The 114,672-nt window shown below is 63.1% G+C and carries 106 protein-coding genes, 2 tRNA genes and 1 pseudogene (2 of these 109 only partly in view); 65 read left to right on the top strand and 44 right to left on the bottom strand.

Annotated elements, in window-relative coordinates; all coding sequences use genetic code 11:
• Positions 1-244: the beginning of a translation elongation factor Ts gene (gene tsf / locus GSQ75_RS09345; protein ID WP_158754314.1), read on the bottom strand. Its footprint begins 635 nt before the window's first position; 244 of the gene's 879 nt are visible here — the first part of the coding sequence; its start codon is at positions 242-244; the stop codon falls past the left edge of the window.
• 61 nt (positions 245-305) lie between these two features.
• On the bottom strand, positions 306-1,181 hold the full coding sequence (gene rpsB, locus GSQ75_RS09340) for a 30S ribosomal protein S2 (RefSeq protein WP_158754312.1): 876 nt from the start codon (positions 1,179-1,181) through the stop codon (positions 306-308).
• 336 nt (positions 1,182-1,517) lie between these two features.
• Between rpsB and map the strand changes: the two genes are divergently transcribed.
• From map to GSQ75_RS09320, 4 genes are all read left to right on the top strand, one after another.
• Positions 1,518-2,282 carry a type I methionyl aminopeptidase gene (gene map / locus GSQ75_RS09335; RefSeq protein WP_158754311.1) on the top strand — a complete coding sequence of 255 codons (765 nt, stop codon included), beginning with the start codon at positions 1,518-1,520 and terminating at the stop codon, positions 2,280-2,282.
• A 30-nt stretch (positions 2,283-2,312) separates the two neighbouring features.
• Positions 2,313-2,594, top strand: coding sequence for a hypothetical protein (locus GSQ75_RS09330; protein WP_158754309.1), 282 nt, complete (start codon positions 2,313-2,315; stop codon positions 2,592-2,594).
• Between the two features lie 56 nt (positions 2,595-2,650).
• Positions 2,651-5,272 (top strand): [protein-PII] uridylyltransferase, encoded by a 2,622-nt coding sequence (gene glnD / locus GSQ75_RS09325; protein WP_158754307.1) that lies wholly within the window; start codon positions 2,651-2,653, stop codon positions 5,270-5,272.
• Between the two features lie 83 nt (positions 5,273-5,355).
• Positions 5,356-5,805: a CopD family protein gene (locus GSQ75_RS09320; RefSeq protein ID WP_158754305.1), complete on the top strand. Its 450-nt coding sequence runs from the start codon at positions 5,356-5,358 to the stop codon at positions 5,803-5,805.
• Between the two features lie 21 nt (positions 5,806-5,826).
• On the opposite strand, the gene GSQ75_RS09315 is transcribed toward GSQ75_RS09320, so the two are convergent.
• The gene (locus GSQ75_RS09315) at positions 5,827-6,837 is read right to left on the bottom strand and encodes an NAD-dependent epimerase (protein ID WP_158754303.1); all 1,011 of its coding nucleotides are present in this window, start codon (positions 6,835-6,837) and stop codon (positions 5,827-5,829) included.
• 253 nt (positions 6,838-7,090) lie between these two features.
• On the opposite strand from GSQ75_RS09315, the gene thrS reads away from it, so the two are divergent.
• The 10 genes from thrS to GSQ75_RS09265 all read left to right on the top strand — a co-directional run bounded on the left by thrS (position 7,091) and on the right by GSQ75_RS09265 (position 15,517).
• Positions 7,091-8,992, top strand: a complete 1,902-nt coding sequence (gene thrS, locus GSQ75_RS09310; RefSeq protein ID WP_158754301.1) for a threonine--tRNA ligase — start codon at positions 7,091-7,093, stop codon at positions 8,990-8,992.
• 29 nt (positions 8,993-9,021) lie between these two features.
• Positions 9,022-9,564, top strand: coding sequence for a translation initiation factor IF-3 (infC, locus tag GSQ75_RS09305; RefSeq protein ID WP_083743671.1), 543 nt, complete (start codon positions 9,022-9,024; stop codon positions 9,562-9,564).
• A 228-nt stretch (positions 9,565-9,792) separates the two neighbouring features.
• Complete coding sequence (gene rpmI / locus GSQ75_RS09300) at positions 9,793-9,990, top strand: 50S ribosomal protein L35 (protein ID WP_077445148.1); 198 nt, start codon at positions 9,793-9,795, stop codon at positions 9,988-9,990.
• 16 nt (positions 9,991-10,006) lie between these two features.
• On the top strand, positions 10,007-10,366 hold the full coding sequence (gene rplT / locus GSQ75_RS09295) for a 50S ribosomal protein L20 (protein WP_072757645.1): 360 nt from the start codon (positions 10,007-10,009) through the stop codon (positions 10,364-10,366).
• Positions 10,367-10,475: 109 nt separating this feature from the next.
• Positions 10,476-11,471, top strand: a complete 996-nt coding sequence (pheS, locus tag GSQ75_RS09290) for a phenylalanine--tRNA ligase subunit alpha (RefSeq protein WP_158754299.1) — start codon at positions 10,476-10,478, stop codon at positions 11,469-11,471.
• Positions 11,472-11,507: 36 nt separating this feature from the next.
• Entirely contained in the window at positions 11,508-13,886 is a 2,379-nt protein-coding gene (gene pheT / locus GSQ75_RS09285; RefSeq protein ID WP_158754297.1) for a phenylalanine--tRNA ligase subunit beta, read from the top strand.
• Position 13,887: 1 nt separating this feature from the next.
• A complete protein-coding gene (gene ihfA, locus GSQ75_RS09280; RefSeq protein ID WP_007512071.1) occupies positions 13,888-14,187 on the top strand; it encodes an integration host factor subunit alpha in 300 nt (99 codons plus the stop codon).
• Entirely contained in the window at positions 14,168-14,524 is a 357-nt protein-coding gene (locus GSQ75_RS09275) for a MerR family transcriptional regulator (RefSeq protein WP_007804493.1), read from the top strand. Before ihfA ends, GSQ75_RS09275 begins: the two co-directional genes overlap by 20 nt.
• A 70-nt stretch (positions 14,525-14,594) precedes the next feature.
• Positions 14,595-14,671, top strand: a tRNA-Pro gene (locus tag GSQ75_RS09270).
• 114 nt (positions 14,672-14,785) lie between these two features.
• Positions 14,786-15,517, top strand: a complete 732-nt coding sequence (locus tag GSQ75_RS09265) for a hypothetical protein (RefSeq protein WP_158754296.1) — start codon at positions 14,786-14,788, stop codon at positions 15,515-15,517.
• A 51-nt stretch (positions 15,518-15,568) separates the two neighbouring features.
• Here the strand turns inward: GSQ75_RS09265 and serA are convergent, their stop codons facing one another.
• Positions 15,569-16,801 (bottom strand): phosphoglycerate dehydrogenase, encoded by a 1,233-nt coding sequence (serA, locus tag GSQ75_RS09260; protein WP_158754294.1) that lies wholly within the window; start codon positions 16,799-16,801, stop codon positions 15,569-15,571.
• Between the two features lie 120 nt (positions 16,802-16,921).
• On the opposite strand from serA, the gene GSQ75_RS09255 reads away from it, so the two are divergent.
• Together GSQ75_RS09255 and pip are read left to right on the top strand one after the other, a co-directional pair.
• Positions 16,922-18,313, top strand: coding sequence for an FAD-binding oxidoreductase (locus tag GSQ75_RS09255; RefSeq protein WP_158754292.1), 1,392 nt, complete (start codon positions 16,922-16,924; stop codon positions 18,311-18,313).
• Positions 18,314-18,374: 61 nt separating this feature from the next.
• Complete coding sequence (gene pip, locus GSQ75_RS09250) at positions 18,375-19,331, top strand: prolyl aminopeptidase (RefSeq protein ID WP_158754290.1); 957 nt, start codon at positions 18,375-18,377, stop codon at positions 19,329-19,331.
• A gap of 37 nt (positions 19,332-19,368) precedes the next feature.
• Here the strand turns inward: pip and upp are convergent, their stop codons facing one another.
• The 3 genes from upp to GSQ75_RS09235 form a co-directional block, all read right to left on the bottom strand.
• On the bottom strand, positions 19,369-20,013 hold the full coding sequence (upp, locus tag GSQ75_RS09245; protein WP_158754288.1) for a uracil phosphoribosyltransferase: 645 nt from the start codon (positions 20,011-20,013) through the stop codon (positions 19,369-19,371).
• 113 nt (positions 20,014-20,126) lie between these two features.
• Positions 20,127-20,522 carry a PsiF family protein gene (locus tag GSQ75_RS09240; protein WP_158754286.1) on the bottom strand — a complete coding sequence of 132 codons (396 nt, stop codon included), beginning with the start codon at positions 20,520-20,522 and terminating at the stop codon, positions 20,127-20,129.
• 166 nt (positions 20,523-20,688) lie between these two features.
• Positions 20,689-22,185, bottom strand: coding sequence for an aminotransferase class III-fold pyridoxal phosphate-dependent enzyme (locus tag GSQ75_RS09235; protein ID WP_158754285.1), 1,497 nt, complete (start codon positions 22,183-22,185; stop codon positions 20,689-20,691).
• Between the two features lie 290 nt (positions 22,186-22,475).
• On the opposite strand from GSQ75_RS09235, the gene GSQ75_RS09230 reads away from it, so the two are divergent.
• The 9 genes from GSQ75_RS09230 to secF all read left to right on the top strand — a co-directional run bounded on the left by GSQ75_RS09230 (position 22,476) and on the right by secF (position 31,914).
• A complete protein-coding gene (locus GSQ75_RS09230; protein WP_158754284.1) occupies positions 22,476-23,405 on the top strand; it encodes an ABC transporter ATP-binding protein in 930 nt (309 codons plus the stop codon).
• 13 nt (positions 23,406-23,418) lie between these two features.
• On the top strand, positions 23,419-24,198 hold the full coding sequence (locus tag GSQ75_RS09225; RefSeq protein ID WP_254058517.1) for an ABC transporter permease: 780 nt from the start codon (positions 23,419-23,421) through the stop codon (positions 24,196-24,198).
• 44 nt (positions 24,199-24,242) lie between these two features.
• Positions 24,243-25,469: a sensor histidine kinase gene (locus GSQ75_RS09220; RefSeq protein ID WP_158754282.1), complete on the top strand. Its 1,227-nt coding sequence runs from the start codon at positions 24,243-24,245 to the stop codon at positions 25,467-25,469.
• 76 nt (positions 25,470-25,545) lie between these two features.
• Positions 25,546-26,148, top strand: coding sequence for a response regulator transcription factor (locus GSQ75_RS09215; RefSeq protein ID WP_158754280.1), 603 nt, complete (start codon positions 25,546-25,548; stop codon positions 26,146-26,148).
• Between the two features lie 65 nt (positions 26,149-26,213).
• Positions 26,214-27,245, top strand: a complete 1,032-nt coding sequence (gene queA, locus GSQ75_RS09210) for a tRNA preQ1(34) S-adenosylmethionine ribosyltransferase-isomerase QueA (protein WP_158754278.1) — start codon at positions 26,214-26,216, stop codon at positions 27,243-27,245.
• Positions 27,246-27,271: 26 nt separating this feature from the next.
• Entirely contained in the window at positions 27,272-28,411 is a 1,140-nt protein-coding gene (gene tgt / locus GSQ75_RS09205; protein ID WP_158754276.1) for a tRNA guanosine(34) transglycosylase Tgt, read from the top strand.
• 215 nt (positions 28,412-28,626) lie between these two features.
• On the top strand, positions 28,627-28,956 hold the full coding sequence (yajC, locus tag GSQ75_RS09200) for a preprotein translocase subunit YajC (protein ID WP_158754274.1): 330 nt from the start codon (positions 28,627-28,629) through the stop codon (positions 28,954-28,956).
• A 102-nt stretch (positions 28,957-29,058) separates the two neighbouring features.
• Positions 29,059-30,942 (top strand): protein translocase subunit SecD, encoded by a 1,884-nt coding sequence (secD, locus tag GSQ75_RS09195; protein ID WP_158754272.1) that lies wholly within the window; start codon positions 29,059-29,061, stop codon positions 30,940-30,942.
• Between the two features lie 9 nt (positions 30,943-30,951).
• The gene (gene secF, locus GSQ75_RS09190; RefSeq protein ID WP_158754270.1) at positions 30,952-31,914 is read left to right on the top strand and encodes a protein translocase subunit SecF; all 963 of its coding nucleotides are present in this window, start codon (positions 30,952-30,954) and stop codon (positions 31,912-31,914) included.
• A 71-nt stretch (positions 31,915-31,985) separates the two neighbouring features.
• Here the strand turns inward: secF and murU are convergent, their stop codons facing one another.
• The 4 genes from murU to GSQ75_RS09170 form a co-directional block, all read right to left on the bottom strand.
• On the bottom strand, positions 31,986-32,690 hold the full coding sequence (gene murU / locus GSQ75_RS09185; protein WP_158754269.1) for an N-acetylmuramate alpha-1-phosphate uridylyltransferase MurU: 705 nt from the start codon (positions 32,688-32,690) through the stop codon (positions 31,986-31,988).
• Positions 32,687-33,727, bottom strand: a complete 1,041-nt coding sequence (locus GSQ75_RS09180; protein ID WP_158754267.1) for a phosphotransferase — start codon at positions 33,725-33,727, stop codon at positions 32,687-32,689. Before GSQ75_RS09180 ends, murU begins: the two co-directional genes overlap by 4 nt.
• Before the next feature lie 93 nt (positions 33,728-33,820).
• Positions 33,821-35,146: an ammonium transporter gene (locus GSQ75_RS09175; protein WP_158754265.1), complete on the bottom strand. Its 1,326-nt coding sequence runs from the start codon at positions 35,144-35,146 to the stop codon at positions 33,821-33,823.
• Positions 35,136-35,474, bottom strand: a complete 339-nt coding sequence (locus GSQ75_RS09170; RefSeq protein ID WP_158754263.1) for a P-II family nitrogen regulator — start codon at positions 35,472-35,474, stop codon at positions 35,136-35,138. The genes GSQ75_RS09175 and GSQ75_RS09170 overlap by 11 nt, the downstream gene beginning before the upstream one ends.
• Before the next feature lie 244 nt (positions 35,475-35,718).
• On the opposite strand from GSQ75_RS09170, the gene GSQ75_RS09165 reads away from it, so the two are divergent.
• The 6 genes from GSQ75_RS09165 (at position 35,719) to GSQ75_RS09140 (ending at position 41,677) form a co-directional block, all read left to right on the top strand.
• Positions 35,719-36,189, top strand: a complete 471-nt coding sequence (locus tag GSQ75_RS09165; protein ID WP_158754254.1) for an SUF system Fe-S cluster assembly regulator — start codon at positions 35,719-35,721, stop codon at positions 36,187-36,189.
• Positions 36,190-36,197: 8 nt separating this feature from the next.
• Positions 36,198-37,664 (top strand): Fe-S cluster assembly protein SufB, encoded by a 1,467-nt coding sequence (gene sufB / locus GSQ75_RS09160; RefSeq protein ID WP_174236708.1) that lies wholly within the window; start codon positions 36,198-36,200, stop codon positions 37,662-37,664.
• Positions 37,664-38,293, top strand: a complete 630-nt coding sequence (locus tag GSQ75_RS09155) for a carboxypeptidase-like regulatory domain-containing protein (protein ID WP_158754250.1) — start codon at positions 37,664-37,666, stop codon at positions 38,291-38,293. The genes sufB and GSQ75_RS09155 overlap by 1 nt, the downstream gene beginning before the upstream one ends.
• Positions 38,294-38,295: 2 nt before the next feature.
• Entirely contained in the window at positions 38,296-39,048 is a 753-nt protein-coding gene (gene sufC / locus GSQ75_RS09150) for a Fe-S cluster assembly ATPase SufC (RefSeq protein WP_158754248.1), read from the top strand.
• On the top strand, positions 39,045-40,349 hold the full coding sequence (gene sufD / locus GSQ75_RS09145; RefSeq protein WP_158754246.1) for a Fe-S cluster assembly protein SufD: 1,305 nt from the start codon (positions 39,045-39,047) through the stop codon (positions 40,347-40,349). Before sufC ends, sufD begins: the two co-directional genes overlap by 4 nt.
• 80 nt (positions 40,350-40,429) lie before the next feature.
• Complete coding sequence (locus tag GSQ75_RS09140) at positions 40,430-41,677, top strand: cysteine desulfurase (protein ID WP_158754545.1); 1,248 nt, start codon at positions 40,430-40,432, stop codon at positions 41,675-41,677.
• Positions 41,678-41,714: 37 nt separating this feature from the next.
• On the opposite strand, the gene GSQ75_RS09135 is transcribed toward GSQ75_RS09140, so the two are convergent.
• From GSQ75_RS09135 to GSQ75_RS09105, 7 genes are all read right to left on the bottom strand, one after another.
• Positions 41,715-42,443, bottom strand: coding sequence for a UDP-2,3-diacylglucosamine diphosphatase (locus GSQ75_RS09135; protein WP_158754244.1), 729 nt, complete (start codon positions 42,441-42,443; stop codon positions 41,715-41,717).
• Between the two features lie 8 nt (positions 42,444-42,451).
• Positions 42,452-43,120, bottom strand: a complete 669-nt coding sequence (locus GSQ75_RS09130) for a peptidylprolyl isomerase (RefSeq protein ID WP_158754242.1) — start codon at positions 43,118-43,120, stop codon at positions 42,452-42,454.
• 75 nt (positions 43,121-43,195) lie between these two features.
• Positions 43,196-44,713, bottom strand: coding sequence for a Ppx/GppA phosphatase family protein (locus GSQ75_RS09125; protein ID WP_158754240.1), 1,518 nt, complete (start codon positions 44,711-44,713; stop codon positions 43,196-43,198).
• A 67-nt stretch (positions 44,714-44,780) separates the two neighbouring features.
• Entirely contained in the window at positions 44,781-46,874 is a 2,094-nt protein-coding gene (ppk1, locus tag GSQ75_RS09120) for a polyphosphate kinase 1 (RefSeq protein ID WP_158754239.1), read from the bottom strand.
• Between the two features lie 45 nt (positions 46,875-46,919).
• Positions 46,920-48,014, bottom strand: coding sequence for a phosphate regulon sensor histidine kinase PhoR (gene phoR / locus GSQ75_RS09115; protein WP_254058522.1), 1,095 nt, complete (start codon positions 48,012-48,014; stop codon positions 46,920-46,922).
• Positions 48,015-48,270: 256 nt separating this feature from the next.
• Positions 48,271-48,960, bottom strand: coding sequence for a phosphate regulon transcriptional regulator PhoB (phoB, locus tag GSQ75_RS09110; protein ID WP_158754237.1), 690 nt, complete (start codon positions 48,958-48,960; stop codon positions 48,271-48,273).
• A gap of 82 nt (positions 48,961-49,042) precedes the next feature.
• Positions 49,043-50,749 (bottom strand): M48 family metalloprotease, encoded by a 1,707-nt coding sequence (locus GSQ75_RS09105; protein ID WP_158754236.1) that lies wholly within the window; start codon positions 50,747-50,749, stop codon positions 49,043-49,045.
• Positions 50,750-50,886: 137 nt separating this feature from the next.
• On the opposite strand from GSQ75_RS09105, the gene grxC reads away from it, so the two are divergent.
• The 3 genes from grxC to GSQ75_RS09090 all read left to right on the top strand — a co-directional run bounded on the left by grxC (position 50,887) and on the right by GSQ75_RS09090 (position 52,768).
• Positions 50,887-51,150 (top strand): glutaredoxin 3, encoded by a 264-nt coding sequence (gene grxC / locus GSQ75_RS09100; RefSeq protein WP_158754235.1) that lies wholly within the window; start codon positions 50,887-50,889, stop codon positions 51,148-51,150.
• Complete coding sequence (locus GSQ75_RS09095; protein WP_158754234.1) at positions 51,147-51,527, top strand: carboxymuconolactone decarboxylase family protein; 381 nt, start codon at positions 51,147-51,149, stop codon at positions 51,525-51,527. Before grxC ends, GSQ75_RS09095 begins: the two co-directional genes overlap by 4 nt.
• Before the next feature lie 227 nt (positions 51,528-51,754).
• On the top strand, positions 51,755-52,768 hold the full coding sequence (locus tag GSQ75_RS09090) for an isocitrate dehydrogenase (RefSeq protein WP_158754233.1): 1,014 nt from the start codon (positions 51,755-51,757) through the stop codon (positions 52,766-52,768).
• An 81-nt stretch (positions 52,769-52,849) separates the two neighbouring features.
• On the opposite strand, the gene GSQ75_RS09085 is transcribed toward GSQ75_RS09090, so the two are convergent.
• From GSQ75_RS09085 to GSQ75_RS09065, 5 genes are all read right to left on the bottom strand, one after another.
• Entirely contained in the window at positions 52,850-53,806 is a 957-nt protein-coding gene (locus tag GSQ75_RS09085; RefSeq protein WP_158754232.1) for an aspartyl/asparaginyl beta-hydroxylase domain-containing protein, read from the bottom strand.
• A 95-nt stretch (positions 53,807-53,901) separates the two neighbouring features.
• Positions 53,902-54,687, bottom strand: coding sequence for a bifunctional hydroxymethylpyrimidine kinase/phosphomethylpyrimidine kinase (gene thiD, locus GSQ75_RS09080; protein ID WP_158754231.1), 786 nt, complete (start codon positions 54,685-54,687; stop codon positions 53,902-53,904).
• A 10-nt stretch (positions 54,688-54,697) separates the two neighbouring features.
• Positions 54,698-56,080, bottom strand: a complete 1,383-nt coding sequence (locus tag GSQ75_RS09075; protein WP_158754230.1) for a PhoH family protein — start codon at positions 56,078-56,080, stop codon at positions 54,698-54,700.
• Positions 56,081-56,210: 130 nt separating this feature from the next.
• Positions 56,211-56,672, bottom strand: a complete 462-nt coding sequence (locus GSQ75_RS09070; RefSeq protein WP_158754229.1) for a peroxiredoxin — start codon at positions 56,670-56,672, stop codon at positions 56,211-56,213.
• A 222-nt stretch (positions 56,673-56,894) separates the two neighbouring features.
• Positions 56,895-57,470, bottom strand: coding sequence for a glycine cleavage system protein R (locus tag GSQ75_RS09065; protein ID WP_254058516.1), 576 nt, complete (start codon positions 57,468-57,470; stop codon positions 56,895-56,897).
• 124 nt (positions 57,471-57,594) lie between these two features.
• On the opposite strand from GSQ75_RS09065, the gene dapA reads away from it, so the two are divergent.
• Both dapA and GSQ75_RS09055 read left to right on the top strand, forming a co-directional pair.
• Positions 57,595-58,491 carry a 4-hydroxy-tetrahydrodipicolinate synthase gene (gene dapA / locus GSQ75_RS09060; RefSeq protein WP_158754228.1) on the top strand — a complete coding sequence of 299 codons (897 nt, stop codon included), beginning with the start codon at positions 57,595-57,597 and terminating at the stop codon, positions 58,489-58,491.
• 34 nt (positions 58,492-58,525) lie between these two features.
• The gene (locus tag GSQ75_RS09055) at positions 58,526-59,119 is read left to right on the top strand and encodes a hypothetical protein (protein ID WP_158754227.1); all 594 of its coding nucleotides are present in this window, start codon (positions 58,526-58,528) and stop codon (positions 59,117-59,119) included.
• Between the two features lie 66 nt (positions 59,120-59,185).
• Here the strand turns inward: GSQ75_RS09055 and fdxA are convergent, their stop codons facing one another.
• Positions 59,186-59,509 carry a ferredoxin FdxA gene (fdxA, locus tag GSQ75_RS09050; protein ID WP_077442435.1) on the bottom strand — a complete coding sequence of 108 codons (324 nt, stop codon included), beginning with the start codon at positions 59,507-59,509 and terminating at the stop codon, positions 59,186-59,188.
• Between the two features lie 132 nt (positions 59,510-59,641).
• Positions 59,642-59,717: transfer RNA gene (locus GSQ75_RS09045), tRNA-Glu, on the bottom strand.
• Between the two features lie 151 nt (positions 59,718-59,868).
• Between GSQ75_RS09045 and pcnB the strand changes: the two genes are divergently transcribed.
• From pcnB to panD, 5 genes are all read left to right on the top strand, one after another.
• A complete protein-coding gene (pcnB, locus tag GSQ75_RS09040; RefSeq protein ID WP_158754226.1) occupies positions 59,869-61,227 on the top strand; it encodes a polynucleotide adenylyltransferase PcnB in 1,359 nt (452 codons plus the stop codon).
• Complete coding sequence (gene folK / locus GSQ75_RS09035; protein WP_158754225.1) at positions 61,224-61,703, top strand: 2-amino-4-hydroxy-6-hydroxymethyldihydropteridine diphosphokinase; 480 nt, start codon at positions 61,224-61,226, stop codon at positions 61,701-61,703. The genes pcnB and folK overlap by 4 nt, the downstream gene beginning before the upstream one ends.
• Positions 61,704-61,757: 54 nt before the next feature.
• A complete protein-coding gene (gene panB, locus GSQ75_RS09030) occupies positions 61,758-62,588 on the top strand; it encodes a 3-methyl-2-oxobutanoate hydroxymethyltransferase (protein WP_158754224.1) in 831 nt (276 codons plus the stop codon).
• Between the two features lie 18 nt (positions 62,589-62,606).
• A complete protein-coding gene (gene panC, locus GSQ75_RS09025; RefSeq protein WP_158754223.1) occupies positions 62,607-63,452 on the top strand; it encodes a pantoate--beta-alanine ligase in 846 nt (281 codons plus the stop codon).
• Positions 63,453-63,552: 100 nt separating this feature from the next.
• Entirely contained in the window at positions 63,553-63,939 is a 387-nt protein-coding gene (gene panD / locus GSQ75_RS09020; RefSeq protein WP_158754222.1) for an aspartate 1-decarboxylase, read from the top strand.
• 49 nt (positions 63,940-63,988) lie between these two features.
• Here the strand turns inward: panD and queG are convergent, their stop codons facing one another.
• Positions 63,989-65,086: a tRNA epoxyqueuosine(34) reductase QueG gene (gene queG / locus GSQ75_RS09015; RefSeq protein WP_254058515.1), complete on the bottom strand. Its 1,098-nt coding sequence runs from the start codon at positions 65,084-65,086 to the stop codon at positions 63,989-63,991.
• 15 nt (positions 65,087-65,101) lie between these two features.
• On the opposite strand from queG, the gene GSQ75_RS09010 reads away from it, so the two are divergent.
• The 5 genes from GSQ75_RS09010 (at position 65,102) to GSQ75_RS08990 (ending at position 71,695) form a co-directional block, all read left to right on the top strand.
• Positions 65,102-66,601 carry an NAD(P)H-hydrate dehydratase gene (locus GSQ75_RS09010; protein ID WP_158754221.1) on the top strand — a complete coding sequence of 500 codons (1,500 nt, stop codon included), beginning with the start codon at positions 65,102-65,104 and terminating at the stop codon, positions 66,599-66,601.
• Complete coding sequence (gene tsaE / locus GSQ75_RS09005; RefSeq protein WP_254058514.1) at positions 66,594-67,067, top strand: tRNA (adenosine(37)-N6)-threonylcarbamoyltransferase complex ATPase subunit type 1 TsaE; 474 nt, start codon at positions 66,594-66,596, stop codon at positions 67,065-67,067. The genes GSQ75_RS09010 and tsaE overlap by 8 nt, the downstream gene beginning before the upstream one ends.
• Positions 67,068-67,262: 195 nt before the next feature.
• Complete coding sequence (locus GSQ75_RS09000; RefSeq protein WP_158754219.1) at positions 67,263-68,834, top strand: N-acetylmuramoyl-L-alanine amidase; 1,572 nt, start codon at positions 67,263-67,265, stop codon at positions 68,832-68,834.
• Between the two features lie 59 nt (positions 68,835-68,893).
• Positions 68,894-70,708 (top strand): DNA mismatch repair endonuclease MutL, encoded by a 1,815-nt coding sequence (gene mutL, locus GSQ75_RS08995; protein ID WP_158754218.1) that lies wholly within the window; start codon positions 68,894-68,896, stop codon positions 70,706-70,708.
• A gap of 69 nt (positions 70,709-70,777) precedes the next feature.
• On the top strand, positions 70,778-71,695 hold the full coding sequence (locus GSQ75_RS08990) for a DUF1684 domain-containing protein (RefSeq protein ID WP_158754217.1): 918 nt from the start codon (positions 70,778-70,780) through the stop codon (positions 71,693-71,695).
• Positions 71,696-71,748: 53 nt separating this feature from the next.
• Here the strand turns inward: GSQ75_RS08990 and GSQ75_RS08985 are convergent, their stop codons facing one another.
• Positions 71,749-72,531 carry an enoyl-CoA hydratase-related protein gene (locus GSQ75_RS08985; protein WP_158754216.1) on the bottom strand — a complete coding sequence of 261 codons (783 nt, stop codon included), beginning with the start codon at positions 72,529-72,531 and terminating at the stop codon, positions 71,749-71,751.
• A 167-nt stretch (positions 72,532-72,698) separates the two neighbouring features.
• Between GSQ75_RS08985 and GSQ75_RS08980 the strand changes: the two genes are divergently transcribed.
• The 3 genes and pseudogenes from GSQ75_RS08980 (at position 72,699) to GSQ75_RS08965 (ending at position 75,090) form a co-directional block, all read left to right on the top strand.
• Entirely contained in the window at positions 72,699-73,409 is a 711-nt protein-coding gene (locus tag GSQ75_RS08980; protein ID WP_174236706.1) for an FKBP-type peptidyl-prolyl cis-trans isomerase, read from the top strand.
• A gap of 42 nt (positions 73,410-73,451) precedes the next feature.
• A pseudogene (locus GSQ75_RS08970) lies at positions 73,452-74,236 on the top strand (DUF1289 domain-containing protein).
• Entirely contained in the window at positions 74,233-75,090 is an 858-nt protein-coding gene (locus tag GSQ75_RS08965; RefSeq protein ID WP_158754212.1) for a sulfurtransferase, read from the top strand. Before GSQ75_RS08970 ends, GSQ75_RS08965 begins: the two are co-directional and overlap by 4 nt.
• A 58-nt stretch (positions 75,091-75,148) precedes the next feature.
• Here the strand turns inward: GSQ75_RS08965 and GSQ75_RS08960 are convergent, their stop codons facing one another.
• From GSQ75_RS08960 to uvrA, 4 genes are all read right to left on the bottom strand, one after another.
• Positions 75,149-75,904: an enoyl-CoA hydratase/isomerase family protein gene (locus tag GSQ75_RS08960; RefSeq protein WP_158754211.1), complete on the bottom strand. Its 756-nt coding sequence runs from the start codon at positions 75,902-75,904 to the stop codon at positions 75,149-75,151.
• A gap of 21 nt (positions 75,905-75,925) precedes the next feature.
• Positions 75,926-77,401: a DUF4139 domain-containing protein gene (locus GSQ75_RS08955; protein ID WP_158754210.1), complete on the bottom strand. Its 1,476-nt coding sequence runs from the start codon at positions 77,399-77,401 to the stop codon at positions 75,926-75,928.
• Positions 77,402-77,507: 106 nt separating this feature from the next.
• Entirely contained in the window at positions 77,508-78,005 is a 498-nt protein-coding gene (locus GSQ75_RS08950) for a thioesterase family protein (protein WP_158754209.1), read from the bottom strand.
• Positions 78,002-80,947, bottom strand: coding sequence for an excinuclease ABC subunit UvrA (uvrA, locus tag GSQ75_RS08945; RefSeq protein ID WP_158754208.1), 2,946 nt, complete (start codon positions 80,945-80,947; stop codon positions 78,002-78,004). The genes GSQ75_RS08950 and uvrA overlap by 4 nt, the downstream gene beginning before the upstream one ends.
• Before the next feature lie 170 nt (positions 80,948-81,117).
• Between uvrA and GSQ75_RS08940 the strand changes: the two genes are divergently transcribed.
• The 4 genes from GSQ75_RS08940 to cgtA all read left to right on the top strand — a co-directional run bounded on the left by GSQ75_RS08940 (position 81,118) and on the right by cgtA (position 83,584).
• Positions 81,118-81,630, top strand: coding sequence for a DUF2059 domain-containing protein (locus GSQ75_RS08940; RefSeq protein WP_158754207.1), 513 nt, complete (start codon positions 81,118-81,120; stop codon positions 81,628-81,630).
• Positions 81,631-81,802: 172 nt separating this feature from the next.
• Positions 81,803-82,117, top strand: coding sequence for a 50S ribosomal protein L21 (gene rplU, locus GSQ75_RS08935; RefSeq protein WP_158754206.1), 315 nt, complete (start codon positions 81,803-81,805; stop codon positions 82,115-82,117).
• Positions 82,118-82,136: 19 nt separating this feature from the next.
• Positions 82,137-82,394: a 50S ribosomal protein L27 gene (gene rpmA, locus GSQ75_RS08930; protein ID WP_077516482.1), complete on the top strand. Its 258-nt coding sequence runs from the start codon at positions 82,137-82,139 to the stop codon at positions 82,392-82,394.
• Positions 82,395-82,504: 110 nt separating this feature from the next.
• Positions 82,505-83,584, top strand: coding sequence for an Obg family GTPase CgtA (gene cgtA / locus GSQ75_RS08925; protein ID WP_158754205.1), 1,080 nt, complete (start codon positions 82,505-82,507; stop codon positions 83,582-83,584).
• A gap of 52 nt (positions 83,585-83,636) precedes the next feature.
• Here cgtA and GSQ75_RS08920 read toward each other — a convergent pair whose 3' ends face one another.
• The 5 genes from GSQ75_RS08920 to GSQ75_RS08900 all read right to left on the bottom strand — a co-directional run bounded on the left by GSQ75_RS08920 (position 83,637) and on the right by GSQ75_RS08900 (position 90,388).
• Positions 83,637-85,145: a J domain-containing protein gene (locus tag GSQ75_RS08920; protein ID WP_158754204.1), complete on the bottom strand. Its 1,509-nt coding sequence runs from the start codon at positions 85,143-85,145 to the stop codon at positions 83,637-83,639.
• The gene (locus GSQ75_RS08915; RefSeq protein WP_158754203.1) at positions 85,142-86,833 is read right to left on the bottom strand and encodes a molecular chaperone HscC; all 1,692 of its coding nucleotides are present in this window, start codon (positions 86,831-86,833) and stop codon (positions 85,142-85,144) included. The genes GSQ75_RS08920 and GSQ75_RS08915 overlap by 4 nt, the downstream gene beginning before the upstream one ends.
• Before the next feature lie 37 nt (positions 86,834-86,870).
• A complete protein-coding gene (locus tag GSQ75_RS08910) occupies positions 86,871-88,478 on the bottom strand; it encodes a carboxyl transferase domain-containing protein (protein WP_158754202.1) in 1,608 nt (535 codons plus the stop codon).
• A gap of 179 nt (positions 88,479-88,657) precedes the next feature.
• Complete coding sequence (locus GSQ75_RS08905) at positions 88,658-89,044, bottom strand: hypothetical protein (RefSeq protein WP_158754201.1); 387 nt, start codon at positions 89,042-89,044, stop codon at positions 88,658-88,660.
• A gap of 159 nt (positions 89,045-89,203) precedes the next feature.
• Positions 89,204-90,388: an acetyl-CoA C-acyltransferase gene (locus tag GSQ75_RS08900; RefSeq protein WP_158754200.1), complete on the bottom strand. Its 1,185-nt coding sequence runs from the start codon at positions 90,386-90,388 to the stop codon at positions 89,204-89,206.
• 172 nt (positions 90,389-90,560) lie between these two features.
• Here GSQ75_RS08900 and GSQ75_RS08895 point away from each other — a divergent pair, with 172 nt between their 5' ends.
• A complete protein-coding gene (locus tag GSQ75_RS08895) occupies positions 90,561-90,929 on the top strand; it encodes a hypothetical protein (protein ID WP_254058513.1) in 369 nt (122 codons plus the stop codon).
• Between the two features lie 127 nt (positions 90,930-91,056).
• On the opposite strand, the gene agaR is transcribed toward GSQ75_RS08895, so the two are convergent.
• The 3 genes from agaR to GSQ75_RS08880 are packed head-to-tail and all read right to left on the bottom strand — an operon-like array spanning position 91,057 to position 94,030.
• Positions 91,057-91,854 carry a transcriptional repressor AgaR gene (gene agaR / locus GSQ75_RS08890; protein WP_158754199.1) on the bottom strand — a complete coding sequence of 266 codons (798 nt, stop codon included), beginning with the start codon at positions 91,852-91,854 and terminating at the stop codon, positions 91,057-91,059.
• The gene (locus GSQ75_RS08885; protein WP_158754198.1) at positions 91,814-93,091 is read right to left on the bottom strand and encodes an amidohydrolase family protein; all 1,278 of its coding nucleotides are present in this window, start codon (positions 93,089-93,091) and stop codon (positions 91,814-91,816) included. The genes agaR and GSQ75_RS08885 overlap by 41 nt, the downstream gene beginning before the upstream one ends.
• A 21-nt stretch (positions 93,092-93,112) precedes the next feature.
• A complete protein-coding gene (locus GSQ75_RS08880) occupies positions 93,113-94,030 on the bottom strand; it encodes a fructose-bisphosphate aldolase (protein ID WP_158754197.1) in 918 nt (305 codons plus the stop codon).
• A 105-nt stretch (positions 94,031-94,135) separates the two neighbouring features.
• Between GSQ75_RS08880 and GSQ75_RS08875 the strand changes: the two genes are divergently transcribed.
• The 8 genes from GSQ75_RS08875 (at position 94,136) to GSQ75_RS08840 (ending at position 105,993) form a co-directional block, all read left to right on the top strand.
• Positions 94,136-95,287, top strand: coding sequence for a tagatose-6-phosphate ketose isomerase (locus GSQ75_RS08875; protein ID WP_158754196.1), 1,152 nt, complete (start codon positions 94,136-94,138; stop codon positions 95,285-95,287).
• Positions 95,284-96,207: a carbohydrate kinase family protein gene (locus tag GSQ75_RS08870; protein WP_158754195.1), complete on the top strand. Its 924-nt coding sequence runs from the start codon at positions 95,284-95,286 to the stop codon at positions 96,205-96,207. The genes GSQ75_RS08875 and GSQ75_RS08870 overlap by 4 nt, the downstream gene beginning before the upstream one ends.
• Positions 96,204-97,133, top strand: a complete 930-nt coding sequence (locus tag GSQ75_RS08865) for a 1-phosphofructokinase family hexose kinase (protein WP_158754194.1) — start codon at positions 96,204-96,206, stop codon at positions 97,131-97,133. The genes GSQ75_RS08870 and GSQ75_RS08865 overlap by 4 nt, the downstream gene beginning before the upstream one ends.
• Positions 97,134-97,320: 187 nt before the next feature.
• Entirely contained in the window at positions 97,321-100,482 is a 3,162-nt protein-coding gene (locus tag GSQ75_RS08860) for a TonB-dependent receptor (protein WP_158754193.1), read from the top strand.
• 125 nt (positions 100,483-100,607) lie between these two features.
• Complete coding sequence (locus GSQ75_RS08855) at positions 100,608-102,695, top strand: enterotoxin (protein WP_158754192.1); 2,088 nt, start codon at positions 100,608-100,610, stop codon at positions 102,693-102,695.
• Between the two features lie 49 nt (positions 102,696-102,744).
• Positions 102,745-102,945, top strand: a complete 201-nt coding sequence (locus GSQ75_RS08850; protein WP_158754191.1) for a hypothetical protein — start codon at positions 102,745-102,747, stop codon at positions 102,943-102,945.
• A gap of 49 nt (positions 102,946-102,994) precedes the next feature.
• Complete coding sequence (locus GSQ75_RS08845; protein WP_158754190.1) at positions 102,995-104,047, top strand: FN3 domain-containing metallophosphoesterase family protein; 1,053 nt, start codon at positions 102,995-102,997, stop codon at positions 104,045-104,047.
• Between the two features lie 74 nt (positions 104,048-104,121).
• A complete protein-coding gene (locus GSQ75_RS08840; RefSeq protein WP_158754189.1) occupies positions 104,122-105,993 on the top strand; it encodes a beta-galactosidase in 1,872 nt (623 codons plus the stop codon).
• Positions 105,994-105,998: 5 nt separating this feature from the next.
• On the opposite strand, the gene GSQ75_RS08835 is transcribed toward GSQ75_RS08840, so the two are convergent.
• From GSQ75_RS08835 to GSQ75_RS08815, 5 genes are all read right to left on the bottom strand, one after another.
• A complete protein-coding gene (locus GSQ75_RS08835; protein ID WP_158754188.1) occupies positions 105,999-107,156 on the bottom strand; it encodes an isovaleryl-CoA dehydrogenase in 1,158 nt (385 codons plus the stop codon).
• 128 nt (positions 107,157-107,284) lie between these two features.
• On the bottom strand, positions 107,285-108,388 hold the full coding sequence (locus GSQ75_RS08830; RefSeq protein ID WP_158754187.1) for a Glu/Leu/Phe/Val dehydrogenase dimerization domain-containing protein: 1,104 nt from the start codon (positions 108,386-108,388) through the stop codon (positions 107,285-107,287).
• 251 nt (positions 108,389-108,639) lie between these two features.
• Positions 108,640-109,053 carry a YXWGXW repeat-containing protein gene (locus tag GSQ75_RS08825; RefSeq protein WP_158754186.1) on the bottom strand — a complete coding sequence of 138 codons (414 nt, stop codon included), beginning with the start codon at positions 109,051-109,053 and terminating at the stop codon, positions 108,640-108,642.
• A 76-nt stretch (positions 109,054-109,129) separates the two neighbouring features.
• Positions 109,130-109,489, bottom strand: coding sequence for a YXWGXW repeat-containing protein (locus tag GSQ75_RS08820; RefSeq protein WP_158754185.1), 360 nt, complete (start codon positions 109,487-109,489; stop codon positions 109,130-109,132).
• 103 nt (positions 109,490-109,592) lie between these two features.
• Positions 109,593-109,922, bottom strand: a complete 330-nt coding sequence (locus tag GSQ75_RS08815) for a YXWGXW repeat-containing protein (protein WP_158754184.1) — start codon at positions 109,920-109,922, stop codon at positions 109,593-109,595.
• 166 nt (positions 109,923-110,088) lie between these two features.
• Between GSQ75_RS08815 and GSQ75_RS08810 the strand changes: the two genes are divergently transcribed.
• The 3 genes from GSQ75_RS08810 to GSQ75_RS08800 form a co-directional block, all read left to right on the top strand.
• On the top strand, positions 110,089-110,691 hold the full coding sequence (locus GSQ75_RS08810; RefSeq protein ID WP_158754183.1) for a TetR/AcrR family transcriptional regulator: 603 nt from the start codon (positions 110,089-110,091) through the stop codon (positions 110,689-110,691).
• An 11-nt stretch (positions 110,692-110,702) separates the two neighbouring features.
• Entirely contained in the window at positions 110,703-111,635 is a 933-nt protein-coding gene (locus GSQ75_RS08805) for an alpha/beta hydrolase (protein WP_158754182.1), read from the top strand.
• Between the two features lie 198 nt (positions 111,636-111,833).
• Positions 111,834-114,672: the 5' portion of a methylmalonyl-CoA mutase family protein gene (locus GSQ75_RS08800; protein ID WP_158754181.1), read on the top strand. It continues 833 nt past the right edge of the window; only the first 2,839 of its 3,672 coding nucleotides appear in the window; its start codon is at positions 111,834-111,836; its stop codon lies beyond the right edge, outside the window.

Genomic DNA, 114,672 nt, shown 5'->3' with positions numbered 1-114,672 from the left:
AGTCGGTCTCGCAGTTGATCTCGACCAGCACGGCCTTGCCTGGTGCCTGGGCGGCCACGATGCGGCCTTCGGCGGCGATGCGGCTGGCCTTCTTGTCAGCCTTGGCCAGGCCGGACTTGCGCAGCCATTCCATCGCGATTTCGATGTCGCCGTTGTTCTCGACCAGCGCCTTCTTGCATTCCATCATGCCGGCGCCGGACCGCTCACGCAGATCCTTGACCAGTTGGGCGGAAATATTGCTCATCGGTATTCCTCTAAGGCTTTGGGTGCGCCGCAGCGATCAACACTGCGGCGCAGGTAACGATTTACTTGGCAGGCGCGCCGTCGTTGCGCGGACCACGACCGCCATCACGGCCACCGTCGCGGCGTGGGGCGCCGGCGCCCTTCTTCGGGGCGGCGTCGCGGCGCGGAGCCGGTTTGCGATCGATCTTGGCGACCGGGTTGCCTTCCTCGTCGAGTTCGACGAAGTCGTTCGCGTCGCCCTGGGCGGCAGCCGGCGCGGCAGCCTTGCCTTCGAGGATCGAGTCGGCGGCGGCGCGGGCATACAGCTGGATCGCGCGGATCGCGTCGTCATTGCCCGGGATGGCGTAGTCGACCAGTTCCGGGTTGTAGTTGGTGTCGACCACGGCGATCACCGGGATGCCGAGCTTCTTGGCTTCCTGAACGGCGATGTCTTCGTGGCCGATGTCGATCACGAACAGCGCGTCGGGCAGACGGTTCATGTCCTTGATGCCGCCCAGCGAAGCCTGCAGCTTGTCGCGCTCGCGGCGACGGGCCAGCACTTCGTGCTTGACCAGCTTCTCGAAGCTGCCATCGGTCTCGGCCGCTTCCAGTTCCTTCAGGCGCGACACGGACTGCTTGACGGTGCGGAAGTTGGTCAGCATGCCGCCGAGCCAGCGCGAGGTGACGAACGGCATGCCGGCGCGTGCAGCCTCTTCAGCCAACGGCTCACGGGCGGAGCGCTTGGTGCCGACGAACAGCACGGTGCCGCGCTTCTGCGCCAGCGCCGACAGGAAATGCATCGCGTCGGTGAACAGCGGCAGGGTCTTTTCGAGGTTGATGATGTGGATCTTGCCGCGCGCGCCGAAGATGTACGGAGCCATCTTGGGGTTCCAGTAACGGGTCTGGTGACCGAAATGGACGCCGGCTTCGAGCATTTGACGCATGGTGACTTGTGCCATGGGTGTAACTCCTTGCATGGGCCTTTGAAAGGCCTGGGGGTTGGGACCTCCACGCATCCCCGGCTTCGACCGCGACTTGCCCGCTGCAGTGTCGACTGCAAATGGTGGGCAGGCCGCAGCACCCCGAAGGCGGTGCCGATACGTGTGTGGCGTTGGTTGGGTGTTGTACCGCGGGGCGGTTACAATCCCGGTTCGCTTTGCGCTGAAACGATCGTCCAAACGGCCGTGTCAGGTCAGCAAAACTCCGAAATTATAGCCGGTACGCCGGCGAGGCAGCAAGTTGCTGGCGGATTCGATGTTGAACTGCTGCACTGGCGCCGCCATTTAGGCGAAATCATGGCCATTACCCTCAAAACCCCCGAAGACCTCGAAGGCATGCGTGTTGCCGGCAAGCTGGCGGCCGAAGTGCTGGCGATGCTGAAGGAACACGTGAAGCCCGGTGTCACCACCGAGGAGCTGGACCGGCTCGCCTACGAGCACATCGTCAACGTGCAGAAGGCAATTCCGGCCAATGTCGGCTACCACGGTTTTCCGAAGACCCTGTGCACCTCGGTCAACCATGTGATCTGCCATGGCATCCCGAACGAGGGCAAGGTGCTCAAGGACGGCGACATCGTCAATCTCGACGTCACCGTGATCAAGGACGGTTGGCACGGCGACACCAGCCGCATGTACATCGCCGGCACGCCGTCGGTGCTGGCCAAGCGGCTGGTCGACACTGCGTACGAAGCGATGATGCGCGGTATCCAGACGGTGCGCCCGGGCGCCACGCTGGGCGACGTCGGTCATGCGATCCAGCAGCATGCCGAGGCAGCCGGTTTTTCGGTGGTGCGCGAATACTGTGGCCACGGTATCGGCAAGGTCTACCACGACGAGCCGCAGGTGTTGCATTACGGCAAGCCTGGTACCGGCGTGGAGCTGAAGAAGGGCATGACCTTCACCATCGAGCCGATGATCAACGCCGGCAAGCCACAGACCAAGCAGTTGCCCGACGGCTGGACCGTGGTGACCAAGGATCATTCACTGTCGGCGCAGTGGGAACACACCATTGCGGTGACCGACGACGGTTTCGAGATACTCACGGCGTGGCCGGATGCCTGATCGGCTGGTTTGGAAGGAAGCGGGAAACCCATGAATTACCTTTTTCTCGCTTCCTTGCTGGTGATATTTCTCGCCATCCTGTGGCTTCCGGCATGCTCAGTGGCGATCTGGCTGAAAGGCCTGCGCGTTCCAAAGCCGTTTTCCGGATTGCGGGTTATCTGGCCGGCGCAATTGGTTATTGCTGTTGGCTTGATATTTCTTTGTGATTTCATGGGACTGCACAATCCTGCCGGTTACTCTCTCGCCATTGCGGTAGGGACAAGTATCGTTGGAGCTTGCGCCTTGTGGCGGTGGCAGCGTCCTGCCCTTTGAGCTGATGCGATTCATCTGCGCTGGAATTCGTGATCATAGAAACCCCTCGCTCCAGCATGTCTCCGCTGCCGCGCCTGCCGGTGGCGGTGCCACGCTCGGGTGTGTCCGCGGAGGCGCGTCGTGCGCTGAGGCAATTGCTGGGCGACGTCGACCGGGCGCTGGCTACGGCATTCAGGGACGGCGCTGACGCCAGTGCGCTCGCACGGCGGCGCGGCGAGTCGGTCGAGCGGGTGGTGGCGCACGTGTGGATGGCCTGTCTCGGCGAGGTCAGCGAGGCGGCGCTCTTCGCAGTCGGTGGTTTCGGTCGCGGCCTGCTGTTTCCGTATTCGGATGTGGACCTGCTGGCGCTGGTGGAAACGCCCGAGCCGGCGCGACTGCGCGCACTGGAGCAGTTCTTTGCCACGCTGTGGGATGTCGGCCTGAAGGTCGGTCACGCGGTGCGCAATCCCGGCCAATGTCGTGCGCTGGCGGCGCAGGATGCCAGCGTCTTCACCAGTTTGCTGGATGCACGGCGGCTGGCGGGTGATCCGGCACTGGATGCCCGGCTGCATGCCATCGTCGATGATCCGGCGCTATGGCCGTCGCGCGAGTATCTGGCCGCGCGGCTGGCTGAGCGCGATGCGCGGCACGCCCGTTACGACGACACTGCTTACAACCTTGAGCCGAACCTCAAGGACGGGCCGGGTGGCCTGCGTACGCTTGATTCGTTGCGCTGGATGGCCCGGCGGCTGGCACACGTGGACGACTTGCACGGCATGGTGACGGAGGGGTTGCTCGATCCCGCCGAACAGGCCGCGTTGGAACAATCCGAAGCCACGCTGCGCCGTTATCGCTACGCACTGCATCTGGAGGCTGGCCGTCCCGAGGAGCGGCTGCTGTTCGACTATCAGCGCGCGCTGGCCACGCGGCTGGGGTTCGAGGACGAGCACGAGAAAAATCTCGGCGTCGAGCAGTTCATGCAGGGTTATTACCGTGCCGCCAGCCAGGTCGAGCGGCTTGGGGTGCAGGTGGCCGAACGTTTCGAGGAAATGCTCGAGCCACCGGGCTCGGCTGAGCCGGTCGGCAGCGACTTCGTGCGCTATGGCAAGCGGTTGGCGGCGCGGGCTCCGCAATTGTTCATGCAACGCCCCGCTGCACTGGTGGAGATCTTCATCGCGCGGCTTGATCAGCCGGGTGTGGTCGGCTTCAGTGCCGACACCATGCGCCGCATTCACCAGGCGACCGCCGTGCATGGTGATGCGCTGGCGGATGATCGCGACGTGCTGGCGGCCTTCCTGCAATTGTTACGGCGCGGGGCGCCAGCGGTGGAAGCCTTGTGGCGGATGAACCGGCACGGCTTGTTGGCTGCGATTCTGCCGGCCTTCGGCAAGGTATTCGGCCGCATGCAGTACGACCTGTTCCATGTTTACACGGTCGACGAACATACCTTGCGCGTGCTGCGCAACCTGGCGCGGTTTGCCGACCCGGTGGCGCAGCGCGAGTTTCCGCTGGGTTGCGAAATCTGGTCTGGACTGCCCACGCCGGAGGTGCTGCTGCTGGCCGCGCTGTTCCACGACATCGCCAAGGGCCGCGGTGGTGATCACTCGGTGCTGGGCGAGGAGGAGGCGCGCAGCTTCTGCACCCGGCTGGGCCTGCCGCCCGGCGATGTCGAGCGGGTCGCGTGGCTGGTGCGCTGGCATCTGCTTATGAGTACCACCGCGCAACGTCAGGACATCACCGACCCGGACGTGGTGCACCGGTTTGCCGAACAGGTCGGCAGTCGCGAGCGGCTGGGCCAGCTGTACCTGCTGACAATTGCCGACATCATCGGCACCAGTCCGCGACTGTGGAATGGCTGGAAGGACCGCCTGCTGTCGGATCTATGCATCGCCACCCGCTATGCCTTGCGCAGTGACGTGGAGCTGCCGCGGGACATCGGTGTGCGCGTGCACGAATGTTCCGAATATGCGCTCGCGTTATTGATGAACGAGGGGTATGCCGAGGCCGATGTCGTGCGGGTCTGGGTGGACTTCCCGCAACTCAGCTTCCTGCGTCACCGGCCCGAACAGATTGCCTGGCAGACCGCCGCGATTCTGCGCGCGCAAGGTTCGGTGCCCCTGGTTGCCGTGCATCCGTTGTCGGTGCGCGGCAGCACCGAGCTGTTTGTCTATACCCCCGATCGCGACGGCCTGTTCGCCACCGTCACTGCCGTGCTGGATCGCCTGCGCTTCTCGGTGATGGAATCGCGCATCCTAAGCTCGCCGACCGGCATGGCACTGGATACGTTCCTGCTGCTGGATGCGGACAGCCAGCAGCCGGTCAGTGTCGCCCGCGCGGAAGAACTGCAGCAGCGGTTGCAACGTGCATTGACGCAATCCAGTGGCGTGCAGCCGAGCAAGCGCGGCATGTCGCGTCATCAGAAACATTTCCAGATGACCCCCCAGATCAGTTTCCACGCGGCAGGCGACCGCACGCAGCTGGCCTTGATCGGCGCCGATCGTCCCGGCCTGCTGGCCGCCGTGGCGCAGGTCATGTTGCATACCGAAGTGCGCGTGCATGACGCGCGCATCGCGACATTCGGCGAGCGCGTAGAGGATTTCTTCCAACTGACAGATCGCCACAATGCGCCGCTCGACACTGCGCAACAGGAGCGCTTGCTGCACGCGCTGCTGGAGCGGATCGGTGTGACCAGGGACTGAGTGCCGCAGGGCCGACGTGAGCCGGCAGCCCCGCGCTATCATCGCGATCGCTGCGCATTGCAGCGTTTGCTGGTGATCCCGTCGTGGCCTATCTGCTGATCAAGTCGTTGCACCTGCTGTTCGCCATCGCATGGATGGCCACGGTGTTCTATCTGCCGCGGATCCTGGTGAATCTGGCCGAATCGGCCAGTGAGCCGGCGGTGCAGGCGCGGTTGCAGCTGATGGGACGGCGCCTGTACAAGTTCGGCCATGGCATGTTCGGTATCGCGTTCCTGTTCGGGCTGACCTTGTGGCAGGGCTGGCGAGTGTTTCCGCAGGCGTTGCCGAATGTCACCGCCTCGATGCACTGGATCGATGCAAAGCTGACCCTGGTGGTCTTGCTGCTGGCGTATTTCATGTGGGTCGGGCGCATGCTCAAGCGCAGCGAGAAGGGCAGTGCGCTACCCTCGTCACGTGCCTTGCGCTGGTTCAACGAGTTGCCGGTACTGGTGCTGTTCGGCGTGATCTACTTGGTGATCGCCAAGCCGTTCTGAAGACGCGCCCCAGCGGCGTCATCAATCCGTGGCGTGGTACTCGCGATACCACGCCACGAACTTTTCAACGCCTTGCTCGATGCTGGTGTTCGGCGCATAGCCGACATCCCGGCGCAGCGCGGAGACATCGGCCCAGGTGTCGGGTACGTCACCTGGTTGCATCGGCAGCAAGCGCTTTTCAACAGTGCGGCCGAGGTGCTGTTCCAGCAGCTCGATGAAGCGCAGCAACTGCACCGGTTGGTCGTTACCGATGTTATAGACGCGATACGGGGCGTTCGAGGTGCCGGGGTTCGGCAGCTCGGCGTTGTAGTTCTGGTCCGGTTCGGCAGGATGATCGAGCGCGCGGATCACGCCTTCGACGATATCGTCGATATAGGTGAAGTCGCGGCTGTGGTTGCCGTGGTTGAACACGTCGATCGGCTCGCCGCGGCTGATCCGGTCAGCGAACAGGATCGGCGACATGTCCGGTCGCCCCCAAGGCCCGTACACGGTGAAGAAGCGCAGGCCCGTAGTGGGCAGGCCGTACAGATGGCTGTAGGTATGCGCCATCAGCTCGTTTGCCTTCTTGCTGGCGGCGTACAGACTGAGCGGATGATCGACCGCATCCTCCACCGTGAACGGCAGCTTGCGGTTGGCGCCGTAGACCGAGCTGGACGAGGCATAGACCAGATGCTCGACGGCGCCGTGCCGGCAGGCTTCGAGCATGTTGATGAAGCCGACCAGATTGCTCTGCACATAGGCGCGCGGATTCTGCAACGAATAGCGTACGCCGGCCTGCGCAGCGAGATTCACCACTCGCTGCGGCTTGAAGGTGGTGAACGCGTGATCCACTGCTGCAGCGTCAGCCAGATCGGCGCGTTGATGGGTATAGTTCGGGTGAACAGCGAAGCGCACCAGCCGCGCTTCCTTCAGCGCCGGATCGTAGTAGTTGTTGTGGTTGTCGAAGCCGTAAACCACATCGCCGCGTGCCAGCAGGCGCTGCGCCAGGGCCGCGCCGATAAAGCCGGCGGTGCCGGTAACCAGAATGCGCATGGACGATCCTCAGGATGACCAGTTCATTCTATCGCTGAAGGTCCACCCGCATGGCCGGATTGGCGAGGATTGACACGCAATTTGAGCTAAACTAGCGTCTCAGCATTATCCACAAGACCAAGGTGGCCCGCGCTTCGCCGGCCGAGTGTGCGACATGGCAACTACAAGCTGCTCCCGCTGATACCCGCGACGCCTTGTGCTTTTATTTGAAGAAGGGCGGATGCCCTTTTTTGCTTTTCAGAGAATGGTTCCCATGATTGAGATCACGCTACCCGACGGCAGCAAACGGCCGTTCGATCATCCCGTTACCGTGCAGGACGTGGCCGCCTCGATTGGCGCCGGTCTGGCCAAGGCAACACTGGCCGGCAAGGTCGACGGTCAGTTGGTGGATGCCAGCTTCCCGATCGAGCACGACGCCAGCCTGCAGATCGTCACCGACAAGAGCCCCGAGGCGCTGGAAATCCTGCGTCACTCCACCGCGCATCTGATGGGGCAGGCCGTGCAGCGCCTGTACCCTGGTGCGCAGGTCACGATTGGCCCGGTGATCGACAACGGCTTCTTCTACGACTTCGCCTACGAGCGCCCGTTCACGCCCGACGATCTGCCGAAGATCGAGGCGGAGATGGAAAAGATCGTCGCCGAACAGCTGCCGGTGACGCGCAGTGTGAAGTCACGCGACGAGGCGGTGGCTTTCTTCCGCGGTCTGGGCGAGAACTACAAGGCCGAGATCATCGAGTCGATTCCGTCCGACGAGCCGTTGTCGCTGTATTCGCAGGGCGAGTTCACCGATCTGTGCCGCGGTCCGCACGTGCCGAACACCGGCAAGCTGCGCGCGTTCAAGCTGATGAAGGTGGCGGGCGCGTACTGGCGCGGCGATTCCAACAACGCAATGCTGGCCCGCATCTACGGTACGGCGTGGTTGAACGACAAGGACTTGAAGGCTTACCTGCTCCAGCTGGAAGAAGCCGAGAAGCGTGACCATCGCAAGATCGGCAAGCAGCTCGACCTGTTCCACCAGCAGGAAGAAAGCCCGGGCATGGTGTTCTGGCACCCGAACGGTTGGGCGATCTGGCAGGCCGTGGAACAGTACATGCGCGGCGTATACAAGCGCAGCGGCTACCAGGAAGTGCGCTGCCCGATGGTGCTGGACGTGTCGCTGTGGAAGAAGTCCGGGCACTGGGACAACTACGCCGAGAACATGTTCTTCACCGAGTCGGAGAAGCACACCTACGCGTTGAAGCCGATGAACTGTCCCGGCCATGTGCAGGTGTTCAATACCGGCCTGCACAGCTACCGTGAGCTGCCGATCCGCTACGGTGAATTCGGTGGCTGCCACCGCAACGAGCCATCCGGCGCACTGCACGGCATCATGCGTGTGCGCGCATTCACCCAGGACGATGGCCACATCTTCTGCACGCCCGAGCAGGTCGAAGCGGAAGTCACCGCGTTCCATCTGCAGGCAATGAAGGTGTATGCCGACTTCGGCTTCACCGACCTGGCGATCAAGCTCGCGTTGCGGCCGGAGAAGCGCATCGGTTCCGACGAATTCTGGGATCGCACCGAGGAGATGCTGCGTCGTGCGCTGCGCGCGGCCGGCGTCGAATGGGAAGAGCTGCCGGGTGAGGGCGCATTCTATGCGCCCAAGATCGAGTACCACCTCAAGGACTCGATTGGCCGCGCCTGGCAGGTCGGCACCATGCAGGTCGATTTCATGATGCCTGAGCGCCTGGGCGCCGAATATGTGGATGAACACTCGCAGAAACGGCATCCGGTGATGCTGCATCGGGCCATCGTGGGCTCGATGGAGCGTTTCATCGGTATCCTGATCGAGCACCATGCCGGCCTGCTGCCGCCCTGGCTGGCTCCGATACAGGCGGTGGTGCTCAATATCACCGATGCACAGGGCGATTACGTCAGCCAAGTGACGCAAACCCTTGTCGACAAAGGTTTCCGGGTACAATCGGATTTGCGCAACGAGAAAGTCGGCTATAAAATCCGCGAGCATACGATGCAAAAAGTGCCTTATCTCCTCGTGGTCGGTGACCGCGAGAAAGAGACGGGTGCGGTTTCCGTGCGTACCCGCTCGGGCGAGGATCTGGGCAGCATGCCGCTGGCCGATTTCGTTGAGCGACTGGTGACCGAAACCCGGCGCTGAGCGCCGATCGGTCAGTTTCATTACTTCTTCTGGAGGATCGTGGTATCGCTACCACCGACAACAAGGGCAACCGTCGTAACCTGGAAATCCGCGTTCCGCGGGTTCGTGTGATTGGTGCCGAGGCAGAGCAGCTCGGTATCCTGACCCGTGACGAGGCACTCGCGCTGGCGCAGGAAGCCGGCATGGATCTGGTCGAGATCCAGCCGAACGGCGACCCGCCGGTCTGCCGCATCATGGATTACGGCAAGTTCAAGTTCGAAGCCCAGAAGAAGGCGCAGGCCGCCAAGAAGAAGCAGAAGCAGGTCGAGATCAAGGAAGTGAAGTTTCGTCCGGTCACGGACGTGGGCGACTACCAGATCAAGCTGCGCAACATGCTTCGCTTCCTCGAGGAAGGCGACAAGGTCAAGGTCACCATCCGCTTCCGCGGCCGCGAGATGTCGCACCAGGACCTGGGCCAGAACCTGGCCAAGAAGATCCAGGAAGACGTCGGCGAGAACGGCCAGATCGAGTCGTTCCCGCGGCTCGAAGGGCGCCAGATGGTCATGATGATCGGCCCCAAGAAGAAGCAGTAAGACAAACGGCGACCCATGGGTCGCCGTTTTCATGCCGATGCCGCACCGCTGGCATCCGGCAGACTTAATCCGTATAATCGCCGGTTCGACCCGCAGGAAGGGTCGTGAACCGATCGCGGCAGGACGGAAAGAGTGGTCCAGACTCAATCGAGGATGGGATCACCGCCAGATCAGTCAGAAACCGGGGCCGCCCTGTTACAGGACGCACCCCATACAAGGAGCATTCCCATGCCCAAGATTAAGACCAACCGGGCGGCGGCGAAGCGTTTTCGCAAGACCGCGTCGGGCAAAATCAAGTGCGGCCACGCCTTCAAGTCACACATCCTGACCAAGAAGTCGACCAAGCGTAAGCGCGGTCTGCGTGCACCGAATCATCTGAAGGCGTGCGACACCAAGGGTGTAGCGCGCATGTTGCCGTACTTGTAAGACGAGGAGATAAACCATGGCTCGTGTAAAGCGTGGCGTTACCGCCCGTCGTCGTCACAAGAAAGTTATCGGTCGTGCCAAGGGCTATTACAACGCCCGTCGCAAGGTCTTCCGCGTTGCCAACCAGGCCGTCATCAAGGCTGGTCAGTACGCCTACATCGGCCGCAAGCAGCGCAAGCGTCAGTTCCGCGCCCTGTGGATCGTCCGTATCAATGCTGCTGCGCGCATGTTCGGTCTGTCCTACAGCCGCCTGATCAATGGCCTGAGCAAGGCCGGGATCACGGTCGACCGCAAGGTGCTGGCTGATATCGCCGTGCACGACATCAAGGCGTTTGAAGTGATCGCCGAGAAAGCAAAGGCCAGTCTGGCCGCTTGATCGTCGGACGCTTCTGCGTCAGCACGATATGATGTAAAGCAAGCGGGGAGGAGGCCATGGTCTCCTCCCCGTTTTCGTTTCTGTGGATCCTCAAGCCGGAATCGCATCGATGGATGATCTGGACAGCCGCGCCGCGCAGGCGCTGGCCGAAATCGACAAGGTCGACACGCTGGAGGCACTCGACGCGCTGCGCGTCGGCCTGCTGGGCAAGAGCGGCATTGTCACCGCCGCTTTGAAGGCGCTCGGTGCGCTGGCGCCGGATGAGCGCAAGGCGCGTGGTGCCGAGGTGAACCGGGTCAAGGATCGCCTCGCCGACGCCCTGGCGGTGCGCAAGCGGGTGCTGGAGCAGGCCGAGCTGGATCGCCGGCTGGCTTCCGAGAAGCTCGACATCAGCCTGCCAGGACGCGATGGCGAACGCGGCGGCATCCATCCGATCACACGTGCGCTGGAGCGTATCTCCGCGATCTTCGCGCGGCTCGGGTACCAGCGTGCCGACGGTCCGGAGATCGAGGACGACTGGCACAACTTCGAGGCATTGAACTTCCCGCCGCATCATCCGGCGCGTGCGATGCATGACACGTTCTACTTTGGCGATGGGCGCCTGTTGCGCACACACACCTCGCCAGTGCAGATCCGTGCGATGAAAGGCCGCCAGCCGCCGATCCGCATCATCGCGCCGGGCAAGGTCTACCGCAGCGATTCGGACCAGACCCATTCGCCGATGTTCCATCAGATCGAAGGCCTGCTGGTCGACGAGACCTCCAGCTTTGCCGACCTGAAGGGTACCTTGGCCGAATTCATCCGCGCGTTCTTCGAGCGCGATTTCGAGATGCGTTTCCGGCCCAGCTATTTCCCCTTTACCGAGCCCTCGGCTGAGGTGGATATCCGCTGGGATGCGGAAGAGGGCTCGACGCGCTGGCTGGAAGTGCTGGGCTGCGGCATGGTGCATCCGAACGTATTGGCGAACTGCGGCATCGATCCGGAGCGTTATACCGGTTTTGCCTTTGGCCTCGGCGTGGAGCGCTTCGCGATGCTGCGTTACGGCGTGTCCGATCTGCGCGCGTTCTTCGAGAACGACCTGCGCTTCCTCAAGCAGTTCGCCTGATTCCTCGTATATAGATCGCCGTTAGGAAACGACACGATGAAATTCTCCGAGAACTGGCTGCGCGAGCTGGTCGAGATCAAGGCCGACCGCGCCGCACTGGCTCACGCATTGACCATGGCCGGGCTGGAAGTGGAAGAACTGACCGTGCTGGGCGAAGGCCTGGCTGGTGTGGTGGTGGCCGAGATCGTCGCCACCGAAAAGCATCCCGAAGCCGATCGTCTGCAGGTGTGCAAGGTGAACGCGGGGCAGGGCGAGCTGCTGCAGATCGTCTGTGGCGCGCCGAATGCGCGCGTCGGCATCAAGGTGCCGCTGGCCATGGTGGGCGCCAGCCTGCCGGATGGCATGTCGATCAAGGCCGCCAAGCTGCGTGGCGTGGAGTCGTTCGGCATGCTCTGTTCGGCCAAGGAGCTGGGCATCGATGCCGATGCATCCGGCCTGCTTGAGTTGCCGCTGGATGCGCCGGTGGGCCAATCGTTGGCCGATTATCTGGGCCTTCCCGATGCCAGCATCGAGCTGAAGCTCACGCCGAACCGTCCCGATTGCCTGGGTCTGGTCGGTCTCGCGCATGATGTCGCGGCGCTGTTCGGCAGTGCGGTGAAAGTACCGGCACAGGTCGCAGCAGCCGTAACCAGCGATGCACGCCGCGGCATCCGACTCGAAGCCGGCAAGGACGCGCCTCGTTATCTGGGCCGCATCGTCGAAGGCATCGATCCATCCGCGCACTCCCCGCGGTGGCTGGCCGAGCGCTTGCGCCGCGCGGGTCTGCGCCCGATCAGCGCCGTGGTCGACATCACCAACTACGTGATGCTGGAACTTGGCCAGCCACTGCACGCGTTCGACAACGACGCGCTGCAGGGCGACATCGTCGTGCGCCATGCGATTGCTGGCGAGACCTTGAAGCTGCTGGACGGCAGCGAGGCGAAACTCGATCCGGGTTTCGTACTGATTGCCGACGAACACAAGGCGCTGGCGGTGGCGGGCGTGATGGGCGGTTTTGATTCGCGTGTCACGGACGCCACGCACAACATTTTCCTGGAGTCGGCACATTTCGCGCCGGCCGCGATCATGGGCCGCGCGCGCAAGCTCGGCATGCACACCGATGCCTCGCACCGCTTCGAGCGCGGCGTCGATCCTGAGTTGCCACGCCGCGCGCTGGAGCGAGCCACCGAGCTATTGCTGGCGATTGCCGGCGGCAAGGCCGGCCCGGTGCTGGTTGCGGAGAATCTTGCCGACCTGCCGAAGCCAGCTGCGGTGACGTTGCGTCGCGCACGTCTGAAACGTGTGTTGGGTGTAACGGTGGATGACGCCGAAGTAGCGCGCATCTTCACTGCACTGGGCATGCAGGTGACGCCGACAACCGACGGCTGGCAGATCACCGCACCAAGCAGCCGCTTCGATATCGAGCGCGAAGAGGACCTGATCGAGGAAGTCGCGCGCATCTTCGGTTACGACAATATCCCCACGGATACGCCAACCGGTGCGCTCACCCTGGCGATCGAGCCTGAGGCCCGCATCGGCGAGCTGGCGCTGCGCGAGCAACTGGCCGCACGTGGTTACTACGAAGCGGTGAACCTGTCATTCGTCGCCGCAGATTTGTTGGCGCGCTGGGGCTTCACCGAGCGACTGGTGCCGCTGGCCAATCCGCTGTCAGCCGATCTGGCCGTGATGAGGCCGTCGTTGCTGCCTGGCCTGATCGAGGCGCTGCGACACAATCGGGCACGCCAGCAGGAGCGCGTCCGGCTGTTTGAAGTGGCGCGGGTATTCGAGCAAGGCAATCCTCCCGTGGAGACCCCAAGCGTGGCGATGGTCGCCTGCGGTAGCGCGCGTGCTGAACAATGGGGCGAAGTGTCCCGTCCGCTGGATTTCCATGACCTCAAGGGCGATCTGGATGCCCTGATCGCCTGGGGTGGCGAGCCGCAGCGCTGGTCGGTGCACGCCGATGGCCTGCCGGGCTGGCTGCATCCAGGCCGCGGCGCGCGGGTTGCGCGCGACGGCGAAACCGTCGGTTACCTCGGCGCACTGCACCCGCAGCTGGCCAAGGCGCTGGATCTGGGCGCTGATGTGCACGTGCTGGAGCTGGCGCTGGAGCCGCTGCTGGCGCGTCGCCTGCCGAAGGCACAGCCGGTTCCGCGATTTCCTGCGGTACGCCGGGACATTGCGATGGATCTGCCGGAAGAGATCAGCTGGTCACAGATTGAGCAAACTGTCCGCGGCAGTCTGGGCGAACGGCTCAAAGAACTCTGCCTGTTCGACCGTTACAGTGGCAAAGGGGTCGAATCGGGCCGAAAAAGTCTCGCTATGGGCTTGATTTTACAGGACGCTTCACGCACCCTTACTGACGACGACGCGGACCGTTGCGTACGAGAAGCGATAGCTGCGTTGGAGCAATCATGCAAGGCAAAGCTGCGAGGATGAGATGGCGCTGACCAAGGCGGAAATGGCCGAGCGGCTTTTCCTCGACGTGGGCCTCAACAAGCGTGAAGCGAAGGAATTCGTGGACGCCTATTTCGAGGTGGTCCGGGGAGCGCTGGAAAACGGTGAGCAGGTGAAGTTGTCCGGTTTCGGAAATTTCGACCTGCGGCTGAAGAACCAGCGACCAGGGCGTAACCCGAAAACCGGCGAGGAGATTCCAATCTCGGCACGCCGTGTGGTGACGTTCCGACCAGGACAAAAACTCAAGGTGAGAGTCGAGGGCTATGCTGGACCAAGGGAATAACACCGAACTGCCCGCCATTCCGGCCAAGCGCTATTTCACCATTGGTGAAGTGGGCGAGCTTTGCGGTGTGAAGCCTCACGTGTTGCGTTACTGGGAGCAGGAGTTTCCTGCGCTCAATCCGGTCAAGCGCCGCGGCAACCGCCGTTATTACCAGCGCCATGACGTGCTGATGATCCGGCAGATCCGTTCGCTGCTGTACGACGAGGGCTTCACCATCACCGGTGCCCGCGCACGGCTCGAGGGGCCGCAGGCACGGATGGAAGCAAGCATGTCGCACCAGATCGTCCGTCAGGTACGGATGGAACTGGAAGAAGTACTGACGCTGCTGCGTCGCTGAGCGCACTTATCCTTTGGTGGCTTCCGGCATGGCCCGGTGAGCTGCTAAACTAAGCAACTTGCCGAACAGTCGGGGCGTAGCGCAGCCTGGTAGCGCATCTGCCTGGGGGGCAGAGGGTCGTCGGTTCAAATCCGGCCGCCCCGACCAATTCGCAAGGATCACGTGACGGCGCCCAGGGCGCCGTTGTCGTTTATGCGCACGCGACGCGGCGGCCGATGGCACGCTAGGCTGTATCCGGATTCCCCGACCCGGAGGTTGCGTATGCCGTCCAACTGCTGTCACCCGAATGCACCCCACATAAAGCTGAAGGCGCCGGACTGGTATGTGTCGGCGTTGATGCTGGATCGTGCGCTGGACGCGATCCTGCGCCGCGTCAAGAACCTCGATCGCGATCACGACATCCCCTACCTCGCCGGCTACAGCAAGGATGGCAAGACCATCTACATCGATCGTCATCTTCCGGAAAGCTTCATCTTTCGTGGCCGCACCATCGGTGTGGACCGGTTCCTGATCCTGCACGAAGAGGTGGAGAAAACGCTGATCGATCAGTTGGGCCTGCACTACCTGCATGCCCATCAGATTGCCACCCGCGCGGAAGAGGCGGCGGTCAATGCCGAGCGCATCACCTGGGCGGCCTACGACCGTTTCATGCAGAAGTACGTGAAGTCGATCGGTGACGAGCGCCTGACCAAGGTGCCGGCAGACCTGGACCTGAAGCCGTATCGCGATTATCACGACTATGACCTGATGCAGCGGATGTTGCAGCACATCGATCGCCAGCCGGGCATCGGCGTGAAGTTGCGGGCCGAACTGAAGGCTTATGCCGATGCATTCCACGAAGAGCATCGGATTGAAAAGCGTCATCTGGCCGGCGGCACCACCGCTTCGCGCAAGGGCAACGGTGCAGCCAAACCGGCTGCGGCGAAGAGAGAGCCTGCGAAAAAGACCGCAGCGACTAGCGGCAAACCCCGGCGATCGTCAACGCCAGCGTGATTGACTGTGCGCTGCCGATATCGGCAGCGCACAGGCTTCACAGCGTGTGCCTCAGTAAAGCACGCGGGTGCGCAAGGTGCCTGGAATCGCCGCCAGCTTTTCCTTCAGTGTCGTGGCTTGCGTCACGTCGGCGGTGACGTCGATCACCACGTAACCCACCTCGGCATCGGTCTGCAGGAACTGCGCATCGATGTTGATGTTGCCCGCGGAAAACAGTTCGTTGATGCGCGACAGCATGCCCGGCACATTTCGATGGATATGCAGCAGGCGGCGACTGTGCGGGTGTTCGGGCAAGGTGACTTCGGGGAAGTTCACCGCCGACAGGGTCGAGCCGTTGTCGCTGTAACGGATCAGCTTGCTGGCGACCTCGATGCCGATGTTGTCCTGCGCCTCCAGCGTGCTGCCGCCAATGTGCGGGGTGAGGATAACGTTGTCCATGCCGATCAGCGGTGAGACGAAGGCGTCGTCGTTGCCCTTCGGTTCGAGCGGAAAGACATCCACCGCGGCACCGGCCAGATGGCCGTCGCGCAGTGCCGCCGCCAGCGCATCGATATCCACCACGCTGCCGCGCGAGGCATTGATCAGCATCGCGCCGGCGCGCATCTTCGCCAGTTGTTCGCGCCTGATCATCAGCTGCGTGGCGGGAGTTTCCGGCACATGCAGGGTGACCACGTCGGCGCGTTCCAGCAACTCGTCCAGACTCGAAACCGCACGCGCATTGCCCAGTGAAAGCTTGGTTTCGATGTCGTGGAAGATCACCCGCATGCCGAGGCTCTCGGCCAGCACGCCGACCTGGGTGCCGATGTGGCCGTAACCGACGATGCCGAGCACCTTGTCGCGCGTCTCGAAGCTGCCGGCGGCGGATTTCGTCCAGCCACCGCGATGGCACAGCGCGTTCTTCTGCGGGATGCCGCGCAACAGCATGATCGCCTCGGCGATCACCAGCTCGGCCACGCTGCGCGTGTTGGAGTAGGGCGCATTGAACACCGGCACGCCGAGCTTTCGCGCAGCGGTCAGATCCACCTGGTTGGTACCGATGCAGAAGCAGCCCACCGCAATCAAGCGTTTGGCCTGCGCCAAGACGTCTTCACTGAGTTGCGTGCGCGAGCGGATACCGACGATATGGGCATCGGCGATGCGCTGCTTGAGCTCGGCCTCGGGCAGCGATTTCGCATGCAGCTCGACCTGACTGTAGCCGGCGCGATGAAAGCTCTCGACCGCACTGGCGCTGACACCCTCCAGTAGCAACACCTTGATGTCTTGACGGGGGTAGGAAGTCTGCATGGAGCGGCCTGGGCAGGAAGGAGCTCGTACTATGCCAGAGCCGGAGGCAAATTGCGGCGCTGCAGCACTGGACGGGACGCGATACGGCTGGCAGGCTGCGTGGATATCCTGGAGTCCAGCATGTCCGACGCGCGCCTTGCCGAATTGACCCGATGCCTGCCCGGTCTGCGGTTGCTTACCGAGCCAGGCGATCTGGAGCATTACGGCCGCGACTGGACCCGGCGCTGGACACCATCACCGCTGGCGATCGCGTTGCCGGCCAGCATCGAGGAAGTGCAGGCGATCGTGCGCTGGGCCAACCTGCAGCACGTGGCGATCGTGCCCTCGGGCGGCCGTACCGGTTTGTCTGGCGGGGCAGTCGCCGCGAACGGTGAGTTGGTGCTGAGTCTGGAACGGATGAATCGCGTGCTGGATTTCGACGCGGTGGATCGAACGCTCACGGTGCAGCCAGGAATCATCCTGCAGGCGGTACATGATGCTGCCCGCAGTCACGGCCTGATCTACCCGGTCGATTTTGCCGCCCGTGGCTCATGTTCGATCGGCGGCAACATCGCCACCAATGCCGGCGGCATCCGGGTGATCCGCTACGGCAACACACGCGAATGGATCGCCGGGGTGAAGGTGATCACCGGCAACGGTGAATTGCTTGAGCTCAATCGCGGCCTGACCAAGAACTCCAGCGGCTACGATTTCCGTCAGCTGATGATCGGCTCGGAGGGCACGCTGGGCATCGTGGTGGAAGCGACGCTGAGACTCACCGATCCGCCGCCGACCTCGCAGGTGATGTTGCTGGCGTTGCCGGACATGGATGCCTTGATGCAGGTGTTTGCGCTGTTCCGTGCACGACTGACGCTGCAGGCATTCGAGTTCTTTACCGATCGCGCGCTTGAGCACGTGCTGGCGCACGGCGCGCAACGCGCCATCGAAGGTGACTATCCGTATTACGTAGTGACCGAGTTCGATGCCACCGACGAACGGGCGCAGGATGCCGCGCTGGCGGCGTTCGAGCATGCACTGGAGCAGGGCTGGGTCAGCGATGGCGTGATCGCACAAAGCGACGCGCAGGCGGCCGCCTTGTGGCGCTTGCGCGAAGGCATTACCGAAAGCCTGGCCTCGCGCCGACCATACAAGAACGACGTGTCGGTGCGGATCAGCGCCGTGCCGGCTTTCCTGCAAGAGATGCAGGCGCTGCTGGCGCGTGAGTACCCGCAGATCGAGGTGGTCTGGTTCGGCCATATCGGCGACGGCAACCTGCATATCAATGTGTTGCGCCCGGACGATCTGGCCGAGGAGGCGTTCATCGCCCAGTGCGAACATGTCACCAAGCTGCTGGCAGCGACCTTGCAGCGGCACGGCGGCAGCATCTCGGCCGAACACGGCATTGGCCTGGTCAAGCGGGCCTATCTGGAAAGTACCCGCAGTGCGGCAGAAATCGCACTGATGCGGGGCGTACGCAAGGTGTTTGATCCGAACGGCGTCCTCAATCCCGGCAAGCTGTTTGCGGACGGCTGAGGGCCTCCAAACGAGGCCCATGCTAGTCTAGGCGGCTTGTCCGCACGTTTGAGGAGCCGTCATGTCGCCGCCGATTCGTTCGCTGTATCCCGAGATCGAGCCTTTCGACAGGGGCTTGCTCAAGGTGTCCGCGCTGCACACGCTGTACTACGAGCAGAGCGGCAATCCGAACGGCAAGCCGGTGGTATTCCTGCACGGTGGCCCGGGTGGCGGCACCAGTCCGAAGTGCCGGCGCTTCTTCGATCCGGCGATCTATCGCATCGTGCTGTTCGATCAGCGAGGCTGCGGCAAGTCCACCCCGCATGCGGAACTGACCGACAACACCACCTGGGACCTGGTCGCCGATATCGAGCGCCTGCGCGGGCATCTGTCGATCGATCGCTGGCAGGTGTTCGGCGGCTCCTGGGGCTCCACGCTGGCACTGGCGTATGCGCAGACGCATCCGGACAAGGTGACCGAGCTGGTGCTGCGCGGTATCTTCATGCTGCGCCGCTGGGAGCTGGAATGGTTCTACCAGAAGGGTTGCGACGCGCTGTATCCGGACGCATGGGAAACCTATCTCAACGCGATTCCGGAAGCCGAACGCGGCGACCTGATGAGCGCCTACCACCGTCGCCTGACCAGCACTGATCCGAAAACACGCACGGATGCCGCGCGTGCCTGGTCGGTATGGGAGGGGGCCACCAGCTTCCTGTGGCAGGATTCATCGCATATCGAATCCAGCGCCGAGGACGAGTTCGCGCTGGCGTTCGCGCGCATCGAATGCCATTACTTCGTCAACGGCGGCTTCTTCGAGCATGACGACCAGCTGCTGCGCAACGTGGACCGGATCCGCAAGATCCCGACCGTGATCGTGCAGGGCCGCTACGACGTGGTTTGCCCGCTGCGCAGTGCGTGGGATCTGCATCGTGCATGGCCGAAAGCGGACTTGCACATCGTGCAGGACGCTGGGCACTCGGCATTCGAGCCGGGAATCACGCGTGAGCTGCTTGAAGCGACCGATCGCTTCGGTCGCTGATATTTTGCGCCGACGGTTGTAGGAACAGGTTCTCGCTTTAGTCGATTGGCGGCAGTTGCTTGGTGCCGAAAATCTTGTCGCCGGCATCGCCGAGCCCGGGCAGGATGTAACCGTTTTCGTTGAGGCGCTCGTCGATCGAGGCGGTGTAGATCTCGATGTCTGGATGTGCCGCCTCGATGCGCTTGAGGCCTTCCGGCGCGGCGACCAGGAATAGCCCCTTGATGCGTTTGCAGCCGGCGGCCTTCAACATGTCGACGGCAGCGATCAAGGTGCCGGCGGTCGCCAGCATCGGGTCGACGATCAACGCGATGCGTTCGTCCATGCGGCCGCTGAGCTTTTCGTAATAGGCGACGGGTTGCAGGGTGTGCTCATCGCGCTGCACGCCGACCACGCTGACCTTGGCCGAGGGGATCATGTCCAGCACGCCAGGCAGCATGCCTAAGCCGGCGCGCAGGATCGGCACGATGGTGATCTTCTTGCCCTTGATCCGGTGCACCTGCAACGGGCCGGCCCACCCGTCGATCTGCTCCGCGACGGTTTCCAGATCCTTGGTGGCTTCATAGGTGAGCAGTGCGGCGACCTCGGAGGCCAGCTCGCGGAATTCCTTGGTGCTGATGCCGGCGCGGCGCATCAGGCCGAGCTTGTGCTGGATCAGCGGATGGCGGACTTCGTTGATCTTCATGGTCGACTGTCTTCAAGGGCAGCGCATGGCAACGCGACAGTCATGGAGCTTAGCGAAGTGGTCCTGCACACGCACGCATGAGCATGTCTGCGTGTGCAGTGACCGATCCGATATTACGGGGTGGCTGGGGCCGCTGTGCCGCCACCCTTCAGACAGTTGCTCATGAATGCCTTGTGGGCCGCACCGGTAGGTGCCTTGACCTTGGCGTCGGCATTGCAGCTCTTCATTTTTTCCTGCTGGGTTTGCTTGGCGGACGGTGCGGCGGCTGGCGCAGCCGCTGGCATTGCGGCGGCGGTGCTATTGCCTTTCAGGCAGGAACTCATGAATGTCTTGCGGTCAGCCCCTGTCTTGCCGGTGGCCTGCTTGTTGCAATCGCCCATGCGCTGCTGCTGCGGTGTGAGTGTCTTCGCAGCAGGGGCTGCCATGCTGGCGGCTTGCGGTGCTGCGAAGGCTGCGCCGGCAAAGGCAAAGGCGGCGCTGATGGCAAGCAGACGTAGTGACATCGACATCGTTGAGTCCTCCCTAGGTGACCGGCAGCTGCCGGCCAGCCCAGTCTATGCCGACTGGCGATCGCCGTGGAAGGTAATCGGATACTCAGTGCAAGTCGTATTCATCTACGGCCATGCAGTGTGATTGCATGGTCGTAGATGTAGGGCCGGCCGGAAACGTGTGCGATCAGGCCGCCTCGGCCTTGGCCTTGCGAGGGCCTTCCAGCAGCGCCTTGCGCACATGTGCCACGACCAGGTCGATTTCGGCGCTGGTGACGTTGAAGTGCGGAGTGAAGCGCAGCGAGTTGACGCCGCCGTGGATCACGCCAACGCCGTGCTCGCGCATGTACTCCTCGGTCGAGCCGGCGCCGTAGCACTTGTACTCCGGTGCCAGCTCGCAGGAGAACAGCAGGCCGGTGCCCTGCACCTTGGTGATCAGGCCACCGAGTTCGTTCTTCAGAGCGTTGAGCTTGTCGACGAATTCCTTGCCACGCTCGCGGATGTTGGCACGCACGTCGTCGGTCAACTCACCCAGCGTGGCCAGGGCCACGTCCAGCGCGCGCGGGTTTGCCGTCATGGTGTTGCCGTAGATGCCCTTGCGGTACAAGCCGGCGGTGCGCGCGGTGACCGCCAGTACCGACAGCGGGTACTGGCCAGCGTTGAGTGCCTTGGAGAAGGTTTCCATGTCCGGCGCTGGCAGCTTCTCGAAGCCCGGGTAGTCGGTGATCGACAGCACGCCATGTGCACGCAGGCCAGCCTGGATCGAATCGATCAGCAGCAAGGTGCCGTGGGCCTCGGTCAAGGCGCGAGCCGCCTTGTAGAACTCCGGTGTCACCGCACGCCCCGGATCGCCTTCGCCCATCACCGGTTCCAGGAACATCGCCTCGATGAACCAGCCGTGCTTGTCGGCGTCGGCGAATGCCGCTTCCAGCTGCGCGATGTCATACGGCGCAACAGTGATCACGCTGTCTTCGTGGCGGTAGCTGGCGAGGTGCTGCTGGTAGGTCTTGCGGCTGGAATCGGAATACAGCGCCGGCTTGTCGGTGCGGCCGTGGAACGCACCCTTCACTGCCAGGCGCTTGATCGTGCGGCCGGCGTAGCGAGCGCCGGTATCGGTCATCAGCTTGGCATTGACGTCGGCAATCCGGCAGGCCAGCGAGACCGACTCGGAGCCGGAGTTCAGGCACAGATAATTCGTATACGGACTGCCACCGCGGGTGCGGCCCAGCTCCTTGTTGAGTGCGGCGGTGAAGCGCAACTGCGACACGCTGGGCGCCATCACGTTGGCCATGACCTGCGGACGGCTCAGCGCTTCGAGGATCGCCGGGTCGTTGTGGCCGAAGCCGAGCATGCCGTAGCCGCCGTTGTCGTGCACCACGGCACCCTTCAGGGTGACGATCCACGGACCGCGCGCCGCCGCCGCGAGATACGGGTTGATCGCATCGTCCGGGTAGAAGTTGACGAAGCCAGCCTGGACCTGCGCCAGCTGCTCGGTTTCATCGAGCTTGAGGAAGTCGGCCAGATCGGCGCGCAATTCCTGATGACGCGCCACGGCTTCGGCAATCACCTGGACCAGCATGGGGTCGTTCGCGGCCATGCGCTCGATGCTGGCGTCGTCCAGACCGATGGTCCGCGGCTTGCCACCGAATTCGCGCAGTTCGCGCAGCTGGTTGATCACACCCATGTTGAATCCTCCGTAGCTCCGCCGGCCGGCATGCAGTGCCGGGCTGGTGGACATTAGTGAATGCGTGGCGGGAGACGCGGGCGACGCGCTTCCTCAATGTTTTCAGATGCTTTGCGCCGCCATTTCAGGGCATGCAGGGCGACCTTATCCCTCACAGGATACCTTGCGGCGCCAGCCGCCGTAACCCCGTGCCAGGCCGAGGGTGACGGCTGTCACCCCCGATGACTGACGCCGGCGACTGCCTGCCGTGGCTGGTCCCGCGCACGATAGGTGGCACTGGAGGAGTTCCCATGACACATGCCCATGATCCGATTGCCCGCCTCGACGGTGCTGTCAAACGCTATGGCCCGCTCACAGCGCTGGATGGCGCCGACCTGCGCCTGCAGCGCGGCGAACTGCTGGCGTTGCTCGGCCCCAACGGTGCCGGCAAGACCACCGCGATCGGCCTGTTGCTCGGGCTGATCCGTGCCGATGCCGGCACGGTCGAGCTGTTCGGGCAGGATCCGCAGCAGATCGAGGCACGCCGGCGGATCGGCGTGATGCTGCAGAACGCCGAATTGCCGGCGACGCTGCGGGTGGGCGAACTGTTGCGATTGACGGCCAGCTATTACCCGGCACCGCGCAGCCTGGCGGATACCGCCGAACTGGCTGGCATCGGTGATCTGCTCAAGCGCCCCTACGCGAAACTCTCCGGTGGCCAGCAGCGGCGCGTGCAATTCGCGCTGGCGCTGTGCGGCCGCCCCGAGTTGCTGTTCCTGGACGAGCCCACCGTGGGCATGGATATCGAGGCGCGGCAGAAGCTATGGGTGGCGATCCGCCAACTACTCGGCGAGGGCTGCGCAGTGCTGTTGACCACGCATTATCTGGAAGAGGCTGAAGCACTGGCGGATCGCGTCTGCGTGATGGCGCATGGCCGCATGATCCACGAAGGCACGGTTGACGAGCTGCGTGCACGGGTGGCGATGAAGCGCATCCGCTGCCTGAGTATTTTGCCGGCCGACACCGTGCGTGGCTGGCCTGAGGTCAGTGAGGTGCGCCGGGATGGCGAGCGCCTGCATATCGGTACTGCCGAGGCCGAGGTCGTGGTTCGTCGATTGCTCGACACCGATCGCCATCTGCGCGAACTGGAAGTACACCGCGCCGGTCTGGCCGAGGCATTTACCGAGCTTACCCGCGATGCCGACGAGGCATCGGACACCAATCAGCGCGAGGCCGCCTGAGATGGAAACCATCATGTCTGTCACCGAACTGGCAACGACCAGCATCATGCCGCGCAGCCGCATCATCGGCGCCTATCTGGAAGAGGCGCGCAGCGAATGCCTGCGCTACATGCGTGCACCCGGCTTCATGTTGCCGATCATGCTGTTTCCCGCGATGTTCTATCTGTTGTTCGGCGTGCTGATGGCAAAGTCGAATGGCGTCGATGCAGCACGCTACCTGCTGGCCAGCTACGGCGTGTTTGGCGTGATGAGTCCGGGCCTGTTCGGCTTCGGCGTGTCGTTGGCACTGGAGCGTGACGGTGGCCTGCTGACTTTCAAACGCGCACTGCCAATGCCGCCGGGCGCCTACCTGCTGGGCAAGATGCTGATGGCGATGGCTGCCGCTACCGTGGTTATCCTGTTGCTGCTGGTCATGGCATTGCTGCTGGGGCATGTGACGCTGAGCCTGACCCAAGCCGGCGCGTTGTTGCTTACTGGCATGCTTGGCGTGCTGCCGTTCTGCGCGCTGGGCATGTTTGTCGGCACTCTGATCAAGGGCCAGGGTGCACCTGGCATGTTGCAGCTGATCTACCTGCCGATGTCATTCATGTCTGGGCTGTGGTTCCCGCTGCCGATGCTGCCGAAATTCCTGCAGCAGATCGCACCGGTATGGCCGAGCTATCACCTCGACCAGCTGGCGTTGGCTGCGGTGGGCATGCGACAGGGGACCTTGCTGCCGCATGTGCTGACACTGTTCGGATTCACTGTGGTGTTCCTGCTGCTCGCTGCGCGGCGCCTGCGCCGGTATGGTTGAAGTAGCATGCTGTCCTAGCCGATTTCCCAGCGAAAAACCACGCCATGATCCCTGACTTCATTGCACGATGGTTCACGCCAGCGCCCGATTCGGGTGTGGCCGACGACATCCGGCACGGCAAGTCGCCGTGGGCCGACAGCGTGCATCTCCTGTGGTTGATGTGGATCTTCATCACGCCGCTGTTCGATCACGGGGTCGCCGGCTACACGCGAAGCTGGCTTCTTTTCACATTGCTGTCTCTGCCGGTATTTCTATTGCTGTTCGCCAGGATGCAGCTGGCGCCGCGGCGGTTGGCGCACTTCTATCCGCTGGCCATGGTCGTCTTGAGCATGGGGCTGTTGCGCTGGTATCCGAGCGGCATGAGCTATTTCATCTATGCCTGTGTGTTGTCGCGCTTCTGCACCATGAGTTTCCGCTTGTACGTGGGCCAACTGCTGCTGCTGAATGCCGTATTCGTTGCACTGGCCTGGTGGATCGGCTATCCGAACTCATTGCTGGTGATCATCCCCGGCACAGTGCTCGTCATCAGCGCCATCACGGCAGTCGAGCACATGAGCAAGGAGAAGGACGCCGCCCTGCGCCTGTCACATGACGAAGTGCGCCGGCTTGCTGCCACCGCCGAGCGCGAGCGGATCGGCCGCGACCTGCATGACTTGCTTGGCCATACGCTGTCGCTGATCACACTGAAGCTCGAACTCTCGCGCAAGCTGTTCGACCGCGATACCGAAGCGGCCAAGCGTGAGGTGGAGGAAGCAGAGAAGGTGGCGCGGCATGCACTGGCGGAAGTGCGCAGCGCGGTGACCGGCATCCGAGCCACCGACCTCGCTGCCGAACTGGCGTCGGCGCGACTGCTGCTGGAGTCCTCGCGGGTGCATCTCGACTACGGTCATCCACCCGTCGACCTGCCGGTCGATGTCGAGCGTGGCCTCTCGTTGATACTGCGCGAGGCAGTCACCAATATTGCGCGCCATGCCGATGCCAGTTCCGCCAAGATCGAAATGGTTCGCGAGCGCAACAGCGTATGCATGCAGATCAGTGATAACGGTCGCGGTGGCATTGACCAGGATGGCAATGGTTTGTGCGGCATGCGGGAACGCGTGCGTGCGTTGGGTGGCAGCTTGACGATCGAGTCGTCGCGTGATCAGGGTACACGTCTGCGTGTCGTAGTCCCGGTGCCGATTCTGCGTCTGGTTGAAAGGTCCCGGTCAGCGGCGGATATGCCACTGACCGATCCGCTGACGAGCGCGGTTCCCGGTCAGCCCGTCGCGTGAGTCAATTCCTGTTTCCCATGCTCCTTCAGGTTATGACATTCTCGGCAGCCCTCAGTCGGCATAAGGAAAATATTGCATGATCCGTGTCCTGCTGGCTGAGGATCAGGCGATGGTGCGCGGTGCACTTTCGGCACTGCTCAATCTTGAATCCGATATTGAAGTGCTCGGTTCAGCTGCTGATGGTGAGGCCGCCTGGCGCGAACTGCAGCGGCTGAAACCCGACGTGCTGATCACCGACATCGAGATGCCTGGCTTGACCGGGCTGGAGCTGGCGCAGCGCATCCAGCGTCAAGAACTGCCGATGAAGGTCGTCATCGTCACCACGTTTGCGCGCCCCGGTTTCCTGCGTCGCGCACTGGATGCCGGCGTGTCCGGTTATTTGCTGAAGGATGCGCCTGCGGAGAATCTTGCCGAGGCATTGCGCACCGTGCATCGCGGCGGCCGCGCGATCGATCCACAGCTGGCGCTCGAAGCCTGGTCGGAGGCCGATCCGCTGAACGATCGCGAGCGGCAAGTGCTGCGGCTGGCCGGCGAAGGCCAGTCTGCCGGCGATATCGCGACGCAGCTGAGCTTGTCGCACGGTACCGTACGCAATTACCTGTCCGAGGCGATCGGCAAGCTCGGTGTCGCCAATCGCATCGAGGCCTATCGGCTGGCACGACAGAAAGGCTGGCTGTAGGTTGTCGTACAAGGGCTGGCGTAGTGCGGGATAATGTCCCGTTTTCGCCTGTTGGCCAGCATCCCTTGAAGAAGTCCGATTTCGATTTTGAACTGCCGCCCGAGCTGATCGCACAGGCGCCGCTGCCCGAGCGTTCGGCCAGCCGGATGTTGCTGCTCGATGTGGCGGCACAACTGCGGCAGGACCATATGTTCCGCGAGCTGCCGGACTTCCTGCGGCCGGGCGATTTGCTGGTGTTCAACGATACCCGCGTACTGCCGGCGCGCCTGTACGGACGCAAGATCAGTGGCGGCGCAGTGGAAATCCTGATCGAGCGGGTCACTGGCGCGCACGAGGCGACCGTGCAGCTTGGCGTCAGCAAGAAGCCGAAGGAAGGTGGCCGGATCGAGCTGGCCGACGGCAGCCATGCCGTGGTGCTGGGGCGCGATGAAGGCTTTTTCCGGCTGCATTTCGAGGCGTCGGAGCCGCTGGAAAAGCTGTTGCTCAAGCTCGGTGAGATGCCGCTGCCGCCGTATATCGAGCGGCATGCCGATGCCAGCGACCTGGAGCGCTACCAGACCGTGTTCGCGCGTGAGCCCGGCGCAGTGGCCGCACCTACGGCCGGCTTGCACTTCGATGAGGCGATGCTGGCGACGCTGCGCGAACGCGGCGTCGAGTTCGGTTACATCACGCTGCATGTGGGTGCCGGTACATTCCAGCCGGTGCGTGCGGATGATCTGAGGGATCACCACATGCATCGCGAATGGCTCAATGTCGGTGCCCACCTGATCGGGCAGATCCGCCGCACGCGCGCCAATGGCGGTAGGGTCATCGCGGTGGGCACCACGGTGGTGCGCGCGCTGGAAAGTGCGAGCAAGAATGGCGAGCTGCACCCGTTTGCCGGCGAGACGCAGATATTCATCTTCCCGGGTTACCACTTCAGCAGCATCGATGGCCTGCTGACCAACTTCCATCTGCCGCAATCGTCCCTGCTGATGCTGGTGTCGGCACTGGCCGGGCGCGAATTCATGCTGGATGCCTATCGCCATGCGGTCGAGCAGCGTTACCGCTTCTTTTCATACGGCGATTCGATGCTGATCCTGCCGCAGGGCGGCTGAGCGGCAGCAGCGGTTAAACTGGGCGGATGACTGCCATGAATTTCGATCTCTTCGCCACCGACGGCGCTGCCCGCCGCGGTCGCCTGACCTTTGCCCGCGGCACGGTGGAAACGCCGGCGTTCATGCCGGTGGGTACCTATGGCTCAGTCAAGGCGATGACGCCGCGCGACGTCACCGAGATCGGTGCCGAGATCATCCTCGGCAACACGTTCCACCTGTTTCTGCGGCCCGGGCTGGAGATCGTCGAGAAGTTCGGCGGTCTGCACAAGTTCATCGGCTGGAACAAGCCGATCCTTACCGATTCCGGTGGTTTCCAGGTGTTCTCGCTGGCGCACAAGCGCAAGATAACCGAGGAGGGTGTGACGTTCGCCTCGCCGGTCGACGGCTCGAAGGTGTTCCTGTCGCCGGAAGTGTCGATGCAGATCCAGAAGACACTGGATTCGGACATCGCGATGATCTTCGACGAGTGCACGCCATACCCGGCCATCGAGAAGGTGGCCAGCGACTCGATGGAGCTTTCACTACGTTGGGCCGAGCGCTCGCGACGGGCGTTCGATGATCTGCAACGTGTCGATTCAAGGCCGCCGAATGCGCTGTTCGGCATCGTGCAGGGCAGCGTGTACGAGAACCTGCGCCAGCGCTCCGCGGCAGGGCTGGTGAACATCGGTTTCGACGGCTATGCGGTCGGCGGCTTGGCGGTCGGCGAGCCGGAGGCCGAGCGCAACCACGCGCTGGATTTCACCGTGCCGCTGCTGCCGGTCGACAAACCGCGCTACCTGATGGGCGTGGGGCGGCCGGAGGATATCGTCGAAGCGGTGCGCCGCGGCATCGACATGTTCGACTGCGTGATGCCGACCCGCAACGCGCGCAACGGCTTCCTGTTCACTGCCGAGGGCACGTTGCGCATCCGCAATGCGAAGTTCGCTACCGATACGCGGGTGATCGAAGAGGGCTGTGACTGCTACGCCTGCAGCAACGGTTTCAGCCGCGCCTACCTGCGCCATCTTGATCGCTGCAACGAAATCCTCGGCAGCCAGCTCGCGACCATCCACAACCTGCGCTATTACCAGCGCCTGATGGCGGGTCTGCGGGAGGCGATCGTCGAGCACACGCTGGACGCCTTCGTTGCCGGGTTCTACGCGCAACGGCAAGGTGACGGGGCCTAAGCCGCCGCAGGGCGACTGAGACTCCCTATGGCGGCTGTACCTGTCTCGTGGCCGGGCTTGCAACGGGCGACGGTCGCCCTCAATAGGGATCGGGGCGTGATCCGAGGCGTCATGCGGTGCCGTGCATGGCGTGAGGGCGCATGGCATAATCGACGATCTTTTATCGGGCGTTCAGCTAAAATCGTTGGCTGCGCCATAACTTGCGAGACAAACCGATGAGTTTTCCGATCTCCCCCGTGATCGCCCAGGCTGCGGCTGCGCCTGCCGGTGGCGGCTTGCAAATGATCATCATGATGGTGGTGCTGTTCGGCCTGATGTATTTCATGATGATCCGCCCGCAGATGAAACGGCAGAAAGAGCATCGTGCACTGATCGCCGCCCTGGCCAAGGGTGACGAGGTGGTCACCAATGGTGGCATTGCCGGGCGCGTGGAGGAGGTGGGCGAGACGTTCATCACGGTCGAGATCGCCGCCAACGTGAAGGTCAAGGTGCAGAAGGGCTCGGTTTCTCAGGTGTTGCCCAAGGGCTCGCTGAAGTCCGTTTGATCGATGGGCTCGAGGCACCGCGTGGCGGTCGCCTCTCTCGCGATTATTCCTCGATTGTTGTTACCGCCGCGGCTGTTGCCGCGGCCTTGATGGATTCAGGGCATGAGTGATTTTCCCCGCTGGAAGTACGCGCTGGTCGCGCTGGTGATGCTGTTCGGCATCATTTACGCATTGCCGAATGCATTTATCCCGTTGCCGGCGGTACAGGTCACCGCCAACCGCGACGCTGCGCCGATCGATCAGTCCACACAGCAGAAAGTGGCGGCTGCACTTACCGCACAGCACATTGCTGCTGGTGAAGTGAAAGTACAGGGCGATCATCTGCTGGCGACCTTCACCAACTCCGATGTGCAGAAGAGCGGCGCTGATGCGATCAAGGCAGCGCTGGGCGACGGCTACACTGTCGCGTTCAAGCTGCAGTCCACCGTCCCGGGATGGCTGAGCGCGATCGGCGCTCGCTCGATGCCGCTGGGCCTCGATCTGCAGGGCGGCGTGCATTTCCTGATGCAGGTTGATGAGAACGACGTCATCGACAAACAGGAAAACAGCTACGCGGACGATATCCGCGGCCTGCTGCGCGACAAGAACATCCGTTACGAATCGGTTGCGCGCAACCCCGTGCGCGGCCAGGGCATTGCGGTGATCCTGCGCTCGGCCGACGATCGCGCCAAGGCATCGGACGACATTGCCAACGAATACACCGACCTTCTCGTGGCGGATGGCCCAAGCACCGGTGACCGCTTCGTGCTCAACGCTACGGTCAAGCCGGAGAAGCTGCGCGAGCTGTCGCTCAACACGATCAAGCAGAATCTGGCCACATTACGCAACCGCATCAATGCGCTGGGTGTCTCCGAGCCGCTGATCCAGCAGCAAGGTGACAGCCGCATCGTAGTCGAGCTGGCTGGTGTGCAGGATCCGGCCGAGGCGAAAAAGTTGATCGGTGCCACCGCGACCTTGCAGTATCGCGCGGGTATCGGTTATGCCGGCGATCAGGCCGCACAGGATGCTGCCCGTACCGGCAGCATTCCGCCAGATGCGAATCTCTACTACATGCGTGGCAGTCATCTGCCGGTGCTGGTAAGCAAGCAGATCATCGTGACTGGTAATGAGCTGGTGGATGCGGTTTCGGGTACCGATACGCAGAGTGGCACGCCGATGGTCAGCGTGACCCTCAATGCCACCGGTGCGAAGAAGATGGGCGACTTCACCAATGCCAACATCCAGAAGCCGATGGCGGTGGTGTACGTGGAGCGCGTGACTGAAACCAAGATGGTCGACGGCAAGGAGGTGCGTACGCCGAAGATCACCGAGTCAGTGATCAACGACGCCACCATCCAGAGCGCTTTCAGCCGGCAGTTCCAGACTACGGGTCTGGGCAGCCAGAAAGAGGCCTCCGATCTGGCGCTGCTGCTCAAGGGTGGTGCGCTGGCTGCGCCAGTCGACATCGTCGAGGAGCGCGTGATCGGTGCCAGCCTTGGTCAGGACAATATCGATCAGGGTTTCAAGGCGGTCTTGCTCGGCCTGGCGCTGGTTCTGCTGGCGGCGGCGATCTACTACAAGCTGTTCGGCCTAGTGGCCGATATCGCTCTGTTCTTCAACCTGGTGATCCTGGTGGCAGTCATGTCACTGATCGGGGTCACCCTTACCATGCCGGGTGTCGCCGGTATCGTGCTGACGCTGGGCATGGCGATCGATGCGAACGTGCTGATCTGCGAACGCGTGCGTGAGGAATTGCGCAACGGCTCGACACCGCATGCCGCGATCCGCGCCGGTTATGAGAAGGCGTGGTCGACCATTCTTGACGCCAACGTCACCCACCTGATCGCTGCGCTGGCGCTGACCACGATGGGTACCGGTGCGATCAAGGGCTTCGGCGTGACGTTGATGATCGGCATCCTGACCTCACTGTTCACCTCGGTGACGCTGACTCACGCGTTCACCGCGCTGATCCACGGCCACCGCAAGCTCAAGACGCTGTCGGTCTAAGGAACCACCATGGAAATTTTCAATCACGACAGCAATATCCCGTTCCTGGGCATGCGCAAGTACAGCATTGCCATCGCGCTTGCGCTGATGATTGCCTCGATCGCGCTGATCGCGACCAAGGGTCTCAATTACGGCCTGGACTTCACCGGCGGCGTCTCGATGGTGGTCGACTACGATCAATCAGTCCAGATTGCCGACGTGCGCGATGCACTGGCCAAGGGTGGTCTCGATCATGCCGTGGTGCAGACTCTCGGCGGCACCCGTGAAGTGTCGATCCGCATGCAGCCGAAGGACGACCCGGGCGCGGTGCAGACCGACGGCAAGGTCAATCTAGATCGCATTGCCGCCGACGTCACCCGGATGCTGCAGGCTTCACGCCCGGATGCGAAGCTGAAGAGCCGTGATTACGTGGGTTCGGAAGTGGGTGCGGAACTGCGCAGTGATGGCACCGTAGCTGCGGTGTTCGTGATCCTCGGCATCATGGCTTATCTGTGGATCCGCTTCGAACGCCGCTTCGCGATCGCCGCCGTAGCGACCGAGATCCACGACGTGCTGGTGACGCTGGGTATCCTGGCGCTGGTGCAGCGCGAGTTCGACATGACCGTGCTGGCCTCCGTGCTGGCGGTGATCGGCTACTCGATCAACGACAAGGTGGTGGTGTTCGACCGTATCCGCGAGCTGTTCCGTCTGGCGCGCAAGGCGGAGCCGGAAGAGATCCTCAACCGCTCGATCAACAACACCTTGTCGCGAACCATCATCACCTCGCTGTTCACGGCGATCACCATGGGAGCGCTGTATTTCTTCGGTGGCCCGGCGGTGCACGGGTTCGCCGTGACGATGTTGATCGGCATTCTGGTTGGTACGCTGTCCTCGATCTTCGTGGCCAGTCCGATCCTGCTGTGGCTGGGTGTGTCGAAGAAGGACCTGATGCCGGTGACCAAGGAGAATCCGGAGCTGGCGCGTCGTCCGTAAACGCACTGGTTTTGCTGGAACAGGAACGGCCCGGTTTGCACCGGGCCGTTTTTTATGGTGATTCGTCCGAGTTATTTGCGCAGTGCGGTTTCAAGTTGAGCGAGGCGCTCGGGCGTGCCTACATCGGTCCATGCGCCGTGGTAGTGGTTACCGCTGATTGCGCTGCCAGCCATCGCCGCCCGTAGCAGCGGAACGAGCCTGAAGCGTGGCGGTTTTGCCTCCGCACCGGCCGCAGTGCCGATTACGTCGCGCCAGTTCCTTAGCAGTTCGTGGCGATACACGCCGATGCCGCTGAAAGTCAGTCGTGTGTCGCCTTCGTCGTGCACGATGCCCTGCGCATCCAGTGCGAAATCACCGTGCGGATGCTGTACTGGATTGTCGACCAGCAGCAGGTGCGCAAGGCCGGTGGGTTCGCTGGGCAACGCTGCGAAATCAGCATCGCACCAGATATCGCCGTTGACTGCGATGAACGGTTCACTCCCAAGCAGCGGCAGCGCGTTCAACATGCCGCCGCCGGTCTCCAGCGGCGTCGTTCCTTCGTAGGCATAACGGATGCGCAGGCCCCAGCGTGAGCCGTCTCCCAGCGTGTCGGGAAACTGCTCGGCCAGGTGCGAGGTGTTGATCACCACGTAGTGCACGCCAGCCGTAGCCAGCTTTTCCAGGTGCCATACGATCAGCGGTTTGCCACCAACCTTCAGCAACGGCTTGGGCGTGTAATCGGTCAATGGACGCATGCGTTCGCCGAGACCGGCGGCAAAGATCAGCGCGTGCTTCATGCCGCCACCACCCGGGTCAAGTCGTGGCCCTGTGTTTGCCGTTCGAGCAGCGCGGCGAAGTCAGCCAGTTCGGGATAGCTGCGTGCCACCGAGATCACGTAGTGGTAGACGCGCGGCACGTCGGCGAGATAACCGGGTTTGCCGTCGCGGTACCACAGCCGATAGAACTGCCCCAGTACGCGGATGTGGCGATGCAGGCCGGTCAGATCGAACCAGCGCAGGAAATGTTCGCGGTCGATTTCACCGCCGATCAGGCCAGCACCGTGCAGTCGTTGCCGGTAGGACTCCACCCAGCCTTCGACGCGCTCGCGGGGCCATGCGATGTAGGCGTCGCGCAGCAGTGAGGCCAGGTCGTAGGTGACCGGACCGGCCAGGGCACCCTGAAAATCAATAATCCCTGGACTCAAGAGTCCAGGGGCGGTGATACCCGAGTTGTTGTTGACGATCAGTAGATTCCGGCTATGAAAGTCGCGGTGCACGAAGCAGCGTGGCTGCTCCAGCGCATTGCGAGTGATCACGGCGAAGGCGGCCTCCAGTACATCCCACTCGCCGCAGTCTGGGGTGTGGGCCAAGTGCCGGCCGAGAAACCATTCCGGCATGACTTCCAGCCCGCTCGTCAGCACGGCATGGTCGAACGGTGGCAGCCCGCTGTAATCCATCCGGGTCTGCATGCGCAGCAACGCATCCATCGCGTCGCCGTAGAGCGCATCCGCGGTGTCTTCGTTCAATGCCGGCAGGTACAACTGCGTACCCAGGTCTTCGATCAACAGGAAACCTTGCTCCAGGTCGTGTGCATACACGGCCGGCACGTGCAGGCCGACTGCGGCCAGCTGCGCGCCAATCGCCAGCCACGGCCGCGGATCTTCCTGTGCCGGCGGCGAGTCCATCACGACCCAGCTGCGCCCTTGGTGCTGCGTGCGCCAGTAACTGCGAAAGCTGGCATCCGCCGAGGCAGATGCCAGCGTCAACGCGGGGTCGCCGAGGATGCTGCGGGCCCAGGCGAGGCGGGCGACGGCGCGGTCTTGAATGCTGTCCATGAAGTCGATCGCTGACGAAACACGAACAGCTTATCAGGCTGCCACAGACACCTCGCCTCTGGCCACGCCGCTCAAGACAACTGGCCACGCCGTTCAAGACAAGTTGTATGCCCGCTCCTCGTGTTCGGCGAGATCCAGTCCGATCTGTTCCTGCTCGGCATCCACGCGCAAGCCCATGACGCGATCGAGCAGCTTCAGGATCGCCAGACTCAGCACGGCGCTCCACGCGATGGTGAAGCCCACGCCCTTGGCCTGGATCCACAGCTGGCCAAACAGCGAGGTCACCGTGCCGAAACCGCCCAGCTTCGGCGACGCCAGCGGGCCGGTAAGCAAGGCGCCGATGATGCCGGCAATCGCGTGCACGCCGAAGACGTCCAGCGAATCGTCGTAACCGAACCGCTGTTTCAGCTTCGTGGCGCTGAAGAAGCACACCACGCCGGCGATCAGGCCGAGCACCAGTGCACCGCCCGGGCCGGCCGTGCCCGCGGCCGGTGTCACGGCCACCAGTCCGGCTACCGCGCCCGAGGCGATGCCGAGCACGCTGGCGCGCTTGTGGGCGATCCATTCGACCGCGACCCAGCCGATCGCGGCGGCGGCAGTGGCGATCTGGGTCACCAGCATTGCCATGCCCGCGCTGCCGTTGGCGGCCACGGCCGAGCCGGCGTTGAAACCGAACCAGCCCAGCCACAGCAGGCTGGCGCCGATCACGGTGTAACCGAGGTTATGCGGCGGCATCGGCGTATGCGGATAGCCTCGGCGCTTGCCGATCACCAGGCAGGCGACCAGGCCGGCGATGCCGGCATTGATATGCACCACCGTGCCACCGGCGAAATCGATCACGCCCAAATCGCCGAGCAGCGAGCCTGGACCGCTCCACACCATGTGCGCCATTGGCAGGTAGACGAAGGTCAGCCACAACCCGCTGAACCACAGCATCGCGCTGAACTTCATGCGTTCGGCAAACGCGCCGATGATCAGCACCGGAGTGATGATCGCGAAGGTCAGCTGGAACATCACGAACACGCTTTCCGGCACCGTCTGGTACTGCGAGGCCGGCGTCAGCCCGGCCAGCAGGACGCGATCCAATCCGCCAATGATCGAGTGCAGGTTCACGATGCCGGCATGCATGCCCTCCGTGCTGAAAGCCAGCGAATAGCCGTAGAGCATCCACAGCACGGTCACCAGCGCGGTGATCGCGAAGCACTGCATCATCACCGACAGCAGGTTCTTGGCGCGCACCATGCCGCCGTAGAACAGCGCCGCGCCGGGGAGAGTCATCATCAGCACCAGCATGCTGGCGACGATCATCCAGGCGGTGTCGCCGCTATTCAGTGCTGGAGTGGGGGCGGCTTGCGCCAACGCGGAGAACGGCGCCGCAAGGCCGCAGCAGAGGACGAGCATCGTTCGCTTAGAGCGCATCGGCGTCGAGCTCCTGGGTGCGAATGCGGATGGCCTGTTCGAGCTCACCGACGAAGATCTTGCCGTCGCCGATCTTGCCGGTGCGCGCCGCCGTGCTGATCGCCTCGATCGCATGCTCGAGGCGATCGTCGGCGACCGCCACCTCGATCTTCAGCTTGGGCAGGAAATCGACGACGTATTCGGCGCCACGGTACAACTCGGTATGTCCGTGCTGGCGACCGAAGCCTTTCACTTCAGTTACGGTCATGCCCTGCACGCCGGCCTCGCTGAGCGCCTCGCGCACATCGTCCAGCGTGAATGGCTTGATGATGGCCGTGATCCACTTCATGTCGTGCTCCGCGCGCGATGATCCTTATTGCGGTGCAGCACGATGCGTGCCATCGCTCGAGTGCAACGGATCTCACGTTCTTCGACGGTTTGTGCTCTGTGGACAGACGGATTTGCACAAAAATCGGGAAAGTGGTGTCTTTATTTGCTCGATTAAGGTGCGTTCCGCTTTCGCCATTGACCCAGCGATGTCGAATCAGTACCATTTTAGTCCCGATTCAGTGACCTCAGGCCAGAGCGCACCCATGCTCCGTGTCAGCCGCCTTACCGATTACGCCACCGTGGTGATGACTTGCATCGCCGCGCACCCGGCTGACGTACTCAGCACGGTGCAGATCGCCGATGAGACGCGGCTGGAGTTGCCGACCGTCAGCAAGCTGCTGAAGGCGCTCGGCCATGCTGCGCTGGTCGAGTCGTTCCGTGGTGTGAATGGCGGTTACCGGCTGGCCCGGCCGGCTGCAGAAATCTCGCTGGCGGAAATCGTCGAGGCCCTGGAAGGGCCGATCGGCATGACCGAATGCAGTGTGGCCGAGGGTCAGTGCGATCGCGAATCGCAATGTGGTGTGCGCGGCAGCTGGCAACAGATCAACAGCGTGCTCGATCACACCCTGCGTGCCGTGAGTCTGGCCGACATGCTGAAGCCGCCCCCGGCCCGGCCGGCACCAACCAAGCACATCGCGGCGACGGTGAAAACCGACGGGGCCACCATCGAATGAATGACACCATGACCAGTGAAAGCAGCACCGCCACCACGCTTCGCGACAATGCCGAAGTGGCCGCGGCGCTCGGTCGCGGGTACTCGGCCGGCTTCGTCACGGAAATAGAGATGACCGGCTTGCCGCCGGGACTGAGCGAAGACACCATCCGTCAGCTGTCCGCGATCAAGCAGGAGCCGGAGTGGATGACCGAGTGGCGGCTCAGCGCCTATCGCCACTGGCTGACCATGCCGAAGCCGGACTGGGCCAAGCTGAAGATCGACCCGATCGACTATCAGGCGATCAGCTATTACGCGGCACCGAAGGCTGGCCTGAAGTCGCTGGACGAAGTCGATCCGGCGTTGCTGGCGACCTACGAGAAGCTGGGCGTGCCGCTGCACGAACGCGCCCGGTTGGCTGGCGTGGCGGTCGATGCGGTATTCGATTCGGTCTCGGTCGGCACCACGTTCCGCAAGGAACTGGCCGCCGCCGGCGTGCTGTTCTGCTCGATGAGCGAGGCGATCCGCGAATACCCCGAGTTGGTGCAGAAATACCTCGGCAGCGTGGTGCCGACCGGCGACAACTTCTTCGCCGCGCTGAATTCCGCAGTGTTCTCCGACGGCAGCTTCGTATTCATCCCGAAGGGCGTACGCTGCCCGATGGAACTGTCCACCTACTTCCGCATCAATGCGCAGAACACCGGGCAGTTCGAGCGCACCCTGATCGTGGCCGAGGAAGGCAGCCACGTTTCCTATCTGGAAGGCTGCACGGCACCGAAGCGAGACGAGAACCAGCTGCATGCCGCGGTGGTCGAACTGGTCGCGCTGGAAAAAGCGCAGATCAAGTACTCTACCGTGCAGAACTGGTATCCAGGCGACGAAAACGGCGTGGGCGGCATCTACAACTTCGTCACCAAGCGCGGCGACTGTCGCGGCGATGACTCGAAGATCAGCTGGACCCAGGTCGAAACCGGCTCGGCGATCACCTGGAAATATCCCAGCGTGATACTGCGCGGCGATCGTTCGGTCGGCGAGTTCTATTCGGTGGCATTGACCCATCATTACCAACAGGCCGACACCGGCACCAAGATGATCCATCTCGGCAAGTACACCAAGTCGAAGATCGTCGCCAAGGGCATCAGTGCCGGACGCAGCTCCAACAGTTACCGCGGCCTGGTCAAGATGGAGAAGGGCGCCGAAGGCGCGCGCAACTACACCCAGTGCGATTCCCTGCTGATCGGCAAGAAATGTGGTGCGCATACCTTCCCGTACATGGAAGTGAAGAACCCGAGCGCGATCGTCGAGCATGAAGCGACCACCTCGAAGATCTCCGACGATCAGATGTTCTACTGCCGCTCGCGTGGCATCAGCGAGGAAGACGCCGTCTCGTTGATCGTCGACGGCTTCTGCAAGCAGGTGTTCCGCGAACTGCCGATGGAGTTCGCGGTGGAGGCAAAGAAGCTGCTGGAAGTATCGCTGGAAGGGGCGGTGGGTTGATGAATGTCCACGGCAAGCGCGGCCGGCGCGCCGTGGCCGCGCGGCAGGCACCTTCTGGCCTGGACGCTGTCATGAGCCTGTCGATGGTCAACTCCTCCATGTCTCGGGAAAATCCAAGGAAACACAGCATGAAATTGTTTTCCAGCGTACTGCTGATCGCTTCGATAGCAGTACTTTCGGGCTGCATCCCCATTCCGATGAAGCATCACAATCTCACCGCTCCGCTGATCAGCGGTACCGTGACCCGCGCGGGTGTTCCCGTGTCCGGTACCCACGTGCAACTGGTCGATCAGTTCGATGACACCGGTGCCCCCGCGCCCGGCGCGCTCAAGGACGAGGCGGTCACGGATCAGCAGGGGCATTTCACCGTGGGGCCGCTTTCCCGCGTGACGAAGAAGAGAGTGGATCTGCACACCGTGCCGTGGGGCTTGCGCCTGTCCTCCGACGACAAAACCTGGCAGCCCGGGTGGCTTGTGGACCCGACTGTGTACGGCGAGGTGCCGAAAGCACCGATTTCGGCCTTGTGCGACTTCTCGGTGGACAGCAAATCCAGCGCGATCGATGGTGACCTCGCGGTCGCGGGCAATGGCCGGTGCATCCTGCAATTGGTCGAAAAAACGAAGAAATGAGCATGCTGAAGATCGAAAATCTGCACGCCCGTGTCGAGGGCAAGGAAATCCTCAAGGGGCTCAGCCTCACCGTGAATGCGGGCGAGGTGCACGCCATCATGGGACCGAACGGTGCCGGCAAGTCGACGCTGGGCAACGTGTTGTCCGGCCGCGATGGCTATGAGGTGACCGCTGGCAGCGTGATTTACAACGGCATCGACTTGCTGGCACTGGAGCCGGAAGCGCGAGCCGCCGCCGGCGTGTTCCTGGCGTTCCAGTACCCGGTCGAGATTCCCGGCGTCAACAACACCTACTTCCTGCGCGCAGCCTTCAATGCGCAGCGCAAGGCGCGTGGTGAAAAGGAATTCGATTCCATGCAGTTCCTCAAGCTGGTGCGCGAGAAGCTGAAGGTGATGCAGATTTCCGACGAGCTGCTGCATCGCGCAGTCAACGAAGGCTTCTCCGGCGGTGAAAAGAAGCGCAACGAGATCTTCCAGATGGCGGTATTGGAACCGCAGCTGGCGATCCTCGATGAGACCGATTCAGGCCTCGACATCGACGCGTTGAAACAGGTCGCGCAGGGCGTCAACACGCTGCGTTCGCCCGATCGCGCGTTCCTGATGATCACCCATTACCAGCGCCTGCTCGATTACGTGGTGCCGGATTTCGTGCATGTGCTGGCCGACGGCCGCATCGTCGAAAGCGGCGACAAGTCGCTGGCGCTGAAGCTGGAAGAGCATGGTTATGCTGGCATCGGCGAGGGAGCCGCGGCATGAGCCAGCTGGCTCCCTTGCCGTTGGTTGCGTCCCTGCTCAATGCACCGCTGCCAGACAGCGGGATCACCTGGCTGGATGCGGCGCGACGTGAAAACCGTGAGGCTTTTGCTGCTGGCGGCTTGCCCGATACGCGGGTCGAGGCGTGGAAATACACCGCGTTGCGCGCGCTGGCTCAACGCAGCTTTGCCAGTGGCGATGCCAATGCACAAACGCGTGCGGTGGACCCATCGATCCTGGCGTTGCCCGGTGTCGATGGGCCGCGACTGGTGTTCGTCAACGGCGTATTTCGTGCCGACTTGTCGGCGCTCGACAGCGTGCCTGCCGGACTCACCCTGCAGCCGTTGTCGCAGGCACTGCAAGGCGATCCAGAGCCGCTGCGTTTCGCCTTGTCACGACATTACCGCGAGACAGGTGATGCGTTTGCGCGGATCAATGCCGCCAGTGCGGATGATGGTGTGGTGCTGCGCGTAGACGCCAACGTGAAAGTCGTCACACCGGTGCAGCTGCTCTTTGTGGGCGCTGCTGCCGAAGTTGATCTGGCCTGGCATGCACGCAACGTGATCGAGTTGGGTGAAGGCGCCGAGCTGACCCTGGTCGAGCAACACGTGGGCAGTGGCGAGCAGGTGCATCTGGCCACCTTGGTCAGCGACATCGAACTGCGCGAAGGCGCTCGTTTGCATCACATCGTGCTGCAGAATGCCGCCATCGGCGCCAACCTGATTCGCCGCAGCGGCCTGCGGCTGCATGCGCGGGCGCAGGCGACGCTGCATGTACTGGAACTGGGTGGTGCCTTGGTGCGCCACGATCTACAAGCCGAACTGATCGGCGATGGTGCGCAGCTGGATACTCGCGGCGTGTTCATGCCGCACGGTCGCCAGCATATCGACACGCAACTGGCGATCCGCCATCAGGCGTTGAACACCACATCCTCATCGAACTGGCGCGGTGTGGCCAATGACCGTGCGCGTGGCGTGTTCCGCGGCGCCATCGTGGTGGCGCCCGGCGCCGACGGCAGCGACGCCAGCCTCAGCAACAAGAACCTGTTGCTGTCGCCCAGTGCCGAGATCGACACCAAGCCGGAGCTGGAAATTCATGCTGACGAGGTGAAGGCCGCGCATGGCGCCACCGTCGGTCAGCTCGACGAGCGCTCGCTGTTCTACCTGCGCTCGCGTGGTATTCCCCAGGCCGAAGCACGTGCATTGCTGACCGCCGCGTTCTGTCGCGCGGTACTGGATGATCTGCCGAACGAGGCGCTGCGTGAACATCTGTCGGCCATGCTGGTCGCGCAATTGCCTGGCTGATCTTTCCCCCTCCCATGCAACCGGACCGAGTCCCTTTCGGGACAAGCTTAGGAAGGGAACCAGATACGGAATCGTCGATGATGATCGAATCACAATCCATCCCCACCACTGTCTTCGATGTCCAGCGCATTCGCGAAGATTTTCCGCTGCTGTCGCGTACCGTGCACGGCAAGCCATTGGTGTATTTCGACAATGCCAACACCAGCCAGAAGCCGGCGTCGGTGATCGAAGCGGTAAACACGCACTACCGCGAGCACAACGCGAATGTGGCGCGTGCGGTCCACCAGCTCGGTGAGGAGGCCACCGCCGCCTACGAAGGCGCGCGCGACAAGCTGGCGCGCTTCATCAACGCACCGTCGCGCAACGAACTGATCCTTACTTCCGGCACCACCCAGTCGATCAACCTGGTTGCGTACAGCTACGCGCTGCCGCGGCTGCAGCCTGGCGACGCGATCCTAACCACGGTGATGGAGCACCACGCGAACATCGTGCCCTGGCAGCTCGTTGCCGCGCGTAGCGGCGCCACAGTCAAGGCGGCGCCGATCAACGAGCGCGGTGAGCTGATCGTCGAGAAATACATCGAGATGCTGACGCCGGAAGTGAAGCTGGCTTGCGTCACCCATGTCTCCAACGTGCTTGGCACGGTCAATCCGGTGCGTGAGATCGCGCGCGAATGCAAAAAGCGCGACATCGCGCTGCTGGTCGACGGCTCCCAGGCGGTACCGCATCGGCCGGTCGATGTGCAGGCGCTGGGTTGCGATTTCTACGCGCTCACTGGTCACAAGATGCTGGCGCCCACCGGTACCGGTGCCTTGTGGGCCAGGCGCGAACACCTCGAGGCGATGCCGCCGTTCTTCGGTGGCGGCGAGATGATCCGTGAAGTGCGTTTCAGCGGTACCACGTTCGCCGCGCCACCACACAAGTTCGAGGCGGGTACGCCGAACATCGCAGGCTTCGTGGGATTGAGCGCGGCGATCGATTACTACCAGTCGGTGGGTTTCGATGCGATCCATGCGTGGGAGCAGCAGCTGCTCAGTTATGCCACCGAACGCTTGCGCGAGATTTCTGGTTTGCGCCTCTTCGGTGAGGCGAAGGAAAAGGAGCCGGTGATCTCGTTCCTGCTCGATGATGCCCAGGCCACCGACATGGCGACCCTGCTCGACCTGCAGGGTGTCGCCGTGCGCTCCGGTCACCACTGCGCACACCCGCTGATGCAGTTCTACGGCGTGCCGGCCACGCTGCGTGCCTCGTTGGCGTTCTACAACACGCGTGAGGAGATCGACGCATTCATCGTCGCCCTGCTCAAGGTGCGCAAGCTGTTGATGTGAAGTTGGCGCCTGCTACCGGTCTGGCGGCGTACTTTCTTCAGGCGATTGCGAGTCCGCGCAGATCCAGATCGTCTGGCGTCACCCGCAAGACCGAGCCGTGCTCGTACCAGTCGCCAAGCACGATGCGCTCGGCGGCCGTGCCATCGAGTTCGAATGCATGCACTGCTGGTCGATGCGTGTGCCCGTGGACCAGTCGCGTCACTCCTGCTTTGCGCATGGAGTCGGCTACGGCCACGGCATTCACATCCATGATGCTTTCCATCGCACTGCCAGTATGTTTGCGGCTGTCCGCGCGTGCCTGGGCGGCGATGGCGCGGCGCGCTTCCAGCGGCATCGACAGGATATGCGCCTGCCACTGCGGCGTGCGCACCTGCTGGCGCACGGCTTGGTAGGCGATGTCGTCGGTACACAGCACGTCGCCGTGCATCAACAGGGTGGGACGGCCCTGGATCTCGTGCACGGTGCCGTCGTCGAGCAGGGTCATGCCGGCACGCTGGGCGAACGCCTCGCCAAGCAGGAAGTCGCGGTTGCCAACCATGAAGTACACCGGCACGCCGGCATCGCTTACGGCACGGATGGCATGCGCGATGCGCTGCGGCAGTTCGGCGTCATCGTCGTCGCCGATCCAGGCTTCGACCAGGTCACCGAGGATGTACAGCGCGTCGGCGTGGCGAACCTCATCGCTCGCCAGATAGTTTTCGAACAGCGTAGTGATCTGCGGCCGGGCAGCGTCAAGGTGCAGGTCGGAGATGAACAGCGTTGCCATGGTGATGATCAACCCTTGTTGGCGGGTTTCCGACTGGGCTTGGCCGCCGGCTTGGTGGTGGCCGCCGGTGCGGGAGTTCCTTCACCGACGACATATGCGCTTTCGATCAGCACCAGCGGATTCGGCACGTCACTCGCAAACGGGCCAAGCGCATGGGTGGGCAGCACGGCGATCTTGTCGACCACGTCCATGCCCTTGGTCACCTTGCCAAACACGGCATAGCCCCAGGTCAGGCCGCTCTGGTTGCCGACGAAGTCCAGCCGGCGGTTGTCGACCAAGTTGAAGAAGAACTGCGAGGTACCGGAGCTCGGATCGGCGCCGCGTGCAACCGCCACCGTGCCGCGGAGGTTCGACAAGCCGTTGTCGGCTTCGTTGGCGATGGCCGGGCGCGTGCGCTTGGGCTGCAGGTCGCGTGTATACAGGCCGCCCTGCAGCAAGTAACCGGGGATGGCCCGATTCATCAAGGTGCCGTTGTAAAAGCCATCGCGCACGTATTGCAGGAAATTGGCCACGCTCTTCGGCGCCTTGTCCGGATACAGCTCCAGCGTGATGTCACCCTGCGAGGTATGCAGCAGCACCTGCGGCGATACCGATGTGACTGCTGCCGGCTTGGCAGTTTGTGCCGCCAGGGTCAGCGGCAGGATCAGGAGCAGGGAAGCGAGCAGGGATTTGATCATGGGCATCAGCAGTCTGGGCGTCCGCACATGATACGCGGCTGTGGCATGGCGTGGCTCAGACGCACGAAGCCTCGATCAGCTGGCAGATAGCTCCAGTCGCAGTCCCAGTTCCGCCATTGGCGCCTGCTCCTGCTGCAGGTCAGCTTCGCTGAGCGGATGCTGTTCGAGCCAGGCGATCGGCAGGCTTAGCCGCAGGGACTTGCTGTTGGCGGCAAGCCGCATCGGCGGCAGCGACTCGGCCCGGCGGGCGCGACGGAATAGCACTGCCACGCGCAGCAGCGCGGTGGTGTAGCGCGCCAGCTGGCGATAGCGCTGCGGTAGGGCCATGATCACTGCCCGATCCGGCTTGCGCCGATGCATCTCGACCACGGCCGCCAGCAGTTGCTGCTCCTGCCGCGAGAAGCCGGCCAGATCGGCGTGGCGCAGGATGTAGGCGCCGTGGTGGTGGTGCTGGCTGTGTGCGATGGCCAGGCCGATTTCATGCACCCGTGACGCCCACGAAAGCCACTCGCGCGCATCCGCGTCGAGCTTCCATGAGCGGGCAATCTGGTCGAAAAACATCAGCGCGGTCGACTCGACCCGGCGTGCCTGCGCGCGATCCACCCCGTAGCGGGTGGCCAACGCATCGATGCTGGCGGTGCGCGGATCGCTGCCGCCGGCGCGGCCGAGCAGGTCCCACAACAGCCCTTCGCGCATCGAGCTTTCGCATACGCGCATCCGCTCGATACCGAGCGCAGCGAAGGCGGCTTCGAAGATCACCACGCCACCGGCGATCACCTGCGCGCGCTCCTCAGCCAGGCCCGGCAGCTTAAGCGTATCGGTCTGGCCGTGTTCGATCAGCACGTCGCGCAGCGAGGCGAGTGATGCCGGAGTGATACCGTCGTCGGAAAATTTCATCGCCTGCACCACCGAGCCGATTGACTTGGCGGTGCCTGACGAACCGTAGGCATCCTGCCAGCCCGATTCGCGGTAGTCCTCGGCAAACTGCTGCAGCAGCACGCCGATCTCGCTGCGCGCACGCTGCCAGCGCTTGCGGTTGAGCTTGCCGCCGGGGAAGAAGCGCATGGTTGAGGCGATGCAGCCGGCCTGCACGCTCTCGGTGTGCAGCGGTGCCAGTCCACGGCCGATGATGAATTCGGTACTGCCGCCGCCAACGTCGATCACCAGTCGGGGTTCGCGCGAGGCGGCCAGGTCATGTGCCGCGCCGAGAAAGATCAGGCGACCTTCCTCGCGGCCGGAAACGACTTCGATCGGATGGCCGAGCGCGGTCTCGGCGGCGGTCAGGAATGCTTGCGGCGAGGCCAGCCGGCGCACCGTGTTGGTGGCCACTGCACGGACCCGGATCGATGGCAGGCCGGCAATGCGCTGGCCGAAGCGTGCCAGGCAATTCAGTGCGCGGGCGCGCCGCTCGGCATCCAGCGTGCCGTCGGCGCGCAGGCCAGCGGCCATCCGCACGGTATCGCGCAGGCGGTCGATCACCCGCGGTTCGCCGTGTTCCATGCGTGCTACCACCATGTGGTAGCTGTTCGAGCCCATGTCCACGGCGGCGATCAGTTCACCATCGCGAATCGGTGTGTGTTCGGCTGGACTCACGCCAAGACTCCCGCGACGACGAAGCGTGGATTCTCGCATGGACGCTTGGGACGGATACGAAAGCAGTTCATGGGCAGAATCGCTCGAGCAGGCTCAGCTGTGCGCTATAGGGCGGGTTTTCGCCGGGCTCGGCGCGTACATAGCGACCGTCGCTACCGAGCAGCCATGCCTGGGTATTGTCGGCCAGCCCGTTGGCGAGAGTCTCCTCGAACACGCGCGCGGCCAGCTCGGGATCGAGAATCGGGAAGGCCACCTCGATCCGCCGCATCAGGTTGCGCTCCATCCAGTCCGCGCTGGCGCAATAGATTTCTGCCTCGCCGTTGTTGGCGAACCAGTACACCCGGCTGTGCTCGAGGAAACGCCCGACGATCGAGCGCACGCGAATGCGTTCGGAAATGCCGGGCAGGCCGGGCCGCAGGGTGCAGGCGCCGCGCACGATCAGGTCGATCTCCACACCTGCCTGCGAAGCACGGTAAAGCGCCTCGATCACATGTGCCTCGTTCAGTGCATTGAGCTTGGCGACGATGCGTGCCGGGCGTCCAGCCTGTGCATGCACGGTTTCGCGCTCAATCTTCGCCATCACGCTGGTGTACAGCGTGAACGGTGAGTGCAACAGGCGCTTCAGTTCGATCATCGGTCCCAGCCCCGAGAGCTGCTGGAACACCTTGTGCAGATCCTCGCCAATCTCGGCATTCGCGGTCATCAGGCCAATGTCAGTATAGGTGCGGCTGTTGATCTGGTGGTAATTGCCGGTGGACAGGTGCACGTAACGACGGAGCACGCCGTCCTCACGCCGCACGATCAGCAGCATCTTGGCGTGGGTCTTGAAGCCGACTACGCCGTACACCACCTGTACGCCGGCTTCCTGCAGCCGGGTCGCCAGGCGGATGTTGGCTTCTTCATCGAAACGCGCGCGTAGCTCGATCACCACGGTAATGTCCTTGCCGTTCCTCGCGGCCTCCACCAGCAGGTCGACCAGTGGCGTGTCTTCGCCTGCGCGATAAAGCGTCTGCTTGATCGCCAGTACCTGCGGATCGGCGGTGGCCTGGCGCAACAGGTCGATCACCGCGGCAAAGCTCTGATATGGATGATGCAGCAGCACGTCGCGCTGGCTGATCAGATCGAACTTGTTCTTCGCGTTTTCGAGCACGGCCGGCAGCTGCGGATTGAAACGCGGGAACTTCAGTTCCGGCCGATCCAGCCAGTCGTAGAGCAGGCCGACACGGATGATGTTGACCGGACCGTCGCAGCGGTAGACGTCGGACTCCTCGAGCTGGAAGTTCTGGATCAGCATCGCGGTGATCGCCTTCGGGCAATCGTTGGCGATCTCCAGTCGCACCGGACGCGCATAGCCGCGACCGATCAGCTCTTCGCTGAGTGCGAGGGCGAGGTTCTGTACCTCGGCTTCTTCGACGATCAACTCGCTGTTGCGAGTGACCCGGAACTGGTACGAGCCAACCACCTTGAAACCGGGAAACATCAGATCGACGAAGGCCTGCAGCAGCTCGGCGAGGAACACGAAATGCTCGCCTGGACCACTGACCTCGGCGGGTACGCGGATGATCCGTGGCAGCGAGCGTGGAGCGCGTACCAGTGCCATGTGGCCTTCGTGGCCGAATGCGTCGCGGCCTTTCAGTACCACGGCGATGTTCAGCGTCTTGTTGAGGATGCGCGGGAATGGATGTGCCGGATCCAGCCCTAGCGGCGACAGCACCGGCAGCACCTCATGCTCGAAATAACCCTGCAGCCAGCGCCGCTGGCGCGCACTCCAGTGCTTGCGGGTGAGGATGTGGATCTGCGCGGCATCCATCTGCGGCCGGAGCTGCTCCTGCCACGTTGCGTATTGCTCAGTGACCAGATCCAGCACGCGAGTGCGGATGCGCGCCAGCAGCTCGCTGGAGGAAAGGCCGTCCGGCCCTGGCGCGGCTGAGCCGAAGGTGTGGTGGTGCTTGAGCATCGCCACTCGCACCTCGAAGAATTCGTCGAGGTTGTTCGCCACGATGCTCAGGTAGCGCACCCGCTCCAGCAGCGGCACCTTGGGATCGCGAGCCAGCGCCAGTACGCGGAAATTGAATTCGAGCGCAGCCAGTTCGCGGCTGAAATATAGGCCGGGGGCGCTCAAGTCGGGTTCGCTGGATGGGGCAGGGGATGGATGAGGCATGCTTCATTCTGGCCCATGGCGCAGGCCAAGGAAACGCTACGATATTCAGCCTTCGTCGCGGCCACCGGGTACCAGCACGCGCGCATGTCCGAAATGGCAGGCGAAGGTCGAGCCTGCGCCAGGCGTACTCTCGACCCGCAGCTGCGCCTGGTGCAGGTTCAGCACATGCTTGACGATGGACAGGCCCAGCCCGGTGCCGCCGCTGTCGCGCGAGCGGCTGGAGGAGACCCGGTAGAAGCGCTCGGTGAGCCTAGCCAGATGCGAAGCCGGAATGCCGAAGCCGGTGTCGCTGACCGAGTACACCGCACCGTCAGGCGTGCGCTGCCAGCGGATCACGATGCTGCCGCCGGTCGGCGTGTAGCGCACCGCGTTGCTGACCAGATTCGACAATGCACTGTGCAGATCTTTCGGTGAACCGAGCAGATCCGCCTCGGCAGTGGATTCGAGCGTGATCTGATGACGGCCCTGGCTGAGCGCTTCGGCTTCCTTGCGCACGGTGGCAAGCAAGGGCGCCATCGGCACTCGTTCATCGACGATCTGGTGCTGCGTTTCCAGCCGCGACAGGGCCAGCAGGTCTTCGACGATCTGTCCCATCCGTTTTGACTGCGCGCGCATCTCGCCGAGCACCGGGGCCAGCTCGGGAACGTCTTCCGGGTCGATCAGTTCGAGGTAGCCGTGGATGACCGTCAGCGGCGTGCGCAGCTCATGCGAGACATTGGCGACGAAATCACGCCGCACTTGTTCGAGCCGGTTCAGATGGCTGATGTCGCGTGCCAGCAGCAATTGCTGGCGGCGTCCAAACGGGAGCATGCTGACGTTGATCTGGCTGTCTGGATGGCCTGGTGCGGCCACATCGTTGAGCGGCTCCGCGGTCCCATCGCGCAACCAGTCGGACAGGTCCGATGTCGCCAGCCGCTGCTGCAGCAGCACGCCACGATCCTTTGGCCGGCGCAGCCCGAGCAGATCTTCGGCGGCGTGATTGAACCAGCGGACATGCTGTTCCTGGTCGAGCAGCACGACCGCATCCGGCAACTGGCTGGCGGCGTTGCGCAAATCGCGCAGACTGGAGGCAATACGGCGGGAACGCGTCATGAAACGGTCATGCTGGAGAGGGCTGGCTGAAGCCGGTACCGCCATCATGGGCTGCGTTTGATGACGGATTCGGGTCAGTAGCAAGACGACTTCCACCACAGCGACCAGGGCGACTCCGCTGGCGAGGTGTCCATGCACAAGCCAGCCCAGCAGGCCGCCGGCAAGCAGGGCGGCCGCGCAGGCGGCAGGTAATTTCCATGGGAATGTTGCAGATTGGGCCATGCGGGCGAAGTGCCGGTGGGCTCAAGGTGGCGGGAAGCCAGCATCGACAAAAGTCGAACGCACTGCAAGCCCGTTGCGTGAATCAGGCACTCAGCGAAAAACGATAACCGGTACCGCGCACGGTCTGCACCATGTCGTCGAGCTTCCACGGTTCCAGCGTCTTGCGCAGGCGGCGGATATGCACGTCGACCGTGCGCTCTTCCACGTAGACGCTGCCACCCCACACATGATCCAGCAGTTGTGTGCGCGAATAGACCCGTTCGGGGTGGGTCATGAAGAAGTACAGCAGCCGATATTCGGTCGGGCCGATCGGCACCGCGTCGTCACCGGCAAATACCCGGTGCGCCGGGCCGTCGATGCGCAGGTTGCCCAGCTCGACCATGCCGGAACCGTCGTCGCCCTGACTGCGCCGCAGCACGGCCTTGATCCGCGCGATCAGTTCGCGGGTGGAAAAGGGTTTCACCACGTAATCGTCGACGCCGGCTTCCAGGCCGTTGACGCGATCCATCTCCTCACCGCGCGCGGTGAGCATGATGATCGGGATCTCGCGGCTCAGCTCCTCCTTGCGCAGGCGCCGGGCCAACTCCAGTCCACTGGTGCCTGGCAGCATCCAGTCGAGCAGGATCAGGTCGGGGACCTGCTCGGCGATCGCCAGCTGGGCGGCACGGGCGTCGGCAGCCTGCATCGCGTCCATACCGGCCTTGCGCAGGGCAAACGCGATCATTTCGCGTATCGATACTTCGTCTTCTACGATCAGGATGCGTTTGTGCACGCCGTGGTCTGCCGGTGGCTTATGACGGAGATATTGCAGCTGATCAATGTTACGTGTCGATGACATCCATGCTGGCAGGATGTCACGGAAACGATGGTTTGGCACCAGCCGGATCAGCGCCGAGGCCGAAACAGAGCCGTCCAGTGCACGAGTCCTGCTGCTGCCACTGTTGCTGCTGGCCGTTCGGGTTGTCGTCGGTCCTGATCCTGCGCTTGTTCAGCTCCAGCACCAGTGGAGTCAGTTCGGCGATGCGCGCCTGGATGCGCACCCGCGCGTAGTAATCCAGATCGTCACGCTTGAGCAGCCGCTTGAGTTGCTCCATCGCATCGAACGGCCGGCCGGAGTAGTAGCTGGCGTCAGCAAACGCCTCGCCGGCGCGGATCTTGTCGCCCGCCTTGTCGCTGGCGCGGGCATAGGCGCTGTAGATTTCCGGTTCGCTGGCGTTGTCCAGCAAGGGGCGCAGCAGCTCTGCTGCCTGCCTGGCATGGGCCGCATCACCGCCATCGGTGAGTGCCTTGGCATAGGCCAGTGCCACCGCACGATTGCGTGGTGACTGCGCATTGAGATTGCTGTAGATGTCCAGAGCGGCGGCGCGTTGGCCCGCCTGCAGGCGGGCATCGGCGAGCGCCAGTCGCAGGATCAGGTTGTCCGGGTATGTCTTCAGCAGCGGTTCCAGCTGGTCGATCGCCTGTGCGCCGAGGCCGCTGCGGGTGAGCGCCAGTGCGTAGCCGTAATGATTCGGCGCGGTGTCGAAGCCATGCAGCTTTTGCAGGCTGGACGCGTAATAAATCACCTGTTTCGGGGCGTCGTCGGACAACACGCGGACTCGCTCACGCATCAGCGCCCAGGTATCCAGGCGGTCGCCGCTTGGCGCAGGGCGCATCAATGCCGTGGGGTCCTTCACGAACGCAATCGGGGCAGTGCTTTTTTCCCACGCCTGCTTGTCCACGATGCTGCCGGACGGGCGCAGTTTCTGTGCCGCGATCAAGGCTCCGGCGCGTGCCTTGGCATCGCTGATGCGTTCGGTCGTGACCGGATGATCCTGCAGGAATGCCGGCACGTTCAGGCCGCCGGCATCGGCGCTCATGACATCCTGCATATGATCGAAAAAGCCTGCCATCGCGTTCGGGTCGAAACCGGCATTGGCCAGCGTCTGGATGCCGACACGATCGGCTTCGATCTCGTCATGGCGGGTGAAGTTGATCGACTTCTGCGCAAGCAGGCCCTGGCCGCCAGCAAGCACCGCCATCGGCGCGTCACCGCCGCGGCTGCTGGACCCGGCGACAATCGCGCCGAGCAGCACCAACGCCATCAATGGCGTGTCTTTCTTGGAATCCTCGAACGCGCGCTGCAGGTGGTTCTGCGTGATGTGGCCAATTTCGTGGGCGATCACGCTGGCCAGCTCGCTTTCATTGCGGGTGATCGCGATCAGTCCCGAATTCACCGCAATGTAGCCGCCAGGCGCGGCGAACGCATTGATCTCCGGGTCTTTCACGATGAAGAATGCGAAGTGGTCCTTCGGCTTGTCGCAGCTGGCGACCAGCCGGTAACCGAGGTTGTTGATGTAGTCGTCCAGCAGCGGGTCATCCACCACCATGTCCAACGCGCGCATCTGGCGCAGCATGGCATCGCCGTAATCCTGCGCTTCCTGTGGTGAGACCAGCGCGTTCGCGGAACTGCCCAGGTCAGGTAGGCGCACGTCCTGCTGCGCACCGGCAGCACAGGCCAGCCCGGCGGTTATCAAGGCCGTCAGCAGGCGTGGCGCGGGTCGTCGTGGTGTCATGGTCATGGGTAGGCGACAATAGCACTGTGACCGCTGCAGGCGGTGCGGGTTCAGTCCCTGAACGGACCATTGTCGCGGCTTGAGTTGCCGGCCGCTGCCCCCCATTTTGAAGTCGTTCTTTTCTGTTGTCCCGGAGTGTTGCGATGTCGAAGATCGAGGTCTATTCCACTGCGGTATGCCCGTACTGCGTGGCCGCCAAGAACCTGCTCAAGTCCAAGGGGCTGGAATGGAGCGAAGTGCGCATCGATACCGATCCGGCCCAGCGCGATGCCATGCTGGCGCGCAGCGGCGGCCACCGCACGGTGCCGCAGATCTTCGTCAACGACCAGTTCGTGGGTGGCTATGACGACCTGGTGGCAGCTGATCGCAGCGGCAAGTTGGCGCAACTGCTGGAGCAGACCGCATGAGCGACAAGCTTGCCGAATTCACCGCGTTCCGCCAGCGCATGAACGAGCGCATCCTGGCTGAGGACAACCAGGTCGTGCGGCGCTTCTTCGCGCTGGACACGCAGACCTACAAGGCCGGTGCGCTGGATGTGAAGACCAAGGAGATGTTGGGCCTGGTCGCCTCGCTGGTACTTCGCTGCGATGACTGCATCAGCTATCACGTGGCGCAATGCAAGGAAGCCGGCGTCGAGCGCGATGCGTTCTTCGAGGTATTCAGTGTGGGCCTGGTGGTGGGCGGCTCGATCGTGATCCCGCATCTGCGCCGCGCGGTGGATCTGCTCGACCAGCTCGAGTCCGGCAGTGACAGCGATGCGGCCGCTTGCGCCGATCACGCCTGAGCCGACATCCCGGCGGATAACCTTATGATTGCGCCCGCGCATGATCCTCTGCGGGTTTTCGCAATGCTGCATGCGAGTATTTGCAACGCCTTGCGCGGCGGTTGCCCTGTTCGCGCAGCGCGGTATCGGGGATAATTGACCGGTTTCAGCACGTGCCTGCTTTTCCATTCGGCATTCCCCCTCCGCGCGTGCTGCTCGTCAGTTTCCGTTATCTGGAGTTTCCCCCCATGAGCAAGACAATTGCCGTGATCCCCGGCGATGGCATTGGCCCCGAGATCATGACTGCCACGCTGCGCGTGCTCGACGCGCTGGATTGCGGCCTCGGCTATGAGTTTGTCGACGCCGGCATGGTTGCGCTGGACAAGCATGGCGATTTGCTGCCGCAGGCCACGCTGGACAAGATTGCCGAACGCAAGGTGGCGCTGAAAGGTCCGCTGACCACGCCGATCGGCGGTGGTTTCACCTCGATCAACGTGACTCTGCGCCGGCACTTCGACCTGTACGCGAACGTGCGCCCCGCGGTCAGCTTTCCGGGTACGAAGTCGCGCTACGAAAACATCGACATCATCACCGTGCGCGAGAACACCGAGGGCGCCTACCTGTCTGAAGGACAGACGCTGTCCGAGGATGGCGAGACCGCTATCTCGATGATCCGCAACACCCGCAAGGGCAGCGCGCGCATCGTGCGTTACGCGTTCGAGCTGGCGATAAAGAAGGGCCGCAGGAAGATCACCGCTGTGCACAAGGCGAACATCCTGAAGACCAGCTCGGGCCTGTTCCTCAACGTGGCCCGCGAGATCGCCAAGGAATACCCTCAGATCGAGTTCAACGAGATGATCGTGGACAACACCTGCATGCAGCTGGTGATGAAGCCCGAGCAGTTCGACGTGATCGTCACCACCAACCTGTTCGGCGACATCCTGTCCGACTTGTGCGCAGGTCTCGTCGGTGGCCTCGGTCTGGCGCCGGGCGACAACATCGGCACCAACGCGGCGATCTTCGAGGCGGTGCATGGCTCGGCGCCGGATATTGCCGGTAAGGGCATTGCCAATCCGTGTGCGCTGCTGCTGGCTGCGGCCGACATGCTCGACTATCTGGACATGGTGGCCAAGGGCGACCAGCTGCGCCAGGCGATCCGCGCCACCGTGGAACTGGATCACGCGCAGGTCACGCCGGACCTCGGCGGCAAGGGCAGCACTGACAGCTTCGCCGACGCCATCGTCAAGCGCATCAAGGGCTGAGTTCCGGTTTTGATGACAAAAAAATCGCGGCCATGAGCCGCGATCTTTTTGCTGCCTGAGTCTTGCATGACGTCGCTGGACTCAGCGGAAGAACGGCCAGGGTGCCAGGAAGATCAGCCACATCAGCAGCAGGATACCGAGGTACTTGCAGGCCTTGTACAGCTTCCTGTAGCGACTCCGGAACGCTGCCTTGAACTTGTGGCCAGCACCCGGCTTGCGCTGGCTGAGCGCAAACAGGCGATTCACGAAACCGGTTTTCTCTTCCTCGCCTTCGGTGTTCGGTGAAGCCGTGATCTTGCCCATGAACGCACTGACGCGATGATTGATCGCGCTCATCCAGCGTGTACGTAGCGGTCGTTCGATGTCGGCAAACAAGATCACCCGGGTCTGTTCACTGGTGTTTTCGGCCCAGTGCACATAGGTTTCATCAAACACCACGTCCTTGCCGTCACCCCAGGCATGCTCCTCGCCATCGACGAAGATGCGGCAGTTCCGCGAGTTCGGTGTGATCAGGCCAAGGTGGTAGCGCAGCGAGCCGGCAAACGGGTCGCGGTGCGGATTGAGCTTGCTGCCCGGCGGCAGCAGCGCGAACATCGCAGCCTTCACGCTGGGGATCGACTTCAGCAGGGCCACCGTCTGCGGACACAGCGCTTCGGCCGAGGCCAGCGGCTCGCCATACCATTTCAGATAGAAACGCTTCCAGCCCTGCTTGAAGAAACTGTTGAAGCTGGCATCGTTGCTCTTCGCGGCAGCGCGGATATAACCCTCGTCGAACAGATGCGTTGCCTCGTCGCGGATGGCCCGCCAGTTCGCCTGCAGCAGATCCAGTTCAGGGAAGCCGCGACGGTCCAGGATTGGCCGCGCTGGTACCGCCGAGAACGCATACATCAACAGGTTGTACGGCGCGAAGATCGCCGAGTGATCGACCAGCTGGCGATCGAAACGCAGCCGCACGCGTCCGCGCAGGTGCACCAGCAGCACGCACAGCGCGAAGAAGGCGAAGACGGCCAGCAGGACTAGACGTGGGGCAAGGATCATGTCGACAGGTACAACCGTGGCAGAGCAGTCAGAACGTCATTCTACTCGTTTGCCAGCGCCATCACTCCCGGGAAGAGTCGCGTTGATGGTGGCGTTCAGTGTCGCAGCACGTGCGCGGCCCCGCCGCCAGGTCGGTAGCCGCGTTGCAGCGCGCGATGCACATAGGCGACCGCGCGGCGCACGGCTGAACGCGGCGAGCGCCCGCAGGCGAGTTCGGCGGCAATCGCGGACGCCAGCGTGCAGCCGGTGCCATGGCCTTCCAGCGGCAGCCGCGGATGACGCAGTTCCAGCACACCGCGTGCGTCGTAGTAGCGATCGACCACTTCATTGCCTTTGGCGTGGCCACCCTTGAGCAGAACGGCACCGGCACCAAGCATCAGGAGAGCCTCGCCCGCCGCGTCGAACTGCGTGGCGGTTTTGATCGGATGACCAAGCAGAGCCTCGGCTTCGGGCAGGTTCGGAGTGAGCAGGTCGGCCAGCGGGATCAGTTCTTCGGTCAGCGCTTCGAGCGCATCCTCATCCAGCAGGCGTGCGCCACTGGTGGCGATCATCACCGGATCGACCACCAGCCATGTCGGTTTGCGTGCAGCCATCTCATGCGCCACCAACCGGGTGATCGCCGCGCTGCCGAGCATGCCGATCTTCACCGCGGCGATCGGAAAGTCATCGAACAACACCGCGAGCTGACTGCGGATATGCGTGAGCGGCACCGCGTACACCGCGCTGACGCCATGCGTGTTTTGCGAGGTGATGGCCGTGATCACGGAAAGCCCATGCACGCCCCTTGTTTGGAAGGTTTTCAGGTCGGCCTGGATGCCCGCACCACCGCCGGAATCGGAGCCGGCGATGGTAAGGGCGATCGGTGGGTGCATGCGTTGCATCGGAGTGAACCTAGAGCGCCTCCGCCGCGAAATCAGCCAGTCGCGAGCGTTCGCCACGACGCAGCGTGATATGTGCCGAATGCTCCCACTGCTTGAAACGGTCAACCGCGTAGGTGAGGCCGGAGGTGGTTTCGGTGAGGTAGGGCGTGTCGATCTGCTCGACGTTGCCCAGGCAGACGATCTTGGTGCCGGGGCCGGCGCGAGTGATCAGGGTCTTCATCTGCTTCGGGGTGAGGTTCTGCGCTTCGTCGATGATCAGGTAGCGGCTGAGGAAAGTGCGCCCGCGCATGAAATTGAGCGAACGGATCTTGATGCGCGAGGCGAGCAGGTCGTTGGTGGCCTGGCGGCCCCAGCTGCCACCGTCCTCGGGATTGGCGAGCACCTCGAGGTTGTCGGTCAATGCACCCATCCACGGCGTCATCTTCTCTTCCTCGGTGCCGGGCAGGAAGCCGATGTCCTCGCCCACCGAAACGGTGGCGCGGGTCATGATGATCTCGCGGTAACGCTGCTGGTCCATCACCTGCGCCAGGCCGGCCGCCAGTGCCAGCAAGGTCTTGCCGGTGCCGGCGTTGCCGAGCAGGGTGACGAAATCGACGTCCGGATCCATCAGTGCGTTGAGCGCGAAGTTCTGCTCGCGGTTGCGCGCGCCAATGCCCCAGACGTGATGGTTGGCATGCGAATGGTCGTCCAGCAGCACCAGCGTGGCGCTGACATCGTCGATGCGCAGCACGCGCAGTTCCAGGTTGTTCTCGCCGGGGAGGAACAGGCATTCGTTGGGATGCCAGTTTTCTTCCTCATGGCGATCCACCTTGTAGAAGGTGCGCCCGCGTTCGGTCCATGACTGCACTTCCGGATGCTTGTCCCAGAAGTCCTCACTCAACTCGGCGGAACCGGTATAGAGCAGGGAGAAGTCATCGAGCGCGCGATCATTCTCGTAATCCTCGGCGACGATGCCATTGATGCTCGCCTTGATCCGCAGGTTGATGTCCTTGGTGACCAGGATCACTGAGCGATCGGGATTCTGGTCGCGCAGCTCGATCACCGCCGAAAGGATCTGGTTGTCGGCCTTGGTATGGCCATTGCTGCTGGTGCGGTGCTGGAAATACAGCCGGCCCACGGAGCCGCCGCGCTTGAGCTTGATGCCCTGCGGGTTGCTCAGTTCCAGTCCCTCGCTGAGGTCGTGCTGTTTGCCCAGCTCGATCAGTTCGTTGAGGAAGCGGCTGACCTGGCGACCATTGCGCGAGACTTCCGAGGCGCCTTTCTTTTTTTCGTCCAGTTCCTCCAGCACGGTCATCGGGATGAAGACGTCGTGTTCCTCGAAGCGGAACAGCGAGGTCGGGTCATGCAGCAGGACGTTGGTATCGAGAGCGTAGATGCGCTTGCTTCCGGTCATGCGGAAGTGTCCTCGCTGGTGGGGAGATGGAAGAACCACGGTGCACGGCAAACCGCGGGAGAAGGGCGACGCGGAACACCGACTGGTTGCCGGCAAGCGGTGCTGGTGAAGAGCATGAATGGCGAGTTGATCACTGGGCGGGAATGGCGTCGAGCACGGCCAGGGCGTGGCCGGGTACTTTCACCCCGCGCCATTCGCGAACCAGTTTCCCTGCCGGATCGATCAGGAAGCTGCTGCGCACGATCCCCAGGTGGCGCTTCCCGTACAACACCTTCTCGTGGATCACGTCGAATGCCTGGCACCAGACCTCGTCGGGGTCTGAAACCAGCGGAAACGGCAGCTCCTGCTTCGCGACAAAATTAGAGTGCGATTTTACGGAGTCGCGTGACACTCCGATGACCTGCGCATGGCGCTGGCGGAATTTCGGGTACAGGTCGCGAAAATCCTTCGCCTCGCTGGTGCAGCCGGGCGTGCTGTCCTTGGGATAGAAATACACCACCACCCATTGGCCTTTCAGGCTGGCCAGCTTCAATTCATTGCCGTCGTTGGTGACACCGTTGAGCGAAGGGACTTTCTTGCCAATTTCGGGCATGACTATTCCTGCGCAGCGGGAGGTCGCTGCGCACATTGATGAAAAGGAAGAGGATTTGGGAACCGACTGACGGTGAACACTGCGGGCGGCACGCAGAAGGCGATCGGATTGGATCGGCACACTGACGGCAATGCAAGGTTCCTCGGTAGTCCCGGGAGCAAGACTAGCGCGTGCAAGGCAGTGGATAACAGTACTTGTCAGCGAGACGTGATCGCGCGATCCTCAGAACTTGACTGGATCCATGATCGCATCCAGATTCAGGCCGTCGCACAGCTCCAGAAAGTCGTCGCGCAAGGCGGCGATGTGGATCTCCGCCGGAATGCCGATGGTGAACTGGGCCTGGAACATTTCCGCGCCGGTCTGCATCGCTTGGTAGCGGGTGGAATTCAGCTGTTCCACGCTGATGCCGTGCTGGGTGAAGAACTCCACGATGCGCGCGACGATGCCGGGCCGGTCGGCGGCCACCACCTCCACCAGGTACGGCAACAGGTGCGAGCTGTTCTCGCGTGGCCCGGTGCGGTAGTGCACCAGCCGCAGGCTTTCGTCGCGGGCCAGCTTGGTCACGGCGGTTTCCAGCTTGGCCAATGCATCCCACGCGCCGCTGGCCAGCAACATCAGGGATATCTCCGTGCCGATCGTCGACACGCGTGACTCGGAAAGATTGCAGCCGGCATCGGCGATGCGCTTGGCCAGTGCCAGCAGCGGCGACTTGTTCGCCGGCGTGAGCGCCTGGATCAGCAGCTGGTTATCGTTGCCCGGGCGCGCAACCGTGGCAGAAGAGACGGAAGTAGGTTTCAAAGGTTCTACCTGTGGCGTCATGCCGCTGATGCGGAAACGATGAGATTACTCCGATCGAGCTTACTTGCCCGTCTCGCAAGCCGGCAAGTAACATGCACGGCTTGATCTGGAGCGGAATCGAGTCTTGAACATTCGCGGAAGCATCTGCGCGCTGGTAACCCCGTTCGCTGCCGATGGCGCACTCGACTTGCTGGCGTTTGGTCGATTGCTTGACTATCAGCTTGCTGGTGGCACGCAGGCACTGGTGGTGGCCGGTTCCACCGGCGAAGCACACATGCTGGAGCACGACGAGTTCGATCGGCTGCTGGCGTTTGCGGTCGAACACGTGGCAGGCCGGGTGCCGGTGATCGCTGGTACCGGCGAGGCCGGCACGGCCAAGACCGTTGCGCTGACCCGTCGCGCCAGGGTGCTGGGGGCTGATGCAGCGCTGGTGGTGACGCCGTATTACGTGCGCCCGACCCAGGAAGGCCTGCGCCGGCATTTCCTCGAAGTGGCCGAACACGGTGGCCTGCCGGTTCTGCTTTACAACGTGCCCAGCCGCACAGGTTGCGACCTGCTGCCGGAAACCGTTGCCCAGCTGCGCGAGCATGCGGCGATCATCGGTATCAAGGAGGCTCGCGCTGATCGCGAACGGATTTCGGCGCTGGCGGAACTTGTTCGCGCGGATTTCGTCTATCTGTCCGGTGACGATGGCAGTGCCGGCGAAGCCATGCTGGCGGGTGCGGCCGGTACGATCTCGGTGGTGGCCAATCTGGCGCCGCAGGCTTTTCGGGCATTGTGCGATGCGGCTGTGGCTGGCGATCATGCCGCCACGGCGCGGTGTCATGCGATACTTGAGCCATTGGTAGAGGCGCTCAACTGTGCGCCGAACCCGATCGCGGTCAAGGCGGGCCTGCCATTGCTGGGGCTGGGTCTGGCGTTGCCGAGATTGCCCCTGGTTGAACTGAACGACGGTCCGGATCGCGCCCGATTGCACCAAGCGCTGTCCAGTCTGGCATCCTTGGCGACTGCGGCCGGCTGACCGGTTGCCTGATTTACTTACGGAATCCCATTACATGAAGAAAACCTCGCTTCTCGTGGCCTTGTCGGCCGTGGCCCTCAGCGGGCTGCTGCTTTCCGGCTGCGGCATGTTCCGCTCGCACAAGGCGTGGAACACCGCCCAGCAGGAATCGCCACTGGAGATTCCGCCAACCCTGGACCGCCCTTCCACCAGCGATGCATTGGTGATTCCGCCGCCAGGCGCGAATCAGCCGACCTCGAACGGTGCGATTGCCGGTGTGAATGGCGGCAGCGCCCAGATAACCGATGGTTTCGTCACAGCCGACAATGTCGACAATACCTACAGCAAGGTGGGTACGATATTGCAGGGTGGTAGCCTGGGTCAGGTCGCCAGCCATGACGATGCCACCCACAGCTATACGCTCAATGTGCCGAGTGCCATCGCGCAGCAGCAGAAGAAGAAAGGCTTCTTCAGCCGCATCTTCAGTCACGACAAGAGCGATTCCAGCAGTGCGTCGAGCGGTTCTTCGTACCCGGTGCAGGTCAGCATCGGCAGCAGCGGCACGAATGCCAGCGAGATTCGCGCGCAGGGTAATGCTGCGGCCGTGGCCAAGGTGATCGACACGCTGAAGTCGCACCTGGGCAAGTAAGCGCTCAAGCGCCATAAACAAGAACGCCGCCCTCGGGGCGGCGTTCTTGTTTATGAATGGTGGGATTCAGCGCTGCAGCAGCTTGAGCTTGTCCGGCTTGCCTTCCCAGTCCTTGGCGTCGGCCGGGCTGTCCTTGCGCTCCGTGATCACCGGCCAGTCCTTGGCCAACTCGGCGTTGAGCGCCACGAAAGCTTCCTGACCTGCCGGCACGTCGTCTTCCGGATAGATCGCGTTGATCGGGCATTCCGGTTCGCACAAGGTGCAGTCGATGCACTCGTCCGGATCGATCACGAGGAAATTGGGGCCTTCATGAAAGGCGTCGACCGGGCAGACTTCAACGCAATCGGTATATTTGCACTTGATGCAGTTGTCGATGACGACGAAAGTCATTGGCGGTCTTCGGTGGTTTTCATGAAGAGTGTGGCCATGGATGGCCGCTTCTGGTCTTCACACGTTGGCGAGGACTGCAAGCCGCCACCCGTCGCGCCGGCTGCCGCGATCACGGACGATCGCATAAACAAATGGTGCTCCCTACGAGACTCGAACTCGTGTTCCCGCCTTGAGAGGGCAGTGTCCTGGGCCACTAGACGAAGGGAGCGTTCTCTTGCGAGGCGCGTTAGTATAACGGAATTGTTTCGCCCGGCAATGCTTGGCATACAACGATATCTACCGTTCGAAGAACGCGCGGTGCCCGGCATCGCGACTCGTTGAACATCAGGGTGGCTTTGCCACACAAGGATTCTGACCGCTTGAACCTCGAATCAAGGACTGACATCACGCCAGCGCTGCGGATCATTCCGCGCGATCAGCACACCATTTCCCGTAAGAACATCAGCAAGGCGGCGCTGCGGGTGCTGTATCGCCTGAACGAGGCGGGCTACGCGGCCTATCTGGTCGGTGGCGCGGTGCGCGATTTGCTGCTGGGCCTGCAGCCGAAGGACTTCGACGTCGCCACCGATGCGACGCCGGACGAGGTGAAGAAGCTGTTCCGCAATTGCCGCCTGATTGGCCGGCGCTTCCGCCTGGCACACGTGGTGTTCGGGCCGGAGATCATCGAGGTGGCCACGTTCCGCGGCCTTGGTGAGGAGGGCGGCGAGGGCGACCGCCACATCGTCGATGGCCGTATCGTGCGTGACAATATCTGGGGCACGATCGAGGAAGACGCGATACGCCGCGACTTCCGCGCCAATGCGCTTTATTACGACATCAGCGATTTCTCGGTGCGCGATTACGTCGGCGGTATGCAGGATCTCGAGGATCGCGTACTGCGGTTGATCGGTGATCCGGTGACACGTTACCGCGAAGATCCGGTGCGCATGCTGCGCGCCGCGCGGCTGGCGGCCAAGCTGGACATGCGCATCGACGCTGCCGCGATGGCGCCGTTCGAGAGCATCGGGCCCTTGCTGGCCGATGCCGCGCCGGCCCGGCTGTTCGATGAATCGCTGAAGATGTTCCTGAGTGGCAACGGACTGAAGAGCTTCCGCATGCTGGAGCAGTGCGGCCTGCTGAAATTCCTGTTTCCGGTGACCGCGCGGGCGCTCAAACGCGGCGATGAAGCGTTGCGTTCGCTGGTCGAGCATGGCCTCGCGAACACCGATGCGCGCATCGCCGAAGGCAAGTCGGTCACCCCGGCGTTCCTGTTTGCGGTGCTGCTGTGGGGCGAGGTACGCGACGTGGCGCACCACTGGATCGCGCGAGGCCAGGACAGCAACGAGGCGTGGGCACGTGCGGCCGCACAGGTGGTGGGCGAGCAGTGCCAGCGGGTGGCGATCCCGCGCCGCTTCACCTTCACTATGGAGGAGATCTGGTCGCTGCAGCCGCGTTTCGAACAGATCCAGCGCAAACGGGTATTCCGCCTGATGACCCATCCGCGCTTTCGCGCAGCATTTGATTTCCTGCTGTTGCGCGCGGATGAATCGCCGGCAATGCGCGAGTTGGGCCAGTGGTGGGCGCATGCGCAGCAGTTGCCGCAGGAGGTGCTGGCGGCGGCGCTGCCAGCCGGTGGTGGTGGCAGTGCCAGTGACCACATGCCCGCGCCCGTGGCCAGCAAGGCATCGCGTCCGCGAAGGCGTCGACGTCGGCCGGGCGACAAGCCGGGTTCCATGTGACGCTGGCCTATATCGCGCTGGGCAGCAATCTGGACGATCCGCAGCAGCAGGTGCTCGATGCCATGGACAAGCTGGCGAGCCTGCCGGATACCCGTTTGCTGCGGCGTTCGCGCTTGTACCGGACGCCGCCGTGGGGCGTGCTGGAACAACCACCGTTCGTGAATGCAGCAGTGCAGGTGGATACTGCGCTGTCGGCGTACGCGCTGCTTGATGCGCTGCTGGACATCGAACGGGGCGCCGGCCGCGTGCGCGCTGAACGCAACGGACCGCGCACGCTGGACCTGGATCTGCTGCATGTCGAAGGTGTCCAGCTTGACGATGCCCGCTTGACCTTGCCGCATCCTCGCATGGTCGAGCGCGCCTTCGTGCTGCTGCCGCTGAACGATCTTGCACCGGCACTGCAGTTGCCCGGACAGGGCGCGGTGGCGGAACTGCTGGCACGGCTCGATCTTGCCGGTTGCGAAAGATTGCCTTGAGCCTTTCTCGCGGCGCGCCGGATAATCGACGCCTGCCATTACCCAGGAATCACCGTGTACGTGCAAAACGCCAGTACCCCCGAACGCAAGCCGGTGACCGTGCCAGGCCTGCACGCGATGAAGGCGCAGGGGCGACGCATCGTCATGCTGACCGCCTATGACGCCAGTCTTGCCTGGCAGCTCGACGCGGCCGGGGTCGACATTGCGTTGGTCGGCGATTCGCTCGGCATGGTGGTGCAGGGTCATGCCAGTACGCTGCCGGTGACGCTCGACCACATGGTCTATCACACCGCCGCGGTGGCCCGTGGGTTGTCGTCGGCCCTGCTGGTAGCGGACATGCCGTTCATGGCCGATCGCGATGTTGCGCATACGCTGGAGGCCGGCGCCCGGCTGGTCGGTGAAGGCGGTGCGGCGATGGTAAAGATCGAGGGCGCCGCAGCACACATCCTCGAGGCGATTGCTGCCCTGACTGCACGCGCGATTCCGGTCTGCGCACATCTGGGGCTGACACCGCAGTCGGTGCACAAATTTGGCGGCTTCCGCATCCAGGGTCGCGAGCAGGAAGCGGCCGATCACATCATGGCCGAGGCGCTGGCAGTGCAGGCGGCCGGCGCGGATCTGCTGGTGCTCGAGGGCGTGCCATCCAGCCTCGGCGAACGGATCAGTGCCGCGGTGAATATCCCAGTCATCGGCATCGGCGCCGGCCCGCATTGCGACGGGCAGGTGCTGGTGATCCATGACATGCTCGGTATCACGCCGGGCAAGCGACCGAAGTTCAGCAAGGATTTCCTGGCCGGTCGCGATTCAGTGGCGGCGGCCATTGCCGCCTATGCCGAAGATGTACGCAGTGGCGCCTTCCCGGCGCCCGAGCATTGTTTCAACTGATCAGCGAGTTAGCGCAGCATGCAGACCGTCCAAGATGCACCCGCCTTGCGCGCCGCCATCCGTGGCTGGCGCAGCAAGGGCCAGACGGTGGGTTTCGTGCCGACCATGGGCAACCTGCATGCGGGCCACCAGTCGCTGGTCAAGCTGGCGCGGGCGCGCACCGACCGGGTGGTCGCCAGCGTGTTCGTCAATCCTACCCAGTTCGGTCCGAACGAGGATTTCGAGCGCTATCCGCGCACCTTGCTGCAGGATCAGACGGCATTGACCGAGCAGGATTGCGACCTGCTGTTCGCGCCGGACGTAGCTACTCTTTATCCGTTTGGTGCGGAATACAGTGTCAGCCTGCATGTGCCGCAGATCACCGACATGCTGGAAGGCGCGCACCGGCCCGGGCATTTCGACGGCATGGCTACCGTGGTGTGCAAGTTGTTCAACCTGGTGCAGCCGGATGTGGCCGTGTTCGGCCAGAAGGACTTCCAGCAACTGAAGGTGGTCGAGCGGATGGTCCGCGATCTCTCGCTGCCGGTGATGGTCATGGCCGCACCGACCCTGCGCGCGGACGATGGCCTGGCACTGAGCTCGCGCAACCAGTACCTGTCCGCCGAGGAACGTGCACGCGCGCCATTGATCCACGACACCTTGCTGAAGATGCGTGAATTGCTCGGCAAGGGCCATGCCTGGCGTGCGCTGGAGCAGGTCGCCGCGGCACGCCTGATGCGTGCCGGATTCGTGCCCGATTACACGGTGATCCGCCGCGCCGAGGATCTGGCCGAGCCGGCCGAGGGCCAGCGCGATGGCCTGATCGCCCTGATCGCGGCGCGCCTGGGCAATACCCGGCTGATCGACAACTTGCTGTTCGATTGAGGCAGCCGCATATTGGTATGGGCATCGATGATGTTGCAGTGCAACGTCATCGGTTCGATAATTGCCAACTTTGCAGGGTGTCCCTGCTGGAAAGAACGTCATGCACCTGAACATGCTCAAGGCCAAGATCCACCGCGCGACGGTGACCCACGCCGAGCTGCACTACGAAGGCTCGATCGCGATCGACGGCTTGCTGCTGGATGCCTCGGGTATCCGCGAGTACGAACAGATCCACGCCTGGAACATCAACAACGGCAAGCGCTTCGTCACCTATGCGCTGCGTGCCGAAGAAGGCTCCGGCATCATCTCGGTGAACGGCAGTGCCGCGCATCGCGCGAAGCCGGGTGATCTGATCATCATCGCTGCTTTTGCGCAGCTGTCGGAGGCAGAGCTGGAGCAGTTCCAGCCGACACTGGTCTACGCTGATGCCAACAATGGCATCTCGCACACCAACCGCTCGATTCCCAAGCAGATGGCGGCTGCCTGATCAGGTTCCGCTGAGCCGTAGTCGTGGCGCCTGATCCATCGCAGGCGCCTCAGCGCCGATGTCTGTCCAGCGCCCACTGCACATGTTCGCGCACCACGTCGGAGGCATGCCCCTGACGGGACAGCAACGCGTCAGTTACTTCAGCGGATGAGGGCGCGTTGCCCAGCGCCACCGCGATATTGCGCAGCCAGCATTCGTAACCAGTGCGCCGGATCGCCATGCCTTCGGTGCGCTTGAGGAATTCCTCCTCGCTCCACGCAAACAGTTCGACCAGTCTTGCACCGTCGAGGCTGTGGCGTGGGGCGAAGTCAGGCTCGGTGGCTTCCTGCGCAAACTTGTTCCACGGGCAGATCAGCTGGCAGTCGTCGCAACCAAAGATGCGGTTGCCCATCGGTGCACGCAGGTCTTCGGGAATGCTGCCCTTGAGCTCGATCGTCAGATAGGAAATGCAGCGCTGCGCATCCAGCCGGTACGGCCCAAGGATGGCCTGGGTCGGGCAGATCTCGATGCAGCGGCTGCAGCTGCCGCAGTGCGCGCTGGCTGGCGTGTCGACCGGCAGTGGCAGATCGGTAAACAGTTCACCGAGAAAAAAGTACGAGCCGGCGTTCCGGTTGATCAGCACGGTGTGCTTGCCGATCCAGCCCAGACCCGCATTGCGTGCCAGCGCCTTTTCCAATACTGGCGCGGAATCCACATAGGCGCGATAGCCGAAGTCGCCAACCGCGCCGTGGATGCGTTCGGCCAGCTTCTGCAGCCGGTTGCGCATCAGCTTGTGGTAATCGCGGCCCAGTGCATAACGCGACACGTAGCCAGCTTCACCGTCTTCCAGGACGCCCCAGGCGTTGGCGGTGCCGGGCGGGATGTAATCCATGCGCACCGAGATGACGCGCCGCGTACCCGGTTCCAGTTCAGCGGGACGGCTGCGCCGGTTGCCATGGCGCGCCATGTATTCCATCTCGCCGTGATGGCCATGCTCGAGCCAGCGGTTGAGATGCTCTTCATCCTCGCCCAGGTCGGTGCCGCTGATACCGGCCTGGGCAAAGCCCAACTCAATAGCCCAGCGCTTGATGTCGCTGGCCAGCGCGGCGTAATCGGGATCGGTGGGGGCAGCAGCCGTGGGCATCTGCCTATTGTAGACGTGGGCCATGCCTATAATTCGCGCATGCCAACCTATCCGCATTACCGCGATCTCCATACCGTCGAACAGGTGCGTGTGATGGAGCGCGAGGCGCTCATTGCCTTGGGCATCTCCGGACATGACTTGATGCGTCGTGCCGCCAGCGCAGCATTGGGCAGCCTGCGTCGACATTGGCCGCAGGCCCGTCGTGTCTGCATCTGTTGTGGTCCCGGCAACAACGGTGGTGACGGTTTTCTGTTGGGTGTGCTGGCGCGCGAGGCCGGATTGCAGGTCGAGCTGGTGGCGTTGAGCGCGGTCGCGCACGGTGACGCGGCGCTGGCGCGAAGCGAATGGGAGCAAGGCGGCGGTCAGGTGCGCTCTTGGGATGCGGAATCCAGGCTGCCCGTGGCGGACGTGTTCGTGGATGCGTTGTACGGCATTGGTCTCAATCGTGCTCCTGAGCCGTCGGCCGCAAGGTTGATCGATGGCATGAATGCCAGTGGCAAGCCCATGCTCGCGCTGGATGTACCGTCCGGACTGAATGCAGATACCGGCTATTGCCCCGGTGCGGCAATCCAGGCCGAGGTCACCGTGACGTTTATCGTCGGCAAACGTGGATTGCACAGCGGCCGTGCGGCCGACCAGGTGGGTCAGCTGGAGTTGGCCAGCCTGGGCGTGCCTGACAGCGTTTACGCATGCGTGCAGCCGGATGCACAACTGCTGATTGCCGGTTCGATGCCGCCACGTGCCCGCTACGCCAACAAGGGCTCCAACGGACATGTATTGGTCATCGGCGGCGGCCAGGGCATGGCGGGTGCCGTGCGTCTGGCGGGTGAATCCGCCTTGCGCGCCGGTGCCGGGCTGGTCAGCGTGGCAACCCGTGCCGAGCACTTGCTGGCATTGAATGCCACGCGGCCGGAATTGATGGTGCACGCGGTCGACGACGTACAGGTGCTGGCACCATTGCTTGAGCGTGCCAGTGTCCTGGCACTTGGGCCGGGACTGGGGCAGGGCGATTGGGCCCATGCGCTGTGGCAGGCCGCGCTGGACACGAACAAGCCGCTGGTACTCGATGCCGACGGTCTGAACCTGCTGGCGCGCAAGCCGTGCACGTTCGCCGTGCCGACGGTGCTGACCCCGCACCCTGGCGAGGCAGCTCGCCTGCTGGGTATGTCAATAGCCGATGTCGAACAGGATCGCTTTGCTGCTGTGCGCGAACTGGCCCGGTGTTTTTCGGCGACCGTGGTGCTGAAAGGTTCGGGCAGCCTGATCGCGGATCCGGATGGACGTCTGGACGTCTGTCCGTGGGGCAATCCCGGCATGGCCTCAGGCGGCATGGGCGACCTGCTCACCGGCGTCATCGCGGCGCTGCTGGCGCAAGGCTGCACGGCGTGGCAGGCCGCGTGCCTCGGAGTGGGGCTGCACGCGCGCGCTGGTGATCTGGCTGCGCAAAATGGTGAACGAGGGTTGCTGGCCAGTGATCTGCTGGCGCCGTTGCGCCTGCTGGGTAACGGGATGTCGACTCACGGGAGTGAACGTGGCTGAGCGCTTTGTCACCGAACGACAGTGGCCGTTGCCCGACGAGGCGGCTACCGCTGCGCTGGGCATACGCGTGGCGGAGGTGCTGGACGATGGTCTGGTGCTCTATCTGCATGGTCCGCTGGGTGCCGGCAAGACCAGCTTTGCGCGGGCCCTGCTGACCGCGCTGGGCGTGGGCGAGCGCATCAAGAGTCCCACTTACAGCCTGATCGAGGGTTACGCAGCCAGGGAGCGAGCTGCCTGGCATCTCGACCTGTACCGGATTGCCGATCCGGGTGAACTGGAATGGCTGGGGCTGGATGCGTTGTCCGACCCGCTGGCCGTGGTGCTGGTGGAGTGGCCCGAACGCGGCGCCGGTGCGTTGCCGGTCGCGGATATGGAATTGCATCTGGACTACGCAGGCCACGGCCGCCAGGCGTCGCTGCGTGCGTTTACGGCTCGGGGCGAACAAGTGCTTGCGCGCCTGCCCTGATCGAACCGTCCTGATCGAGCTAAGTGCCGATTCCTCCTCGAGAAATTGATTGTTGCCGATTGTGGCAATGATCTGTTCGGAATGCGTGACTTGCGGTCGATAACTTGATACGGCCTGATGAATGGGCCGCAGGTTATGGATATTCAAAGGAAAATAGCCTTGCATTCAGCGAATGACTGCGCTTCAATGCGGCGCATGAGGGCTTACCTGAACAACTTGGGTGGATGGGCCGCCGTTGCGATTCTGGCGGCCGTACCTTTGTCTGCGGCGCGTGCCGCGGATCTGAAGGGTGCCCGTGTCTGGGCCGGCCCCGAGTACACCCGCGTGGTGCTGGATGTTGCCGGCCCGCTGCAATATACAATCAGCCAGACCGGCGGCCAGATCGTGGTGGACTTGCCCGACAGTCAGGCCACTGCTGCTTTTTCTGATCCGACTGCCCAGGGGCTGTTCCGCGGCATGACTCACGCCCGCAAGGGTGCCGGTCTCCAGCTGACCACCAAGGTCGACCCGGCGAGTCGCCTGAAAACCTTCGTACTGAAGCCGATCAGTGGCACGGATTACCGGCTGGTACTCGATCTCTATCCGGGCGATGGCAGCGCCACGAAGTCCGTCGCCATGACAAAGCCCGCGGCGATGACACAGCCAGCGCCTGAGGCGGTCACGCCAGCCGTGGAGCCAGTCGTTCAGCAGGACGTTTCGAGCAGCGTCGCGGTGGTGGAGCCGCAGCGGCGTGGCAGTTTCTCGCATAGCAGCCGGGTAGCCACGGAACAGGCGGCGGCGTTGCTGGGTGGTCAGCGCAGTGTCGTCGTATGTATTGACGCTGGTCATGGCGGCAAGGATCAGGGTGCACATGGCCCCGATGGCACACTGGAGAAGAACGTCACACTGGCCGTCGCGCGCGATCTGGCCGCGCAGATCAACCGTCAGCCGGGCATGAAAGCAGTGCTGACTCGTGATGGCGATTACTTCATCCCGCTCGAGCGGCGCTATCAGATTGCTCGCGAGAACAATGCTGATCTGTTTGTGGCGATCCATGCGGACTCCTACACCAGCGACGATGCTCAGGGCTCGTCGGTATGGGTGTTGTCCTCGCGCGGCAAGAGTTCGGTGGCGGCACGCATGCTGGCGGACAAGGAAAACAGTTCGGATCTGATCGGTGGTGTCTCGCTGGCTTCCGAGAACGACAGTCTGGCTTCGGTGCTGCTGGACATGCAGCAGGGTTGGGCGATGCAGGCCAGCCATGTAGTCGCCGACAATGTACTAAAGGCACTGGGGCAACTCGGCCCGACCCACCGCGGCTATGTCGAGAATGCCAACTTCGTGGTGCTGCGCTCACCAGACGTGCCGTCGATCCTGGTCGAGACCGCCTTCATCAGCAACCCGGATGAAGAGCGCAAGCTGCGCGATCCGGGGCACCAGGATCAGCTCGCCGAAGCGATCATGGGCGGCGTGAAGAATTATTTCGAATCCACGCCGCCGCCGGGTACCTGGTTTGCGGTGCAGGCAACGCGCCGCAATGGTTCGGCCACGGAGCTGGCCTCGGCCAAATCCGCCAGCGCCAACGACGGCACTGCGGCGACACTGGCCAGCAATGCATCGTCCCGTGCCGATGGCGGCATCAGCGACCTGCATCGGGTTGGTCCGGGCGAAAGCCTGCGCAGTATCGCGCGGCAATACGGCATCAGTGTCGATGCGCTGAAGAGCGCCAACCGGATCAACGCCGACACGGTGCGGGCTGGCACGGTGCTGACCATTCCGACCAGCTGAGTCGGGTTCCACGCATCGCGTAGCTTTCATGCCGGGTGCGCGTCGCTTAAGCTTGGCGGATGCCTGTCATCCGCTTGTTGCCCCCCGAACTCATCAATCAGATCGCCGCTGGCGAAGTCATTGAACGCCCGTCCTCGGTGGTCAAGGAACTGGTCGAAAACAGCCTGGACGCTGGCGCCAGCCGCATCGAAGTGGATATCGAGGCTGGCGGCGCGCGGCTGATCCGCGTGCGCGACGATGGCGGCGGCATCCATCTGGACGAGCTGCCACTGGCCGTGGCCTCACACGCGACCAGCAAGATCGGCAGTTTCGACGACCTGGAACACGTCGCCAGCATGGGTTTTCGCGGCGAGGCACTGGCTTCGGTATCGTCGGTATCGCGCTTTGCGCTGACCTCACGCGTGCGCGGCGAAGAAGGCGCATTCCGTATCGAGGTCGATGGCGGCAAGCTGCAGGCAGCGCGCCCGGCGCAGCATCCGCAGGGCACCAGCGTGGAAGTGCACGACCTGTTCTACAACGTGCCAGCGCGGCGGAAATTCATGCGCGCGGAGCGCACCGAGTTCGCGCATATCGACGACCTGCTTAAATCGCTGGCGCTGGCGCGTGATTCGGTGGAATTCCGGCTCAGCCATAACGGCAAGCCAGTACGCGTGTGGAAAGCCGCACGCGACGAACAGGCTGCACTGCAGCGGGTGGCCGAGGTGCTCGGCGAGGAATTCCCGGCACAAAGCCTGCGCATCGATCACGCCATGGCTGGCCTGCGCCTGTCTGGCTGGGTCGGTCTGCCGACGGCTTCGCGTGCGCAGGCTGACTCGCAGTATTTCTACGTCAACGGCCGGCTGGTGCGCGATCGCATCGTTGCCCACGCGGTGCGCCAGGCGTATGCCGATGTGTTGTTCCACGGCCGTCATGCCGCGTTCGTGCTGTATCTGGAACTCGATCCGGCCGGTGTGGATGTGAACGTGCATCCAGCCAAGCACGAAGTGCGTTTCCGTGAACAGCGGCTGGTACATGATTTCCTGTTCCGCACCCTGCACGAGGCACTGGCGCAGACGCGGGCAGGACTGAATACGTTGCCGACGACGGCGCCGATGTCTGTTTCGGGCGAGTCGTATGCGGTGCCCGCATCTTCTCCATCCAGCGCATCGGCATGGCCGAGCCAGTTCAGCCAGAACCGGCTTAGCCTGGGTGTGCGCGATGCACCATTGGCGGGATACGCCGCATTGTTCGGTGAGTCGTCAGCGCCATCGGTTGCGCATGTGCCGATGCCGGCGATGGAAGAGGGCGAAACGCCGCCGCTCGGATTCGCGATCGCCCAGCTGAAAAGCATCTTCGTGCTGGCCGAGAATGCGCATGGCCTGGTGCTGGTGGACATGCATGCGGCGCATGAGCGGATCACCTACGAAAAACTGAAATCAGGTCGGGTTGGCAGCAACCTGCGTTCGCAGATGTTGTTGGTGCCGCTCAGTGTCGCGGTCAGTGCGAAGGAGGCGGCCGCGGCGGAGGAGCATGCGGAGGCGCTGGCCGAGTGGGGCCTGGAGCTGTCACGCAGCGGCCCGGCGACGATCGTGGTGCGACGCATTCCGGCGCTGCTGGAAGGTGCGGATGTCGGTCAGCTCAGTCGTGACGTGCTGTCCGAGCTGGCCCAGCATGGCAGTTCACGGCGCCTGCAGGAGCTGGAGAACGAGCTGCTGTCGACCATGGCCTGCCACGGTTCGGTGCGCGCCGGACGACGCCTGACCATTCCCGAAATGAATGCCTTGCTGCGCGAGATGGAGGCAACCGAACGCTCCGGACAATGCAACCATGGTCGACCGACCTGGGTTCAGCTGAGCGTGGCCGAACTCGACAAGCTGTTCATGCGTGGCCGCTGACGACGCGGCTTGCCCTGTGTGCAAACGGACGGCCATACTCGGGTTCCTGCCTCGCGCGGATCGCTGCCCATGTTGCGTCATGCCATTGTTGCCCTTGCCCTGTTTTCCGGAGTTGTAGCCGTGCACGCCGATACACCTACGCCAGCCCCCACGGCATCTTACGAACAGCAGATCCACCAATGGCGCAATGGCCGAGTGCAACGGCTCACCGCGCCGGATGGCTGGCTGACCCTGATCGGCCTGGAATGGCTGAAAGAGGGCGACAACCGGATCGGCAGCGCGGCCGACAACGACATCGTGCTGAAGGCGGGGCCGGCACATCTCGGCACGGTGACGTTGGCGAAGGGTGGTTCCTTGCATATCGTGCTGGCCAAGGGCAGTACGGCCACGATCGACGGCAAAGCAGTGACCGAAGCGACGCTGATCGACGATGGGCACGTCACCGGTGAGGCGTCGCCAACCCTGGTGAGTTTCGGCGCGGCGAACTTCTACGTGATTGATCGCGATGGCCGCAAGGCACTGCGCGTGAAGGACAGCGATGCGGTCACGCGGAAAAATTTTCTCGGCATCGACTATTTTCCGATCGATCCCTCCTGGCACATCGTGGCGACCTGGGTGCCGTTCGACCCACCGCACAAGCTGGAGATCGGGTCGGTGATCGGCACGATCGACAAGGTTGACGTACCGGGGAAGGCAGTGTTCCAGCACGACGGCCACACCTACGAGCTGCTGCCGTATCAGGAAGAGCCAGGTGGCGATCTGTTCTTCGTGATCGCCGATCGCACTTCCGGCAAGGAGACCTACGGTGCTGCGCGCTTCCTTTACGCGGCGTTGCCGAAGGACGGCAAGGTGATCCTTGATTTCAACGAGGCCTACAACCCGCCATGCGCGTTCACGCCGTTCGCCACCTGTCCGTTGGCGCCGCCGGAGAACCGGCTCGACTTGCGTATCACAGCGGGCGAGAAGAAGTATCGCGGGGAACACTGATCGCTGCAGGATGCGGTGATCAGGTCAGATATGCAGAGCTGGCTCAGGCAGGTTCAGCGTCCCTTGAACTCTGCCTTGCGCTTTTCCAGAAACGCCGTGGTGCCTTCGCGCATGTCCTCGGTGGAGAAGGCCAGCGCAAAGCCTTGGGTCTCGAACTCCAAGCCCTGATCGATGCCGGTTTCGCCACCTTGCAGCACGGCATCGAGGATGCCGGCAGCGGCCAGCGGTGCGGCGGCCGCAAGCTGGCCGGCCAGGGTGTTCACCGCCTCGTCCAGTGCCTCGGGCGCGACCACGCGGGTGACGACACCCAATTCGTAAGCACGTTGTGCATTGATCACGGCGCCGGTGAGGCACAGCTCCAGCGCTGCACCGCGACCGGCCAGGCGCAGCAGGCGCTGGGTACCGCCGAAACCGGGAATCAGACCGAGATTGATCTCGGGCTGGCCGAACTTGGCCTTTTCGCTGGCCACGCGCAGGTGGCAGGCCATCGCCAGCTCCATGCCGCCGCCGAGGGCAAAGCCCTGGATGCGCGCGATCACCGGTTTGCCGAGGCGCTCGATCGAGCTCATCAGGCGCTGGCCGGTACGTGAGAAACCCTGCGCCTGTACCGGCGTGTAGCCATTCATTTCGGCAATGTCGGCACCGGCGACGAACGCCTTCTCACCGGCACCGGCCAGTACCACCACCCGTACGGCATCGTCCTGCGCGGCCTGCGCAAAGGCGAGGGTCAGTTCATTGAGTGTGTCGCGGTTCAGCGCGTTGAGCTTGTCCGGACGGTTGACCGTAATGGTGCGCACCGCGCCGCGGTTGCTGGTTTCCAGGTTGCGATAGGCCATGAACGGCTCCCGATGGATGCAAGGACGCGATGGTAGCAGCGGGAACCTTTGCCGCTGGCGGGTTTCTCAAGCCCGGAGCAGCTACCGCTGCACGAATCCGGCGAACCGCTTAGGATGGACCGTCTGGATCGACAGTCGCGATAGAGAAAGGCTCGATGGAGATAGGCATGACACATCTGCGTTGCGTGCTACTCGGCATGTTGCTGCTGGGCGGCGTCGTGCACGCGCAGAATCGCGCGCTGGCTGCCGATGCGCCGGTGAAGCTGGACAAAGCCAAGCTGTCGTATGCCATCGGTTACCAGATCGGCAGCCAGTTTGCCGATGGCCGGCCGGATGTGGATGTTTCCGTGCTGTTGCGGGCGATCCAGGATGCCTATGCCAAGCGGAACCCCACGGTGTCGATGCAGGAAATGCGTCAGCAGCTGCACAGCCTCGAACGGCAGATGCATGCCGATGCGCTGGCTGAATTCAAGCGGATCGCCACCGCCAATGCACGCAAGAGCGCCGACTTCATGGCGCACAACGGACAACAGCCGGGCGTGGTGCAACTACCCTCGGGCATCCAGTACGCGGTGCTGAGCAAGGGCAAGGGCACGGCCAGTCCGAGCGTGACCAGCACGGTCACGGTGAATTATCGCGGCATGCTGGTCGACGGCACCGAGTTTGACAGCACCTGGGCGCATGGTGCGCCGGTGAGCTTCGCGGTCAACGGGGTCATCCGTGGCTGGCAGGACGTGATTCCGCGCATGCATGTGGGTGATCGCTGGAAGGTGGTGATTCCGCCGCAGCTTGCCTATGGCGAGGAAGGCGCATTGCCGCGGATCGGGCCGAACGAGGCGCTGGTATTCGAGATCCAGCTGCTCGAGATCAAGCCCTGATTCGGCCAGGCCCTGAATCCTGCGGTGGTAACATGGCAGGGCATGCCGAACGATCCGAGCCCTGCCGAAAGCCCTCCACTCACTCCCTGCATCGGCATCTGCCGGCTGGATGAGCGTGGCTATTGCGTGGGCTGCTGGCGCACAGGCGAGGAAATCGGTCGCTGGCGCGTGATGAGCGATGCCGAGCGGCACTATGTCATGCAGGTGGTCCTGCCCGCCCGCGAATTGTCATGATGGAGGCGCTCATCAAGGCGCTCCATCCGTTATCGGCGCCACCGACGGCGCCGGGCTGGAACCATGCCGACATGGCCGAACTGCTCGGCAACACGCAGCGCCAGCCGGCCGCCGTGCTGGTTGGCTTGCGCGAAGGTGTACAGCCCAGGCTGGTACTCACTGTGCGGACCGATCACCTGCAGTCGCACGCCGGCCAGGTAGCGTTTCCCGGTGGGCGCAGCGACCCCGCCGATGGTGGTGATGCACTGACCACGGCGTTGCGCGAGAGCGAGGAGGAAATCGGCCTCGATCGTACGCTGGTGACGCCGCTGGGTTACCTGGATTGTTTCGAGACGATCAGCGGCTATTGCATCACACCGGTGGTGGCTCGGATTGCCGTCGAGGCACAGCTATATCCGGCGCCGGGTGAAGTGGCCGAGGTGTTTGAGGTGCCGCTGGCGTTCTTCCTGGAGCCGGCCAACCTGCGTCGCTATACGATGGAATTTCGCGGCCACCATCGACCGATGGTCGAGTTTATCCACGGTGGCCACCGCATCTGGGGCGCCACCGCCGCGATGCTGTTCAACCTGTTGCAGAGGATGGGACGGACATGAGCCTGAAAACCACCTTGATCGACGCGGTGGAACTCGCTGCGTTGCCGCCGGATGATGTACTGATCGTCGATTGCCGCTTCGACCTGGCCGATCCCGGCAAGGGTGCGCGCGAGTATCTGGACGGCCATATCCCCGGCGCGTTGTACGCCAGCCTCGACCGCGACCTGTCTGATCTATCGCGTCAGGCCGAAGGTATGGGACGGCATCCGCTGCCGCTGGAGCCGGCGTTCAACGCGTTGCTGTCGCGTTGGGGCTGGCGGCTGGGCATGCAGGTGGTGAGCTATGACGCGGGCAGTGGCGCGCTGGCCGCTGCACGGCTGTGGTGGTTGCTGCGGCTGGTGGGTGTACAGCAAGTGGCGGTGCTGGATGGTGGCTATGCCGCGTGGCTGGCAGCAGGCTTGCCAGTCGAGTCCGGCGAGCCAGCCATGCGGCCAGCCAGCGAGGTGGCCCTGCATTACGACACGAATCAGGTACTGCTGGATCATGTCGCATTGCTGCATGGCGCAGCAGGCCAGTTGCTGGATGCGCGTGCGACGCCACGCTATCGCGGTGATATCGAGCCGCTGGATCGGGTCGCTGGCCATGTACCCGGGGCATTGAACCGGCCGTTCACCGATAATCTGAGTAGCGATGGCCGCTTCAAGGCGGCCACGCAACTGCACGACGAGTTCGTCACGGTGCTGGGTTCGACTGCACCATCGCAGGTGGTGCACATGTGCGGTTCCGGCGTCACCGCCTGCCACAACCTGCTGGCGATGGAGCATGCTGGGCTGCATGGTTCGCGGCTATACGCGCCGTCGTGGAGTGGCTGGGTCAGCGACCCGGTGCGGCCGGTGGCCAGAGGCGGGGAGTGAGTGTGGAGGATTGAGAAAAGAGTGGCAGAGCCACCTCTCATTTCTCACTTCTCTCCACTCACTTCTTTTCCTTGAGCCGCGCCACCAACTGTTGCAGCACAGCCTGCGTCTGCGGGTGGAAGAACGCCTCGACGAAATCGTCCAGCGGTAATACGTCCGGATTGGCGTAGGCGGCGGCGAGATCGGCACGCGCCAGGGTGCGGGTGGCGAGCATCGCATGCGATGGCAGTGCGAGCAGTTCACCCAGCCAGCGCAGGGCGCGCGTGGTGACTTGGTCGACACCGGTGAGTTCATCGACGAAGCCACAGGCGAGTGCCTCGGCCGCTTCGATCATCGAGCCGGCAACCAGCAGTCGTTCGGCGCGATAGGTACCCACCACCCGGCGCAGCGCCAGCTGGATGGCTTCGGGCACGATCAGGCCTACCTGCACCTCGTTCAGGCCGATCCGGTACGGGCCTTCGGCCATCACCCGGTAATCGCAGAACAGTGCCAGCACCGCACCACCGGCCGGGCTGTGGCCGGTGATCGCCGCCACCAGCGGAATCGGCGCACGCGCCAGGGTGGCGCACAGCGCGAAGAACTCGCGCCAGTATTCGCGCACGCCGTCGCGATCGCGGCCGAGCAGGGCCGGCACATCGACGCCGGCAGAGAACAGACCCTGCGCACCGGACAGCACAATACCGTGCATGCCGTCGCGCACGCTGTCATCAATGGCGGAGCGTAGTGCGCGCACCAGCTCCAGATTCAGCGCATTGACCGGCGGCCGGGCCAGCTGGATTTCGCGGATGTTGTCGTGGGTGGTCAGGTTGAGCATGGGGTACTCCGGCTCGGTGATTTACGGTTGGGGAGTTTCGTTGGCGGTCCAGCTGTAACGCAGCGCATAGTTCAGCGTGGCTTTGCCGTTGGCTGGCACCTCGACGCGGAACTCCAGCGTGTCCGGTGTCTGCTGGCTGGCCTTGTTGCTGGACGATACCAGCACCCACTGCCGCCAGCGGCTGGGATGCTCGCGCACGGTCACCGTGCGCGCGCTGTCACTGGCGTTGCTGAGGATGATGCGGAACGCCTCATCCAGCGTGCGGCCAGCCTGGTCCGTGCTGAAGGCGGTGCGCGTGCGCTCCGCGCGCAAGTCGAAGGCCGTACCCAGCGTGATGGTGGCGTCGCTGCCTTTCGGGGTGTCGTTGATACGGCCCTCGCCAATGAATTGCGGCGTGCCGTTCTTGTCAGCAGTCAGTACGCGCAGATAACCGGCCGGCAGGCTGTCGAATGCCTGCAGTTTCAGGGTGCTGACGATGGCACTCCCACCTTCCTGGTTGAAATCCCGGCTGAGGATCGGTTGCTGCGGCTGGAAGCTGTTGCCGTTCTCGTACAACGCGGTGCGTTCGCAGTCCAGTGTGCGGGTGGCGTACAGCGGCACCTGGCTGACGCTGCCGTCGGGCAGGTCGACCAAGGCGGGCAGGGCGTAGCTGCGGTAGTCGCCGATGCTGTCCTGTTGCGGCATGTCGGCATTCCCGGCCTTGGCACTGAAACTGCGCGCCGTCGCCATCATCGGACGTGGTGCCGACGCCTTCGCCATGTTCGGCTCGCCGGCGATCAGGGTGAGTTGCGTATCGTGCCAGTCGCGGCCGCTGCGGTTGGCGATGCTGGCGCGTGATTCGAACTGTATGTGGCAGCCTGTACCCGGCTGCAGCGTTGCCACATAGGCCGCGCGCCAGCCAAGGCCGGAGGTGGGGTAGCTGAGTACGGCGCTGGTGTGGCCGGCGTGGACAGCATCCACGCGCAGACTCAGGCTGGAGCCGGTCGGGAAATCACCGCCAGTGGTATGCACGGCAGCAAAGTTGCGCACCAGCGTGGTGTTGCCGTCGCGGCCGCGTACCAGCAGGCCATCGCCGGCACGCAGCAAGGTGCCGCTGGCCAGCGGCTGGCCGCTGTCGCCGAGTACATCCACCGTGTGGCCAACCAGTCCGGTCAACGCCGCATTCTGTCCCTGCGCCAGCAGCAAGCGCTGCGAAATGATCTTGGCATCTCCGTTGGGGAAGCCCAGCGCGAGTGCTTCGGGATCGAGAAAGATCGGGAGATCGCCCAGCACCACATCGTGGATGCCAGCAGCGAGGTCCAGCGCCCGCTGCTCGCGCACCACCGCGTAACCATCGTCGACATTGCCATCCCCATTGCTGGCGTACAACGCGGCATTGTCGCTGCGGTAGAGGGTGAGTTCGGTACCGCCGGCCGCATAGGCCGGCGGTACGCCAGCGAGGCTGACAACACAAGCGGCGATGGCGAAGGCCAGGGCGGTGCGAGAGGGTGCGGTCATCGGGCGAACTCCATCGTAAAGAGCTGTTGATCATCATAGCGACGGCGCATGAATGCCGTGCGTCGATTCCATCACTTCGTCCCGATGGGTCCGGTGCCGCGACCGTTCAGTCGCCCTCGTGGCCGGCGGCTGCTGCACGGATCGCCGCAGGCAGCGGTACCGGTTTGCCAGTGGCCGGGTTCATCCACACGATCACCACATGGCCATCGCAGTACAGGCGGCTGCTGTCATCGGCATCGACGATGCGATGGGCAAGCGTCATCGAGCTGTTGCCCAGCCGCCCACAGCGCAGCTCGACGCGCAAAGCAGCCGGCCACGCGATCGGCTGGCGATAGTTGAGCGTGCTGGCGGCCAGCACGGGCATCGAGGTTTCGCTGAACCAGTCGCGTACATGCTGCAGCCATTGCAGTCGCGACTCTTCCAGGTAGGTGAGGTAGTCGGCATTGTTGACGTGGTTGAACGCGTCGAGGTCACGCCAGCGCACGTTGATCGAAGCGACGAACAGCGGGGTATCGCTGTCGGCTTTCAGTGCGGTCTCGGCGGCCTCGATCGTTACCGGGGCATCAGCAGGCTTGGCTTGAGTGGTGGACTTGCGTGGACTCATGATTTTTTCTTCTTTCCGCGCATCGGCTTGTACTTGTCGGCAGAGGCGATGTGCTTGGTTGCGGCCTTGACGCGCTTGTCGGCGCCTGCGGCACGGGCTGCCTTGCCCTTGGCGGTGGACTTCAGGTGCGGCGCGAGGAAGTGACCGGTATGCGATTCGGCATGCGCAGCCACGGTTTCCGGCGTACCTGCAACCAGGATGCGGCCACCACCAGCGCCACCTTCCGGGCCGAGGTCGACGATCCAGTCGGCGGTCTTGATCACGTCGAGGTTGTGCTCGATCACCACCACCGTATTGCCCTGGTCGACCAGCTGGTGCAGCACGTCGAGCAGCTGCTCGATGTCATGGAAATGCAGGCCGGTGGTCGGTTCGTCGAGGATGTACAAGGTGCGGCCGGTATCGCGCTTGGACAGCTCCTTGGACAGCTTCACGCGCTGCGCTTCGCCACCGGACAAGGTGGTGGCGCTCTGGCCGAGCTTGATGTAGTCCAGACCTACCGCGCGCAGCGTGTCGAGCTTGCGCGCAATCGTCGGCACGTTCTCGAACAGTTTCAGTGCGTCTTCCACCGTCATGTCGAGCACGTCGGCAATCGTGTGGCCCTTGTAGTGGATCTCCAGCGTCTCGCGGTTGTAGCGCTTGCCATGGCAGACATCGCAGGGCACGTAGACGTCGGGCAGGAAGTGCATCTCCACCTTGATCATGCCGTCGCCTTCGCAAGCCTCGCAGCGGCCGCCGCGCACGTTGAAGCTGAAGCGGCCTTGCGTGTAGCCGCGTGAACGTGCCTCCGGCACCTGCGCATACATTTCGCGCAGTGGAGTGAACAGGCCGGTATAGGTGGCGGGATTGGAACGCGGCGTGCGGCCGATCGGCGACTGGTCGATGTCGACCACCTTGTCGAACAGGTCCATGCCGGTGACCGACTTGTAGGCAGCCGGCTGTGTGCCGGCGCCGTTCAATTCGATGGCGGCGAGGCGGAACAAGGTGTCATTGACCAGGGTCGATTTGCCGGAGCCTGATACGCCGGTGATACAGGTAAACAATCCAGCCGGAATCGCCAGATCGACGTTCTTCAGGTTGTTGCCGTTGGCGCCCTTGAGATGCAGCCACGCATCGGCGTCGACCGGCTCGCGGCGCTTCGCCGGTACCTCGATCGCGCGCTTGCCGGAGAGGAACTGGCCGGTGATCGAACGCGGCGCAGCGAGGATGTCCTTCACCGTGCCCTGCGCGACGATTTCGCCGCCATGCACGCCAGCGCCTGGACCGATATCGAGTACATGGTCGGCCATGCGGATCGCATCCTCGTCGTGCTCGACCACGATCACGGTGTTGCCGAGGTCGCGCAGGCGCGTGAGCGTACCGAGCAGGCGCTCATTGTCGCGCTGGTGCAGCCCGATCGAGGGTTCATCCAGCACGTACATCACGCCGACCAGGCCTGCGCCGATCTGCGAGGCAAGCCGGATGCGCTGCGCCTCGCCGCCGGACAGCGAATCCGCCTGCCGGTCCAGCGTGAGGTAATTCAGGCCGACATCGTTGAGGAAGGTGAGCCGTTCGCGGATCTCCTTGACGATCTTCACCGCGATCTCGCCGCGCCAGCCGGCGAGCTTCAATTTGTCGAAGAACGCCAGCGCATCGTCGATCGAACGGTGGGTAAGTGAAGGCAAGGCGTGATCGGCGACGAACACGTTGCGAGCCGAGCGGTTCAGACGCTGGCCCTCGCAGGCCGGGCAGGGCTGGTCGCTGATGTATTTGGCCAGCTCCTCGCGCACTGCGGAGGACTCGGTTTCCTTGTAGCGGCGTTCCAGGTTCGGCAGGATGCCCTCGAACGCATGCTCGCGGGTGACCTTGCCGCCACGTTCGGTGATGTAGCGGAACGCGATCTTGTCCTTGCCGCTGCCATGCAGCACGGCCTTCTGGACGTCCGCTGGAAGCTTCTGCCACGGCGTATCGACGTCGAAACCGTAATGCGCCGCCAGCGACAAGATCAGCTGGAAATAATGGGCGTTGCGGCGATCCCAGCCACGTACTGCGCCGCCGGACAGTGGCAGCTCCGGATGGCCGACCACGCGCGCGGCATCGAATACCTGGGTCACGCCGAGGCCATCGCAGCTTTGGCAGGCGCCCACCGGTGAGTTGAACGAGAACAGGCGTGGCTCCAGTTCCGGGAGCGAGTAGTCGCAGACCGGGCACGAATAGCGCGACGACAGCAGTTGCTCGGCTGCCTTCGCATCATCCATATCGACCAGGATCACCAACCCGTCGCCCAGCCGCAGCGCGGTCTCGAATGATTCGGCCAGCCGCTGCTTGATGTCATCGCGCGGACGGAAGCGGTCGATCACCACTTCAATGGTGTGCTTCTGGCGCAAGGTCAGTGGCGGCACGGCGTCCAGGTCGTACACCGCACCATCGACGCGTGCCCGCACGAAACCCTGGGCACGCAACTGGTCGAACACCTGCACGTGTTCGCCCTTGCGCTCGCGGATCACCGGGGCCAGCAGCATGAAGCGCTTTTCCGGATCCAGCGCCAGCGTGGCGTCGACCATCTGGCTCACCGTCTGCGCTTCCAGCGGAATGCCGTGGTCGGGGCAGCGTGGCGTACCCACGCGGGCGTACAGCAGGCGCAGGTAGTCGTAGACCTCGGTGATCGTGCCCACGGTGGAACGCGGGTTGTGCGAGGTGGACTTCTGCTCGATCGAGATCGCTGGCGACAGACCTTCGATATGGTCGACGTCCGGTTTCTCCATGATCGACAGGAACTGCCGGGCGTAGGCCGACAAGGATTCGACATAGCGACGCTGGCCTTCGGCGTAGATCGTGTCGAACGCCAGCGAGGACTTGCCTGAGCCGGATAGCCCGGTGATTACGATCAGCCGGTCGCGCGGCAGGTCGAGATCGATGTTCTTGAGGTTGTGCGTGCGTGCGCCGCGGATGCGTATGGTGTCCATGACGCCGGGATATGGGGGGGAACCTTTACTATACCAAGGAGTTTGGATAGTTCATTCACCAAATCGCGCGCGGATCCGGGTCGCGGTTTCCCTGGAGACAGCGGCTATGGCTAAATGCCGGTTTGCCGGCCATCACGGCGGTGCTCCGATGAGCTTGAAGGGAGATCGACATGCGTAAGTGGATCGGGATCGCGGCAGGTGTGATGCTGGCGTTGGGCGCGACAGGGCAGGCGCTGGCCGCACAACCGAGCGAGCAGCAGGTGCGCCAGCTGTTCGAGGTCATGCATATGAGCCAGGTGTTCGGTCAGATGAACGCGCAGATGACCAGCGTGATGGTGCAGGCGGCGCCCTGTGTGCCAGCCTCGTACTGGCAGGGTTTCATTGATGCCAGTGGCACCCAGCAGTTGCTGAGCCGTATGGTGCCGATCTATCAGAGCCATTTCACGGCCGAGGATGTCGCCGGTCTGTTGAAGTTCTACCAGTCGCCATTGGGCCAGAAGGTGATCACGCAGATGCCGCTGGCGATGGCCGAGGGCATGAAGGCCGGTCAACAGTGGGGGCGCGAACGGGGCCAGGCGATGATCAAGGATCTGCAGCAGAAGGGTACGCTGGACGCCAATGGGCGCTGCCCGGCCAATTCAACGTCTACCGTGCCCGCGCCGTTGGGGAAGCCTGCCCACTAAGGGTGTGGACAAAGGGGCGGGACACCGATCCCGGGTCCTTCAGGCCAGATTTCGGGGGCTGATGTGGTCAGTATTTGACCGGGGCTTCGGAAGATCGTTATAATCCGCGGTTCGTCAGTCCCTGTTTGGGTCATGGCGATACCCAAGAGAATAACGACAGAAGGGCATTCAGATGAGTTACGCAGTCATCAAGACCGGTGGCAAGCAGTACCGCGTTATGCAGGGCGATGTCCTGCGCGTGGAGCTGTTGACCGCCGAAGAAGGCGCCACCGTGAGCTTCGACCAGGTGTTGCTGGTTGGTTCCGGTGAGTCGGTCACCGTCGGTGCACCGATCGTGGAAGGCGCCACCGTCAGCGCTACCGTTCGCAAGCACGGCCGTGCCGACAAGATCCGCATCATCAAATTCCGCCGACGCAAGCATTACAAGCGTCAGCAGGGTCACCGTCAGCATTTCACCGAAATCGAGATCACGGGCATCAACGCCTGAGCAACTGGAGCACTAAGTCATGGCACATAAAAAAGGCGTAGGTTCCAGCCGCAACGGTCGCGATTCGAACCCGAAATACCTTGGCGTGAAGATCTACGGTGGCCAGGCCATCGAAGCCGGCAACATCATCATCCGTCAGCGCGGAACCCAGTTCCATCCGGGTACCGGCGTGGGCTTGGGTCGTGACCACACGTTGTTTGCGCTGGTCGACGGTACCGTCAAGTTTGCAGTTCGCGGCGACAAGAACCGCCGTTTCGTCGACGTCGTGCAGGCGTAAGCCTTTCGCGATGCGATAGCGAAGGCCCCGCTTCGGCGGGGCTTTTCGTTTGTGCAGGAGGCCGTCCGGTTATCCTGTCCCTGATATATGAAGAGTGCGGGACCCCAACCATGAAATTCGTCGACGAAGCCAATATCAAGATCCAGGCTGGCGATGGCGGCAATGGCTGCATCAGCTTCCGCCGCGAGAAGTTCATCCCGTTCGGTGGCCCCGATGGTGGTGATGGTGGCTTTGGTGGCTCGGTATGGCTGGTGGCCGACGAAGGCCTCAATACCCTGGTCGATTTCCGCCATCAGCGCAGCTTCAAGGCGCAGCGCGGACAGAACGGCATGGGCAGCCAGATGTACGGCAAGGGTGGCGAAGACACCGTCGTGCGCGTGCCGGTCGGCACCATGGTCACCAATGTCGACACCGATGAGATGATCGGCGACCTCACCGGCCACGGCCAGCGCATGCTGGTCGCGCAAGGCGGCAAGGGCGGTTTGGGCAACATCCATTTCAAGACCTCGGTGAACCGTGCGCCGCGCAAGGCCACGCCGGGTACGCCCGGTGAGGCGCGCGAGCTGAAGCTCGAGCTGCGCCTGCTGGCCGACGTCGGTCTGCTCGGCTTTCCGAATGCCGGCAAGTCCACTTTCATCCGGGCGGTTTCCGCGGCTACTCCGCGGGTGGCGGATTATCCGTTCACCACCCTGGTTCCGAACCTGGGCGTAGTCAGCCTGGGCACCGATTCGAGCTTCGTGATCGCCGACATTCCGGGCCTGATCGAAGGTGCATCCGACGGTGCCGGGCTGGGCATCCAGTTCCTGCGGCATGTGGCCCGTACCAGCCTGCTGCTGCATCTGGTCGACATCGCGCCGATCGATGGCACCGATGTGGCCGAGCAGGTGCGTGCGATCGAACGGGAACTGGAGAAATTCAACCCCGAGTTGCTGGAACGCCCGCGCTGGCTGGTGCTGAACAAGGCCGACATGCTGGCCGAGGACGAGCGCACGGCAGTGGCGGAGAAGATCATCGCCGAATTGAACTGGACCCAGCCGTGGTTCCTGGTTTCGGCGATAGCCCGTGAGAACACCATGGCGGTTTGCCAGCAGGTGGGTCGCTTCTTCGAGTCACAGCGTGAGGCCAGCGTGGAACGTGTCGAGATGCTGCCCGGCGATGTGCGGCTGCGCGGTGAGCTGCCACAAGGCTGATATTCGTCCCATCGCGCGGCGCACCGGCGACGATGCGGCGCCCACAAGCTCCTCAGGTTGTCGCTCTGGTTCTGAAGTGGTGTCGATACCGCCACATGTCCGCGAGCCAGATACATAGGGTGGCCGACGCCGCGATGGCTAGCAGCGGGATGTGATCGAAAAACTCGAATTGCAGCCTGGACGCAGCATTGGCCAGCACAATCAGCAGGAAGGCCACGCCAGGCAGGCTGGACCCAAGCCTGAGGCTTCGGCGTCCCGCACGCGGCGGGGATCGATGGCGATAGCGCCGCAGGGCCAGCACTAGGGTCGGCAGGGTGACACAGACAGCCGGCACCGGGGCTTTCGCAAGATAGTCCAAGGCGAGGCTGGCTGCGCATAGCACGGGTATAAGCGCGCGGCGCAGCCAGGCGTTTGCCGACGTCGCCGATTCGGGCAAGCCCTGCCAGTGATCCAGCCACATCCATGCGGCGTAGGACAACCACACCGAAAAGACCCCAGCAGCCATGATCGCTGCAATGCCCAGCGAGGCGTACCACTGCGTCGCCGAACCTTGTGACCACGAGGACAATGCGGTTATCGAAGCCATGCCGACCATTACGATCAGGGCCAGAAACGCCGCGCGTACCGAGCCGACGGCGAAGCGTGGCCACGAAAATTGCCCAAGCTGCGCGGCGCGATACCAGAACTCGGCATGTTGTCGGTCGATCCGGGCAGGCAGATCAACGAACTGACCGCCGCATAGCCCCTGGATCAAGCGTGCAATCGTGGCGGTCTGATTACGGCGAATGGCGGGCCACAGCACGCTTTGCCATCGCAGCGGCGCACACAATAAACGAAGACAGGCTTGCACCGGTTTTGTATCGGGTGATCCATTGGTTGGAATGTTCAAGCGCAGGGCGAGCGCGCGATGGTTTTCCGGCAGCACGTACCATAGCGAGAGCTGGCGCTGGCGCAGTTGGGCCAGCGCGATCGGATTCACGCCGGAGAGCACCTGCTGCAGATCGAAAAACTGCAGCAACGCATCCAGGCAGGTGGACGCCATTGGCCGAGGCTCGCGAAACAGCTGCTGTAACAGCAGCCGGCCCGTTTGCTGCTTGATGCGTATGGACCAGAACTCAGGCTGGGTGGAGAGCCAGAAGGACAGCGCGCGCTCATCATTGGTGGCGACCGCGTGATGGATCACCCGGGTTGCTAATTCTTGCGGATTCGCCACAAGCACCGCCTCCGCGCTTGCAGCTGGCGGCGGCGATGGAGTCGATGTACCACTGGCAGGAGTGATTTTCGCAGCCCTTCCGGCTGATCCGGAGCTTTCCACGTTGAGCACAGGATTGGCGGAGGCTACGGAGGAGGTTGATGGCAAGATGTCGCTGGCCGGCTTGGCGGCACGTGCCTGTTGACCATTAGCGTGCGCCAGCACCAGCTGATAGGCGGTGTGCAGTCGCTGAAAGGCCTCCGCATCCTCGTCCGGGCGCGTGCTTCGCAGCAGGCGTGCATAGGCCCGCTTGACCCCGGAAACATCGGTGTCAGACGAAACTCCCAGTAGGATGAAGGCCCAGTTCACAGCTGCGCATCGAGTTGATCGAGCGCTTGGCCGAAGCGGGTCCGGTGTTCTTGGATAACTTGCTCATCTTGGCTGTCCACCGACTGTCGGAATTGCACGATCCATTGCTGCAGAAGTTGTCGCGCCGACAGGTTTTCCTCAAACAAGCGTTCGGCCCGCGCCAGCAGGGCCACGTTTTCCTGTTTACTGCGAGGATGGATCTTCAGTTGTGACAACGCGGCGAGGCGGGCACGGATTTCCTGTTCGCCGAGCGTGCCCGGATTCTGCTCCAGCAGCAGCTCGTAGCGGGTGCCTCCCGGTTGAGGCGTTGCCTCTACTTGGAGTACGCCGTTGATGTCATAGGTGAAGCGCACCACGACCTGATTCGCTGCGATCGGCAGCTTCGGATTGAGTGGAATTTCCAGTTCGCCCAGCAGGATGTTGTTCGCCACCATCGGGTTCTCGCCTTGGTAGACCTTTAGCACCAGCTTGGGCTGAAACTCGATCATTGGCCCATAGGTGCCTTCACGGCTCACTGGTACCACGCTGTTGCGCTGGATGATCGGAGAAAACAGCCCGCCCAAGGTTTGACCTCGCGCATCGCGCTGCGCCACTTGGATACCCAGCGTATAGGGGCAGACGTCGGTCAGGATGACCTCTTCCAGCTTCGCATCGCGATTCTTCAGTCCGGCGGCCACACAGGCGCCGAGTGCAATTGCTTCATCTGGATTCACATGGCGCAGCGGCAACCGCCCGAACATGCGCGCGATGAGTCGTGATATCAGTGGCATGCGACTGGCGCCGCCGACCAGCACGATTTCCTGCAGCTGATCGGGGTGCAGGCGTGCATCCCGCATGGCTCGTTCCAACGGGGTACGCATGCGCTGAAGCAACGGCTCGGCCAGTTGCTGGAACCGTTCCTGGTCAATCGTCCAAGCGAGTTCATGCGAACCGATCTTGCCCTCGATCCGGGCCTCGACCTGCTGGCTCAACTCGCGCTTCATGATCTCCAGCCGCCGCCGCAGCAGCGCAAGCTCGATCGGTGAAAGGTCGCCAGCACGGATTTTCAGATCGGTGAGGCAGGCCGTCTGCAGCAGATCGAGAAAGTCTTCGCCGCCGAGGTAGTTGTCGCCGGCACTAGCATGGACCTCGACGATCCCCTCGAACATTTCCAGTATCGACACGTCGAAGGTTCCACCGCCCAGATCAAACACCAGAAAGCGACTGCCCTCCGGCTTTTCCTGCAGTCCATAGGCGAGCGCGGCCGCCGTGGGTTCATTTATCAGCCGCTCCACCCGGATGCCGGCCAATTCGCCGGCGGCACGTGTTGCATTGCGCTGGGCGTTGGAGAAGTAGGCGGGCACGCTGATCACCGCTTCGTCTACTTTTTCGCCGAGCGCGGATTCCGCATCTGCCAGCAGCGATCGCAGCACCAGCGCGGAGAGTTCCTCTGCCCGAAAGGCGCGATCGCCAAGGTAAGTTTCACGCGGGGTTCCCATCCACCGCTTGAACGACGCCACGCTCAGGTTGGGGTGGCTGACTAGGCGGTCGCGCGCAGCCTCTCCAACGATGATGTGGCCGTTGTCATCGATGCTGACGGCGGAAGGCGTCAGATATTCCCCAAGGGCATTGCGAAAAAGCCGTGGCCCTGACTCGCTGTAACAACCGATCAACGAATGTGTCGTGCCCAGATCAATACCAACAATCACTCCCAATCTCCCTGTCTTCGGTTTGCGTGTTTTCCGCTTACATGCGGAAGACGCCGTAGCGCTGCGGCTCGATCGGTGCATTGAGCGAGGCGGAGATCGCCAGCCCAAGCACGCGGCGGGTATCGACAGGGTCGATGATGCCGTCGTCCCATAGCCGCGCGCTGGCGTAATAGGGGTGGCCCTGGCGTTCGTATTGCTCGCGGATCGGGGCCTTGAAGGCCTCTTCCTCTTCCGTGCTCCACGTCTTGCCGGTGGCTTCGAGGCCGTCACGCTTGACCGTCGCGAGCACCGACGCGGCCTGCTCGCCGCCCATCACGCTGATCCGCGCGTTCGGCCACATCCACAGGAAACGGGCGCCGTAGGCGCGGCCGCACATCGCATAGTTGCCGGCGCCAAAACTGCCGCCGATTACCACGGTGAACTTTGGCACATGCGAGCAGGCCACCGCGGTGACCATCTTCGCGCCATCCTTCGCGATGCCGGCCTGCTCGTATTTCTTGCCGACCATGAATCCGGTGATGTTCTGCAGGAATACCAGCGGCACGTTGCGCTGGTTGCACAGCTCGATGAAATGCGCGCCCTTGAGCGCGCTCTCGGCGAACAAGATGCCGTTGTTCGCGACAATACCCACGGGATAACCGTGGATATGCGCAAAGCCGGTAACCAGGGTTTTGCCGTAGCGTGCCTTGAATTCGTGGAACTCGGAGCCGTCGACGATGCGCGCGATCACCTCGCGGATATCGAATGGACGGCGGGTGTCCTGCGGGATCACCCCATACAGCTCCTCGGCCGGATACTTCGGTTCGAGCGGCGCGCGCAGGGCCAGCGGCATGTCCTTCTTGCGGTTGAGGCTGGCCACGATGTCACGGGCGATCGACAGGGCGTGGGCGTCATTTTCGGCGTAGTGGTCGGCCACGCCCGAGATGGACGTATGCACGTCGGCACCGCCCAAGGTCTCGGCATCCACCACTTCGCCGGTGGCTGCCTTTACCAGCGGCGGCCCACCCAGGAAGATCGTGCCCTGTTCGCGCACGATGATGGTCTCATCGCTCATCGCCGGCACGTAGGCGCCGCCGGCGGTGCACGATCCCATCACCACGGCTATCTGCGGGATGTTCTGCGACGACATGCGCGCCTGGTTGTAGAAGATCCGGCCGAAGTGCTCCTTGTCCGGGAATACCTCGTCCTGCAGCGGCAGAAAGGCGCCGCCGGAATCGACCAGATAGACGCAGGGCAGGCGGTTCTCCAGCGCCACTTCCTGCGCGCGCAGATGCTTCTTCACCGTCATCGGGAAGTAGGTGCCGCCCTTGACGGTGGCGTCATTCGCCACGACCACCACCTCGATGCCATTGACCCGGCCGATGCCGGTGATGATGCCGGCGGCGGGCGCCGCATCGTCATACATGCCATGAGCGGCCAGTGGCGACAGCTCCAGGAACGGCGAACCGGGATCGAGCAGGGCGCGGATGCGTTCGCGCGGCAGCAGCTTGCCACGGGCCGTGTGCTTGTCGCGCGCTTTGGCACCGCCACCTTCGGCACTGCGGATCAATTCGCGATGCAGGTCATCCGCTACGTTGCGCAACTGTGCACTGCTGGCCTGGAATTCGGGTGAGCGAGGATCGATCTGTGAAACGATAATGCTCATAAGTGCTGGCTCATAAATGCGGGCTCATGGGGCATGACTACTGCCTGGTCAGGCGGAAGATGATAGCCGCCGTAGTGATACATCTAAACCGTTAAGTGCCGTTCCGGCAGCCATTTGACCGGGCGAAAAAAAACCGGCCGCACAAGGCGGCCGGTTTTTCGGTTGCTGATGAAGGGGAATTAATTCCCCGACGTCGCAGCCTTGGCCTTGGCGGCAGCGGCCGCAGCGTCCTTGGCAGCCTCAGCAGACTTGCTGGCTGCGTCGGCGGCGCTGCTGGCGGCACTCTTCATCGAGTCCATGGCGCTGGCGGGAGCAGTGGAGGCCGGTGCGGCAGCGGTGGAAGCCGGAGCAGCAGCAGTGGAAGCCGGAGCAGCAGCCGTCGAAGCCGGAGCAGCGGCCGGAGCAGCGGCGGTCGCAGATGCAGCAGCCTGCTGTGCCGTATCAGCAGCCTGCTGAGCGGTGTCAGCTGACTTCTGGGCGTCCTGCGCGGAATCCTGCGCGCCGTTGCTGCAAGCCGCCAGCAACGCGACGAGCGCGGAGGCGAGAAGGGTACGCGTAAACTTCATGGTGGATCTCCTATGCCGTGGAATGCCATTTGGCCGTGTATTAATAACGCTTTCGTGGAAATTGCGCCACTTCTTTATAGAGGCGCCGCAGTACCCGTGACAAGCCGGTTTAACCGGCTGTCATGATAAACGCGGGAATGGATGCGCGTCAGGGACGCATCAGTCGATGCATTCCAGCGCAATCGCGGTGGCTTCGCCACCGCCGATGCACAGGCTGGCCACGCCGCGCTTGAGGCCACGGGTCTTCAGGGCATTAAGCAGGGTTACCACCAGCCGGGCCCCACTGGCACCAATCGGGTGACCCAGTGCACAGGCACCGCCATTGACGTTGAGCTTGTCATGACTGATGCCGAGTTCCTTCATCGGCGTCATGGCGACCACGGCGAATGCCTCGTTGATTTCGAACAGGTCAACATCGGCTACCTTCCAGCCCGCCTTGTCCAGCACCTTCTGGATGGCGCCGACCGGTGCGGTGGTGAACCACTCGGGCTCCTGCGAATGCGTGGCATGGGCGACGATGCGCGCCAGCGGTTTCAGGCTGCGCCTGTTCGCGTCATCGGCCGACAGCAGTACCAGGGCGGCGGCACCATCGGAAATGCTGGACGAGCTGGCCGCAGTGATGGTGCCGTTCTCCTTGCGGAAGGCGGCCTTCAGGGTCGGGATCTTGGCGATGTCGGAACGGCCGGGCTGTTCGTCGGTATCCACCTGCACATCGCCCTTGCGGCCGCTCACGGTGACCGGGACGATTTCGCCGGCGAACGCGCCGTTCTGCTGCGCAGCCTGCGCGCGCTTCACCGACTCGATCGCGAACGCATCCTGGTCTTCGCGGGTGAAGTGGTACTTGTCGGCGCACAGCTCGCCGAACACACCCATCGACTTGCCGTCATACGGGTTGGTGAGGCCGTCCCAGGCCATGTGGTCGACCAGTTGGCCATCGCCGTAGCGGATGCCGGTGCGCGCGTTGACCATGTGCGGCGCGTTCGTCATCGACTCCATGCCGCCGGCGACCACCACGGTCGCCGAGCCGGCCTTGATCAGGTCGTGGCCCAGCATGATCGCCTTCATGCCCGAACCGCAGACCTTGTTGATGGTGGTGCAGCCTGCGCTGGCCGGGAGGTCGGCGCCCAGCGAAGCCTGGCGCGCCGGCGCCTGGCCCAGGTTGGCCGGCAGCACGCAGCCCATGATCACTTCGCTGACATCGGCAGGCGCGACGCCGGATTGTTCCAATGCGGCGCGGATGGCCGTGGCGCCGAGCTTTGGCGTGGGCACGCCGGTGAACTGGCCGAGGAAGGAGCCGATGGCCGTGCGCTTGGCACCGACGATGACGACGCTGACATCCGACATGAGTAACTCCGCTTGAAGACAGTAGGGGCGCGAACGCCTGGCATATAACCCCGTAATTATCGCAGGCCGCCACAAACCACGGCAAACGGCGACGACTCTGTGCCGGGTGCGCCTTGCGCGGAGTTTCATTGGATTTTCGTTGTGCCAAGATGCATCAGGGAGGCATCGCAGCATGCCCGGCACGCACGCGATACTGGGCTCGTGGTTGCAGGGGCGGCAACGTCAAGACCGGCATCATGGCCAGCAATCCGACGGTGTCCGGACGGGTGCTGGGGGAATTGACCTATCGACCACCGACAACCTCAGCATCGGCGACGTAGTGGGCCATGGCACCTGGGTGTCGGAGATCGCGACAGGTACGCCGTTCACCCAGTTTGCAGGCGGCATTGCGCCAGGCGCCGATCTGGTGTCGGCGCGCATCATCGATAACAAGGCAGGTGACGACGACGGTTCCCCGTCATCCACAAGGGATTCGGAACCAATCAAAATACCATCGCTGCGATGCCCAGCCTCGCACCGGACCTGGCAAAGAGCTGGCTGACCGTCGTTGCGGTCAACAACAACCCGATCCAGCTGGGGAGTTATTCCAACCAGTGCGGCATCGCGATGAATTACTGTCTAGCGGCAACGCGTCCGGAGCGCGGTTGCTGCATCCGGCAGCATGAGTGTCACACCAGCATCACCTGCACACCTGCGGCACGCAGGGTTTCGACTGTCTCGGCGGGGGCGCTGCTGTCGCTGATCACCATGTGCAGGTTCTGCACCGGGGTGATCACCGACAGGCTGCGCTGGCCCAGCTTGCTGGCATCGAGCACGGCGATGGTCTGGCGCGAGACGCGGATCATCAGCGCGTTCAACGCTGCCTCGAGCGGATCCGGGGTAGTTACGCCCACTTCGGGGTCGAGTCCATCGACGCCGAGGAACAGCCGGTCGGCGGAGAGTTTCGCCAGCGCCTGCTCGGCATCCGGGCCGACCAGCGAATACGAGGTCTGGCGCAGCAGGCCGCCCAGCATCATCACGCGGATCTGCGGCAGCCCGGACAATTCCATCGCGATGTTCAGCGCATTGGTGATCACGGTCAGCGATTCGAACTTCATCTGACGGATCTGCCGGGCGATCTCCACCGTGGTCGAGCCGGAGTCGAGGATGATCGTTTCGCCATCCTGGATCATCTTCGCCGCGGCCTGGCCGATGCGCAGTTTCTGCGCGTGCCAGCGGGTTTCCTTGATATTGAGCGGCGTATCGTTCATCGCCGCCGTGACCGGCAGCGCACCGCCGTGCGAACGGGCGATCGCCGAACTGCGCGCGAGCGCTTCCAGGTCGCCGCGGATCGTGACAGTGGAGGTGTTGAAGCGCGTCGCCAGCTCTTCCACCGTGGCGCGGCCCTGTTGTTCCACCAGTTCGACGATCAGGCGGCGGCGTTCTTCAACCAGCAGTCGGCGCGAAACGATGGGGGCTTGGGTCATAGTCGATATGCAGGAGTCGGGCGGCGTTGTCATGGTATATCTTGCGGAGAATCGTGTCCGATAATCCCAGCCCGTAGATCGACCAGCGTCCCTGCGGCGGCGTCGGCGCTGGCGCGTAGTCGAAGTATTCGTCCTCGGTTTCCAGAAAGCGGTAATAGATCTCGTACAGCTCGTCACCGAACAGCTGTTGCGGCACGTCATCGCCCCAGGGCGACGGCACGGCATCGGTGCCAAACAGGATGCGGTCCTGGTAGCGGTCGAAGAAGCGCTGCGCGATGCGCGGCTGGCGGCCCAGCTCACCGACGCGTGCGCTGATGTCGATCACGGTATTCGGATAGCGATCCAGGCAGGCGGCGACTGCGGCCAGGTTCTCGGCGTTGTTGCCCACGTGCAGTAGCGCGAAGGTGGTCTTCGGGTGGCGCGCAATCATTCGGTCGCGCGCGGCGAGCAGCTCCGCGTTGCTGGGAAACTCCGGGCCGTAGAACGACCAGTCCGGATGGTTGGCCAGTTCCTCGTAGCGCTCGTTGGTTTCGTCGGTCGGCAGGAAGAACGCCTCCGGATCGGACACATGCAGGAACACCGGCATGTCGTGCGCCGCGCAGGCCTCCCACATCGGATCGAAGCGGCGGTCATCCACCGCCACTAGCGGGCCTTCGTCGATACGCTCACGCAGATACAGGCCCAGCGACTTCAGCAGCTTCAGGCCGCGGGCGCCGACCCGCTTGGCGTGTGCGATCGCATCGCCCTGCAGTTGCGCGTAGTTCGGCTCGGGGAAGTATTCGTAAGACGGTTCGGTCAGGGTGAGGAAACGCCCCGGCGCAGCCTGGTCGAAGCTGCGGATGCTTTTTTCCAGGCCGGCACCGATGCCACCGGTGAGGTTCACCAGGGTGCGGATGCCCTTGCGATCCATCACCGGCAACAAGTCCTCGGGCTGGGCGAACAGGGTGACCTCTTCGCCCACCGAGATGCCGTTGCGCACGTTGCTCGACCAGGTCAGGTGCGCGTGCACGTCGATCACCGGAAAGCGCGGCCGTTCGATATGCGTCTTCGGCACATGCAGCATGCTGCGTGGCTTGAAGTCCCTCAATCTCAGATCGTTCTTGCTGACGTCCGGTTGGGTCTGCAGTGGATTCTTGCTGCTCTCGACGCGAACCGTGCCGGCGCCCGTGGGCGGCGCACAGCACAAGCAGCCGGCCGGCATCAGTTGCTGCGGTGACTTGGAGGCGCTGTGACTCATCGAACGGTCTACCTCACCTGCTCAGTGCGGATATTTCGCCATGATGTCATGCACCTGTCGCGTCAGTGCCACCGCCTGATCGAACGGCCGCAACCACATGTTGCGGCCGAACATCACGCCGTTGGCGCCGGACTGCATGTAGAACTCGACCTTGCGCAGTACCGCCGCGTCATCGTCGTTCTTCTCGCCGCCGGAAAACAGCACCATCGTGCGACCGGCCGAGCGCACCACGCGTGCGCAGCGGGCACCGGCATCTTCCTGCAGCTTGTCGTAGGGCGCCGGCACATTGACCACGCTGTCGTTGGGCTCGTGCAGCTTGACTATATCGGCACCCATCTCCAGTGCGACGCGGGCAGCATAATCCTGCGCGTACAGCGTATTCGTGCCGCCCTTGGCGTTGACGGCGCTACCACGCGGATACGCCCACATGACCAGCGGCATGCCGAAGCGTTCGCAATCCTGGCGCACCTTCTCGAACTGGCGGAACTCGTCGTGCTGGCGCGGCGAACCCACATACATGGTGTAGCCGACCGCGTCGGCACCGAGGCGCGCAGCATCTTCGACCGAGGCGAACAGCGGCGAGGTGGCCTCGGCGTCGCTGGTGATATTGGTCTTGCCGTTGAGCTTGAGGATCAGCGGCACCCGACCGCAGTACTCGGTCATGTACTTCTCGGCCAGGCCAATGCCTAGCGCGATGGCAGAAAAGCCCCCGGTCGCGGCGAGCTCAAACTGGTAGCTCGGATCGACGGCCGGTGGGTGGGGAAAGAAATCGGTGGGACCATGCTCCAGTCCCTGATCAAGCGGCAGCACCAGCAAGCTGCCGTTGCGCGGGCCGTGGCCGTACAACAACCGCCACAGGCGCGTGCGCTTGCCATGGGACAGGGCGAGCCGGGAGAGTTGGCTGCCAGTGTTCGAAACCACTTGTAAGTTTTGTTTCATTTCGAATACTCTCGGTTCAGAGGTTACATACTTTCACATTCGGTTGAATTTGGCAAAATGTCAAAATTAAGCAATAAAACGAAAGATTCAGTCGAGCTGCGAAAGTTGCTTGCGCTTCCGCTGGAAGAGCAGCAAAAGCGCGGTTACGCCGATACCTTGCGCGAGATTCTGCAGCAACCGTCAACCTGGACGGGCACTGCCGATCTGCTGCGCCTGACACAGGTACAGCAGCAACTGCAAGGTGTGCTTGCGCATCGACCAAGCCATATCGTGCTGACCGGCTCGGGCAGCTCGATGTATATCGGCGAGTGTTTGGCGCCGACTTTGCAGCTTGGTTTGGGCATACCGACTCAGGCCATTGCCGCCGGCACCTTGCTCACACATTGGCGCAGTGTGCTACCACCCGGTGCGGGTTTGCTGATTTCGCTGGCGCGCTCGGGCGACAGCCCGGAAAGCTGCGGCGTGGTGGATCGACTGCTGGCGGATGCGCCGGACTATCGCCACCTGATCATCACCTGCAATGCCAATGGCCGGCTCGCCACCAGCTACCGTGATGATCCGCGGGTGAGCGTGCTGGTGCTGGACGAGAGCACCAATGACCGCAGCCTGGTGATGACCAGCAGCTTCACCAATCTGCTGTTGGCCGGCACGGGCGTGGCCCAGCGGAAGGGTGATGCTGCCGCTGATGCGGTGAGCCAGCTGGCACGCAGCGTCCAGCAGGTCTTCGATCAGCAGACCGATGCGTTCGCTGCGATCGCCGGCAGGGATTTCACCAAGGCGGTCTACCTCGGCAGCGGCGGTGCGCTCGGTGCGGCCCACGAGTCCGCGCTGAAGATGCTGGAGATGACCGGCGGCGCCGTGGTCACGATGGCAGAAACCTATCTCGGCTTGCGTCATGGCCCAATGTCCAGTCTTGACGAGCAGACCCTGGTGGTCGGCTTCCTGTCACCGGATCCCGCAGTGCGTGCATATGAGCTCGACCTGCTGCGCGAACTGTCACGCAAGCAGCTGGGCATGACCCGTGTGCTGGTGGGCGAACATATTCCGGCCGATGTACTGGGCCCGCACGACGTGTCGGTGGAGCTGGCGGGGCTCGGTGCGACAGACGATGCATTGCCACTGCTGGCGGATGTGGCCGTCGGACAATTGCTCGCGTTCTTCCGTTGCCTGGAACTGGGTGGCAAGCCGGACACGCCGTCGCAGGGCGTGCTCACACGGGTGGTCGAGCATTTCCCGATGCATTCGGGGGGCGCATGAAACGCATCCTGATCGTCGGCGAAATCAACGTCGACCTGGTCTTCAAGCATTGCCATGCGTTGCCCGCGCCCGGTCGCGAGGTGCTGGCCGACGACTTCTGCATGACGCCGGGTAGCTCCTCGATGATCTGTGCGATGGGGCTGGCCCGGCTGGGCAATCCCGTTGCATTCCGCGGCAAGCTTGGCGCCGACAGCTGGGGTACCTATTGTCTCGATGCGCTGCATGCCGCGGGCATCGACGTCGCCGCCGTGCAGCCGGACGCGACCTTGCGCACTGGTGTCACCGTCTCGCTGTCGACGCCGCAGGATCGCGCGCTGGTGACGTTCCCCGGCGCAATCGCCACGCTGCGTGCGGACGAAGTGGGCGACGCGTTGCTCGCCGGCGCCGATCACCTGCATGTTTCCTCGTACTACCTGCAGCGTGCGTTGCGGCCCGATTGCCGCGCGCTGTTCGCGCGCGCACATGCCGCCGGTCTGAGCACCTCGCTCGACCCCGGTTTCGATCCAGAACAAACCTGGGCGTCCGACCTGCTCGGCACGCTGGAGGAGGTCGACCTGTTCCTGCCCAACGAGATGGAGTTGGCGGCCATCACGGGCCGTGAGCGGGTACTCGATGGCTTGCGCGCGCTGCACAACGGACGCACGCAAACCGTGGTGAAGCGCGGACAACTTGGCTGCGCCAGCCTGGATCAGGGTCAGCTGCTCGAAGTGCCGGCGTTTGCCGTCAACCCGGTCGACAGTACAGGCGCCGGCGATTCGTTCGACGCAGGTTTTCTGCATGCATGGCTGCGCGGCCAGACGCTGCAAGACTGCATGCGCTGGGGCAGTGCCTGCGGCAGCCTCTCCACGCGACGCACCGGTGGTACGGCTGGCCAGGCTAGCGTGTCGGAAGTGAACAGCCTGCTGGCGAACGTGCCGTGATCACGGTCATCGGTTTCAACACCGCGATCGACCGGTTGATCCGGTTGGACTCGTTGCGCCCCGGCGAAGTCAGTCGCGCACTCGACGAACAGGTGTATCCCGGTGGCAAGGGCTTGCACGTGGCGCAGACGATCGCCGCGCTGGGCGAGCGCGTGCAGCTGATCGGCCTGATCGACCCCGCGCATCGCAACATGATCGGTCGGCTGATGTGCGAACGTGGCGTACTGTTCCATGGTATCGAGGTCACCGACAACCTGCGCACCTGCATTGCGCTGCAGGATGCGAGCGGCCAGATCACCGAAATTCTCGGCCAGGGGCCGCTGCTGGACAATACGCAGCAGGAAGCCCTGCTGCGGGCGTTCCGCCGTGGCGTCGATGACAGTGACCTGGTCGTGCTGTCCGGCAGCCTGCCGCGCGGTTTTTCGCCGACCACCTATGCCGAACTGGCCGCGCATGTGCGCGATGCCGGCAAACGTTGCCTGGTCGATGCCGGCGGCGAGCTGCTGCAGCACGCCGTGCAGGCGCAACCTTTTCTGGTCAAGCCCAATCGTGACGAGATCACCGAATTGCTCGGACATCCGATTGGCGATCTGGCTGCGGCGGTGGACGCGGTTCGCGAACTGCATGCGCATGGCATCGCGATGCCAGTGGTGACGATGGGTGCGCTGGGTGCGGTGGCGGCCGATGCGAGTGGCGTGTGGCACGCCTCGATCGAGCTTGCACAAGTTCGCAACACAGTGGGTTCGGGCGACTGCTTGCTGGCTGGCATGACGGTAGGCATGGCGCAGAGCATGAATTTGGAAGAGACCTTGCGCTTGGGCGTGGCTTGCGGGGCAGCCAATGCGCAGGGTCAGGAAACCGGCTTCGTCGAACGGCGGGCGGTAGAGGCGTTGCTCTCTCAAGTTCGAGTGCACCGCCTGGCTTAACTGAAAGCACGGAATCAAACCGGACCTCTATCTGGTCCGGCACGGAGTTCTGCGTCTGAAATTTGGTGAAGGTGCAAAAAAGTCCGTGGGGATGAGGAATTTCCACGGGTATTCATAACCGCCTGCGGCAGAGGGGAAGCGTCATGTCTGCGCAGAGTGACAACGAATCACGGGAGAGGGTATTTCAATGCATGCTGAAAAGAATGATGTTTTTACCGTCGATGGCCAAGGCAGGAAATTGCTGGCTGCGTCCATCCGCAAGTCGTTGACGATGATGCAGGTGGCATGTGCCGTCGGCGGCATGGCGATTGGCGGAGGCGCATGGGCGCAGACCGACACCTCCACCGTGCCTGCGGGGGCCGCGAGCACAGCGGCTCCGGCGAATTCGGGCCAGAGTTCCACTCCGCAACAGAGTTCCTCATCGCAGAAAAGTCCCACCCCGCCGCCGCCGAAGGCGGTGCAGATGCAGCAGGTGAGCGTGACCGGCACGAATATTCGCGGCGTCGATATGGAAACGGCGATACCTACCATCACCATCACGAAGCAGGACATCGAGCGCCAGGGCTTTGCCACCGTCGGCCAGTTGCTGCAGAACCTTCCTTCGGCGGCAACGCCTGATCTGAGCCGCGGCGACGCCGCGTCGCTGGGTCCGAACCAGGGTGGCACCTTCATCGATCTGCGCGGCCTTGGCGCACAGCGCACGCTGGTCCTGGTCGACGGCCAGCGCATCGGTGCCGTGCACGGTGGCTATACGGATGTCAGCGTGATTCCGGTCTCGATCATCGACCATATCGACATCCTTGGCAGTGGCGCTTCGGCGGTCTACGGCTCCGACGCCATTGCCGGTGTGATCAACATCATCACCATCAAGAATTACAAAGGGGTGGAGCTCGACACCTATGCCGGTGAATACGCACCGCACGGGGACGGGAGCCAGACCCAATTCAGTGTGACCGGGGGGACAAGCGGCGAACACAACTCCCTGGTCGCGAGCGCCTCGTACCAGTACCAGGGGGCGGTCTGGGGTGGCGCCCGTCCGTGGTCGGCGTATCCCCAGACCAATCACTACCCCTACTTCGGACTCAACCCGCTGCCGCCGAACGGCGGTCAAATTTCCAATTCGCCGCTCCCGAACCCCTATCTCAGCGGGGACAACACGCTGATTCTGAATCCGGGTGGCAATTCGGGCAATCTCGCCGACTATTCGTTTTATCGGCCGCCGACCTACAGTGCGAACGGCAATATCACCAGCCTTGCCAATGCGGGATCGTCGATCTACAACTACAACAACCTGAGCACCATCCTCAGCCCCAACAAGACCAAGAACCTGTATTTCTCCGATCGCTACAAGGTCACCGAGCACATCACCGCGCATGTCGAACTCGGCTACAACCAGAGCTGGAACGGCGGCGCCGGCGGTCCGAGTTACCTGTACAGCGGCCAGTCCAGCAACCCGCCGAATCTGCCGCAGTTCCCCTTGCTGCTTTCCGCGCAGAGCTACTACAACCCCTACAACGCGCCGGGACAGACACCGCAGGCGGTGCAGTTCGTGCGACTGTTTCCGCAGAATCCGTACACCAATGACAGCACCTCGAAGAACTATCGCGATAGCGTTGGCCTGGAAGGCGATTTCAGTTTTGGCGACCACACGTTCAATTGGGATGCCTACTACTACGACAGCAAGATCCGAGATGTCGACATCCGGCCCGGGCAGTACAACCTGATCAATGCGACGCAGGCGCTGGGGCCGTCGTTCATGGGCGCCAATGGTGTCGTGCAGTGCGGCAGCCCTGGCAATGTGATCGCCGGATGCGTGCCGTTGAATCCGCTCGGCAACGTCACCCAGCAGATGCTCAATTACATTGCCATCAACAATATCGAGCGCACCGGTTATGACGAAAAAGCTGCCGTCGCCGACATCAGCGGTAATGTCTACGAATTGCCCGCGGGTGATCTCACGGTGGCGGCCGGTGTGCAGCATCGTACCGAAGCGGGTTTCGACGATACCGATCCGTTTGCGACCGCAGGTTACTCCAGCGACTATTCGGTCCAACCCAACCATGGCGGCTTCAGCGTCAACGAGGGCTATGTAGAAGCCTATGCGCCGCTACTGAAAGATCTGCCCGGTGCGCAAAGCCTCTCGCTCGACGTGGCGCGCCGCTGGTCGGGTTACAGCAATTTCGGCAGCACGCGCAACAACTCCTTCAAGCTGGCCTGGAAACCGATCGACGACCTCATGGTGCGCGCCAGTTACAGCACCAATTTCCGTGCGCCGACGGTCAACGATTTATATCAGGGACTCTACCTGGCCGGCGGTTTTACTGACCCCTGCGATGCGGTGTATGGGCCAGGCGAGTATGGCTACAGTGCGACGGTGGCGCAGAATTGTCGCAGCGGCATCGCCGGCCTCGCCGGGTTGCCCGCCGATTTCCGCCAGAAAGACATCACGGGTCAACCGGTTCTCGGCCCCGGTGCGAGCGGCATCACCAACAGCTACAACGGCGGCAATATCAATCTGAAACCGGAAACCGCCTACAACGGCGACATCGGCATGGTCTATAGCCCGTCCTGGTTGCCGGGTTTCAATGCCACGGTCGACTGGTGGAATTACAACATCCGCAACCTGATCACCGGCATCAGCAACGACCAGGTGCTGGCCGATTGCTACCAGTTCGACATCACCTCGGCGTGCTCGCAGTTCCAGCGTGAGGGCGGCACGGGTCCACTGGCCGGCCAGATCATCAACCTGATGAACCTGGAGGTCAATGCGGGCTGGCTGAAGGAACGCGGCTGGGATTTCGGGATGAACTATATGTTGCCCGAGTACAGTTTCGGCCGTTTCAAGCTGGGGTTGCAGGGTACCTATATCGCGAGCAACAACGTGCAACCGACCGTAGGCGCGCCAGTCCAGTACACGGCGGGCACCGCGTACGGCAACCTCGATGGTGCGGTGTGGCGTGTGCGTGGCAACCTCACCCTCAGCTGGGCCTACCGCAATTTCGGCGCGGACTGGACCGTGCGCTACTTCTCGCCGATCAAGGGCTATTGCGACTATCCGCCGCCGTCCACGACCACGGTGTTCCCCTGCACGTTGCCGAACTACTACGCGCCCGGCATCGGCATCACGCCGTTGACGCAGCAGCCGTCGGCCACCTTCAACGATCTGCAGGTGCATTGGAATACGCCGTGGAAGGGCACCATCTCGCTGGGCGTCAACAACATCTTCAATCACGTGGGCCCCTACATCTACGGCGGTGGCTTCAATTCGGGTACGGACAGCTACAACGATTACAACGCCTCGTATGACATCGGTCGTTTCGTGTACTTCCGTTATCAGCAGAAGTTCTAACGGCCGGGTAGAGCGAAACCTTGTCCGAGTGCATCTCGGGCGGGGTTTCCAATCCACGCCGAGACAAACCGTCGCATGCGGGCCGAGATGGCCCGCGGATGACAAACCACAACAAGGGTGTAGACATGTCTTACGTGTACTTCAACAAGCCGAACGGGGCCAATCGTTCACATGAGCGTGTGCAACGCGGGGCCATGCGCGCTTCGCGTCTTGCCATGGGCGTGCTGTGCGTGCTGTATGCGTTCGCTGGCGCGGTCTATGCCGACGACGCAGGCATCGCCAGGCCCGGCACGCCGTCGTTCGCGAATCTGGCGGGTCAGGAAAGTTTCGGCAACGCCGCGATCGGCGCCCGCTGGAAAGTGACTGGCGATCACCTGACGGACATGATGATCGCCAGCCATGATGGCAGCCAGTCGCTGGCGATCAAGGCACCGTTCGCCTTGACCCTGGCGGACGGACGCACGATCAGCGCGGGCGACATGCGTTTGCTTGCAGCGCCGGATGAACAAGCATTGCCAGTGAATGCCAAGGCATCGCGTCTGGCGGATCGCCTGCCGGGGCAGGCGATCCGCGCCAGTTTCGGCGACGCAGACGGCCGCTTCCGCATCGACTGGCAGCTGGTGCAGCGCGAGGGTTCGGCCTACCTGCGAGAAGTGGTCACGATTACCGCGCTGAAGCAGGATGAGCACATCACCAGCGTGTCGCTGCTGCCGGCCGATGCGGCGAGCGCCGCGGTGGATGGCACCGTGAAAGGTTCGCCAGTCATTGCCGGGCGCATGTATCTGGGTTTCGAAGATCCGCTGGCCGACAGCGAAGTGCGCGGCAAGCATGTGGCACTGACCATGGCCCGCAGCCTGCCGCTGCACCAGGGCAAGTCGATCACCTACTCGGCAGTGGCCGGGGTGGTGCGGGATGGCCAGTTGCGCCGCGACTTCGCGGCCTACATCGAGCGCGAGCGGGCGCATCCGTATCGACCGTTCCTGCATTACAACTCGTGGTACGACATCGGCTATTTCACGCCGTACACCGAGGCGCAGGCGCTGGATCGGATCAGCACCTTCGGCCAGGAACTCAGCGTCAAGCGTGGCGTGAAGCTCGACTCGTTCCTGTTCGATGACGGCTGGGACGATCGTTCCGGCAGCTGGAACTTCAGCAAGGATTTCCCGCGTGGCTTTGCACCGTTGCGTGATGCAGCGGCCAAATACGATGCCGCACCCGGCATGTGGCTGTCACCCTGGGGCGGCTATGGCCCACCGGCGAAAGAGCGCGCCGACCGCGGCGCCAAGTCGGGCTACGAGGTCATTGATGGTGGCCTTGCGCTGTCGGGTCCGAAGTACTACCAGCAATTCCACAACACGGTGATGGAGCTGGTGACCAAAGACGGCATCAACCAGTTCAAGTTCGACGGCACCGGCAATGCCGACAAGGTGTTTCCGGGCAGTGTTTTCGACAGTGATTTCAGTGCGGCGATCCAGCTGATCAAGGATATTCGCGAAGCCAAGCCGGACACCTTCATCAACCTCACTACCGGTACCTGGGCGTCGCCGTTCTGGTTGCGCTATGCCGATTCAATCTGGCGCGGCGGCGAGGACGATTGGCATGCCGGCGTGGGCACCGAGCGCGAACAGTGGATCACCTACCGCGACCAGCAGACCTACGAGAACATCGTGATCCAGGGGCCGCTGTTCCCGATCAATTCACTGATGCTCCACGGCATCATCTACGCGCAGAAGAACACGCGCCTGAACACCGACCCGGGGCACGATTTCGCCAACGAAGTGCATTCGTACTTCGCCACCGGTACGCAGCTGCAGGAGATGTACATCACGCCATCGCTGCTGAGCAAGGGTGACTGGGATGCGCTCGCCGAAGCGGCGAAATGGTCGCGTGCGAACGCCGATATCCTGCGTGATACGCACTGGATCGGCGGCGATCCGGGCCGGCTCGACGTCTACGGCTGGGGTGCATGGTCTGCGCAGAAGTCGATTATCACGCTGCGCAATCCGGATGCGCATGCGCAGGCTGCGGTGATCGACCTGCAGCGCCAGCTGGAGCTGCCTCAGGGGGCTGCGCACAGCTTTCGCGTACAAGATGTCTGGAAAACCGGCGGCAGCACAGTACCGGTCCAGCTGGACGCGGATCATGTGAGCACGATCCGGCTCGCACCGTTCGAGGTGCTGACGCTGGAGTTGACGCCGACGACATCGCACTGAGCATGTCCAGAGGCATGTGCCGCATCGTACTGAGTATGTTCAGCGGCATATGCCGCTGAAGCCCGATGCCGGCTTTCCCGGCATCGGGTCTGGCCACCATCCAGCGAGGCTGACGAATGAAGAGTTCCCGAATGTGGCCGATCCTGCTGATGCTCGGTGCGGCATGTTTCATGTCGATGGCAGCTTGCACATGGGCCGCATCGCAGGGTTCGGCGCATCCTGGTGGCAATTCCGCCGCAAGTTCGGATGACGACGCCAACGCGCCCTACAAGACCTTCGACGCGGTACCCGCCATCACGATGCCGCCGTTGTTGCTCGACATGTCGAGCACCTCGGTGGTGGTCGAATGGATGACCGACAGCCCGGGCGATGAAAGGGTGCGATACGGCGATGGGCGGCTCGATCACGAGATCGTTCCCCAGCAGGATGGCCTGATCCCGGTCGGAGCGATGCACCGTGTCGTCATCGATGGCCTGCTGCCTGGACACACTTACCAGTACCAGGTTTCATCGCGGCGGGTAGTAGCGCTGAAACCGTACTGGCCCGACATGGGGCGAACGGTGCAAAGCCCCGTTTACAGCTTCACGACGTTCGATCCGGCGAAAAAATCTGCCAGCTTCGCCGTCATCACCGACACCCACGAGGATGTGGACCGCATCCGCGGCTTGATGGACATGATCCATCGTGAGCCGGTCGATTTCGTCGCGCACGACGGCGATGGCGTCAACTACGGCGTCAGCGAGAACCAGCTGAAAGATCGCTTTCTTGAGCCGATGTCGACGGGCTTGCAGGGACGGGTGCCGCTTGTCTACGCACGCGGCAACCACGAATACCGCGGCGAATTTGCGCGATCCCTGGGCGGCTACCTGCATGCACAGGACGACAAATACTTCTTCACGCGCGACGAAGGTCCACTGCATCTGGTCGTGGTCGACACCGGTGAGGACAAGCCGGACGACACCAACGTCTATGCCGGCTTGAACGATCTTCGCGACTACCGGTCGGAAGAATTCGCCTGGCTCAGGAAAACGTTTACCCAAGAGAACAGAACGACAACCGCACCGTTTACGGTCGTACTGGGACACCAGCCGGACTGGGGCTGGCTCGATGGACACGGCGAGCAGTGGACGCAACTGGCCAATCGTGCGCACATCGACCTCTTCATCGCCGGGCACGAGCATGTCTTCCAGTACATCCGGCCTGGAGAGCGCGGCAACGACTTCCCGATCCTCGTGGTAGGCCAGGACCAGGTGGCTCGGGTGCAGGTAAGTGACACGGAGCTCAAGGTCGTAGTGACGGACCGCGCCGGCAAGCTGGCCGACGAATTTTCGCTGAAGCGCAAAGGAAAATGAGGACAGAACAAAGTGATCATTTGATACGTGAAGGTTTCCCGTATGGCATGCAACATCCTTGAGAAGAGACCACGATGCAACGCAGGGATTTTCTGAAACTGTCGCTACTGGCGCCATGTGCGGCGTATATGACGCCGACTTGGGCAGCAGCTGCCCAGGCCCATGGCGTCGATCATGCGCTGCTGCCGGATGGGCGTTCGCACGGGTTTGAACTTGGCGCACAGCAGTTCCTGCTGGATGGCAAGCCGTTCCAGATTCGCAGCGGCGAGATGCATCCGACGCGGATTCCCGCCGAATACTGGCAGCACCGTATCCGCATGGCCAAGGCGATGGGGCTCAACACGATTGCCGTCTACCTGATGTGGAATGCGCTGGAGTCGGAGCCTGGCGTGTTCGACCTGAAGACGGGCAATCGCGACTTCGTGCATTTCATCGAGCTGTGCCAGCAGGAAGACATGTGGGTCTATCTGCGGCCCGGTCCCTATGTTTGCGCCGAGTGGGATTTCGGAGGCCTGCCGCCGTACCTGTTGCGCCACCCGGATATCCGCGTGCGCACCTGGAGCGACCCGCACTACACGCAGGCGGTGCGGCGTTACCTGGATGTGGTCGCGCCTGCCATCGCACCGCTGATGGTGAGCCGCGGTGGCCCGATCCTGATGATGCAGATCGAAAACGAGTACGCCTCGTTCGGTCACGACCTGGGCTATCTCGAGCAATTGCGCACGATGTGGCGCGAGCGCGGCATCGAAGGCCCGTTCTCGATTTCCGATGGGCTCGCGCAGGTTCAGAAGCAGAAGACTTATTTGCCGGGCGCGGCGCTTGGTCTCGATGGTGATACCGATTTCGCGACCGCGCAGACGATTGCCAGCGAGGCACCGGTGTGGGTCGGTGAGGGTTATCCCGGTTGGCTGACGCATTGGGGCGACAAGGACTTCCAGCGTGGCGATTACGCGGACACCTTGCGCCAGCTGCTCGAACAGGGCCGCTCGTTCAATCTCTACGTGGTGCATGGCGGCACGAACTTCGGTTTCAGCGCTGGCGCGAACGCCAGCGGCGACTACTCGCATTTCGAGCCGGTGATCACCAGCTACGACTATGGTGCGCCGATCAACGAACGCGGCGAGGCCACGACCGAATATCACACCTTTCGCAAGCTGCTTGCCGCGCATGCGCCGCCGCTGCCGGTTGTGCCGGCCTCACCACCGGTGATTCGCTTTGCGGCGATCACACCGGTGGCGCATGCCTCGTTATGGGACAACCTCCCGGCATACAGGGTCGTGAAAAAGCCGCAGGCCAATGAACTGCTATTCGCGCAGGATCACGGCCTGGTGCTGTATCGCAGGAAGATCCCTGCGGCCGCCGCAACGTTGGCGCTCGACGGCGTGCGTGACTACGCCACGGTGTTCCGCAACGGGCTTTATGTCGATTATGTTTCGCGTGTGCAGCACGCCAACTTGCGAGGAGGCAACCGGGTTGAGCTGCCGGCCATCGTTGACGGTGAGGCTTCGCAACTCGATATTCTTGTCGACAGTTTCGGCCACGTCGGTTACGGCCAGGCGATGGCCGATCGCAAGGGCATCGTGAGTAGCGTCCGGCTCGGTGGTGAAGAGCTCGAAGACTGGGATGTCAGCAGCCTGCCGCTGGATGATGGTTATATCCGTCAACTGAGGCCGGTGGTCAATGAACCATCGCGCCCTGGCATTTTCTTCAGGGCCACCCTGCGACTCGACCAGCTTGGTGACAGCTATATCGACATGTCGGGCTGGGGCAAGGGCTATCTGTGGGTCAACGGCCAACTGCTCGGTCGCTATTGGAACCTCGGCCCGCAGCAACGGCTCTACTGTCCCGCGTCATGGTTCCGCCACGGCGACAACGAACTGCTGATCTTCGATCTGCACCAGACCGTCGCCGCGCCGATTCGTGGCGCGACGACCCTGCATGCCTAGCTGGATCAGGCCTTGCCGTGGAACAGTTCGCGGCCGATCAGCATGCGGCGGATTTCATTCGTGCCGGCGCCGATCTCGTACAGCTTGGCATCGCGCAGCAGGCGGCCAGCCGGGAACTCGTTGATATAGCCGTTGCCGCCGAGCGTCTGGATCGCTTCCAGCGCCACCTTTACCGCGTTGACCGAGGCATTGAGCAGGCACGCCGCCGGATCGATGCGTGATTTGACGCCGTTGTCGAACTGCTGCGCCACCATGTAGGCGAAGCCGCGTGAACTCTGCAGGGCGGTGTACATGTCGGCGATCTTTGCCTGCATCACACCGAACGTGCCGATCGGTGCATTGAACTGCTTGCGTTCGCGCACGTAGGGCAGGGCGAGATCGAGCGCTGCCTGCATCAGGCCGAGCGGGCCGCCGGACAGCACCAGGCGTTCGGTATCGAGGCCGCTCATCAGCACGCGCACGCCTTCGTTGACCTCACCGACGATGTTCTCATGCGGAATCTCGCAGTCCTCGAACACCAGCTCGCAGGTGTTGGAGCCGCGCATGCCGAGCTTGTCCAGCTTCTGCGCGGTGGAGAAACCCTTCATGCCTTTCTCGACGATGAAGGCGGTCATGCAGCGGCTGCCGGCCGGACGTGGTGCAGTGCGCATGTAGACAAGCAGCACGTCGGCATCGGGACCATTGGTGATCCACATCTTGCTGCCGTTGGCGACCCACACGTCGCCCTTTTTCTCGGCCTTGCAGGTCATCGAGCCGACCACGTCGGAACCGGCACCCGGCTCGCTCATCGCGAGCGCGCCGATGTATTCGCCCGTGCACATCTTGGGGATGTACTTGCGCCGCTGCGCCTCGTTGCCGTTGTGGAAGATGTTCTGCACGGCGAGGTTGGAGTGCGCGCCATACGACAACCCCACCGAACCCGAAGCGCGCGAGATTTCCTCCATCGCCACCATGTGTGCGAGGAAGCCCATGCCGGTGCCGCCGTATTCGGTCGGTATCGTCATGCCGAGCAGACCCATGTCGCCGAACTTGCGCCACAGGTCGGCCGGGAACAGGTTCTCGCGATCGATAAGGTCGGCGCGCGGGGCGATTTCCTTTTCCGCAAACGCATGCACGGTATCGCGCAACAGGTCGATGTCTTCTCCGAGCGGAAACGGGCGCATCACGAACTCCTTGGTGTGCAGAGTGCCGATTTTAGCCTACGCGCGCAGGGAGTGCCGGTAGATGCCGCTGGGCCAACAAAAAAGCCGCCAGGGAACTGGCGGCTTCTTCTGTGACAGGGGCGTGTCGATTACTGACCGCGCATGCGGCCCTGGAAACGGGTGCCGTTGTTGCCCATGTGCGGCAGCTTGATCTTGCCGATCGCGTTGATGCGCTCCTCGGCCAGACGGTCGGCGGCCAGGTAAGTCGGCACGTTCTGCGTCTTGCTGATCTCGAAGATGCGGCCCAGGTTGTAATAGATCGTGCGCATCATGCGCATCGCACGCTCGCGGTTGTAGCCGTCGATTTCCAGCGACACGTTCATCACGCCGCCGGCATTGACCGCGTAATCCGGTGCGTACAGCACGCCGCGCTTCTGCAGCTCGTCGCCGATCTCGTCGGTGGCGAGCTGGTTGTTCGCTGCGCCGCAGATGATCTTCGCCTTGATGCGGTCGATCGTTTGTGCGTTGACCGTGCCACCCAGCGCGCACGGCGAGTACACGTCGGCGTCGACGTCGTAGATCTCGTCCAGGCCCACAGCCTCGCAACCGAGCTCGTCCACGCAACGCTGTACCGCATCCTTGTTGATGTCAGTGACGAACACCTTGGCGCCCTGTTCGCGCAGCAGCTTGATGAATTCACTGCCGACGTGGCCGGCGCCCTGCACGGCGAAGCTGTACTTGCCCACGTCTTCATTGCCGTGCTTGAACTGCAGCGCGGCCATCAGGCCTTGCAATGTGCCGTACGCGGTGAACGGCGACGGATCGCCCGAACCGCCATGCACCTGGTGCACGCCGGTCACGTATTCGGTTTCGCGGAACACGTATTCCATGTCGTTGACGTCGATGCCGACGTCCTCGGCGGTGATGTAGCGGCCGTTCAACGAGTTGACGAAGCGGCCGAACGCGCGGAACAGCGCCTCGGACTTGTCCTTGCTCGGATCGCCGATGATCACGGCCTTGCCGCCGCCCAGGTTCAGGCCGGCCACGGCGTTCTTGAAGGTCATGCCGCGCGACAGGCGCAGCACGTCGTTCACCGCCTCCTGCTCGGTCTTGTACGGCCACATGCGCAAACCGCCGAGCGCGGGGCCCAGCACCGTGTTGTGGATCGCGATGATGGCCTTCAGGCCGGCGTCCTTGTTCTGGCAGAACACGACTTCTTCGTGACCGGTCTTGGCGATGGTTTCAAAGATCATTGGAACGGTGACTCCATGATTTACGGTGCCGGAGGGCATCTACAGAGGATTGGCGGGGCTGGGGATGGCCCCGTCAAAGGGCGTGAAAGCCGGAAACTCATCGCCCCGACCGAAGCCGGGGCGATGAATCAAAGCGTCAAGTTTAATACGTCGCCCCATGTGGTGGTGACGCGACGCAACAAGTCGTTGGCGTATGGAGCGCACAAATGCAGGAAAAAACTGCGCTCGACACAGCTCGAATCAGGCGTAACTCAGATGGATATCCAGTGGCCCGGGCGGAAGTGCCAGCCATCCCGATGCTGTTCCCAAGTGGCATCCACATAACGATAGTCGGGCTTTTCAGGCATCCACTGGCCCGGAACTGCCACATAGTCGTGACCATCCCAGCGCCAGTAACTGTGAGCCCAGACAAAGCCGCGACGTATTTGAACCGGCTCGATGACGAACGGCGGCGGCGCCCGCTGCGTCACCACATCTCCCGCGTACGTGCGGTACAGCAACGGATGATGAACGGCCGGCGGCCGACCTGGTTGATCAGCGCAACCGGTGACGGTTGCAGTGACGCCAGCGAACAGGGCAAACGCAACAACGCGGTGAACCATGGAATGTTGCTCCGTATCAGGAAGGATCAAACAGGTGCCATCGCGGCAGAGTTTACCGCGCACGCGTTGCACTACTGCGGAGCAGACAAAGAAACGCCCCGGCAGGCGGGGCGTTTCTTTGAATCAAACGCGGGATCTATCAGCCGGCAATCCACACGCCAGCGCGCCAGTGCCAGCCATCGCCGCGCTGTTCCCAGTGCGGGTGAACGTAATGATAGCCGGGGCGCATCGGCTCCCAGTGACCACGCTCGGCGATATAGCGACGACCGTCCCAGCGCCAGTAGCCGCGGGCCCAGATATAACCCGGCCGCGGTTGTACATGTTCCACGATGTATTCCGGCGGCGGCTGTGGTGCGACAACTTCCACATAGGCGGGGGCCGGGGCGTAGACGGGGGCGGGGCGTGCGACGTAGACCGGGCGCGCCGGCTCCACCACACAACCGGAGGCCAGTACGGTCACGGCAAGAAGTGAAGCTAGAGCAATAAGACGATTGGACATGGCAGGTTTATTCCGAATCAGATTGATGGGAAGTTGCGATCGCAGTGTGGCGTGGACGGAAGCTTTCGCGACAGCCGTCCATCATTCGCAGGTTGTTGCGCGTTCAGCGGCCCCAGTAACCCTGGTGGAAACGCCAGCCGCCACGACCCTGTTCCCAATACGCCGGACGATAGTGATAGCCGGGGCGCGCACGTACCCAGTAACCACCGGCCCATACGTGGCGACGGTAACGCCCGTCCCAGCGCCAGTAACCCGGCGCCCACACATAACCCATGCGCGGCGGCGGTACGCGTTCGAAGCGTGGCGCAGGTGGCGCAACGCCGATGCCGACGCCAACCGAAACCTGTGCGGCGGCCGGGGGTGCATACGTAACACCAGCGAAGGTCAGGCCGAGTCCGGCAAGCAGGGCCAATTTCAGGGGCAGGCTGTTCATCATGGTTCCTCCTCGTTACCGCATGGCGCGGCTGTGGTAACGATAACGGCATGGCGCAGGGCGTGTTGACCTCATCCGTTCCACTCGTTCAGCTTTCGGCCGGCCCGGATGAAGCTAAATCGTTCAACTAGTGAAATGCACGAACGGTCGTGCTATTTTGTCTGGCATGACGACAGCAACCCATTCCGGCAAGCGCGCTTCCACCCGTGACCTGATCCTCGGCCACGCCTATGCCATGGCCCGCAACGACGGTCTGGAAGGCCTGTCGATCGGAACCCTGGCTACCGGTGTGAACATGTCCAAGAGCGGTGTATTCGCCCATTTCGGCTCACGCGAGGAGCTGCAACTGGCGGTACTGGATGCTGCGGCGCAGCGTTTCATGGCCAAGGTGTTGCTGCCGGCCTTGAAGCAGCCGCGCGGCCTGCCGCGCCTGCGCAGCATCGTTGCCAACTGGTTTGCGTGGACTTGCGAGCATCAGAGCGGCTGCGTCCTGTCGTCCGCGACCAGCGAATATGATGGACGAAATGGTGCACTGCACGATAGAGTGGTGCGGCAAGCGGCGGGTTGGCGCGGTGAACTGCAGAAAACGATTGCGCAGGCCATGGCCGCAGGTCATCTGCGCCCGGACACCGACGCCATCCAACTCGCGTTCGAGATCAATGCCCTGATGCTCGGCCTGCAACATGACGCCGGGTTGTTCGGGTTCGACGAGGCCGGCAAACGCGCCGCGCAGGCCTTCGAGCGTCTCTGGCGCAGCTGGCAAGTCTGAGGAACGCACCCATGTCCTCCAAATCCACCACCGCGATGAGCCGCCCAAGCCTCGCTGCCCGCTTCAAGCTGGGTACCGTGCGTGCCGGTTTTGCGTTTGGCAGCCGGCTGGCGCCACAGCGCACGGTGAACCGCGCCGCACGCCTGTTCGCCACACCATTCGCCAGCAGCCGCACCCGTGCGCAGGCCGTGCAGGGTGATCACGAGATGCAGCGCGGCCAGCTTCAGATCAACGGCGAAACCATCGCCACCTATGTCTGGGGCGATCCAGTGCTGCAGCCGTATGCGCTGCTGGTGCACGGGTGGTCCAGCTTCGGCCTGCGTTTCCTGCCGTGGGTGGCGAAGCTGCGCGCGCTCGGCTATGCCGTGGTCACGTTCGATCAACCTGGCCACGGCTACAGCAGCGGCAAGCTTTGCACCTTGCCGGAATTCACCGATACCGTGCACGCCATCGGCCAGTACTACGGCGAAGCGGCACTGGCGATCGGCCACTCGCTCGGTGGCGCCGCTGTTGCCCTGGCGCAGGATGAGGCCTGGCATGCGCGCAAGTTGATCCTGGTAGCGCCTGCCGCCGACATGGCGGCGGCCGTCGGTCGCTTCTTCCGTTTCGTGCGCCTTGCCGGCTACCTGCGTGAAGCGTTCTATCTGTGGTTGCTGCGCCGCACCGGCGTCAGCGTCGAGCAGCTGCAGGTGCATCACCATCTGCCCGCGCTGGGTGCGCCCGGCCTGATCGTGCACGATCTCGACGATGACGACGTACCGTGGGGCGAGGGCGAGCGTTACGCCCAGTTCTGGCCGGGCGCGCGCCTGTTCACCACGCAGGGACTCGGCCATCGGCGTGTGCTGGATGCGCCTGAAGTGATCGAGGCGGCACTGGCGTTCGTTCGTGGCGAAGAAGTGGGTACGCGGGTAGTTGGCAGCCCGAATCTGTCGCTCTGCGTATAGGTTTCCCTTCTTCCATGGGGCATCAGGCAAGCTGCTTTATTGCTGTCATCCCGGCGAAGGCCGGGATCGCACTTGCTCCCCTGCCTTCAAATGCGATCCCGGCCTACGCCGGGATGACGTCTTGGCAGGCCCAAAACTCCGCACCCCCCGGCGATCCACTAGAATCGTGAAGTTCAAGCACACGATGTCGGAGTTGCCATGAGTTCCCCCGCCAAGCACGTCCCCGCCGGCGCCACGCAGGCTGAAGCCACGCCGCTGCGCTTTGTCACTGCTGCCAGCCTGTTCGATGGTCACGACGCGGCGATCAACATCATGCGCCGCATCATCCAGTCGCAGGGCGCGGAGGTGATCCACCTCGGCCACAACCGCTCGGTGGAAGACGTGGTGCGCGCCGCGTTGCAAGAAGACGCCGACGCGATCGCGCTGTCGTCCTACCAGGGCGGTCACGTCGAGTACTTCAAGTACATGGTGGACATGCTGAAGGAACGCGGCGCCGGCCACATCCGCGTGTTCGGCGGCGGCGGCGGCACCATCACGCCGGAAGAGATCAAGGAGCTGCAGGCCTACGGCGTCGAGCGCATCTATCACCCGAACGACGGCATGAAGCTCGGCCTCACCGAGATGATCGAGGACGTGATGCATCGCGCCGGTTCGGCCGCTACGAAGCGCGCCGAGGCCGAAACCACTGCCGTGCCCAAGGTCGACATCGACGACGAAATCTCGATCGGCCACATGCTCTCGGCAATCGAGGAAGGCAAGCTGTCCGATACCGAGTTGGAACACCAGCGCAAGCAGTGGAAGCTCGCCGGCAAGCACACGCCCGTGCTCGGCCTCACCGGCACTGGCGGCGCCGGCAAGTCGTCGGTGGTGGACGAGTTGCTGCTGCGCTTCCTGCACGCATTCCCGCAGATGCGCATCGCCGTGCTCGCGGTCGATCCCACGCGTCGCCGCTCCGGTGGCGCGTTGCTCGGCGATCGCATCCGCATGAATTCGCTGCGCAGCCATCGCGTCTACATGCGCTCGATGGCCACGCGCCGCCAGCACGCCGCCACCAGCATCGTGCTGCACGACTGCATTGATTTCCTGAAGAGCCAGCCGTACGACCTCGTCATCGTCGAGACCGCCGGCATCGGCCAGAGCGATTCGGAGATCGTCGATCTGGTCGATTTCCCGGTCTACGTGATGACCAGCGAATACGGCGCCGCCAGCCAGCTCGAGAAGATCGACATGATCGACTTCGCCGAGCTCGTGGTGCTCAACAAGTTCGACAAGCGCGGTGCCGAAGACGCGCTGCGCGACGTGCGCAAACAATGGAAGCGCAACCGCACCGCCTTCACCCTGAAAGACGAAGACGTGCCGGTGTATCCCACCATCGCCAGCCAGTTCAATGATCCGGGCGTCACCTGGATGTTCTCGAACCTGTGCCGCCTGATGCGCGACAAGCTCAAGCTGCCGGAAGAGAAATGGTCGCCGCAACTCGACACCACGCTGAAGTCGCCGCGCGCTACCGTACTGATCCCCGGCAGCCGCGTGCGCTACCTCGCCGAGATCGCCGAGCAGGGCCGCAGCATCAACAGCGGCATCGAGCACCAGGCCGTGTACGCCAGCAAGGCGCAGCACTACTACGAGGCGCTGAAGGAGCTTGGTGATCCGCAGCTGCCGCGTCCGCTGGAGCTGTACCGCAACGCTGACTTGCATCCGCCCGTCACCCCAAATGCCGTCACTCCCGCAAACGCCTCAATCCCCCAGTCCGTCATCCCGGCGAAGGCCGGGATCGCATCACCTGCCGCACACGAAGCACACAACACCCAGGCCGGGCAGGCAGTGGCAAAGAGCGATTCCGGCCTTCGCCGGAATGACGAGCATGTGGGGGCCGGGCAAGTGCATGGCGAGGCGGCATATGCCGAGCATGTCGTAGACCGCTCCCTCCTACTTCTCCGCCAACGCTACAACGCCGCCCTCAAGGAACTCAGCCACGAAGCCATCCACCAGCTACGCGAATGGCCGGCGCTGTACAAGTCGGTCACCGCCGATGTCAACGAATACAAGGTGCGCGACAAGGTCATCCGCGTCGAGAACTACCGTGACTCGCTCAGCCACCAGAAGATTCCGAAAGTGGCGCCGCCGAAGTCGAAGGACTGGGGCGAGCTGGTCAGCTTCCTCGGCCGCGAGAACCTGCCGGGCCATTACCCGTACACCGGTGGCGTGTATCCGTACCGCCGCAGTGGCGAGGATCCCACCCGCATGTTCGCCGGCGAGGGCACGCCCGAGCGCACCAACCGCCGCTTCCATTACCTCAGCCAGGGCGGCGCCGCGACGCGCCTGTCCACCGCGTTCGACTCGGTCACGCTGTACGGCGAAGACCCCGCGCCGCGCCCGGACATCTACGGCAAGATCGGCAACTCCGGCGTCAACATCGCCACCCTGGACGACATGAAGAAGCTGTACTCCGGCTTCGACCTCAGCGCGCCCAGCACCTCCGTCTCCATGACCATCAACGGCCCCGCGCCGATGATCCTGGCGATGTTCATGAACACCGCGATCGACCAGAACGTCGAGAAGTACCTGCGCGCAGACGAGACCCGCTGGGCCGCCGCCGAAAAGAAGATCGCCGCGATCTACAAGAACGTGCAGCGCCCGCAGTACCACGGCGAACTGCCCAAGGGTAACGAAGGGCTGGGCCTGGGCCTGCTCGGCGTCTCCGGCGACGAGCTGGTCGATGCGGAAACCTACGCGCGCATCAAGACGGAAACCCTGCAGGCAGTGCGCGGCACCGTGCAGGCCGACATCTTCAAGGAAGACCAGGCGCAGAACACCTGCATCTTCAGCACCGAATTCGCGCTGCGCATGATGGGCGACATCCAGCAGTACTTCGTCGACAACAAGGTGCGCAACTTCTACTCGGTGTCGATCTCCGGTTATCACATCGCCGAAGCGGGCGCCAACCCGATCAGCCAGCTCGCCTTCACCCTGAGCAACGGCTTCACCATCGTCGAGTACTACCTCGCACGCGGCATGAGCGTGGACGACTTCGCGC

Origin of the sequence: Dyella sp. S184 (genome assembly GCF_009766065.1) — a bacterium.
Classification (GTDB): Bacteria; Pseudomonadota; Gammaproteobacteria; order Xanthomonadales; family Rhodanobacteraceae; genus Rhodanobacter.
The sequence above is the reverse complement of the archived record's forward strand: the minus strand, read 5'-3'. Positions and strand labels throughout refer to the sequence as shown.

Bases quoted from the DNA above. Each gene is read 5' to 3' on its own strand.
- GSQ75_RS09105 (WP_158754236.1), bottom strand. From the start codon at position 50,749: ATGACCATGACACCACGACGACCCGCGCCACGCCTGCTGACGGCCTTG.
- GSQ75_RS08980 (WP_174236706.1), top strand. From the start codon at position 72,699: ATGACACATCTGCGTTGCGTGCTACTCGGCATGTTGCTGCTGGGCGGC.
- secF (WP_158754270.1), top strand. From the start codon at position 30,952: ATGGAAATTTTCAATCACGACAGCAATATCCCGTTCCTGGGCATGCGC.
- rpsB (WP_158754312.1), bottom strand. From the start codon at position 1,181: ATGGCACAAGTCACCATGCGTCAAATGCTCGAAGCCGGCGTCCATTTC.
- GSQ75_RS09085 (WP_158754232.1), bottom strand. From the start codon at position 53,806: ATGATCCTTGCCCCACGTCTAGTCCTGCTGGCCGTCTTCGCCTTCTTC.
- murU (WP_158754269.1), bottom strand. From the start codon at position 32,690: ATGAAGCACGCGCTGATCTTTGCCGCCGGTCTCGGCGAACGCATGCGT.
- GSQ75_RS09220 (WP_158754282.1), top strand. From the start codon at position 24,243: ATGATCCCTGACTTCATTGCACGATGGTTCACGCCAGCGCCCGATTCG.
- fdxA (WP_077442435.1), bottom strand. From the start codon at position 59,509: ATGACTTTCGTCGTCATCGACAACTGCATCAAGTGCAAATATACCGAT.
- GSQ75_RS08910 (WP_158754202.1), bottom strand. From the start codon at position 88,478: ATGAGCATTATCGTTTCACAGATCGATCCTCGCTCACCCGAATTCCAG.
- GSQ75_RS09235 (WP_158754285.1), bottom strand. From the start codon at position 22,185: ATGGGTGTGATCAACCAGCTGCGCGAACTGCGCGAATTCGGTGGCAAG.
- rpmI (WP_077445148.1), top strand. From the start codon at position 9,793: ATGCCCAAGATTAAGACCAACCGGGCGGCGGCGAAGCGTTTTCGCAAG.
- glnD (WP_158754307.1), top strand. From the start codon at position 2,651: ATGTCTCCGCTGCCGCGCCTGCCGGTGGCGGTGCCACGCTCGGGTGTG.
- GSQ75_RS09225 (WP_254058517.1), top strand. From the start codon at position 23,419: ATGTCTGTCACCGAACTGGCAACGACCAGCATCATGCCGCGCAGCCGC.
- GSQ75_RS08815 (WP_158754184.1), bottom strand. From the start codon at position 109,922: ATGAACAGCCTGCCCCTGAAATTGGCCCTGCTTGCCGGACTCGGCCTG.
- tgt (WP_158754276.1), top strand. From the start codon at position 27,272: ATGACTGCCATGAATTTCGATCTCTTCGCCACCGACGGCGCTGCCCGC.
- GSQ75_RS08830 (WP_158754187.1), bottom strand. From the start codon at position 108,388: ATGATCTTTGAAACCATCGCCAAGACCGGTCACGAAGAAGTCGTGTTC.
- queG (WP_254058515.1), bottom strand. From the start codon at position 65,086: ATGGCCCACGTCTACAATAGGCAGATGCCCACGGCTGCTGCCCCCACC.
- secD (WP_158754272.1), top strand. From the start codon at position 29,059: ATGAGTGATTTTCCCCGCTGGAAGTACGCGCTGGTCGCGCTGGTGATG.
- GSQ75_RS09240 (WP_158754286.1), bottom strand. From the start codon at position 20,522: ATGTCGATGTCACTACGTCTGCTTGCCATCAGCGCCGCCTTTGCCTTT.
- sufC (WP_158754248.1), top strand. From the start codon at position 38,296: ATGCTGAAGATCGAAAATCTGCACGCCCGTGTCGAGGGCAAGGAAATC.
- GSQ75_RS09330 (WP_158754309.1), top strand. From the start codon at position 2,313: ATGAATTACCTTTTTCTCGCTTCCTTGCTGGTGATATTTCTCGCCATC.
- GSQ75_RS09140 (WP_158754545.1), top strand. From the start codon at position 40,430: ATGATCGAATCACAATCCATCCCCACCACTGTCTTCGATGTCCAGCGC.
- GSQ75_RS09165 (WP_158754254.1), top strand. From the start codon at position 35,719: ATGCTCCGTGTCAGCCGCCTTACCGATTACGCCACCGTGGTGATGACT.
- GSQ75_RS08960 (WP_158754211.1), bottom strand. From the start codon at position 75,904: ATGCTCAACCTGACCACCCACGACAACATCCGCGAAATCCAGCTGGCC.
- GSQ75_RS09315 (WP_158754303.1), bottom strand. From the start codon at position 6,837: ATGCGCATTCTGGTTACCGGCACCGCCGGCTTTATCGGCGCGGCCCTG.
- thiD (WP_158754231.1), bottom strand. From the start codon at position 54,687: ATGCAACGCATGCACCCACCGATCGCCCTTACCATCGCCGGCTCCGAT.
- rpmA (WP_077516482.1), top strand. From the start codon at position 82,137: ATGGCACATAAAAAAGGCGTAGGTTCCAGCCGCAACGGTCGCGATTCG.
- GSQ75_RS08990 (WP_158754217.1), top strand. From the start codon at position 70,778: ATGTTGCGTCATGCCATTGTTGCCCTTGCCCTGTTTTCCGGAGTTGTA.
- yajC (WP_158754274.1), top strand. From the start codon at position 28,627: ATGAGTTTTCCGATCTCCCCCGTGATCGCCCAGGCTGCGGCTGCGCCT.
- rplU (WP_158754206.1), top strand. From the start codon at position 81,803: ATGAGTTACGCAGTCATCAAGACCGGTGGCAAGCAGTACCGCGTTATG.
- pheT (WP_158754297.1), top strand. From the start codon at position 11,508: ATGAAATTCTCCGAGAACTGGCTGCGCGAGCTGGTCGAGATCAAGGCC.
- GSQ75_RS08880 (WP_158754197.1), bottom strand. From the start codon at position 94,030: ATGAAACAAAACTTACAAGTGGTTTCGAACACTGGCAGCCAACTCTCC.
- GSQ75_RS08835 (WP_158754188.1), bottom strand. From the start codon at position 107,156: ATGCGCCCGTTTCCGCTCGGAGAAGACATCGACCTGTTGCGCGATACC.
- GSQ75_RS08885 (WP_158754198.1), bottom strand. From the start codon at position 93,091: ATGAGTCACAGCGCCTCCAAGTCACCGCAGCAACTGATGCCGGCCGGC.
- GSQ75_RS09070 (WP_158754229.1), bottom strand. From the start codon at position 56,672: ATGCCCGAAATTGGCAAGAAAGTCCCTTCGCTCAACGGTGTCACCAAC.
- rplT (WP_072757645.1), top strand. From the start codon at position 10,007: ATGGCTCGTGTAAAGCGTGGCGTTACCGCCCGTCGTCGTCACAAGAAA.
- ppk1 (WP_158754239.1), bottom strand. From the start codon at position 46,874: ATGCCTCATCCATCCCCTGCCCCATCCAGCGAACCCGACTTGAGCGCC.
- GSQ75_RS08870 (WP_158754195.1), top strand. From the start codon at position 95,284: ATGAAACGCATCCTGATCGTCGGCGAAATCAACGTCGACCTGGTCTTC.
- GSQ75_RS08955 (WP_158754210.1), bottom strand. From the start codon at position 77,401: ATGACCGCACCCTCTCGCACCGCCCTGGCCTTCGCCATCGCCGCTTGT.
- GSQ75_RS09230 (WP_158754284.1), top strand. From the start codon at position 22,476: ATGACACATGCCCATGATCCGATTGCCCGCCTCGACGGTGCTGTCAAA.
- GSQ75_RS09055 (WP_158754227.1), top strand. From the start codon at position 58,526: ATGAAGAAAACCTCGCTTCTCGTGGCCTTGTCGGCCGTGGCCCTCAGC.
- GSQ75_RS09275 (WP_007804493.1), top strand. From the start codon at position 14,168: ATGCTGGACCAAGGGAATAACACCGAACTGCCCGCCATTCCGGCCAAG.
- GSQ75_RS09135 (WP_158754244.1), bottom strand. From the start codon at position 42,443: ATGGCAACGCTGTTCATCTCCGACCTGCACCTTGACGCTGCCCGGCCG.
- GSQ75_RS09155 (WP_158754250.1), top strand. From the start codon at position 37,664: ATGAATGTCCACGGCAAGCGCGGCCGGCGCGCCGTGGCCGCGCGGCAG.
- GSQ75_RS09175 (WP_158754265.1), bottom strand. From the start codon at position 35,146: ATGCGCTCTAAGCGAACGATGCTCGTCCTCTGCTGCGGCCTTGCGGCG.
- GSQ75_RS08900 (WP_158754200.1), bottom strand. From the start codon at position 90,388: ATGTCGGATGTCAGCGTCGTCATCGTCGGTGCCAAGCGCACGGCCATC.
- GSQ75_RS08805 (WP_158754182.1), top strand. From the start codon at position 110,703: ATGTCCTCCAAATCCACCACCGCGATGAGCCGCCCAAGCCTCGCTGCC.
- GSQ75_RS08810 (WP_158754183.1), top strand. From the start codon at position 110,089: ATGACGACAGCAACCCATTCCGGCAAGCGCGCTTCCACCCGTGACCTG.
- cgtA (WP_158754205.1), top strand. From the start codon at position 82,505: ATGAAATTCGTCGACGAAGCCAATATCAAGATCCAGGCTGGCGATGGC.
- uvrA (WP_158754208.1), bottom strand. From the start codon at position 80,947: ATGGACACCATACGCATCCGCGGCGCACGCACGCACAACCTCAAGAAC.
- GSQ75_RS09215 (WP_158754280.1), top strand. From the start codon at position 25,546: ATGATCCGTGTCCTGCTGGCTGAGGATCAGGCGATGGTGCGCGGTGCA.
- pheS (WP_158754299.1), top strand. From the start codon at position 10,476: ATGGATGATCTGGACAGCCGCGCCGCGCAGGCGCTGGCCGAAATCGAC.
- sufD (WP_158754246.1), top strand. From the start codon at position 39,045: ATGAGCCAGCTGGCTCCCTTGCCGTTGGTTGCGTCCCTGCTCAATGCA.
- GSQ75_RS08940 (WP_158754207.1), top strand. From the start codon at position 81,118: ATGCGTAAGTGGATCGGGATCGCGGCAGGTGTGATGCTGGCGTTGGGC.
- GSQ75_RS08860 (WP_158754193.1), top strand. From the start codon at position 97,321: ATGCATGCTGAAAAGAATGATGTTTTTACCGTCGATGGCCAAGGCAGG.
- map (WP_158754311.1), top strand. From the start codon at position 1,518: ATGGCCATTACCCTCAAAACCCCCGAAGACCTCGAAGGCATGCGTGTT.
- GSQ75_RS08820 (WP_158754185.1), bottom strand. From the start codon at position 109,489: ATGTCCAATCGTCTTATTGCTCTAGCTTCACTTCTTGCCGTGACCGTA.
- GSQ75_RS08845 (WP_158754190.1), top strand. From the start codon at position 102,995: ATGCCGCCGTTGTTGCTCGACATGTCGAGCACCTCGGTGGTGGTCGAA.
- ihfA (WP_007512071.1), top strand. From the start codon at position 13,888: ATGGCGCTGACCAAGGCGGAAATGGCCGAGCGGCTTTTCCTCGACGTG.
- mutL (WP_158754218.1), top strand. From the start codon at position 68,894: ATGCCTGTCATCCGCTTGTTGCCCCCCGAACTCATCAATCAGATCGCC.
- GSQ75_RS09000 (WP_158754219.1), top strand. From the start codon at position 67,263: ATGAGGGCTTACCTGAACAACTTGGGTGGATGGGCCGCCGTTGCGATT.
- GSQ75_RS08985 (WP_158754216.1), bottom strand. From the start codon at position 72,531: ATGGCCTATCGCAACCTGGAAACCAGCAACCGCGGCGCGGTGCGCACC.
- GSQ75_RS09075 (WP_158754230.1), bottom strand. From the start codon at position 56,080: ATGACCGGAAGCAAGCGCATCTACGCTCTCGATACCAACGTCCTGCTG.
- GSQ75_RS09010 (WP_158754221.1), top strand. From the start codon at position 65,102: ATGCCAACCTATCCGCATTACCGCGATCTCCATACCGTCGAACAGGTG.
- panD (WP_158754222.1), top strand. From the start codon at position 63,553: ATGCACCTGAACATGCTCAAGGCCAAGATCCACCGCGCGACGGTGACC.
- GSQ75_RS09130 (WP_158754242.1), bottom strand. From the start codon at position 43,120: ATGATCAAATCCCTGCTCGCTTCCCTGCTCCTGATCCTGCCGCTGACC.
- pip (WP_158754290.1), top strand. From the start codon at position 18,375: ATGTCGCCGCCGATTCGTTCGCTGTATCCCGAGATCGAGCCTTTCGAC.
- GSQ75_RS08840 (WP_158754189.1), top strand. From the start codon at position 104,122: ATGCAACGCAGGGATTTTCTGAAACTGTCGCTACTGGCGCCATGTGCG.
- grxC (WP_158754235.1), top strand. From the start codon at position 50,887: ATGTCGAAGATCGAGGTCTATTCCACTGCGGTATGCCCGTACTGCGTG.
- panC (WP_158754223.1), top strand. From the start codon at position 62,607: ATGCAGACCGTCCAAGATGCACCCGCCTTGCGCGCCGCCATCCGTGGC.
- GSQ75_RS08855 (WP_158754192.1), top strand. From the start codon at position 100,608: ATGTCTTACGTGTACTTCAACAAGCCGAACGGGGCCAATCGTTCACAT.
- GSQ75_RS09265 (WP_158754296.1), top strand. From the start codon at position 14,786: ATGCCGTCCAACTGCTGTCACCCGAATGCACCCCACATAAAGCTGAAG.
- GSQ75_RS09095 (WP_158754234.1), top strand. From the start codon at position 51,147: ATGAGCGACAAGCTTGCCGAATTCACCGCGTTCCGCCAGCGCATGAAC.
- GSQ75_RS09180 (WP_158754267.1), bottom strand. From the start codon at position 33,727: ATGGACAGCATTCAAGACCGCGCCGTCGCCCGCCTCGCCTGGGCCCGC.
- GSQ75_RS08905 (WP_158754201.1), bottom strand. From the start codon at position 89,044: ATGAAGTTTACGCGTACCCTTCTCGCCTCCGCGCTCGTCGCGTTGCTG.
- serA (WP_158754294.1), bottom strand. From the start codon at position 16,801: ATGCAGACTTCCTACCCCCGTCAAGACATCAAGGTGTTGCTACTGGAG.
- upp (WP_158754288.1), bottom strand. From the start codon at position 20,013: ATGAAGATCAACGAAGTCCGCCATCCGCTGATCCAGCACAAGCTCGGC.
- thrS (WP_158754301.1), top strand. From the start codon at position 7,091: ATGATTGAGATCACGCTACCCGACGGCAGCAAACGGCCGTTCGATCAT.
- GSQ75_RS08950 (WP_158754209.1), bottom strand. From the start codon at position 78,005: ATGAGTCCACGCAAGTCCACCACTCAAGCCAAGCCTGCTGATGCCCCG.
- GSQ75_RS08850 (WP_158754191.1), top strand. From the start codon at position 102,745: ATGCCGCTGAAGCCCGATGCCGGCTTTCCCGGCATCGGGTCTGGCCAC.
- GSQ75_RS09090 (WP_158754233.1), top strand. From the start codon at position 51,755: ATGAGCAAGACAATTGCCGTGATCCCCGGCGATGGCATTGGCCCCGAG.
- sufB (WP_174236708.1), top strand. From the start codon at position 36,198: ATGACCAGTGAAAGCAGCACCGCCACCACGCTTCGCGACAATGCCGAA.
- GSQ75_RS09170 (WP_158754263.1), bottom strand. From the start codon at position 35,474: ATGAAGTGGATCACGGCCATCATCAAGCCATTCACGCTGGACGATGTG.
- GSQ75_RS09255 (WP_158754292.1), top strand. From the start codon at position 16,922: ATGTCCGACGCGCGCCTTGCCGAATTGACCCGATGCCTGCCCGGTCTG.
- phoR (WP_254058522.1), bottom strand. From the start codon at position 48,014: ATGATGGCGGTACCGGCTTCAGCCAGCCCTCTCCAGCATGACCGTTTC.
- GSQ75_RS08895 (WP_254058513.1), top strand. From the start codon at position 90,561: ATGCCCGGCACGCACGCGATACTGGGCTCGTGGTTGCAGGGGCGGCAA.
- GSQ75_RS08965 (WP_158754212.1), top strand. From the start codon at position 74,233: ATGAGCCTGAAAACCACCTTGATCGACGCGGTGGAACTCGCTGCGTTG.
- agaR (WP_158754199.1), bottom strand. From the start codon at position 91,854: ATGACCCAAGCCCCCATCGTTTCGCGCCGACTGCTGGTTGAAGAACGC.